This window comes from Enterobacter sp. MEB024, assembly GCF_030209635.1.
Taxonomy (GTDB): Bacteria; Pseudomonadota; Gammaproteobacteria; order Enterobacterales; family Enterobacteriaceae; genus Enterobacter; species Enterobacter ludwigii.
The window spans coordinates 112,607-226,740 of sequence record NZ_JARVRQ010000005.1 but is presented as its reverse complement, the minus strand read 5'-3'; the positions used below and the strand labels follow the sequence as shown (position 1 = coordinate 226,740).

Annotated in this window: 109 protein-coding genes, 1 tRNA gene and 1 other RNA gene (1 of these 111 cut by a window edge); 48 read left to right on the top strand and 63 right to left on the bottom strand. The window is 55.6% G+C overall.

Going from position 1 to position 114,134, the window contains the following annotated elements:
- Positions 1-425 precede the first annotated feature (425 nt).
- From ubiI to QRN24_RS10670, 4 genes are read right to left on the bottom strand one after another with little or no spacing between them, the layout of a single operon-like run.
- Positions 426-1,628: an FAD-dependent 2-octaprenylphenol hydroxylase gene (gene ubiI, locus QRN24_RS10685; RefSeq protein WP_032680331.1), complete on the bottom strand. Its 1,203-nt coding sequence runs from the start codon at positions 1,626-1,628 to the stop codon at positions 426-428.
- Positions 1,629-1,640: 12 nt separating this feature from the next.
- On the bottom strand, positions 1,641-2,819 hold the full coding sequence (ubiH, locus tag QRN24_RS10680; protein ID WP_032678928.1) for a 2-octaprenyl-6-methoxyphenyl hydroxylase: 1,179 nt from the start codon (positions 2,817-2,819) through the stop codon (positions 1,641-1,643).
- Positions 2,816-4,129 (bottom strand): Xaa-Pro aminopeptidase, encoded by a 1,314-nt coding sequence (pepP, locus tag QRN24_RS10675; protein ID WP_284942735.1) that lies wholly within the window; start codon positions 4,127-4,129, stop codon positions 2,816-2,818. The genes ubiH and pepP overlap by 4 nt, the downstream gene beginning before the upstream one ends.
- Positions 4,130-4,160: 31 nt before the next feature.
- Positions 4,161-4,739: a YecA/YgfB family protein gene (locus QRN24_RS10670; protein ID WP_025203274.1), complete on the bottom strand. Its 579-nt coding sequence runs from the start codon at positions 4,737-4,739 to the stop codon at positions 4,161-4,163.
- 168 nt (positions 4,740-4,907) lie between these two features.
- On the opposite strand from QRN24_RS10670, the gene zapA reads away from it, so the two are divergent.
- The 3 genes from zapA (at position 4,908) to QRN24_RS10655 (ending at position 6,084) form a co-directional block, all read left to right on the top strand.
- Complete coding sequence (zapA, locus tag QRN24_RS10665; protein WP_006811891.1) at positions 4,908-5,237, top strand: cell division protein ZapA; 330 nt, start codon at positions 4,908-4,910, stop codon at positions 5,235-5,237.
- 41 nt (positions 5,238-5,278) lie between these two features.
- A non-coding RNA gene (gene ssrS, locus QRN24_RS10660) (6S RNA) lies at positions 5,279-5,462 on the top strand.
- A 25-nt stretch (positions 5,463-5,487) separates the two neighbouring features.
- The gene (locus tag QRN24_RS10655; RefSeq protein ID WP_032670177.1) at positions 5,488-6,084 is read left to right on the top strand and encodes a 5-formyltetrahydrofolate cyclo-ligase; all 597 of its coding nucleotides are present in this window, start codon (positions 5,488-5,490) and stop codon (positions 6,082-6,084) included.
- A 45-nt stretch (positions 6,085-6,129) separates the two neighbouring features.
- On the opposite strand, the gene serA is transcribed toward QRN24_RS10655, so the two are convergent.
- Together serA and rpiA are read right to left on the bottom strand one after the other, a co-directional pair.
- Positions 6,130-7,362 carry a phosphoglycerate dehydrogenase gene (serA, locus tag QRN24_RS10650; protein ID WP_014171529.1) on the bottom strand — a complete coding sequence of 411 codons (1,233 nt, stop codon included), beginning with the start codon at positions 7,360-7,362 and terminating at the stop codon, positions 6,130-6,132.
- Positions 7,363-7,634: 272 nt separating this feature from the next.
- On the bottom strand, positions 7,635-8,294 hold the full coding sequence (rpiA, locus tag QRN24_RS10645) for a ribose-5-phosphate isomerase RpiA (RefSeq protein WP_014171530.1): 660 nt from the start codon (positions 8,292-8,294) through the stop codon (positions 7,635-7,637).
- Between the two features lie 127 nt (positions 8,295-8,421).
- Between rpiA and argP the strand changes: the two genes are divergently transcribed.
- Positions 8,422-9,315: a DNA-binding transcriptional regulator ArgP gene (gene argP / locus QRN24_RS10640; RefSeq protein WP_008499727.1), complete on the top strand. Its 894-nt coding sequence runs from the start codon at positions 8,422-8,424 to the stop codon at positions 9,313-9,315.
- A 47-nt stretch (positions 9,316-9,362) separates the two neighbouring features.
- Here argP and QRN24_RS10635 read toward each other — a convergent pair whose 3' ends face one another.
- The 7 genes from QRN24_RS10635 to tkt form a co-directional block, all read right to left on the bottom strand.
- Positions 9,363-10,103 (bottom strand): oxidative stress defense protein, encoded by a 741-nt coding sequence (locus QRN24_RS10635; protein ID WP_025203272.1) that lies wholly within the window; start codon positions 10,101-10,103, stop codon positions 9,363-9,365.
- 91 nt (positions 10,104-10,194) lie between these two features.
- Complete coding sequence (gene argO, locus QRN24_RS10630) at positions 10,195-10,830, bottom strand: arginine exporter ArgO (RefSeq protein WP_014171533.1); 636 nt, start codon at positions 10,828-10,830, stop codon at positions 10,195-10,197.
- Positions 10,831-10,976: 146 nt separating this feature from the next.
- Complete coding sequence (mscS, locus tag QRN24_RS10625; RefSeq protein ID WP_014171534.1) at positions 10,977-11,831, bottom strand: small-conductance mechanosensitive channel MscS; 855 nt, start codon at positions 11,829-11,831, stop codon at positions 10,977-10,979.
- A 187-nt stretch (positions 11,832-12,018) separates the two neighbouring features.
- Complete coding sequence (fbaA, locus tag QRN24_RS10620) at positions 12,019-13,098, bottom strand: class II fructose-bisphosphate aldolase (protein WP_014171535.1); 1,080 nt, start codon at positions 13,096-13,098, stop codon at positions 12,019-12,021.
- 91 nt (positions 13,099-13,189) lie between these two features.
- Positions 13,190-14,353 (bottom strand): phosphoglycerate kinase, encoded by a 1,164-nt coding sequence (gene pgk, locus QRN24_RS10615; protein ID WP_014171536.1) that lies wholly within the window; start codon positions 14,351-14,353, stop codon positions 13,190-13,192.
- A 49-nt stretch (positions 14,354-14,402) separates the two neighbouring features.
- Positions 14,403-15,422, bottom strand: coding sequence for an erythrose-4-phosphate dehydrogenase (gene epd, locus QRN24_RS10610; protein WP_014171537.1), 1,020 nt, complete (start codon positions 15,420-15,422; stop codon positions 14,403-14,405).
- Positions 15,423-15,804: 382 nt separating this feature from the next.
- Positions 15,805-17,796, bottom strand: a complete 1,992-nt coding sequence (gene tkt, locus QRN24_RS10605) for a transketolase (RefSeq protein WP_020883715.1) — start codon at positions 17,794-17,796, stop codon at positions 15,805-15,807.
- A 272-nt stretch (positions 17,797-18,068) separates the two neighbouring features.
- Between tkt and loiP the strand changes: the two genes are divergently transcribed.
- Together loiP and QRN24_RS10595 are read left to right on the top strand one after the other, a co-directional pair.
- The gene (loiP, locus tag QRN24_RS10600) at positions 18,069-18,827 is read left to right on the top strand and encodes a metalloprotease LoiP (protein WP_020883714.1); all 759 of its coding nucleotides are present in this window, start codon (positions 18,069-18,071) and stop codon (positions 18,825-18,827) included.
- Between the two features lie 220 nt (positions 18,828-19,047).
- Positions 19,048-20,316 carry an OprD family outer membrane porin gene (locus QRN24_RS10595; RefSeq protein WP_020883713.1) on the top strand — a complete coding sequence of 423 codons (1,269 nt, stop codon included), beginning with the start codon at positions 19,048-19,050 and terminating at the stop codon, positions 20,314-20,316.
- Between the two features lie 59 nt (positions 20,317-20,375).
- Here the strand turns inward: QRN24_RS10595 and QRN24_RS10590 are convergent, their stop codons facing one another.
- From QRN24_RS10590 to QRN24_RS10525, 14 genes are all read right to left on the bottom strand, one after another.
- Positions 20,376-22,016 carry a thiamine pyrophosphate-binding protein gene (locus QRN24_RS10590; RefSeq protein WP_284942697.1) on the bottom strand — a complete coding sequence of 547 codons (1,641 nt, stop codon included), beginning with the start codon at positions 22,014-22,016 and terminating at the stop codon, positions 20,376-20,378.
- Between the two features lie 13 nt (positions 22,017-22,029).
- A complete protein-coding gene (locus QRN24_RS10585) occupies positions 22,030-23,499 on the bottom strand; it encodes an aldehyde dehydrogenase (RefSeq protein WP_063925576.1) in 1,470 nt (489 codons plus the stop codon).
- A 9-nt stretch (positions 23,500-23,508) separates the two neighbouring features.
- A complete protein-coding gene (locus QRN24_RS10580) occupies positions 23,509-24,279 on the bottom strand; it encodes an aspartate dehydrogenase (RefSeq protein WP_020883712.1) in 771 nt (256 codons plus the stop codon).
- Positions 24,280-24,288: 9 nt separating this feature from the next.
- Positions 24,289-25,083 carry an SDR family oxidoreductase gene (locus QRN24_RS10575; RefSeq protein ID WP_014171544.1) on the bottom strand — a complete coding sequence of 265 codons (795 nt, stop codon included), beginning with the start codon at positions 25,081-25,083 and terminating at the stop codon, positions 24,289-24,291.
- Positions 25,067-25,837, bottom strand: a complete 771-nt coding sequence (locus tag QRN24_RS10570) for an alpha/beta fold hydrolase (RefSeq protein ID WP_049023385.1) — start codon at positions 25,835-25,837, stop codon at positions 25,067-25,069. The genes QRN24_RS10575 and QRN24_RS10570 overlap by 17 nt, the downstream gene beginning before the upstream one ends.
- 9 nt (positions 25,838-25,846) lie before the next feature.
- On the bottom strand, positions 25,847-26,377 hold the full coding sequence (locus QRN24_RS10565) for a cupin domain-containing protein (protein ID WP_014171547.1): 531 nt from the start codon (positions 26,375-26,377) through the stop codon (positions 25,847-25,849).
- Positions 26,378-26,387: 10 nt separating this feature from the next.
- Positions 26,388-27,644, bottom strand: a complete 1,257-nt coding sequence (locus QRN24_RS10560; protein ID WP_032680325.1) for an MFS transporter — start codon at positions 27,642-27,644, stop codon at positions 26,388-26,390.
- Positions 27,645-27,669: 25 nt separating this feature from the next.
- The gene (locus QRN24_RS10555) at positions 27,670-28,857 is read right to left on the bottom strand and encodes an NAD(P)/FAD-dependent oxidoreductase (protein WP_284942696.1); all 1,188 of its coding nucleotides are present in this window, start codon (positions 28,855-28,857) and stop codon (positions 27,670-27,672) included.
- Positions 28,854-29,780: a VOC family protein gene (locus QRN24_RS10550; protein WP_284942695.1), complete on the bottom strand. Its 927-nt coding sequence runs from the start codon at positions 29,778-29,780 to the stop codon at positions 28,854-28,856. The genes QRN24_RS10555 and QRN24_RS10550 overlap by 4 nt, the downstream gene beginning before the upstream one ends.
- 78 nt (positions 29,781-29,858) lie before the next feature.
- On the bottom strand, positions 29,859-30,647 hold the full coding sequence (locus QRN24_RS10545) for an IclR family transcriptional regulator (protein ID WP_020883705.1): 789 nt from the start codon (positions 30,645-30,647) through the stop codon (positions 29,859-29,861).
- A gap of 12 nt (positions 30,648-30,659) precedes the next feature.
- On the bottom strand, positions 30,660-31,409 hold the full coding sequence (locus QRN24_RS10540) for an SDR family oxidoreductase (RefSeq protein WP_063156838.1): 750 nt from the start codon (positions 31,407-31,409) through the stop codon (positions 30,660-30,662).
- Positions 31,409-32,431 (bottom strand): Rieske 2Fe-2S domain-containing protein, encoded by a 1,023-nt coding sequence (locus tag QRN24_RS10535; protein WP_138014147.1) that lies wholly within the window; start codon positions 32,429-32,431, stop codon positions 31,409-31,411. Before QRN24_RS10535 ends, QRN24_RS10540 begins: the two co-directional genes overlap by 1 nt.
- A gap of 10 nt (positions 32,432-32,441) precedes the next feature.
- The gene (locus QRN24_RS10530; RefSeq protein ID WP_284942694.1) at positions 32,442-32,750 is read right to left on the bottom strand and encodes a recombinase-like helix-turn-helix domain-containing protein; all 309 of its coding nucleotides are present in this window, start codon (positions 32,748-32,750) and stop codon (positions 32,442-32,444) included.
- Entirely contained in the window at positions 32,747-33,070 is a 324-nt protein-coding gene (locus QRN24_RS10525; RefSeq protein WP_013098654.1) for a Rieske (2Fe-2S) protein, read from the bottom strand. Before QRN24_RS10525 ends, QRN24_RS10530 begins: the two co-directional genes overlap by 4 nt.
- A 417-nt stretch (positions 33,071-33,487) precedes the next feature.
- On the opposite strand from QRN24_RS10525, the gene QRN24_RS10520 reads away from it, so the two are divergent.
- A complete protein-coding gene (locus QRN24_RS10520) occupies positions 33,488-34,699 on the top strand; it encodes an MFS transporter (RefSeq protein WP_284942693.1) in 1,212 nt (403 codons plus the stop codon).
- Positions 34,700-34,702: 3 nt separating this feature from the next.
- Here the strand turns inward: QRN24_RS10520 and speB are convergent, their stop codons facing one another.
- From speB to yqgG, 4 genes are all read right to left on the bottom strand, one after another.
- Positions 34,703-35,623 carry an agmatinase gene (gene speB, locus QRN24_RS10515; RefSeq protein ID WP_014071686.1) on the bottom strand — a complete coding sequence of 307 codons (921 nt, stop codon included), beginning with the start codon at positions 35,621-35,623 and terminating at the stop codon, positions 34,703-34,705.
- Between the two features lie 209 nt (positions 35,624-35,832).
- Positions 35,833-37,809 carry a biosynthetic arginine decarboxylase gene (gene speA, locus QRN24_RS10510; protein ID WP_020883700.1) on the bottom strand — a complete coding sequence of 659 codons (1,977 nt, stop codon included), beginning with the start codon at positions 37,807-37,809 and terminating at the stop codon, positions 35,833-35,835.
- Positions 37,810-37,817: 8 nt separating this feature from the next.
- Positions 37,818-37,943, bottom strand: a complete 126-nt coding sequence (yqgB, locus tag QRN24_RS10505; RefSeq protein WP_284942692.1) for an acid stress response protein YqgB — start codon at positions 37,941-37,943, stop codon at positions 37,818-37,820.
- A 100-nt stretch (positions 37,944-38,043) separates the two neighbouring features.
- Positions 38,044-38,187, bottom strand: coding sequence for a small protein YqgG (gene yqgG / locus QRN24_RS22835; RefSeq protein WP_419763464.1), 144 nt, complete (start codon positions 38,185-38,187; stop codon positions 38,044-38,046).
- A 94-nt stretch (positions 38,188-38,281) separates the two neighbouring features.
- Between yqgG and QRN24_RS10500 the strand changes: the two genes are divergently transcribed.
- From QRN24_RS10500 to ruvX, 9 genes are all read left to right on the top strand, one after another.
- Positions 38,282-38,464: a hypothetical protein gene (locus tag QRN24_RS10500; RefSeq protein WP_025203262.1), complete on the top strand. Its 183-nt coding sequence runs from the start codon at positions 38,282-38,284 to the stop codon at positions 38,462-38,464.
- Positions 38,465-38,611: 147 nt separating this feature from the next.
- Positions 38,612-39,766 carry a methionine adenosyltransferase gene (gene metK, locus QRN24_RS10495; protein WP_014171559.1) on the top strand — a complete coding sequence of 385 codons (1,155 nt, stop codon included), beginning with the start codon at positions 38,612-38,614 and terminating at the stop codon, positions 39,764-39,766.
- A 367-nt stretch (positions 39,767-40,133) separates the two neighbouring features.
- Positions 40,134-41,531 carry a galactose/proton symporter gene (gene galP / locus QRN24_RS10490; RefSeq protein ID WP_257806067.1) on the top strand — a complete coding sequence of 466 codons (1,398 nt, stop codon included), beginning with the start codon at positions 40,134-40,136 and terminating at the stop codon, positions 41,529-41,531.
- Positions 41,532-41,589: 58 nt separating this feature from the next.
- The gene (locus tag QRN24_RS10485) at positions 41,590-42,087 is read left to right on the top strand and encodes a SprT family zinc-dependent metalloprotease (RefSeq protein ID WP_032670169.1); all 498 of its coding nucleotides are present in this window, start codon (positions 41,590-41,592) and stop codon (positions 42,085-42,087) included.
- 94 nt (positions 42,088-42,181) lie between these two features.
- On the top strand, positions 42,182-42,889 hold the full coding sequence (endA, locus tag QRN24_RS10480; protein WP_020883698.1) for a deoxyribonuclease I: 708 nt from the start codon (positions 42,182-42,184) through the stop codon (positions 42,887-42,889).
- A gap of 52 nt (positions 42,890-42,941) precedes the next feature.
- Positions 42,942-43,673, top strand: a complete 732-nt coding sequence (gene rsmE / locus QRN24_RS10475) for a 16S rRNA (uracil(1498)-N(3))-methyltransferase (protein ID WP_020883697.1) — start codon at positions 42,942-42,944, stop codon at positions 43,671-43,673.
- Between the two features lie 39 nt (positions 43,674-43,712).
- Positions 43,713-44,660, top strand: a complete 948-nt coding sequence (gene gshB, locus QRN24_RS10470) for a glutathione synthase (RefSeq protein ID WP_020883696.1) — start codon at positions 43,713-43,715, stop codon at positions 44,658-44,660.
- A gap of 86 nt (positions 44,661-44,746) precedes the next feature.
- Positions 44,747-45,307 carry a YqgE/AlgH family protein gene (locus tag QRN24_RS10465; protein ID WP_020883695.1) on the top strand — a complete coding sequence of 187 codons (561 nt, stop codon included), beginning with the start codon at positions 44,747-44,749 and terminating at the stop codon, positions 45,305-45,307.
- The gene (ruvX, locus tag QRN24_RS10460) at positions 45,307-45,723 is read left to right on the top strand and encodes a Holliday junction resolvase RuvX (protein ID WP_014171567.1); all 417 of its coding nucleotides are present in this window, start codon (positions 45,307-45,309) and stop codon (positions 45,721-45,723) included. The genes QRN24_RS10465 and ruvX overlap by 1 nt, the downstream gene beginning before the upstream one ends.
- Here ruvX and QRN24_RS10455 read toward each other — a convergent pair.
- Positions 45,689-46,714 carry a type IV pilus twitching motility protein PilT gene (locus QRN24_RS10455; RefSeq protein ID WP_138014148.1) on the bottom strand — a complete coding sequence of 342 codons (1,026 nt, stop codon included), beginning with the start codon at positions 46,712-46,714 and terminating at the stop codon, positions 45,689-45,691. The two genes, ruvX and QRN24_RS10455, sit on opposite strands and share 35 nt — an antisense overlap.
- Positions 46,715-46,731: 17 nt before the next feature.
- Here QRN24_RS10455 and QRN24_RS10450 point away from each other — a divergent pair, with 17 nt between their 5' ends.
- From QRN24_RS10450 to QRN24_RS10425, 6 genes are all read left to right on the top strand, one after another.
- The gene (locus QRN24_RS10450; RefSeq protein ID WP_284942691.1) at positions 46,732-47,433 is read left to right on the top strand and encodes a YggS family pyridoxal phosphate-dependent enzyme; all 702 of its coding nucleotides are present in this window, start codon (positions 46,732-46,734) and stop codon (positions 47,431-47,433) included.
- Positions 47,434-47,454: 21 nt separating this feature from the next.
- Complete coding sequence (locus QRN24_RS10445; protein ID WP_014171570.1) at positions 47,455-48,021, top strand: YggT family protein; 567 nt, start codon at positions 47,455-47,457, stop codon at positions 48,019-48,021.
- On the top strand, positions 48,018-48,314 hold the full coding sequence (gene yggU / locus QRN24_RS10440) for a DUF167 family protein YggU (protein WP_014885193.1): 297 nt from the start codon (positions 48,018-48,020) through the stop codon (positions 48,312-48,314). Before QRN24_RS10445 ends, yggU begins: the two co-directional genes overlap by 4 nt.
- Before the next feature lie 3 nt (positions 48,315-48,317).
- The gene (locus QRN24_RS10435; protein WP_014171572.1) at positions 48,318-48,911 is read left to right on the top strand and encodes an XTP/dITP diphosphatase; all 594 of its coding nucleotides are present in this window, start codon (positions 48,318-48,320) and stop codon (positions 48,909-48,911) included.
- Positions 48,904-50,046 carry a radical SAM family heme chaperone HemW gene (gene hemW / locus QRN24_RS10430; protein WP_014171573.1) on the top strand — a complete coding sequence of 381 codons (1,143 nt, stop codon included), beginning with the start codon at positions 48,904-48,906 and terminating at the stop codon, positions 50,044-50,046. Before QRN24_RS10435 ends, hemW begins: the two co-directional genes overlap by 8 nt.
- Before the next feature lie 63 nt (positions 50,047-50,109).
- Positions 50,110-50,472, top strand: a complete 363-nt coding sequence (locus tag QRN24_RS10425) for a DUF559 domain-containing protein (protein ID WP_138614617.1) — start codon at positions 50,110-50,112, stop codon at positions 50,470-50,472.
- Positions 50,473-50,533: 61 nt separating this feature from the next.
- Here QRN24_RS10425 and QRN24_RS10420 read toward each other — a convergent pair whose 3' ends face one another.
- The 3 genes from QRN24_RS10420 to trmB are packed head-to-tail and all read right to left on the bottom strand — an operon-like array spanning position 50,534 to position 52,352.
- Complete coding sequence (locus QRN24_RS10420) at positions 50,534-51,250, bottom strand: YggN family protein (RefSeq protein ID WP_020883689.1); 717 nt, start codon at positions 51,248-51,250, stop codon at positions 50,534-50,536.
- A 56-nt stretch (positions 51,251-51,306) separates the two neighbouring features.
- A complete protein-coding gene (locus QRN24_RS10415; RefSeq protein ID WP_020883688.1) occupies positions 51,307-51,633 on the bottom strand; it encodes a YggL family protein in 327 nt (108 codons plus the stop codon).
- Positions 51,633-52,352 carry a tRNA (guanosine(46)-N7)-methyltransferase TrmB gene (gene trmB, locus QRN24_RS10410; RefSeq protein ID WP_020883687.1) on the bottom strand — a complete coding sequence of 240 codons (720 nt, stop codon included), beginning with the start codon at positions 52,350-52,352 and terminating at the stop codon, positions 51,633-51,635. The genes QRN24_RS10415 and trmB overlap by 1 nt, the downstream gene beginning before the upstream one ends.
- A 144-nt stretch (positions 52,353-52,496) precedes the next feature.
- Between trmB and mutY the strand changes: the two genes are divergently transcribed.
- From mutY to QRN24_RS10390, 4 genes are all read left to right on the top strand, one after another.
- Positions 52,497-53,549: an A/G-specific adenine glycosylase gene (gene mutY / locus QRN24_RS10405; protein WP_185791329.1), complete on the top strand. Its 1,053-nt coding sequence runs from the start codon at positions 52,497-52,499 to the stop codon at positions 53,547-53,549.
- A 26-nt stretch (positions 53,550-53,575) separates the two neighbouring features.
- Positions 53,576-53,848: an oxidative damage protection protein gene (locus QRN24_RS10400; protein ID WP_013098674.1), complete on the top strand. Its 273-nt coding sequence runs from the start codon at positions 53,576-53,578 to the stop codon at positions 53,846-53,848.
- Between the two features lie 56 nt (positions 53,849-53,904).
- A complete protein-coding gene (gene mltC, locus QRN24_RS10395; RefSeq protein WP_025203253.1) occupies positions 53,905-54,981 on the top strand; it encodes a membrane-bound lytic murein transglycosylase MltC in 1,077 nt (358 codons plus the stop codon).
- 244 nt (positions 54,982-55,225) lie between these two features.
- Positions 55,226-56,482, top strand: coding sequence for a nucleoside permease (locus QRN24_RS10390; RefSeq protein WP_020883685.1), 1,257 nt, complete (start codon positions 55,226-55,228; stop codon positions 56,480-56,482).
- An 18-nt stretch (positions 56,483-56,500) separates the two neighbouring features.
- On the opposite strand, the gene citG is transcribed toward QRN24_RS10390, so the two are convergent.
- The 8 genes from citG to QRN24_RS10350 are packed head-to-tail and all read right to left on the bottom strand — an operon-like array spanning position 56,501 to position 63,818.
- On the bottom strand, positions 56,501-57,310 hold the full coding sequence (citG, locus tag QRN24_RS10385) for a triphosphoribosyl-dephospho-CoA synthase CitG (RefSeq protein WP_063925584.1): 810 nt from the start codon (positions 57,308-57,310) through the stop codon (positions 56,501-56,503).
- A complete protein-coding gene (citX, locus tag QRN24_RS10380; protein WP_284942734.1) occupies positions 57,288-57,827 on the bottom strand; it encodes a citrate lyase holo-[acyl-carrier protein] synthase in 540 nt (179 codons plus the stop codon). The genes citG and citX overlap by 23 nt, the downstream gene beginning before the upstream one ends.
- A gap of 2 nt (positions 57,828-57,829) precedes the next feature.
- Complete coding sequence (gene citF, locus QRN24_RS10375; protein WP_047356733.1) at positions 57,830-59,347, bottom strand: citrate lyase subunit alpha; 1,518 nt, start codon at positions 59,345-59,347, stop codon at positions 57,830-57,832.
- 10 nt (positions 59,348-59,357) lie between these two features.
- Positions 59,358-60,233, bottom strand: coding sequence for a citrate (pro-3S)-lyase subunit beta (citE, locus tag QRN24_RS10370; RefSeq protein ID WP_014171585.1), 876 nt, complete (start codon positions 60,231-60,233; stop codon positions 59,358-59,360).
- Positions 60,230-60,523, bottom strand: coding sequence for a citrate lyase acyl carrier protein (gene citD, locus QRN24_RS10365; protein ID WP_020883681.1), 294 nt, complete (start codon positions 60,521-60,523; stop codon positions 60,230-60,232). The genes citE and citD overlap by 4 nt, the downstream gene beginning before the upstream one ends.
- A 16-nt stretch (positions 60,524-60,539) precedes the next feature.
- Positions 60,540-61,565, bottom strand: coding sequence for a [citrate (pro-3S)-lyase] ligase (gene citC / locus QRN24_RS10360; RefSeq protein WP_284942690.1), 1,026 nt, complete (start codon positions 61,563-61,565; stop codon positions 60,540-60,542).
- 10 nt (positions 61,566-61,575) lie between these two features.
- Positions 61,576-62,439: a fumarylacetoacetate hydrolase family protein gene (locus QRN24_RS10355; protein WP_014171588.1), complete on the bottom strand. Its 864-nt coding sequence runs from the start codon at positions 62,437-62,439 to the stop codon at positions 61,576-61,578.
- A 17-nt stretch (positions 62,440-62,456) separates the two neighbouring features.
- Positions 62,457-63,818, bottom strand: coding sequence for a 2-hydroxycarboxylate transporter family protein (locus QRN24_RS10350; protein WP_014171589.1), 1,362 nt, complete (start codon positions 63,816-63,818; stop codon positions 62,457-62,459).
- 345 nt (positions 63,819-64,163) lie between these two features.
- Here QRN24_RS10350 and QRN24_RS10345 point away from each other — a divergent pair, with 345 nt between their 5' ends.
- Both QRN24_RS10345 and QRN24_RS10340 read left to right on the top strand, forming a co-directional pair.
- A complete protein-coding gene (locus QRN24_RS10345; RefSeq protein WP_025203246.1) occupies positions 64,164-65,789 on the top strand; it encodes an ATP-binding protein in 1,626 nt (541 codons plus the stop codon).
- The gene (locus QRN24_RS10340; protein WP_014171591.1) at positions 65,779-66,471 is read left to right on the top strand and encodes a response regulator; all 693 of its coding nucleotides are present in this window, start codon (positions 65,779-65,781) and stop codon (positions 66,469-66,471) included. The genes QRN24_RS10345 and QRN24_RS10340 overlap by 11 nt, the downstream gene beginning before the upstream one ends.
- 49 nt (positions 66,472-66,520) lie before the next feature.
- Here the strand turns inward: QRN24_RS10340 and QRN24_RS10335 are convergent, their stop codons facing one another.
- Entirely contained in the window at positions 66,521-68,656 is a 2,136-nt protein-coding gene (locus QRN24_RS10335; protein ID WP_284942689.1) for an ornithine decarboxylase, read from the bottom strand.
- A 255-nt stretch (positions 68,657-68,911) separates the two neighbouring features.
- On the opposite strand from QRN24_RS10335, the gene QRN24_RS10330 reads away from it, so the two are divergent.
- Together QRN24_RS10330 and QRN24_RS10325 are read left to right on the top strand one after the other, a co-directional pair.
- Positions 68,912-69,625, top strand: a complete 714-nt coding sequence (locus QRN24_RS10330) for a DUF554 domain-containing protein (protein WP_284942688.1) — start codon at positions 68,912-68,914, stop codon at positions 69,623-69,625.
- A 95-nt stretch (positions 69,626-69,720) separates the two neighbouring features.
- Positions 69,721-69,796: transfer RNA gene (locus QRN24_RS10325), tRNA-Phe, on the top strand.
- A 361-nt stretch (positions 69,797-70,157) separates the two neighbouring features.
- Here the strand turns inward: QRN24_RS10325 and QRN24_RS10320 are convergent.
- From QRN24_RS10320 to QRN24_RS10305, 4 genes are all read right to left on the bottom strand, one after another.
- On the bottom strand, positions 70,158-70,463 hold the full coding sequence (locus QRN24_RS10320; RefSeq protein WP_106503483.1) for a DUF7716 domain-containing protein: 306 nt from the start codon (positions 70,461-70,463) through the stop codon (positions 70,158-70,160).
- 12 nt (positions 70,464-70,475) lie between these two features.
- A complete protein-coding gene (locus tag QRN24_RS10315) occupies positions 70,476-74,738 on the bottom strand; it encodes an RHS repeat-associated core domain-containing protein (protein ID WP_284942687.1) in 4,263 nt (1,420 codons plus the stop codon).
- A 32-nt stretch (positions 74,739-74,770) separates the two neighbouring features.
- Positions 74,771-75,202, bottom strand: a complete 432-nt coding sequence (locus tag QRN24_RS10310; RefSeq protein WP_138614621.1) for a DcrB-related protein — start codon at positions 75,200-75,202, stop codon at positions 74,771-74,773.
- Positions 75,203-75,823: 621 nt separating this feature from the next.
- Positions 75,824-76,351 (bottom strand): helix-turn-helix transcriptional regulator, encoded by a 528-nt coding sequence (locus QRN24_RS10305; RefSeq protein WP_044857798.1) that lies wholly within the window; start codon positions 76,349-76,351, stop codon positions 75,824-75,826.
- Positions 76,352-77,022: 671 nt separating this feature from the next.
- On the opposite strand from QRN24_RS10305, the gene pgaA reads away from it, so the two are divergent.
- From pgaA to pgaD, 4 genes are read left to right on the top strand one after another with little or no spacing between them, the layout of a single operon-like run.
- Positions 77,023-79,461 (top strand): poly-beta-1,6 N-acetyl-D-glucosamine export porin PgaA, encoded by a 2,439-nt coding sequence (gene pgaA, locus QRN24_RS10300; protein ID WP_284942686.1) that lies wholly within the window; start codon positions 77,023-77,025, stop codon positions 79,459-79,461.
- Positions 79,462-79,469: 8 nt separating this feature from the next.
- Entirely contained in the window at positions 79,470-81,473 is a 2,004-nt protein-coding gene (pgaB, locus tag QRN24_RS10295; RefSeq protein WP_284942685.1) for a poly-beta-1,6-N-acetyl-D-glucosamine N-deacetylase PgaB, read from the top strand.
- Positions 81,466-82,797: a poly-beta-1,6-N-acetyl-D-glucosamine synthase gene (gene pgaC / locus QRN24_RS10290; protein ID WP_284942684.1), complete on the top strand. Its 1,332-nt coding sequence runs from the start codon at positions 81,466-81,468 to the stop codon at positions 82,795-82,797. The genes pgaB and pgaC overlap by 8 nt, the downstream gene beginning before the upstream one ends.
- Positions 82,794-83,222 (top strand): poly-beta-1,6-N-acetyl-D-glucosamine biosynthesis protein PgaD, encoded by a 429-nt coding sequence (gene pgaD / locus QRN24_RS10285; protein WP_284942683.1) that lies wholly within the window; start codon positions 82,794-82,796, stop codon positions 83,220-83,222. Before pgaC ends, pgaD begins: the two co-directional genes overlap by 4 nt.
- A 65-nt stretch (positions 83,223-83,287) precedes the next feature.
- Here the strand turns inward: pgaD and gss are convergent, their stop codons facing one another.
- Positions 83,288-85,150: a bifunctional glutathionylspermidine amidase/synthase gene (gene gss, locus QRN24_RS10280; protein WP_284942682.1), complete on the bottom strand. Its 1,863-nt coding sequence runs from the start codon at positions 85,148-85,150 to the stop codon at positions 83,288-83,290.
- A 213-nt stretch (positions 85,151-85,363) separates the two neighbouring features.
- Between gss and yghU the strand changes: the two genes are divergently transcribed.
- Entirely contained in the window at positions 85,364-86,233 is an 870-nt protein-coding gene (yghU, locus tag QRN24_RS10275; RefSeq protein WP_020883668.1) for a glutathione-dependent disulfide-bond oxidoreductase, read from the top strand.
- 160 nt (positions 86,234-86,393) lie between these two features.
- A complete protein-coding gene (locus tag QRN24_RS10270) occupies positions 86,394-86,726 on the top strand; it encodes a glycine zipper domain-containing protein (RefSeq protein ID WP_284942681.1) in 333 nt (110 codons plus the stop codon).
- A gap of 80 nt (positions 86,727-86,806) precedes the next feature.
- On the opposite strand, the gene QRN24_RS10265 is transcribed toward QRN24_RS10270, so the two are convergent.
- The gene (locus QRN24_RS10265; protein WP_284942680.1) at positions 86,807-88,354 is read right to left on the bottom strand and encodes a methyl-accepting chemotaxis protein; all 1,548 of its coding nucleotides are present in this window, start codon (positions 88,352-88,354) and stop codon (positions 86,807-86,809) included.
- A gap of 244 nt (positions 88,355-88,598) precedes the next feature.
- On the opposite strand from QRN24_RS10265, the gene QRN24_RS10260 reads away from it, so the two are divergent.
- Positions 88,599-89,639 carry an aldo/keto reductase gene (locus QRN24_RS10260; protein ID WP_284942679.1) on the top strand — a complete coding sequence of 347 codons (1,041 nt, stop codon included), beginning with the start codon at positions 88,599-88,601 and terminating at the stop codon, positions 89,637-89,639.
- Positions 89,640-89,690: 51 nt separating this feature from the next.
- On the opposite strand, the gene QRN24_RS10255 is transcribed toward QRN24_RS10260, so the two are convergent.
- Entirely contained in the window at positions 89,691-90,179 is a 489-nt protein-coding gene (locus tag QRN24_RS10255; protein ID WP_014171606.1) for a TIGR00645 family protein, read from the bottom strand.
- 81 nt (positions 90,180-90,260) lie between these two features.
- Positions 90,261-90,764, bottom strand: coding sequence for an ESA_00282 family adhesion-associated protein (locus QRN24_RS10250; RefSeq protein WP_020883663.1), 504 nt, complete (start codon positions 90,762-90,764; stop codon positions 90,261-90,263).
- A gap of 102 nt (positions 90,765-90,866) precedes the next feature.
- Between QRN24_RS10250 and QRN24_RS10245 the strand changes: the two genes are divergently transcribed.
- The gene (locus QRN24_RS10245; protein ID WP_032680298.1) at positions 90,867-91,271 is read left to right on the top strand and encodes a hypothetical protein; all 405 of its coding nucleotides are present in this window, start codon (positions 90,867-90,869) and stop codon (positions 91,269-91,271) included.
- Position 91,272: 1 nt separating this feature from the next.
- Complete coding sequence (locus tag QRN24_RS10240; protein ID WP_032680296.1) at positions 91,273-91,719, top strand: hypothetical protein; 447 nt, start codon at positions 91,273-91,275, stop codon at positions 91,717-91,719.
- A gap of 45 nt (positions 91,720-91,764) precedes the next feature.
- Here QRN24_RS10240 and exbD read toward each other — a convergent pair whose 3' ends face one another.
- Positions 91,765-92,190: a TonB system transport protein ExbD gene (gene exbD / locus QRN24_RS10235; RefSeq protein WP_014171610.1), complete on the bottom strand. Its 426-nt coding sequence runs from the start codon at positions 92,188-92,190 to the stop codon at positions 91,765-91,767.
- Positions 92,191-92,194: 4 nt separating this feature from the next.
- Positions 92,195-92,926, bottom strand: a complete 732-nt coding sequence (gene exbB, locus QRN24_RS10230) for a tol-pal system-associated acyl-CoA thioesterase (protein ID WP_182268796.1) — start codon at positions 92,924-92,926, stop codon at positions 92,195-92,197.
- A 251-nt stretch (positions 92,927-93,177) separates the two neighbouring features.
- Here exbB and metC point away from each other — a divergent pair, with 251 nt between their 5' ends.
- Both metC and yghB read left to right on the top strand, forming a co-directional pair.
- The gene (gene metC / locus QRN24_RS10225; protein WP_025203159.1) at positions 93,178-94,365 is read left to right on the top strand and encodes a cystathionine beta-lyase; all 1,188 of its coding nucleotides are present in this window, start codon (positions 93,178-93,180) and stop codon (positions 94,363-94,365) included.
- 149 nt (positions 94,366-94,514) lie between these two features.
- Positions 94,515-95,174, top strand: coding sequence for a DedA family general envelope maintenance protein YghB (gene yghB / locus QRN24_RS10220; RefSeq protein WP_014171613.1), 660 nt, complete (start codon positions 94,515-94,517; stop codon positions 95,172-95,174).
- Positions 95,175-95,221: 47 nt separating this feature from the next.
- On the opposite strand, the gene QRN24_RS10215 is transcribed toward yghB, so the two are convergent.
- Positions 95,222-96,121: an AraC family transcriptional regulator gene (locus tag QRN24_RS10215; protein ID WP_020883659.1), complete on the bottom strand. Its 900-nt coding sequence runs from the start codon at positions 96,119-96,121 to the stop codon at positions 95,222-95,224.
- A 195-nt stretch (positions 96,122-96,316) separates the two neighbouring features.
- Here QRN24_RS10215 and yqhD point away from each other — a divergent pair, with 195 nt between their 5' ends.
- Together yqhD and dkgA are read left to right on the top strand one after the other, a co-directional pair.
- A complete protein-coding gene (yqhD, locus tag QRN24_RS10210; RefSeq protein ID WP_244047470.1) occupies positions 96,317-97,480 on the top strand; it encodes an alcohol dehydrogenase in 1,164 nt (387 codons plus the stop codon).
- Positions 97,481-97,585: 105 nt separating this feature from the next.
- Positions 97,586-98,413: a 2,5-didehydrogluconate reductase DkgA gene (gene dkgA / locus QRN24_RS10205; protein WP_020883657.1), complete on the top strand. Its 828-nt coding sequence runs from the start codon at positions 97,586-97,588 to the stop codon at positions 98,411-98,413.
- Between the two features lie 35 nt (positions 98,414-98,448).
- Here the strand turns inward: dkgA and QRN24_RS10200 are convergent, their stop codons facing one another.
- Positions 98,449-100,620 carry a YgiQ family radical SAM protein gene (locus tag QRN24_RS10200; protein WP_020883656.1) on the bottom strand — a complete coding sequence of 724 codons (2,172 nt, stop codon included), beginning with the start codon at positions 100,618-100,620 and terminating at the stop codon, positions 98,449-98,451.
- Positions 100,621-100,820: 200 nt separating this feature from the next.
- Here QRN24_RS10200 and QRN24_RS10195 point away from each other — a divergent pair, with 200 nt between their 5' ends.
- Positions 100,821-102,296, top strand: a complete 1,476-nt coding sequence (locus tag QRN24_RS10195) for a TrkH family potassium uptake protein (protein WP_014171619.1) — start codon at positions 100,821-100,823, stop codon at positions 102,294-102,296.
- A 33-nt stretch (positions 102,297-102,329) separates the two neighbouring features.
- On the opposite strand, the gene ftsP is transcribed toward QRN24_RS10195, so the two are convergent.
- The 4 genes from ftsP to QRN24_RS10175 all read right to left on the bottom strand — a co-directional run bounded on the left by ftsP (position 102,330) and on the right by QRN24_RS10175 (position 107,482).
- Positions 102,330-103,742, bottom strand: coding sequence for a cell division protein FtsP (gene ftsP, locus QRN24_RS10190; protein ID WP_284942678.1), 1,413 nt, complete (start codon positions 103,740-103,742; stop codon positions 102,330-102,332).
- A gap of 59 nt (positions 103,743-103,801) precedes the next feature.
- Entirely contained in the window at positions 103,802-104,539 is a 738-nt protein-coding gene (gene plsC, locus QRN24_RS10185; protein WP_020883654.1) for a 1-acylglycerol-3-phosphate O-acyltransferase, read from the bottom strand.
- A gap of 164 nt (positions 104,540-104,703) precedes the next feature.
- Positions 104,704-106,962, bottom strand: a complete 2,259-nt coding sequence (gene parC / locus QRN24_RS10180) for a DNA topoisomerase IV subunit A (protein ID WP_049023314.1) — start codon at positions 106,960-106,962, stop codon at positions 104,704-104,706.
- Between the two features lie 118 nt (positions 106,963-107,080).
- Positions 107,081-107,482 (bottom strand): YgiW/YdeI family stress tolerance OB fold protein, encoded by a 402-nt coding sequence (locus QRN24_RS10175; protein WP_223398745.1) that lies wholly within the window; start codon positions 107,480-107,482, stop codon positions 107,081-107,083.
- A 138-nt stretch (positions 107,483-107,620) separates the two neighbouring features.
- Between QRN24_RS10175 and qseB the strand changes: the two genes are divergently transcribed.
- From qseB to QRN24_RS10155, 4 genes are all read left to right on the top strand, one after another.
- Complete coding sequence (gene qseB, locus QRN24_RS10170; RefSeq protein ID WP_020883652.1) at positions 107,621-108,280, top strand: quorum sensing response regulator transcription factor QseB; 660 nt, start codon at positions 107,621-107,623, stop codon at positions 108,278-108,280.
- On the top strand, positions 108,277-109,626 hold the full coding sequence (gene qseC / locus QRN24_RS10165) for a quorum sensing histidine kinase QseC (protein ID WP_014171625.1): 1,350 nt from the start codon (positions 108,277-108,279) through the stop codon (positions 109,624-109,626). Before qseB ends, qseC begins: the two co-directional genes overlap by 4 nt.
- A 105-nt stretch (positions 109,627-109,731) precedes the next feature.
- Positions 109,732-110,313 carry an NAD(P)H-dependent oxidoreductase gene (locus QRN24_RS10160; RefSeq protein WP_014171626.1) on the top strand — a complete coding sequence of 194 codons (582 nt, stop codon included), beginning with the start codon at positions 109,732-109,734 and terminating at the stop codon, positions 110,311-110,313.
- Between the two features lie 30 nt (positions 110,314-110,343).
- The gene (locus tag QRN24_RS10155) at positions 110,344-110,658 is read left to right on the top strand and encodes a putative quinol monooxygenase (RefSeq protein ID WP_014171627.1); all 315 of its coding nucleotides are present in this window, start codon (positions 110,344-110,346) and stop codon (positions 110,656-110,658) included.
- A 58-nt stretch (positions 110,659-110,716) separates the two neighbouring features.
- On the opposite strand, the gene QRN24_RS10150 is transcribed toward QRN24_RS10155, so the two are convergent.
- The 3 genes in view from QRN24_RS10150 to QRN24_RS10140 are tightly spaced (at most 32 nt apart) and all read right to left on the bottom strand, a layout consistent with a single transcriptional unit that may run on beyond the window.
- Positions 110,717-111,904: a glycoside hydrolase family 88 protein gene (locus QRN24_RS10150; protein ID WP_020883650.1), complete on the bottom strand. Its 1,188-nt coding sequence runs from the start codon at positions 111,902-111,904 to the stop codon at positions 110,717-110,719.
- 27 nt (positions 111,905-111,931) lie between these two features.
- Positions 111,932-113,197 (bottom strand): oligosaccharide MFS transporter, encoded by a 1,266-nt coding sequence (locus QRN24_RS10145; protein ID WP_025203155.1) that lies wholly within the window; start codon positions 113,195-113,197, stop codon positions 111,932-111,934.
- Positions 113,198-113,229: 32 nt separating this feature from the next.
- On the bottom strand, positions 113,230-114,134 hold the 3' end of the coding sequence (locus tag QRN24_RS10140) for a DUF2264 domain-containing protein (RefSeq protein WP_284942677.1). Its footprint extends 910 nt past the window's final position; the window shows 905 of its 1,815 coding nt (coding positions 911-1,815); the start codon falls outside the window, past its right edge; it ends in the stop codon at positions 113,230-113,232.

Genomic DNA, 114,134 nt, shown 5'->3' with positions numbered 1-114,134 from the left:
CCTCGTTGAATAAGCAGGGCTGTCTTGCGTTTCGCACACCTGAACAGTGCCACGAAACCCGGCGCCGCGATCGCTTTCTGGACCCCGACGCAAACGTTCTCTTTTACCTGAACTTACCACCGAAACCGGCGATTAACCATAAGGTAAAACGGGTCATCACATTAGCTTATGACCTAAAAACACGAAAAAGCTTACAGAGTTATTCACTGGCAAACTGCGATTAAACCCGCATAAAATTAACATTGCTCTAACAGGATTTAGCAGATGGTGATATTTCATGCGGAAAAACGGGCGGAATTTCCGTAACATAAAAATAGTAAGATTAGATTTTCTAATGCGAAAAATGCGGTGAAATTAGATTATTTCAAACGAGCGAATTTCCCCGGCGCAGAGGCCGGGAAAACAAAGTGTGACGGGGGTCTATATTAGCGCAGCCAGTCCGGCAGGTCGTTAAGACCCATCGCCTGGCGAAGGAGTTGAGGTTTTACGCCCGGAAGGGTATCGGCAAGTTTAAGGCCGAGGTCGCGCAGCAGTTTTTTCGCTGGATTCGCGCCGGCAAACAGCTCACGGAAACCCTGCATGCCTGCCAGCATCACCGCTGCACTGTGCTTACGGCTGCGTTCGTAGCGACGCAGATAGAGATGCTGGCCGATATCTTTGCCTTCGCGATGCAGGCGACGCAACTCTTCAACCAGCTCTGCCGCGTCCATAAAGCCAAGGTTCACGCCCTGCCCGGCCAGCGGATGGATCGTATGCGCCGCGTCACCCACCAGCGCCAGACGGTGCGCCGCAAACTGACGCGCATAGCGCCCGGTTAACGGGAACACCAGCCGCTCGCTCTCAAGGGTGCATAGCCCAAGACGGTTATCAAACGCGACGCACAGCGCCTGGTTGAATGCCTCGGGAGTCGCTTCCTGCATCTGTTGCGCTTTATCAGGAACCAGAGACCAGACAATCGAACACAGGTGCGGATCGCTCAACGGCAGGAATGCCAGAATGCCGTCATTGTGGAAGATTTGGCGCGCCACCCCACCGTGCGGCTCTTCAGTGCGAATCGTTGCCACCAGAGCATGATGGCGATAGTCCCAGAACGTCAGCGGAATATCCGCCTTGTTACGCAGCCAGGAGTTGGCACCGTCAGCGCCCACAACCAGTCGTGCGGTCAGCATGTCACCGCTTTGCAGGGTGATAAAGGCGTCGTTTTCTCCCCAGGCGACCTGCTGGATTTGCGCCGGTGCCAGCAGCGTGACATCGCTGCAGGACTGCGCTTTTTGCCACAGAGCATGGTGAATAACGGCATTTTCGATGATGTGTCCCAGATGGCTGTAGCCCATGCTTTCATCATCAAACGCGATATGACCAAAGCTGTCTTTGTCCCACACTTCCATGCCGTGATAACAGCTGGCACGCTGCGCCACGATCTCTGACCAGACGCCAAGGTGCGTCAGCAACTTTTCACTGGCCGCATTGATTGCCGAGACGCGCAGTTCCGGCGGCGCGTCCTGCGCGACAGGCTGAGGCACGTTTTGCTCCAGTACCGCAACGCGCAGGCCGCTGCCCTGTAAACCACAGGCCAGCGCCAGTCCTACCATTCCGCCGCCAACGATGGCGACATCAACATTTTGCACGGTGATAACTCCTTAACGCGCGACCCAACCAAGAGTCCGCTGCGCCAGCACGTCACGTGCCGGAATGAATAATTCCATCGCCATCAGCCCAAGATTGCGGCCTGCAACCAGGGGTGCCCAGCGATTGGCAAACAGGTGCACCAGACCATCCGTCACACCAATCGTCGCCTCTTTATCTGCCCGGCGTCGCTTCTGGTAATGGCTGAGCACCGACCAGGCACCACAGTCTTTTTGCTCGCTCCACGCCTGCGAAAGCGTTTCTGCCAGGCTCATCACGTCGCGAAGCCCGAGGTTAAACCCCTGCCCGGCGATGGGATGCAATGTCTGCGCGGCATTGCCGACCAGCGCCATGCGATGGGAGATAGACTGCGAGGCGGTGGTCAGCGACAACGGGTATACGCTCCGCTTTCCCGCGTGGGTAATACGTCCCAGCCGCCAGCCAAAGGCTTTTTGCAGCTCGGTACAAAAACGTTCGTCAGACCAGGTCTGTATCTCAGCCGCGTTGTCCTGCGGATGGCACCACACCAACGAACTGCGATCGTGGGACATAGGCAGCATCGCCAGCGGGCCATGCTGGGTGAAACGCTCAAAAGCGCGGCCGTTGTGAGCGCCCGCTGTCGAAACGTTAGCAATGACGGCCACCTGCCCGTAGGGCTGTTGTCGCCACTCCACGCCGCACTGCGTGCCGAGCGAAGAGCGCGAACCGTTTGCCGCTACCAGAAGCTGGCCTTCAAGGACGGTACCGTTATCCAGCACCACGTTGACCGACGCGTCACTGCGGCTAAAACTGGCCACACGCGCCGGGCAATGCAGAGTCACGCCTGGCGCATCCTTAAGCAGGCGGAACAGGCGTAACCCGACGTCGTGCAGCTCCACGACCCGGCCCAGCGCATCTATACGGTAATCATGCGCATCCAGGGTAACGAAACCGGCATGACCGCGATCGCTGACGTGAACGGTGTTAATCGCCGTCGCGCAGTCGGCTATCGCCTGCCAGATGCCAATGCGTGAGAGTTGCTGACAGGTACCCTGCGCCAGTGCAATGGCGCGGGCATCAAAACCGGGGTGATCAGAGGCCTCTGGCGCAACGGCCTCCACCAGATGCACCGGCAGTTTTCCCTGCGTAAAATGCGAGATGGCCAGTGCCAGCGTGGCTCCGGTCATCCCGCCGCCAACGATAATCACGCTCATACGCGTGCCGCTGCCATCAGCGCCTCGATATCGTCAGCATTTTTCACGACGCTGGCGGTCAGGTTTTCGTTGCCGGTTTCGGTAATGACGATGTCGTCTTCGATACGAATGCCAATCCCGCGGTATGCTTCCGGCACGTCGGCATCCGGCGCGATATACAGCCCCGGCTCAACGGTTAATACCATGCCTGGCTCCAGCACGCGGGAACGATCGGCACCGTATGCTCCCACGTCATGCACATCCAGCCCCAGCCAGTGGCTCAGGCCGTGCATAAAGTACGGACGATGCGCGTTCTCGGTAATCAGGGTATCCACGTCGCCTTTCAGGATACCGAGCTTCACCAGACCGGTGATCATGATGCGCACCACTTCGCCGGTCACTTCCTGAATGGACGTGCCTGGACGGTACAGCCTGAGCGCCGTCTCGAGCGATTCGAGGACGATGTCATACACCGCGCGCTGTGCGGGGGTGAATTTACCGTTCACCGGGAACGTACGGGTAATATCGCCCGCATACCCCTGGAATTCGCATCCGGCGTCAATCAGCACCAGATCGCCGTCGCGCAGCGCACTTTCGTTTTCGGTGTAGTGCAGAATGCAGCCGTTTTCACCGCCACCGACAATGGTGTTGTAAGAAGGATAACGCGCGCCGTGGCGGTTAAATTCGTGATGAATCTCCCCTTCCAGCTGGTATTCAAACATTCCCGGGCGGCATTTCTCCATGGCACGGGTGTGTGCCAGCGCACTGATTTCACCCGCGCGGCGCATCACGTCCAGCTCTTCCGGGGATTTGAACAGACGCATCTCATGCACCACCGGACGCCAGTCCGTCAGGGTGGCTGGCGCGGACAGATTCTGCCTCGAACCTTTGCGCAGCTTATCCAGAGCGGTAAAGACAATCTCATCGGCATACGCATACTCGCCCTGCGCGTGGTAAAGCACATCCAGGCCATTGAGCAGTTGATAGAGCTGCTGGTTGATTTCACTGAATGCCAGCGCCCGATCCACCCCCAGCTTCTCTGGCGCAGCCTCTTGCCCTAAGCGGCGGCCGAACCAGATTTCGGCAGTGAGATCGCGTACGCGGTTAAAAATCACGCTGTGGTTGTGGGTGTCATTACTCTTAATCAGCACCAGTACCGCTTCCGGCTCGTTGAAGCCGGTGTAGTACCAGAAATCGCTGCTCTGGCGATAGGGGTATTCGCTGTCGGCGCTGCGCGTCACTTCTGGCGCAGCAAAAATCAGCGCGGCGCTGCCCGGCTGCATATTGGCCAGCAGCGCCTGACGACGGCGCGAATACTCTTGATTTGAGATAACCATGACACCCTCCTGTGCGTTATTTTTCTTAATGTAAGGTTGGCTTGCGGACTTCCGGCGCGGTCGGCTGCGAACGCGTAAAGTGGTCGTGGCACAGCAAAGCAGCAACGCGAACGTATTCGATGATCTCTTCGAGAGACATTTCCAGCTCTTCCTGGTCTTCGTCTTCATCGTAGCCCAACTGCGCAATGTTACGCAGATCGTCGATAGCCTCACCCGCTTCGCCGGTCACTTTATCGAGTTTCGGCTGCGTGACGCCCAGCCCCAACAGGTAGTGGTTGACCCAACCTGCGAGCGCATCGGCACGATCGAAGACGCTGACGTCATCGCCTTCAGGCAGATAAAGCTGAAAAAGGAAGCCATCGTCTTCCAGCGAATCGCTGATCGCGGAGTGCATTTTACGCACGGCTTCCGCCAGCTCGTGACCAAACGCCAGCCCTTCGTTCGTCAGGTCGTGGATCAGCGGCTGCCATGAGCTGTCGCTGTTTCCGCCGCACAGCATGCCACTGATCAGACCGTGCATTTCCGCAGAGGTTAAACCGACTCCCTGCTGGTTCAGTAACTGGTTTAAATCCTTGTAACCAGGCATTTCGTTCTGTATAGACATGCGCATTCGTCATCGTTGGGAGGAATATTCATGATATGCTACCACTTTGGACCCTGGTGATACCAGAAAAGGGCTTGTATCTTCACATCAGGGTAGCTATAGTGTCGCCCCTTCGCAGCCCCCGGGGCAGTAAGCGAAGGCAGCGCAGTCAATCAGCAGGAAGGTGGCATGTCTGCACAACCCGTCGATCTCCAGATTTTTGGCCGTTCACTGCGAGTGAATTGTCCGCCTGAACAAAGGGATGCCTTGAATCAGGCTGCGGACGATTTGAATCAGCGGTTGCAAGATCTCAAAGAACGCACTAGAGTCACAAATACTGAGCAGCTGGTTTTCATCGCCGCGTTGAACATCAGTTATGAACTGACTCAGGAAAAAGCGAAGACCCGCGATTACGCGGCAAGCATGGAGCAGCGCATTAAAATGCTCCAGCAGACCATTGAACAGGCATTGCTTGATCAAGGTCGCAATCCCGAAAGACCGGGACCAAAGTTTGAATAACACTTCTCAGTTGACTATGGTAGAGTAACTGTGAAGACAAAATTTCTCTGAGATGTTCGCAAGCGGGCCAGTCCCCTGAGCCGATATTTCATACCACAAGAATGTGGCGCTCCATGGTTGGTGAGCATGCTCGGTTCGTCCGAGAAGCCTTAAAACTATGACGACACATTCACCTTGAACCAAGGGTTCAAGGGTTACAGCCTGCGGCGGCATCTCGGAGATTCCCTCTCTTTTTCTTCTACCGACTACCATGACCCAACTCCCTGAAGTCTCTTCCTCACGCCAGGACATCCGTCAGCTCATGCGTCAACGCCGTCGTGCGTTAACTCCCGAACAGCAAGCACAGTTTGCCCAGCAAGGCGCAGCCCGTATGATGGCCTATCCCCCTGTTGTGATGGCGCGTACCGTCGCCCTGTTCCTCTCGTTTGATGGCGAACTGGATACTCAACCGCTGATCGAACAGCTGTGGCGCGCCGGGAAGAGAGTGTACCTGCCGGTGCTGCATCCGTTTAGCCAGGGAAATCTGCTGTTTTTACACTACCACCCGCACAGCGAACTGGTGGTGAATCGTCTGAAAATCACCGAACCAAAACTCGATGTCCGCGACGTACTCCCCCTCTCAGAACTGGATGTACTGATCACGCCGCTGGTGGCGTTTGATGAGCAGGGTCAGCGCTTAGGGATGGGTGGCGGTTTTTATGACAGGACGCTGCAAAACTGGCAGCAGTATCATTTACAGCCTGTGGGATACGCACATGACTGTCAGGGCGTGGAAGCCTTGCCGGTAGAGAAGTGGGATATTCCGCTGCCTGCGGTAGTGACGCCGGGCAAAACCTGGCGCTGGTAAAATAAAGCCGGGTAGCGACCCGGCTTTATGCTCACAGAAACAGAATCAGTACAGCAGACGGGCGCGAATGGTACCCGGAATGGCCTTCATGCTCTGCAGCGCTTTTTCCGCTACATCTTCGTCCGCTTCAATATCAATTACCACGTAACCCATCTGAGAGTTCGTTTGCAGATACTGCGCGGCAATGTTGACGCTCTGCTCGGCAAAGATCTGGTTGATTGCAGTCAGCACGCCCGGACGGTTTTCATGGATGTGCAGCAGACGACGGCCACCGTGCAACGGCAGAGACACTTCCGGGAAGTTCACGGCAGAGAGCGTAGAACCGTTGTCGGAGTATTTGCTCAGCTTGCCCGCGACTTCCAGACCGATATTTTCCTGCGCTTCCTGCGTCGAGCCGCCGATGTGCGGCGTCAGGATCACGTTGTCGAATTCGCACAGCGGAGAGGTGAACGGATCGCTGTTGGTAGCAGGCTCAGTCGGGAAGACGTCAATTGCCGCCCCCGCCAGATGCTTACGCTTCAGCGCATCGCACAGCGCCGGAATATCGACAACCGTACCGCGCGCAGCGTTGATCAGCAGTGACCCCGGCTTCATCAGCGCCAGTTCCTCAGCACCCATCATGTTTTTCGTCGACGCATTTTCCGGCACGTGCAGGCTGACCACGTCGCTCATGTTCAGCAGGTCAGAGAGGTGTTGAACCTGAGTGGCGTTGCCCAGCGGCAGTTTGCTTTCGATATCATAAAAATAGACATGCATCCCCAGGGATTCAGCCAGGATCCCCAGCTGAGTACCGATGTGGCCATAGCCGATGATACCGAGTTTTTTACCACGGGCTTCGTATGAACCCGCAGCCAGTTTGTTCCACACGCCGCGGTGCGCTTTGGCGTTAGCTTCCGGAATACCACGCAGCAACAGCAGCAGCTCGCCAATCACTAACTCCGCCACGGAACGGGTGTTGGAGAACGGGGCGTTAAAGACAGGCACACCGCGTTTTGCGGCGGCATTCAGATCAACCTGGTTGGTACCGATGCAGAAACAGCCGATGGCAACCAACTTTTCCGCCGCGGCAATCACGTCTTCAGTCAGTTGGGTACGGGATCGCAGGCCAATGAAATGGGCATCACGGATGGACGCTTTCAGCTCTTCGGTGTCCAGCGCGCCTTTGTGAAATTCGATGTTGGTGTAACCTGCTGCACGAAGGCTATCAAGCGCTTTCTGATGCACGCCCTCAACCAGCAGGAATTTAATCTTGTCTTTCTCCAGTGATACCTTTGCCATTTACCTTACCCGACCCTGTTTTTGTCTGAACTGATGTTGTGCTGGATTTAAATCCGCTGTAGCCAACATATCAAAAAAAACTATTGCAGCAATATGAACGTTTGCGTCGGCACTCTGAAGAAAAGTCATACAGAGCAAAATGACAGAGGAAAATGCTGTAGAAATTTGCGAATGCGGCAGGATCGGCAAACGAGAGGTAAAAAGCGTGACACAAGTCACCGAATTTAGCTTTTCAAATTTTTTTTAGCGGGGGGAGGTCTCCCCCCATCAGATCATTTTACGATGGTTTGCACGCCATCTGCCGTGCCGATCAGCGCGACATCCGCGCCACGGTTGGCGAATAACCCTACAGTCACTACGCCTGGAATACCGTTAATGGCATTTTCCAGCGCAATGGCGTCGAGAATTTCCAGACCGTGAACGTCGAGGATCACGTTGCCGTTGTCAGTGATGACGCCCTGACGATATTCCGGGCGTCCACCCAGTCTCACCAGTTCACGCGCCACAGCGCTACGCGCCATTGGGATCACTTCTACCGGCAGCGGGAATTTACCCAGGATATCAACCTGTTTTGACGCATCGGCGATACAGATGAATTTATCCGCCACGGAGGCGATGATTTTTTCACGCGTCAGCGCCGCACCGCCGCCTTTGATCATCTGCATATGGCCGTTGATTTCATCCGCGCCATCAACGTAGATGCCAAGACGGTCAACTTCATTCAGATCGAAAACGGTGATGCCAAGGCTTTTCAGCTTTTCCGTGGAAGCGTCGGAGCTGGAAACTGCGCCCTCGATCTGCCCTTTCATCGTGCCCAGCGCATCGATAAAGTGTGCCGCCGTCGAGCCCGTACCAACACCGACAATGGTACCCGGTTGCACATACTGGAGAGCGGCCCATCCTACTGCTTTTTTCAGTTCATCCTGCGTCATGATCGTTTAGCCTGTGGTGTGAAAACGTAGGCCGCATTATAGAACACGTCGGGTGGATTTCGTCTGCCACGAAGGGAAAATTGTGTCATAGTGCAGATTAAGCAAAATTAAGGAGTCAGCCAGAGCAATGAAACGTCCGGACTACAGAACACTACAGGCACTTGATGCAGTTATTCGTGAACGCGGTTTTGAGCGCGCAGCGCAAAAGCTTTGTATCACTCAGTCCGCCGTATCACAACGCATCAAACAGCTGGAGAACATGTTCGGGCAGCCTCTGCTGGTACGTACCGTTCCACCGCGTCCAACGGAGCAAGGGCAAAAGCTCCTCGCCCTGCTGCGCCAGGTTGAACTGCTCGAAGATGAGTGGCTGGGTGACGAACAGACCGGCTCAACGCCGCTGCTGCTCTCGCTGGCGGTGAACGCCGACAGTCTGGCAACCTGGCTGTTGCCAGCCCTTGCGCCGGTATTAGCAGACTCCCCGATTCGCCTGAATCTGCAGGTTGAAGATGAAACCCGTACGCAGGAGCGCCTGCGTCGCGGTGAAGTGGTTGGGGCGGTCAGTATCCAGCCTCAGGCGCTGCCGAGCTGTCTTGTCGATCAGTTGGGCGCACTGGACTACCTGTTTGTCGGCTCAAAAGCGTTTGCCGAGCGCTACTTCCCGAACGGCGTCACCCGCGCCGCGCTGCTGAAAGCCCCTGCGGTGGCGTTCGACCATCTGGACGATATGCATCAGGCCTTCCTGCAGCAAAACTTCGATCTGCCGCCGGGCAGCGTGCCATGTCATATCGTGAACTCGTCTGAAGCGTTTGTGCAGCTCGCACGTCAGGGCACCACCTGCTGTATGATCCCGCACCTGCAGATAGAGAAAGAGTTGAAAAGCGGTGAGCTGATTGACTTAACGCCGGGGCTGTATCAGCGCCGGATGCTCTACTGGCACCGTTTTGCGCCAGAAAGCCGCATGATGCGCAACGTCACCGACGCGCTGCTGGCGTATGGGCATAAGGTGTTGAGACAGGATTAAGGAACAATCCCCCTCTCCTGACGGGAGAGGGGGAAAGTGAAGACAGATTACTGCGCTTTTGCCGGCTCAGTCTGCTGACTTTGGGTCGGCTGCAGCTGGAATACCACATCAACCTGATCGTCGAACTGAATCGTCGGCTGCTCATAAGTTTCCTGAGCAGACACCGGTGCCGCGTCGGCCTTCATCATCCGTACCATCGGGCTTGGCTGATAATTTGAGACGTGGTAACGCACGCTGTATACCGGACCGAGCTTACTGTTGAACCCGGACGCCAGCTGTTGCGCCTGATGGATTGCATCATCAATGGCGGCTTTACGCGCCTGGTCTTTGTATTTTTCCGGTTGCGCAACGCCCAGTGAGACGGAACGAATTTCGTTCAGACCCGCTTTCAGCGCGCCATCCAGCAGCGAGTTCAGTTTATCGAGCTGACGCACGGTCACTTCAACGGTGCGCACGGCACGGTAGCCTTTCAGGATGCTTTTACCGTTCTGGTAGTCGTAATCAGGCTGGGTACGCAGGTTGGCAGAGCTGATGTCTTTTTTAGCGACACCGTTCTGCTCCAGGAAAGAGAGATATTGCGCAACACGATCGTCAGCCTGCTTCTTGGCAGAAGCGGCATCTTTCGCGGCCACGTTCACTTCAATTGCCAGCGTTGCAACATCGGGTACCGCATCCACGCTTGCGGTGCCTGAAGTGACGATGTGCGGGCCATCAGGCAATTCACTTGCCTGCACCGACACCGCACCTAAACTCACTAATGCCGCCAGGGCCATCACTTTAAACTTCACTGTCATTCCTCCATGTTGCGAAGAGTGCCCAACAACAGGGCGCATGCCAGCAAGCTTAGCGGCTCTCGCTCAGTTGTCCATAAGACAACGCTTAGTTGAGCAATTCCTGAACATGATGAATCCCCTCTTTTGCCAGCTGAAAGGCAATAAACCACATCACCACGCCCACCAGCGTATTGATGATCCGCTGGGCTTTAGCGGTACGCAGACGCGGGGCCAGCCATGCCGCCAGAATCGCGAGACCGAAGAACCACAGGAATGAGGCGCTGACGGTACCCAGGGCAAACCAGCGTTTCGGCTCAACGTCGAGCTGCCCACCCAGGCTGCCCAGCACCACAAAGGTATCCAGATAAACGTGCGGGTTGAGCCAGGTGACCGCCAGCATGGTAACGATAATCTTCCAGCGGCCCTGCTTCATGACCTCGGCGCTCGCCAGTTCGAGATTGCTGCTCATTGCCGTTTTCAGCGCCCCAAACCCATACCACAGCAGGAACGCTACCCCACCCCAGGTCACCAGCGCCAGCAGCCAGGGAGACTGCATCAGCAGCGCACTGCCGCCAAAGATTCCGGCGCAGATCAGCAGCAAATCGCTCACCGCGCACAGTAGGGCAATCATAAGATGATACTGACGGCGAATGCCCTGGTTCATCACGAACGCGTTCTGCGGGCCAAGGGGAAGGATCATGGCCGCACCTAATGCAAGACCTTGAAAATAATAAGATAACATGAATAAATTCTCAGCAAGTTGTCCTGGGAGCTGACTATACTGCGAGAATCTTATTAGAGGAAATTGATAATATTAATTGGTGATTAGTATTGCTAATAAAAAGGCCCGGTGGCGTTGCCGCTCACCGGGCCTCCTGAGGAAGAGGATTACTCGGCTTCTTTCTCGCGTTTAAGGTTCACGTCCATCTGTGGATACGGGAAGCTGATCCCGTTGGCATCAAAATCACGTTTGATACGTTCCAGAACATCCCAGTAAACGTTTTGCAGATCGCTGCTTTTGCTCCAGATGCGCACAACAAAGTTGATGGACGATGCCCCCAACTCGTTCAGGCGAACGGTCTGCTCTTTATCTTTCAGAATACGATCGTCGGAGGCAATGATATTGGCGATCAGCGATTTCACCTGATCGATATCAGAATCATACGCCACGCTGATAATCAGCTCGTTACGACGCACCGGCTCGCGGGAAAAGTTAATGATGTTGCCCGCGATGATTTTCCCGTTCGGTACCACCACGATACGGCCATCAACAGTTCGCAGGGTGGTTGAGAAAATCTGCACCTGCAGTACGGTGCCGGCAATACCGCCCAGGTCAACGTACTCGCCAGAGCGGAACGGACGGAAGGTTACCAGCAACACACCCGCAGCCAGGTTCGAGAGCGACCCCTGCAGCGCCAGACCAATGGCCAGACCGGCGGCACCGAGAACAGCAATCACCGAGGCAGTCTGTACGCCAACACGCCCCAGTGCAGCAATCAGCGTAAAGGCAATAATACCGTAGCGCACCAGTGCAGAGAGGAAGTCAGCCACAGTGGCGTCAATGTGACGCGCCAGCATCACGCGGTTTACGGCGTTTGATACGATACGTGCCACGATCATCCCGACGATGATGATGGCAATCGCCGCGACGATGTTAACGGCATAGCTCAGCAGCAGCGCCTGGTTGCGCACCAGCCAGTTACCGGCATTATTGATGCTGTCTACAACATCGAGTTGTTCCATTTAGTCTTCCTTTTGTTATCCCAAAAACACAAAATCCATCCCCCATGGAGACAGGCAGGTCAGTAAAGGGTAAACAAAAAGGACCGGTTTTGCCAAACAGATCACATAAACGGGCCGGGCAGACCATTGAAAAAGCATAAAAAAAGGCCCGCATTCGCGGGCCTTCTGATGCTATGAGCTGCTTAAATTACAGAACGTCAACCGCGTTCAGTTCTTTGAAAGCCTGCTCCAGACGCGCCACCATGGAAGTCTGCGCAGCACGCAGCCATACACGTGGATCGTAGTATTTCTTGTTCGGCTGGTCTTCGCCTTTCGGGTTGCCCAGCTGGCCCTGCAGGTAAGCTTCGTTCGTTTTGTAGTACTGCAGGATACCGTCCCATGTTGCCCACTGGGTGTCGGTATCGATGTTCATTTTCACTACGCCGTAGCTTACGGAGTCTTTGATTTCCTGAGCAGAAGAACCGGAACCGCCGTGGAAGACGAAGTTCAGGCTGTTGTGCGGCAGGTTGTGTTTCTTAGAAACGTATTCCTGAGAATCACGCAGGATGGTTGGGGTCAGAACCACGTTACCTGGTTTGTAAACGCCGTGTACGTTACCGAAGGACGCTGCGATGGTGAAGCGTGGGCTGATTTTGCTCAGCTCGGTGTAAGCGTAATCAACGTCTTCTGGCTGGGTATACAGTGCAGAAGCGTCCATGTGGCTGTTGTCCACGCCGTCTTCTTCACCACCGGTGCAACCCAGTTCGATTTCCAGGGTCATGTCCATTTTGGCCATGCGCGCCAGGTACTTAGAGCAGATTTCGATGTTTTCGTGCAGGGACTCTTCAGACAGGTCGATCATGTGAGAAGAGAACAGTGGCTTACCGGTCGCTGCGAAGTGTTTTTCACCCGCGTCCAGCAGACCGTCGATCCACGGCAGCAGTTTCTTCGCGCAGTGGTCAGTGTGCAGGATAACCGGAACACCGTAGTGTTCAGCCATCTGGTGTACATGGTGCGCACCAGAGATTGCGCCCAGGATTGCCGCGCCCTGAGGAACGTCAGTTTTCACGCCTTTACCAGCGATGAATGCTGCGCCACCGTTAGAGAACTGAACGATAACCGGTGCTTTAACTTTTGCAGCAGCTTCCAGTACGGCGTTAATGGAGTCGGTACCAACGCAGTTAACTGCTGGCAGAGCGAAGTTGTTTTCTTTAGCTACCTGGAACACTTTCTGAACGTCATCACCAGTGATCACGCCAGGTTTTACGAAATCAAAAATTTTAGACATGTTGCTTAGTCCTGTATCTTCGGCCGTTAGAAAAGGTGCGAGCTCTTAAAGCGCGCTGAAAATTGGGCAGGTTTCCCTGCCCTTGAATGGCTTACTTCTTAGCGCGCTCTTCGAGCATTGCTACTGCTGGCAGTACTTTGCCTTCCACGAACTCGAGGAATGCGCCGCCACCAGTGGAGATGTAGGAGATCTTGTCAGAAATACCGAACAGGTCGATTGCTGCCAGCGTATCACCGCCGCCTGCGATAGAGAACGCTTCGCTGTCTGCGATAGCGTTAGCAACGATTTCAGTACCTTTGCGGAAGTTCGGGAATTCGAACACGCCAACAGGACCATTCCACAGGATAGTTTTTGCGTTTTTCAGGATTTCAGCCAGTTTCTGTGCAGAAACGTCGCCCAGGTCCAGAATCTGCTCATCATCTTTGATGTCGTTAACAGATTTCAGGGTCGCAGTCGCTGTTTCAGAGAACTCAGTCGCGACGCGAACATCCGTTGGAACCGGGATATCGCAGGTAGTCAGCAGACGTTTTGCTTCGTCAACCAGATCCGCTTCGTACAGGGATTTACCGACATTATGGCCTTGTGCCGCCACGAAGGTGTTCGCGATACCACCGCCAACGATCAGCTGGTCAGCGATTTTAGACAGGGAATCCAGTACGGTCAGTTTGGTAGAAACTTTAGAACCACCAACGATTGCAACCATTGGACGAGCAGGTTCTTTCAGCGCTTTACCCAGTGCGTCCAGCTCAGCAGCCAGCAGAGGACCGGCACACGCGACGTCTGCGAATTTACCGATACCGTGGGTTGAAGCCTGCGCACGGTGAGCAGTACCGAAGGCGTCCATCACGAATACGTCACACAGTGCAGCGTATTTTTTGGACAGCGCTTCGTCGTCTTTCTTTTCGCCTTTGTTGAAGCGAACGTTTTCCAGAACAACCAGTTCACCGGCAGCGATGTCTACGCCGTCCAGGTAATCTTTTACCAGGCGAACCGGGTTGGACAGTTTGTCTTTCAGGTAATTAACAACTGGCAGCAGAGAGAACTCTTCATTGTACTCGCCTTCAGTTGGACGACCCAGGTGGGAGGTCACCATCACTTTAGCGCCCTGCTTCAGAGCCAGTTCGATGGTTGGCAGAGATGCACGGATACGCGCGTCGCTGGTCACTTTGCCATCTTTAACCGGTACGTTCAGATCAGCACGGATGAAAACGCGTTTACCAGCCAGATCCAGATCGGTCATCTTAATTACAGACATGGTGAATCCTCTCGTTGATTCTTAAAGTTTTGCAGACGCACGATGCGTCTTACCTGAAACCTTGAGCGGCCATTGCTAACGTGGTGTCGAGCATTCGGTTAGCAAAGCCCCATTCGTTATCACACCAGACCAGCGTCTTGATAAGGTGTGCGCCACTGACGCGCGTTTGAGTGCCATCGACAATGGCGCTGTGCGGGTCGTGGTTAAAATCTACTGAGACCAACGGTAATTCCGTATAGTCAACTATACCATGAAATGCCCCCTGTGCCGCTTTTTGCAGCAACAGGTTGACTTCACAGGCTTTTACCGGTTTTTTCACCGTCACGCTCAGGTCAATTGCGGTGACGTTAATCGTCGGTACACGTACGGCAATTGCTTCAAAACGATCGTTAAACTGCGGGAAAAAACGGGTGATACCTGCCGCCAGTTTTGTGTCCACCGGAATGATTGACTGGCTCGCGGCTCGCGTGCGTCGTAAGTCCGGGTGGTAGGCGTCAATCACCTGCTGATCGTGCATCGCTGAATGAATCGTGGTTACGGTGCCGGATTCAATGCCATACGCATCGTCTAACAGTTTGATGACCGGAATAATGCAGTTGGTGGTGCAGGAGGCGTTGGAAACAATGCGGTGTTCGGCTTGCAGCTCATGCTGATTCACGCCAAATACGACGGTCGCGTCGAGGTCGTTGCTGCCAGGATGGGAAAACAGGACTTTTTTCGCACCTGCTGTCAGATGCGCTTCGCCATGCTCGCGGTTACCGTATACGCCAGTACAGTCAAGTACGATATCCACACCCAGTTCACGCCACGGTAGCCCGGCAATACTGCTCTCATGCAGCACGCGGATAGCATCGTCGCCGACAAACAGCTGATCTCTTTCCTGGCGAACATCCCAGGCAAAGCGTCCGTGGCTGGTGTCATATTTCAACAAATGCGCCATGCCCGCAGCATCCGCCAGTTCGTTGATAGCCACCACGGTTATTTCCGCCCGACGCCCGGATTCATATAAAGCACGAACCACGTTACGCCCGATGCGACCGAAGCCATTAATCGCTACGCGTACGGTCATAGATCTCCTGCAAAGCTATCCCTGAGTTTGAGGTGGCTGAAAGAGTAATCCAGCTACGCCCGAAGGGGAATCCTTGCTGTCACAAACTGCGATTGATTGGTCAATTGTCGAACATTTAATCGACTGAAACGCTTCAGCTAGAATAAGCGAATCAGGGAATAAAAGGAATGTCTGTCCAGAGCAATAAGCGCGCTATATGACTTGCGTCACATTTTGGATGGAATAATTCACAGGAACGTTACATGTTTGAGGAATAGTGGACATATAAGGCGGATTGCGTGAAAAAAACAAAACGGTAACCCAAAGGTTACCGTTTAGGGTGTTTGCGCCCTCTTCTCAGCGAGAGCACGGACAGGGGCTCGCGCCCCTCCCCTACAAACAATTACAGCAGTTCTTTTGCTTTCGCGACAACGTTTTCAACGGTGAAGCCGAACTCTTCGAACAGCAGCTCTGCCGGAGCAGATTCACCGAAGGTGGTCATGCCGACGATTGCGCCGTTCAGGCCCACATATTTGAACCAGTAGTCAGCGATACCTGCTTCTACTGCCACGCGCGCGGTAACGGCTTTAGGCAGTACGGATTCGCGGTAGGCGGCATCCTGCTTGTCGAACGCATCGGTAGACGGCATGGAAACCACGCGCGCTTTAACGCCTTCGGCAGACAGTTTTTCCCATGCGGCAACAGCCAGCTCAACTTCAGAACCGGTCGCGATGAAGATCAGCTCTGGCTGACCCGCGCAATCTTTCAGCACGTAACCACCACGGGCGATGTTCGCCAGCTGCTCTGGAGTACGTTCCTGCTGTGCCAGGTTTTGACGGGAGAGGATCAGTGCGGTTGGGCCGTCCTGACGCTCAACACCGTATTTCCACGCCACGGCGGACTCAACCTGGTCACATGGACGCCATGTGCTCATGTTTGGCGTCACGCGCAGGGAAGCCACCTGCTCTACCGGCTGGTGAGTTGGACCATCTTCGCCCAGACCGATGGAGTCGTGGGTGTAGACCATCACCTGACGCTGTTTCATCAGCGCAGCCATACGCACGGCGTTACGCGCGTACTCGACAAACATCAGGAAGGTAGAGGTGTACGGCAGGAAACCACCGTGCAGGGAGATACCGTTCGCAATCGCAGTCATACCGAATTCACGCACACCGTAGTGGATGTAGTTACCGGCAGTGTCTTCGTTGATTGCTTTAGAACCAGACCAGATTGTCAGGTTAGATGGCGCCAGGTCAGCGGAGCCGCCCAGGAATTCTGGCAGCAGCGGACCGAACGCTTCAATCGCATTCTGAGAGGCTTTACGGCTGGCGATTTTGGATGGGTTCGCCTGCAGTTTAGCAATGAACTCGTTCGCTTTGGCGTCGAAGTCAGACGGCATGTCACCCTTCATACGACGGGTAAATTCAGCCGCTTCCTGTGGGAAGGCTTTCGCATAGGCAGCGAACTTCTCGTTCCATGCGGATTCTTTCGCCTGACCCACTTCTTTAGCATCCCACTGCGCGTAAATTTCAGATGGGATTTCGAAAGCAGGATATTTCCAGCCCAGCGCTTCGCGCGTCAGTGCGATTTCCGCGTCGCCCAGTGGCGCACCGTGGGAATCGTGGGTACCCGCTTTGTTCGGGGAACCGAAACCAATGATGGTTTTGCACATCAGCAGTGACGGCTTGTCCGTCACTGCGCGCGCTTCTTCTACTGCACGTTTAATCGAGTCAGCATCGTGACCGTCAACGCCACGCACAACGTGCCAGCCGTAAGCTTCGAAACGCTTCGCGGTGTCGTCAGTGAACCAGCCTTCAACGTGACCGTCGATGGAGATGCCGTTGTCGTCATAGAACGCAACCAGTTTGCCCAGCTTCAGGGTACCTGCCAGGGAGCACACTTCGTGAGAAATGCCTTCCATCATGCAGCCGTCGCCCATGAATGCGTAGGTGAAGTGGTCAACAATGTCATGACCTGGACGGTTGAACTGCGCGGCCAGGGTTTTCTCGGCAATCGCCATACCCACCGCGTTAGCAATACCCTGACCCAGCGGGCCGGTGGTGGTTTCTACACCTGCGGTGTAACCCACTTCCGGGTGACCTGGCGTTTTGGAGTGCAGCTGGCGGAAGTTTTTCAGCTCTTCAATTGGCAAATCGTAGCCAGTGAGGTGCAGCAGGCTATAGATCAGCATTGAGCCGTGGCCATTAGACAGCACGAAACGGTCGCGGTCAGCCCAGGAAGGGTTCTGCGGGTTGTGGTTCAGGAAATCGCGCCACAGGACTTCGGCGATATCAGCCATCCCCATAGGGGCGCCCGGGTGGCCGGATTTGGCTTTCTGTACTGCGTCCATGCTCAGCGCACGAATAGCATTAGCAAGCTCTTTACGTGAGGACATTTTAACTCCAGATCGGACTGTTAAAGGCCATGCCCTTGACGACAGCGCGTTTTGGGCTACGCCGGAAAAAAGTGCCAACAATGTAACCCAAGCGGCATGTCATGTACATGGAGCATTCTTTTGCAGCTTAAGAAATCTCTGGATCATGCTCGCATGTTGCGCAATCTGCTCGCCCGGCCCCGTAGATATTCCTTATACTTAGCCCGACCCCGGCTTCGTTGCCGGTGCACTTTTCAGATTTTATTCAGATTAACGAGTACGGAAGCGACATCATGAAAATGCGTGCAATAGTGCTGGCCCTGGGTACAACGCTCCTGCTGAGCGGCTGTCAGAATATGGATTCTAACGGCCTGATGTCCTCAGGCGCAGAAGCCTTTCAGGCCTACTCCCTGAGCGACGCACAGGTTAAAGCGCTGAGCGACCAGGCCTGTAAAGATATGGACGGAAAAGCCACGCTTGCCCCGGCCAATAGTACCTACACGCAGCGTCTGAATAAGATAGCCTCCGCGCTGGGTGATAACATTAACGGCCAGCCGGTGAACTATAAGGTGTACATGGCCAAAGATGTAAACGCCTTCGCGATGGCGAACGGCTGCATCCGCGTTTACAGCGGTCTGATGGATATGATGACCGACAACGAAGTTGAAGCGGTTATCGGCCATGAAATGGGCCACGTTGCACTTGGCCACGTGAAGAAAGGCATGCAGGTTGCGTTAGGCACTAACGCCATCCGCGCCGCGGCGGCGTCTACGGGCGGTATCGTCGGCAGCCTGTCACAGTCGCAGCTTGGCGATGTGGGTGAAAAACTGGTTAACTCTCAGTTCTCGCAGCGTCAGGAATCCGAAGCGGATGACTACTCCTACGATCTGTTGCGCAAACGCGGCATTAATCCATCAGGTTTAGCCACCAGCTTCGAAAAACTGGCCAAACTGGAAGCCGGTCGCCAGAGCTCTATGTTTGATGACCACCCGGCGTCAGAAGAGCGCGCACAGCATATTCGCGACCGTATGGCCGCAGACGGAATTAAATAATTCGAAAGGAGGCATATTTGCCTCCTTTTTATTTCGCATGAATTGTTAATTTAACCGCACATATCGGTAATAGTACTTGAGTACCTTTCTAAGCCGCGCAAACACTGGCTTATCGCCCTGAAACGTCTCGTCACATAATTATTGCAATCATTTACCATTCGGGTAATTATCGAGCTCGCAGTAATTCAATTTACAATATTAAGACAGAGACGTTCCCTCCGTGAAAAAAGAATTATCATTAATTGCGTTAAGTTTATTCGCCGCATTACCCGCCGTTGCAAGCCAGCAATCCGACAGCAAAGGCTTTGTTGACGACAGCCATTTAGATCTGTTTTTACGCAATGCGTATATCAGCCGTGATTATCATCAGGGCCAGCAGGACAAAGCCGAATGGGGTCAGGGTATCGTTGCCACGTTTGAATCAGGCTATACCGAAGGGCTGGTTGGCTTTGGTGTGGACGGCATTGCCCAGTATGGCGTGCGTCTGGACGGCGGTCGTGGAAAGAGCGGCGCGGGCGGCATTGACTTCTTTAAACAGGAAGACGATGGCCGGGCTAAATCCGATCTGGCGAAATTTGGCGCCACAGCAAAAATGCGTATTTCCAATACCGTGCTGAGCTACGGTAACCAGCGTCCGGAATTACCGATTGTTAATGCCGACAATTCCCGTCTGCTGTTTGAAAGCTTTACCGGCACCATGCTGACCTCAAAAGAGATCGCGGGTCTGGAAGTGAACGCCGGTTACTTCACCGATGAGCAGCGCAAAAGTGACGACCGCCACGACAGCGGCCTGAAGAGCCTCTCCTTCGGCGGTGCGAGCTACCAGTTCAACGACCAGTTCAGCGGTGCGCTGTATGCCTCTCATGTGGAAGAGGTGATGAACAAGCAGTACCTGGGAATGAACTTCAAACAGCCGTTCAGCACCGGGCAACAACTGGTGCTCGATTTCAACGGCTATAACTCACGCCTGGATCAGCGCTACGCAGACAGCCTTGATACCGGACGCAGCAATAGCATCTGGAGCCTGGCGGCAAGCTACATCTGGGATATTCATACCTTCAAGGTGGCGTATCAGCAGAGCAGCGGCAGCACCGGCTATCACTATGGCAGCTATCGCGATCAGGGTGGCGTAGGTGACGGCGGCAATACCATCTGGCTGGCGAACTCTTACTGGTCTGATTTCAACGGCGAAGACGAGCGCTCCTGGCAGGCTTCTTACGCGCTGGACTTCGGCGGTCTGGGTTTACCAGGCCTGAGCTGGACCACAGCTTACGTGCGTGGCGACAACATCAAGACCTCTGAAACCAGCAACGGTAAAGAGCATGAGTGGTTTAACCAGATCCAGTATCAGGTACAGGACGGCCCGGCTAAAGATCTGAAACTGAAACTCCGTTACTCCGTCCTGCGTGTGTCCAGCAACGCCAGCGACTATAACGTGGGCGGGGATGAGATCCGCGCGTACGTGGAATACCCGTTTAACGTGTTCTGATTAAGCCCCTCACCCGCCCTTCTCCCTAAGGGAGAGGGCTGGAGTGAGGGTAAACACGCTTAGTACAACGTCTTCTGCGGCGGCCCGGCAAACTTCAGGGCGCCAATCTGTCCCATCCGTACTTCCACTACCGACGGTCCTGGCATGGCAAGCGCTTCGGTCATCACTGCGTCAAAATCCTCCGCCCGTTCGACGCTCCACGCCTGTAACCCCATCGCATGCGCCAGCTGCGTAAAGTCCGGGGTATGCAGCTCGTTATAATACTGACGCCCGCCGAAATACTTATCCTGAATGCCGCGCATGACGCCGTAACCGCCGTCGTTCATCACCAGCAGCGTCACGTTGGCCTTCTCCTGCGCCAGCGTTGCCATCTCGCCCAGATTCAGGCTTACGCCACCATCACCCACCAGCCCCACCACTTTGCGTTGCGGGTTGGCAATCGCCGTGCCAATCGCCATCGGTAGCCCCATGCCGATGGCGCCTGCCAGCGAGTGAATGTTCATCAGCGGTCCATTGGCGCGGAACAAACGGCTCCCCCACAGGCTTCCGGAAACGGTGATATCACGAACCAGCAGGCCATCATGCGGCAGCGCGTTCTCGATGGCGTCGTTGAGCTTCGCATAAGCACCGCACTGCTCACGCAGTCCCGCAACGGCTTTCGCCAGCGCCTGCTGCACCTGCGTATCCCACTGTGCATCGCCCCATTCACGCCCCTGCGCTTTAGCCGCCAGCGCGGTTAACAGCGCCGCGCAGTCGGCCACAAGGGTTGTGTCCATCAGATAGTTGCGGCTCGCCGCCGCGGGGTCGATATCAATCTGGACGCGGGGATGCGGTAATTCAAGCGTCCACGAGCGGGTTTCGTTGCTGCGCAGGCGTGAGCCGGCGACCAGCGTAAAGTCGCACTGGGCGATCAACGCCTCAACTGACGGCGAGTTATGAAACGCCCGCAGGCTGGCGCGATGGCTGTCCGGCAGTACGCCGCGCGCGTGGGTGCTGGAGATAACCGTCACTCCCGCATCCGCCAGTTTTTTTACCGCATCAGCGCTACCGAGCGCTCCGCCCCCCAGCCACAGCAGCGGCTGTCTGGCCTGTTTAAGCTGCGCCCACAGCGTGTCGACAACTGTCATATCAACCGGTGAAACCGACGTCGGTTTCACCGGAGCGGTGATCAGCGACACGGGGATTTTCGCCCCCTGAATATCAATCGGGATCTCCACGGAGACCGGCCCGCACGGCGGAGTTTGCGCCTCCTGAATGGCCTTGTGAAGGATCGCGATCGCCTGGTTTGCGTTGCTGATGCGGTATGCCCGTTTTGAGCTGGCCTTCAGGAAGGTCAGCTGGTCGCGGGTTTCGTGGATAAAGCCGGTGTCGGCATCGAGCCAGGCTTTTTCCACCTGGCCGGTGATATGCAGCAGCGGCGTGCAGGCATTCATGGCTTCCACCAGCGCGCCGACGGCGTTACCCGCCCCGGCGCCGGTACTGGTCAGCGCCACACCGAGCCCGGAAAAACGGCCGTGGGCATCGGCCATGGTGACCGACCCCGCTTCGCCACGTGCGGGCACAAAGCGAATATTCCCGCGCTGCCCTACCGCATCGGCGATGGGTAAATTGTGGATGGAGATGACGCCGTAGATGGCCTCAACCTGATACTGCTCCAGCGTTCTGGCGATGGCGTCGCCGACGGTTATCATTTCGCTCATTACTCACCCTTTCTCAGTCGCACCAGTGGTTGACGCTGTTACCCGTCGCCAGATAAATGCTCTTTTGCTGCATCCAGGCTTTCAGCCCCTGAATGCCCTTTTCGCGGCCCAGACCGCTCTCTTTAAAGCCCCCAAACGGGGTCGAAATCGCAAACACTTTGTAGGTGTTTATCCACACCGTGCCCGCTTCAAGCTGCTCGCTCAGCCGCAGGGCGCGCCCGGTATCCCGCGTCCAGATCCCGGCGGCAAGGCCATAAACGGAGTCATTCGCCTCACGGATCAACGCGGCTTCATCGCTAAAGGGCATCGCCACCAGCACCGGGCCGAAGATCTCCTCCTGACAGGCGCGCGCGCTGTTGGTCAGGCCTTCAATGATGGTGGGCTGGAAGTAACTGCCGTTTGCCAGCAGTGGATCGGCAGGGATCTCCCCGCCACACAGCACGCGGCCGCCTTCACGCTTTGCCAGTTCAACGTAAGCCTGCACGCTCTGGCGGTGCGCATCGTTAATCAGCGGCCCCACATGGGTGCCGTCGGTAAAGGGATGCCCGACCCGCAGGCCGCGCGTTAACTCGAGCAGCCTCGCCATCAGTGGGGCGTAAAGGCGCTCATGGATAAAGAGCCGCGAACCGGCAATGCAGGCCTGACCTGCCGAGCTGAAAATGCCGTAGCAGATCCCGCGCGCAGCCAGCTCAACGTCGGCATCTTCCAGTACGATGGTCGGGGATTTACCGCCCAGTTCCAGCGAGGCCGGGATCAATTTTTCCGCCGCCACGTGCGCCAGATGACGGCCCGTGGTGGTGCCACCGGTAAAGGAGATTTTTCGCACTTTCGGGTGACGCGCCAGCGCATCGCCAATCACCGAGCCTTTGCCCGGCAGCACGCTCAGCAGCCCGGCGGGTAAGCCTGCCTGCTCAAAAATACGCGCCAGCTCCAGCGCCATCAGCGGGGTGGCTTCGGCTGGTTTGAGAACCACCGCGTTACCGGCAGCAATGGCCGGCGCCACTTTCTGCATTTCGCTGGCAATGGGGGAATTCCAGGGCGTGATAGCTGCCACCACGCCGAGCGGTTCATATCGGCTGAGGGTAAGCACATCAGGCTGGCGTGGTGTCGGCAGTTCACCTTCCAGCAGCTCGCAGGCGGCGGCAAAATAACGCGCCGTGCCTGCCGCGCTCATCACCAGACCCCGCGCTTCCGCCAGCGGTTTACCGTTGTCGCGACTCTGCATGCGGGCCAGTTCATCGACGCGGGATTCGATCAGATCCGCCACCTTATGCAGGATCTTCGCACGCGCATGCGGCAGGCTGTTACGCCAGGCAGGATCGCGCCACGCGCGCTCTCCGGCGTCGATAGCCTCCTGCAGATCGTCCAGGCTTGCCGCGTGGAGCGTGGCGTTCACCGCACCGTCTGCCGGGAAATGGCTCTGCATCAGGTTACCGCCGCCACGCCGCCAGTTGCCGCCAATGAAAATGTTAAGATCGTCCATCGTCGCTCCTCAGCGCTGCGTCAGTTCACGGCAGGCGCGAACCGCGCTGAGTGCCGCCAGGGTGGAGGTTTTGGGGTTGCTGGCAAGCGGTAGCCCGCTCAGCTCCAGATGGAACTCGCCAAACATCCCTTCGACGTGCAGCGTGTGGGTATTGCGTTGAGTGGCCGGGTCCACCATCAGTTGCACGCGGGTGTCATCCATCCCCACGCCGCCAAGTGCCACGGTCGCCGCCACGTTGGCGTTGGCCGGAAACAGTCGTGCCGCTTCGCGTGCGCTGCCTTCAAAGAAGATCTGCGCCTCGGACACGGCGTTAAGATCGATAAGCTGCTCGGCATAGCTGCCGCGCCAGCTGGCCGGGCTTTTACGCGACTGGTAGGTCACCTTCTCAAGCCCGCCCTCTTTTGCTGCCGCCAGGCCATCAATGCCCGCCACCGCACCGGAGAGCAGCGTCAGCTTTCCGCCTGCGTTAAGCAGACGCTGTTCCAGCGCGCTGTCTGCCAGCGCGCCGGTGGAGATCACCGCCAGATGCCATCCACGGCGTAAAATCGCTTCCCCGTACTGCGCCACCGCCTGCTGGCTGGCACATTCCAGCACCAGATCGGGAGTATCCGTACATAATGCGGGCGAGGTCAGTGCCACCACCGCATCGCCAAACTGCTGGCGAATCGCGGCATGATGCGTCTCGCGCGCCACGATCCAGCCGATGGCAACCTGCTCGGGCAGACGCTCAATGACCGCCTGCGCCATGGCACCGTAGCCGATTAACATGATTTTTTTCATGATGTGTCCTTACAGATGACGGCAGAAGCCGCCGGAAACGTCCAGCGCCGCACCGGTGGTAAACGAAGCCAGCGGCGAAGCGAGGAACAGCAGAGCCTGCGCAGGCTCCTGCGGCTTACCGAGACGCGCCATCGGAATGCCGCGTTTGCGGGCAATATCCGCCGTCCACTGCGGCCAGCTCTGACTTTTATCCGCCCGGTTCTCAAAGCGACGCCGCCACTGGCCGGATTCCACCATGCCAAGCAAAATGGAATTCACGCGGATACCCTTACTCACCAGCTCTTTCGAGAGCGTGAGCGTCATATTGAGCAGCGCGGCACGTGCTGCGGAGGTGGCAATCATGTGTTCCTCTGGCTGCAGCGCCAGCAGCGAGTTCACGCAGGTAATGGAGGCAATGTCCGATTGCTCCAGCTGCGGCTGAAAAGCCTGGACGGGGTTAATCACCCCAAACAGTTTCAGTTCGGCTTCATGCAGCCAGGCCTCGCGCGGGGTGTCATTGAAGTGCGCCACATACCCCTGTCCGGCGTTATTAATCAGCAAGTCTGTCCCGCCAAAGCGGGACTTAACGGCCTGGGCAAAGGTCTGAACCTGGTCTGCGTCCAGCACGTCGCAGCGGTGAGAGAAAATCTCGCCATCAGGGAATTCGTTTTGCAGCGACGCATGCGCGCTGGCAAGCCGGTCCGGGTCGCGGCCACAGAACGCCACTTTTGCCCCCTCGCCCAGCAGCAAACGCAGTGTTTCAAAACCAATGCCAGAAGAACCGCCGGTGACTACCGCTACGCGCCCGTCAATTTGTGCATTCATCGCGCACCTCTTCGTTGATACGTAAAAGCTGTTGATTAAAAAACGCGTCGTTATCGAGATAGCTGGCGTGCCCGGCCAGGGGAATCGCGGTAAACGGCATGCCGTAACGTAGCGCCAGCCCCTGAACCAGCTCAGGCTGGGTAATGGCGTCCTGCTCGCCGCACCAGACTTCAAAGTCACCGGCGTAACGCTTCAGCCAGCCGTGAATATCGTCATGTGCCAGCATCCATGCGGCAGCGAGGTAGCCTTCCGGGCGCAGTTTGCGCATGCCCGCCGCAACGGTGGCAATATCGTCCTCACGCGCGCCCGGGCGTAATAATTTAGCGGCCCGGGTTTGCGCCAGGATCTCGCCCCCAAGCGCCATCTGCTGCTCCCGGTTACGCCAGACCTGCTCGCGCTGCGCCGGCTCGGCCTGGCCGTAACCCTGCGCGGCATCGGCCAGCACCAGATGCAGCACGCGTTCGGGATACTTCGCCGCAAAGGCGCTTGCCACCAGCGCCCCAAGCGAATGCCCGACCAGAACGACCTGCCAGATGCCCGCGCGGTCCAGCATGGCCGCCAGCGCGTCGGCGTAATCCCCCGCGTTGGCGCGCTCAACCGCCAGCATCGGGCTTTCGCCATAACCGGGCATGTCCCACGCCAGCACGCGAAAACCGTTCAGCGCCATCTGTTTATGCCAGGAGGCAGCGCCGGAGCTGATGCCGTGGAGCAGCATCAGCGGGATGCCGCTTCCCTGTTCACGAAAGCCCGTCATCGCGCCCCCTTAGTTCCGCTTCACTTTCGACAGCGGGTGATCGGCCGGATAGGTCGGGATTTCCGGCTTGTTGGTGCCGAGCATCACGCACATCAGCGCCTCTTCTTCACCATGATTGAACAGACCGCGATAGATGCCCGGCGGAACGGAGATCAGATCGCGTTCGCGCAGCACGGTTTCGGTGTAGTGATCGCCGTCCTGGATCATCAGCGTGATCTGCCCTTTAAGCATGAAGAACACCTCTTCCACATCATCATGCAGATGCAATGGTCCCTCGCACTTCGACGGCAGCACCATGGTGGAGAAGGTAAAGTGCTCAGCCGGCACGGTATTGGTATCGCTTGCCACGCCCGTCGCCCCGGTACCGATGTAGCGCATCTGCGCACGGCGGTATTTAGGATCGAAATCGGCCTGGAACTTCAGCGCGTTCCAGTCATATTTACGCCCTTCAAAGCGCGCAATGCGCGACTCGACCCACTCTTCCATGGTCAGATGGTCAGGTTTAATGCCTGGTTTTGCAGTTACGGTTGAATCAGTCATGACACTCTCCTCAGTAACGTCTCAGCAGCGGCAGTAACAGGACGCAGCCCACCGCCGCCATCACCGCCAGAAAAATCAGCCCGGAATCCATGCTGTGGGTGAAGGCGATCAACGCGCCCATCACCGCCGGCGACAGCGCGCCCGCAAAGTTTCCCAGCCCGTTGAAAATACCGCCCGCCGTCGCGCTCACCCGGGGATGGGTCGCCTTCGCCAGCAGTGCGAAAATGTTCGGCGCACCGGTGCCCCACATAAAGGTGCTAAAGCTCATCGCCGCGATAACGGCCAGCGGGGTATCAAGATGCATGACCGCCGTCAGGCCTAATCCCGCGCCAGCCATCGAGATAAAGCAGGCCACCGCGCGTTTATCGACCCGGTCAGAAAGCCATGCGCCAATCACCTCACCCGCCAGCATGGCAATAAACGGCATCGACGACAGCCAGCCCGCGTGTTCAAGATGAATGCCTTTCCCTTTAATCAGGTAACCCGGCAGCCAGCCATTGATTCCCCACAGGTAGGTGAGAAACGCGATGTTAAAGATGCAGATAATCCAGAAGTGCGGGCTGACAAACAGCTCGCGCCGCGCGGCACGTCGTTCATCCTGTGATTCGCGATCCGCAGCCGGTTTGGCACCCAGATGGATCCCGCGCAGACCGATGCGCACGAACACCAGCACCGGCACGGTGAGCATCGCCATCACAAAGAAGGTGCTCTGCCAGCCGAAGGCATTCAGCAGCCAGATAGAAAGAGGGAAGCCAATCGCCGCGCCTACCGGGGTACCCAGCAGCCACAACATGGTCGCTCGCGCCTGCAGATGCTGCGGGAAGTTATGCCGCACAATGGCAAACGCCAGTGGAAACAGCGGCCCTTCTGCCACGCCCAGCAAAATGCGCAGGACGATCATGACCGTGTAGTTATGGGTAAATCCCATGGCCACCATCAGCACGCACCACACCACCATCATGCCGGTGAGCAGGCGAAGCGGCGCAATCTTGTCCCCCAGTCCGCTTAAAAAGACCGATGAGAAGCCGTAGCTCAGCAGAAAGGCGCTCATCAGAATGCCGAGGCGCGTGGTGTCAAAATCAATGCCCATCGCCTGCTGAAAATGGCTGTCGGAAAAGAGCGCCGCAATGCTGATTTTGTCGAAAAATGCCAGCAGCACGCAGGCCAGCAATGACAGCGGGATGGCCCAGCGCACCGCTTTTTCGGGCGTGCGGGTGCCCTCACCGCTTGCCTCAACCGGCGCGGTGTTAGTCTCAAATGTGGTCATGTCTCCCCCTACGGGTGCGGGTTAGCTATCGCAATGACATCAGTGAAAAAGTCGGGTCAGCCAGCGGCACATCGGACAGATCCCTTCCGGCAGCCATCCAGCGCTTCGCCAGCTTGACGGTACGCGCATCGTTGAACGCCACCAGCTGGGTCAGCCGTCCGTTTTCATCCAGTGAGAAAAACAGCGCATTATCCCGGGCAAGGGTTGTGCAGCCGGCCTGCGGAATACCGAGGATCTGAATGTTGTGCTGGTATTGATCCGACCACAGCCACGGCGCGTCGTCATAGCCGGGGGCATCGGGATTGAGCATCGCCTTTGCCGTGGCAACCGCCTGATTCTGGGCAAAGGCCCACGACTGAATGCACAGCCCATAGTGATGGTGCTGGGCCACATCACCGGCAGCAAAAATAAACGGATCCGACGTTCGCCCCTGAGCGTCCACCACGATCCCGCGCTCAGTCTGCAGACCCGCATCACGTGCAAGCTCCAGATTGAGATCAACACCGATCCCGACGACCACGGCATCAAAGGTTTCACGCTTGCCGTCACAGTGAATGACCGGCAGACCATTGTTATCTTCCAGCTCCAGCGCTCCGCAGCCGGTGCGGATATCCACGCCCTGTTCGCGGTGAAGTGTTTCCAGCTGCTGCGATACCTCGGCGCTCACCGAACGCATGCACAGCGCGGGCTGCTGCTCAAACAGCGTCACGGCGACGCCACATTTACGCGCGGAGGCCGCAATCTCCAGGCCAATCCAGCCTCCGCCGATAATCGCCAGGTTTTGACTCTCTGCCAGGCGCGCCTTCAGCCGCTGTGCGTCCTGCCAGTGGCGCAGGGTATAGACCTGCGGGTGGGCCGCCCACGCGTCGCCCGGCAGACGCGCCCGACCACCGGTAGCGATTAAAAGAATGTTGTAACTAAGGCATTCACCGTTGCTTAAGCGCACCGTTTGCGCGTGACGATCGAGAGATTCCGCGCGCACCGGCCGGCACCATGTCAGGTTCAATGCCTGTTGCGCCGCTTCAGGAAAGAGACGCGGTAGCGGCGCGTCCGGCTCCAGTAACGCAGCCTTGGACAGCGGCGGGCGTTCGTAGAAATCCCACGCCTCTTCCGCCACGACGCAAATCTCGCCGTCGAAGCCTTCGTCACGCAGGGTTTTCGCCGCCCAGCCACCTGCCTGACCACCGCCAATAATGACAATGCGCGAGGTCATACCGCCTCCGGCTTTTTCTGTTGACGGCGCGTGTCGTGGTCAATCCCACCCTCAACCGCCCACTCGGTGAATGACACCAGCGAATGTTCCAGCTCGCGCGGCTGCCAGTTTTCGGTGAGGTAATCATCGTTGGTGTAGTATTCAAACGCCCCGCCAGTTGGGCTGTTGACGTACCAGAAATAGGCCGAGGAGACCGGATGACGCCCCGGGCCAATAAAGGTGCTCCAGGCGTTTTTGTTCATCGCTATCCCACCGCCGATCACCTCGTGAATGTCGCGTACGGTAAAGGCAACGTGGTTCAGACCCCGCTTACGGTTAGGCAGCTGAAGAAGGAACAAGTTGTGATGCCCGCCGCGCACGCCACAGCGCAGGAACACCGCACGGTTGATGTAGCGGTCAGACACCTGGAACCCAAGCACCTCACGGTAGAACGTCTCCACCGCCGCCAGCTCCTCCACGAAGAACACCACGTGGCCCACGTTAATAGGCTGGGCGCGATCGTAGACCGGGCTTGGCGTGTCGATACGGCGGGCATCGCCCCACTGGTTAATCGGCTCGACGTTCAGCTCCACCGGCACCTGATGGCTGACCTGTACGCGTAAGGTCATGCCGTTCGGATCACGGCACTCCAGCGCGTCTCCCACCTCACGAAAACCGGGTTGCTTCGCAAGCTTCGGGCGCAGCGCCTCCAGATCGTCCCGGGTGGCGACTGCCCAGGTCATCCGGCGCAACGTATTTCCTGCTTCAAACGCTGGCGGCAGGTCAGGGCTGTCGACAGGATTAAGCTCCACGCGCGCGCCGCTCAGGGTAGTAAAACACTGGCCGCTGGCATCGCCCGTCAGGCCAAAATCACGCATAAATTTGGCGCAGTGCGTCAGGTTCTCGACGCCAAATTCCAGCTTTTCAATTCCGGTTATACACATCGTTCGTTGCCTCGTCTGGCCCAGATTGGGCGTAAAACATGCCCGACGCAATGAAGCGCCTGGCGTTAACCTGCTGATTTAACTGGCCTGTGACAAATACCCTAAGAAGCCAGATATTTTATCCGCCGCCATGCGGACATCGTTTTGCAGGCGCTCGCGATCGGTCTGCGGGATCTCCTCCGAAGGCACCAGAATGCTCACCACGGCCGCCACCCTTCCGCTGCGGTCATACACCGGATAAACGATGGAGGAGATGCCATGACGGAAGAAGGATTCGCCGATCACATAGCCGCGTGCTTTGTCCTGCTGCACCATCTGCCACAACGCTTCACGGTCGTGGATCTGGCCCGGCGTGTTGCCCGGCAGACGCTCGTGCGGGAACAGCTGTTCGAAATCGGCTCGCGAAATATCGGTCAGCAGCATGCGCCCCAGCGACGTGCAGTGCACCGGCAAACGGGTACCAATGCTCACCTGATTGATGCGAGAACCGGCGGCGCTGACGCGGGCGATATAGATGATGTCGCGCCCGTCGCGGATCGCCAGATGACTGCTGCACTGGCTGACGTCACGCAGCTGCTCGATGACCGGCTGACCGACCTGCGCCACATCCAGTGAGGCGATGTATTCAAAGCCCAGACGCAGGACGTTCATGCCAAGCGAGAAGGTATTGGTTCGCGTGTTGCGCTCCAGAAAACCCATGTATTCCAGCGTTTGTACCACGCGGTAGGCGGTGGCTTTCGGCATATCGACCAGCCTGTGCAGCTCGGCAAAGGTCAGTTCACGGTGCTGCTCGCCAAAGGCCAGCAGCAGCTGTAAGCCTCGCTCCAGCCCGGGCACCAGGTACTTCACTTCGTGATCGCTTGCCATATTTGCTTTACCTCAGTTAAAGACAAAACCGCCGTTGACCGGAATCAGCTGTCCGGTGATAAACCGCGACAGATCGCTTAACAGCCAGACCACGCTGCCGGTGACGTCTTCCGGCTGCTGCGCCCCGGTGAGCGCCCGGCCGTTTTCGTAAAGCTGATGCCGCTCTGCAGGGACATATTCCGTCGCTTCGACGCGGGTTAAGCCCGGGGCGATGGCGTTAATACGAATGCGTTTTTCACCCAGCTCACGTGCCATTGAACGGGTCATGGCAATCACGGCGCCCTTGCTGGCCACGTAGGCCATCAGACGCGGCGCGCCCCACAGCGCGGTATCGGAAGCCACATTGACAATGGCTGCCCCTTCGCGCAGCAGCGGTACCGCATCCCGGGTAACCAGCCAGGTGCCTTTAACGTTAACGCTCATCACCCGGTCCCACAGATCCGGATCGTAATCAAGCATGTCCTTGCCGCCGACCCCGGTCGCCATCGCCGCGTTATTGACCAGACCGTCGATCGGTCCCTGTTCGCCAATGGTGCTGAACACCCGCGAAATGGAGAGCGGATCGGCCAGATCGATAACGTGTGATTCAATCGCATAGCCCTTCTCACTTAAGCCATGCGCGCTTTCAGCCAGTTCGCCCTGAAGGATGTCGCACATCACCACCGCCGCGCCCTGCTCTGCGCAGGCTTTCGCGAAATGAAAGCCCAGCCCACGCGCGGCACCGGTCACCACGATGCGTTTCCCGTTCAGCAGCCCATTCATCAGGCGGCTCCCTGCTGAGCTTCACGCGCCGCCAGCTGCTCTTTCGCCGCTTTTTGCATCATGCGGCGCAGGCGCGAGAGGCCCACATCATGCTGGTAAAGGTATTCGTGTTCCCGTGCATCTGGCGCCATGCTCTCCAGCACCACGCGGTCCTGCTCAAGGACTTCCCAGTGCAGTTTTTCCAGACGGTTACGGTACATGAAACGCCACATATCGCGCTGCCAGCCCTGTACGCGGCGGATACGCCAGAAGAAGACGCGGCAGTTATCGTTATCTTCCGGCACCACCATGCCAACAATGAAGAAGTGACCGCCCGGCCCGAAACGCTTCTTATAAGGAATGGACAAACGCATCCAGTAGGTGCCGCTGTTGCCCAGCTCAACCCAGTCGAAGTTTACGCCGCTCTGGCCTTTTTTCTCGAAGATAAACCCGGTTTTCGTTGGCTGCAGAACCATATCCGCTTTGCGATCCCCTTCCGCCATGGAGTGCGACGAAGAGTGCAGATAGGTGCCGTGCATCGGGTCCATCACGTTTTCCAGTGCGTACTGGTAATTGCATTTCCACGCGGCGGTGCAGAGAAAATTGCTGTAGGCGTCGGTGTCAGCCAGTTCGTCCGGGAAGCTCAGTTCGTCGGGTTGCTGATCGGCGGTAACGCCAAACCAAAGGAAGATGGCCCCGTGCACTTCCTGCACGTTGTAGCTGCGCACACACTGCTGGCCGACCAGCGGACATTTGTCCACCGCAGGCACATCCTTCACTTCGCCGTTGCCCGCCACTTCCACGCCGTGATACCAGCAGGCGATACGATCGCCCAGATTCCAGCCCATCGACAGACGCGCGCCACGGTGCGGACAGCGATCTTCCAGCGCCTGCACCCGGCCATCTTTGTTGCGCCAGACCACAATCTGTTCGCCCAGACGGGTGATCCCCACGGGCGCAGACTGAACTTCCCAGCTGGCCAGCACCGGGTACCAGAGGCCGCGTAGACCTTTATCAAGATAGTTTTGTACGGTAGTCGTCATCGCATTGCCCTCAGTAGCCGTTAACCTGTAAGAAAGCCTGGAAGCTGGCATCGCTCCATGGCTCGCCCTGCTGATCGTGCATACGTACCGCGTTCAGCCCGTTGACCAGTTCCGGCACGGTTTCAGCGCCCTGTTCGAAAAGGTCTTCCAGCGTAGAGATAAGCGTGATTTCCCATTTTTCCGGTACGCGGCTGCGGGTCTGCCAGATCAGGTTCTGGTAATCACCGGGCTTATGGATGGCGCCGTTACCGCCCTCAGCCGGAGGGGTAAACTGACGGCTTTCCGGCAGCGCCGGGTTGAAGTTCAGACTTTCGCTCATGCCACTGTCTCCTCGACGAAGGTAATCTGGATCTGGTTTTCAAATACCCGAACCGGGTAACGATTGAGGTTACGTCCGCCTGGGCCGTGCAGGCACTGGCCGGTTTTGACATCGAAAACCGCCTCATGCAGCGGACATTCCACTTTACCGTCCTCGACGAAACCCTGACTCAGCAGCGCGTAAGCGTGCGGGCATACGTCTTCCAGCGCGTAATATTCGCCATCAATCAAATAAACGCCGATCTCTTTGCCCTCGACGTTACCGCTAAAAGGGAAATCTTCCTGTACTTGTTCTGCGTCACATACGCCTATCCAGCTCATCACGATCCTCCAGGCTTTTGTTTCATATATGAAACTCTGTTTCTTATTTAATACGGTCAATATAAAAGCGAAGAATGTTTCGTCAAGCGCGAATGTGACGAATTTGTTAATCAGTCGAGGTTTAATTAGCTAAGTGTGCAAGCGATCACGAAAAAATGCAGCGATATGAAATTTTCATTATTCAGGCGTGAATGAATACATTTTTTTGATGATCTTTTATTTTTTAAAATAGAGATTGACTTCTTTTATTTTTATTCCTTAAAAATTATATGTGCGCATACCTCTGGTGTTTCACCTGTGAAACTTTAATTTAATTTATTTCATTAAAACAATGAGTTTCACAGGTGAATCATTTTAGTTACGTGACAATAACGTTCATAAAAAATATAAACAGACAGCACGATTAAGGCGGATTAAATGACGGCAAGATGGCAAGGCACGTTGGCACTTCTGGTGCTCATTATTATTTCCTACGTTGACCGCGTAAATATCTCGGTGATGATTTTAAACCCTGAATTTGCCGAACATTTTCAGCTAAATGAAAACAGAATGTTACAAGGAATGCTCATGACCTGCTTTTTGCTGGGTTATGGTTTTTCCGCTTTACTATTGACCCCAGTTATCGAAAGCAAATTACATTACCGACAGGGATTGTTAACCAGCATTGCGATATGGGCCGTGGTCTGCGCCATCTCGCCACTGCTGGGGTCGCTGATGGGCATGCTCATCGCCCGACTGATTTTGGGTATTGCCGAAGGCCCACTCTTTTCACTGAAAACACGCTTTATCAGCGATAACTTTAGCGCCGGGGAAATTGGTAAGCCCAACGCCGTTACCGCGCTGGGCGTTTCACTGGGGCTGGCGGTAGGCTTTCCGCTGATCACCTGGCTGATGGCACACCTTGGCTGGGCGGGCTCATTTTATGCCCTCGCGGCGATCAATCTAGCGCTGGGTGGGGGGTTAATCTGGCGTTTCCTGCCGGCCCCTCAACATTCGGAAAAGCGCCGAACGTCCGGGTTTGTGCAGACCTTTACGCTTGCCTGGCAGACGCCGCTTCTGGGCTGGATCCTGCTGGTTGAAATCGCCACGCTGAGTTATCTCTGGGGCAGCAGCGCCTGGCTTCCGGCCTGGCTGCGCGATGAACACCACTTCTCCCTGCACGCGACCGGCTTTCTCGCGGCTATCCCCTTCCTGCTGAGTCTTGGCTCAAAGTTTCTGGGCGGTGTGCTGCTCGACAAAATGCGCCCGGACCAGGCACCGCTGCTGTTTGTGGTGGGCGGGATCTTAACGGCGAGTTCCGTCGTCATGCTGATGCTGAGCCACCAGCCCGGCTGGCTGGCGCTGTTTATGCTCTCGGCCAATATTTTCTGGGGACTTCAGGGGGCGGCCATTCCGGCGGTTATCCAGCATCATGCGGTGCGGGAAGCCGTTGGCAGTGCCTACGGGATCATCAACGGGATTGGGAATATTTGCGCGGCGTTTATTCCGCTGCTGATGGGGATGGTGATGAAATCGGTGGGTTCAGTCAGCTCCGGTTTTTCGGTGCTGGTCGTCTCGCAGGTTATCACCCTGCTGGCAGGAGGCATGTTGCTGCTGCGCATGCGTCGCGCAGCAGCAATCCGGGCGTAAGGCTTATTCGCCTTTTTTCGCGGCCTGGATGTAGAGCATTTCCAGCGCGAGGGTGGCCGCTGCCAGAGCAGTGATCTCTGACTGGTCGTAAGCCGGAGCCACTTCCACCACGTCCATACCCACGATGTTCAGATCCTTCAGGCCGCGCACCAGTTTGATGGCGCGGTCAGAGGTCAGGCCGCCGATCACCGGTGTGCCGGTGCCCGGGGCAAACGCCGGATCCAGGCAGTCGATATCGAAGGTCAGGTAAACCGGCATATCGCCGACAATCTGTTTTACCTGAGCGATGATGTCATCAACGCCGCGATCGTTCACCTGGCCGGCATCCAGCACGGTGAAGCCATTATCTTTATCAAACTCGGTACGAATACCAATCTGCACAGAGTGGTTTGGATCGATCAGACCTTCGTTTGGCGCGGTGAAGAACATGGTGCCATGGTCGAATTCACAGCCGTTCGCATAGGTGTCGGTATGGGCATCAAAATGCACCAGCGCCATCTTACCGAAGTGCTTCGCGTGAGCACGCAGCAGCGGCAGCGTGACGAAGTGGTCACCCCCGAAGGAGAGCATGCGTTTACCGGCAGCCAGCAGTTTTTCGGCATGGGCCTGCAGTTTTTCACTCATCTCGCGCGCGTCGCCAAAGGCGTACACCAGGTCACCGCAGTCAACCACGTTCAGGCGCTCGCGCATGTCGAAGTTCCACGGGAAGCGGTTGTGCTCCCAGGCCAGGTTAGTGGAAACCTGACGAATAGCTGCCGGACCATGACGGCCACCAGCACGGCCTGACGTGGCCATATCAAACGGCACGCCGGTGATCACCCAGTCAGCGTCACTGTCGTACGGCTGGAAGTTCATCGGGAGACGTAAAAAACCAAACGCGTTAGATACCAGAGAGTTATCGTACTGATGGCCTAAAGTGCTCATGTCCTGACCTCTTTAAAGTCGATACATTAAAAACAGATGAAAAAAAATCCCCTCCGCGTCGTTAAACCCGACGAGGAAGGGATTGATTTGTAAATCGCTTATTGGGGCGAATTATCGCCGCTAATTCATACGGGTTCAAGTGAGTATAGGCGAGGGTACTGCCCCTTGCCCTCACGCCGCCCCTCTCCAACAGAGAGAGGCAGGTTTACTTACTCGTCTTCCAGATAGGTGTATCCGTAAAGACCCGCTTCAAACTCTTCCAGGAACTGCTGCTGCAGCGCATCGTCCAGACCGGTATTTTTCACCTGGTCACGGAACTGGGTCAGCAGCTTTTTCGGATCCAGCTGAACGTATTCGAGCATATCCGCCACGGTGTCCCCCTCGTCGGACAGCTCAACTTCCACGCTGCCGTCAGGGAAGACAAACACGTCAACCGCTTCGGTATCACCGAACAGGTTATGCATGTTGCCGAGGATCTCCTGATAGGCACCAACCATGAAGAAGCCCAGCATCGGCGGGTTCTCCGGATCGTACTCTGGCATAGGCATCGTGGTCGCGATACCGTCGCCGTCGACGTAATGATCGATAGCGCCGTCGGAGTCGCAGGTGATGTCCAGCAGCACCGCACGACGTTCCGGGGCGTGGTTCAGCCCTTCCAGCGGCAGAACCGGGAACAGCTGATCGATACCCCAGGCATCCGGCATCGACTGGAACAGCGAGAAGTTGACGTACATTTTGTCCGCCATGCGCTCCTGCAGTTCGTCAATAATCGGACGGTGAGCACGGTTGCTCGGGTCCAGCTGCTGCTGTACGTCGTGGCACATGTTCAGATAAAGCTGCTCTGCCCATGCGCGTTCCTGCAGGCTGAACGTGCCCGATGAATACCCCACATGAATATCATGCAGATCCATCTGGCTGTCGTGCAGCCACTCGCGCAGCGAACGGCGGGTACCCGGCTCGTGCATCTCCTGCCAGGTCTCCCACATGCTTTGCAGTGCACGAGGCGCGTCCTCAGCCGGTGGGGTTACCTCGGAAATTTCACTGCGTTCAACGCCGATAATGTTCGATACCAGCACGGTGTGGTGTGCGGTAACCGCGCGACCAGACTCGGTGATCACCGTTGGATGCGGCAGGCCGTGCTCTTCACAGGCATCGCCAATCGCCCAGATGATGTTATTGGCATATTCGTTCAGGCCGTAGTTCACGGAGCAGTCGGACTGCGAGCGGGTACCTTCATAATCCACGCCCAGACCACCGCCCACGTCGAAGCACTGAATGTTTACGCCAAGCTTGTGCAGCTCAACGTAAAAACGAGCTGATTCGCGTACGCCGGTGGCGATGTCGCGAATGTTGGCCATCTGCGAGCCAAGGTGGAAGTGCAACAGCTGAATGCTGTCCAGACGACCACGCTCACGCAGAATCTCAACCAGCTGCAGAACCTGGGTCGCCGCGAGACCAAATTTGGATTTTTCGCCGCCTGAGGACTGCCATTTACCGGAGCCCTGCGACGCCAGACGCGCACGCACGCCCAGACGCGGGATAACGTTCAGACGCTCCGCCTCTTCCAGCACGATAGCGATCTCTGTCATCTTCTCGATAACCAGATAGACCTTGTGGCCCATCTTTTCGCCAATCAGCGCCAGACGAATGTATTCACGGTCTTTATAACCGTTGCAGACGATCACCGAACGGGTCATGCCAGCATGTGCCAGCACGGCCATCAGCTCCGCTTTGGAACCCGCTTCCAGGCCCAGCGGTTCACCGGAGTGGATCAATGACTCAATCACGCGGCGGTGCTGGTTCACCTTGATAGGGTAAACCAGGAAGTAATCGCCTTTATAGCCGTAAGATTCACGCGCGCGTTTAAACGCGGCGTTAATGGAACGCAGACGATGTTGCAGGATCTGCGGGAAGCAGAACAGTGCAGGCAAACGCTGGCCCTGCGCCTCGCGTGCTTTCACCAGTTTGGCGAGATCCACGCGCGCTTCAGGAACGTCAGGATCCGGGCAAACGCTGATATGGCCCAGTTCGTTGACGTCGTAGTAGTTATTGCCCCACCAGGCAATATTGTAAGTGCGCAGCATCTTGCTGGCTTCCTGGGAGCTCATCGCAACCTCCTGCATGGAACGTAGTACACCCTGTTCGCCCGCTGACGAAGGCGAAAGCGAAGACATGTCGTCAGACATAGCGAACCTCAACTCTTTGTATTAAGTGTAAAACAGTTGACTGCTATCGCAGCGTTATACGGCGATAACAACCCATAAACGGATCCATTTCCCAGCAGACTATGCTGAAAACCAGACCGTGCGACCGGTTTCATATTCATATCATTGTAAACACGTGTCCGAACTTAATTATGACAACGTTCGGCGAAACCACGAGAAAACTCTTGTCTTAACAAGAGCGCCCTTGTTCAGTTTTCACAAAGCGTGACCGGCCCTGGAATCCTGAGAAGCCCCGAGATGGGTATAACATCGGCAGGTTTGCAGATTAGAAATGCGGGTTGCGGGAATCAAATACGCGCCAGAACGGCTGCGCTGAATTAGCGGAAAACACTGGTTCATTATCTCGTATCACCTCCACGGCCGCTCCTGCTGAAACGGACCACAAGCCAAAGCTAAAAGTTCACTGCTTAACCCGGCTGGAAGTGGCGACACGATGAGTTCATCGAGCGCTTATTGGTATGAGCCGCGCGCCGCGTTTTATACCGAGAACAGGGGTAAATTGCAAAAGATAAATGCGCGGGTTGCCAGCGCCGTCAGGAAAAATTTCCAGCAGCGAATTCAACTCAGTGAGAGGTTAGTCAAAAAAAACTGGAAATCGGGCGAAGAACTGACCTAAAATAGCCATCCAGATGTTAATCCATCCATACTGATTAACACTCAGACTGCCAGTGTCATTAACCTGCAGGCCTTGGTAGAATTATCTCCTTTGGCTATTCCACACAGCAGCTTGAGCTAAACAAATTCCTTTTAGGTGAAATAAAACATGGCAAAACACCTGTTTACGTCCGAGTCCGTATCAGAAGGACATCCAGATAAAATTGCTGACCAAATCTCCGATGCGGTGCTTGATGCGATCCTGACGCAGGATCCAAAAGCGCGCGTCGCGTGTGAAACCTACGTTAAAACCGGCATGGTTCTGGTTGGCGGTGAGATCACCACCAGCGCATGGGTGGATATCGAAGAGATCACCCGTAACACGGTTCGTGAGATCGGTTATGTCCATTCTGATATGGGCTTTGATGCCAACTCTTGCGCGGTACTGAGCGCAATTGGCAAACAGTCTCCGGACATCAACCAGGGCGTTGACCGTGCCGATCCGCTGGAACAGGGCGCGGGCGACCAGGGCCTGATGTTTGGTTATGCAACCAACGAAACTGACGTGCTGATGCCAGCGCCAGTGACCTACGCACACCGTCTGGTGCAGCGTCAGGCTGAAGTGCGCAAGAATGGCACCCTACCATGGCTGCGTCCTGATGCGAAAAGCCAGGTGACCTTCCAGTACGACGACGGCAAAATCGTCGGTATTGACGCGGTCGTTCTGTCTACTCAGCATTCCGAAGAGATCGACCAGAAATCCCTGCAGGAAGCAGTGATGGAAGAGATCATCAAGCCGGTTCTGCCAACTGAATGGCTGAGCTCCGCAACCAAATACTTCATCAACCCAACCGGACGCTTTGTTATCGGCGGCCCAATGGGTGACTGCGGTCTGACCGGCCGTAAAATCATCGTTGATACCTACGGCGGCATGGCACGTCACGGTGGCGGTGCCTTCTCCGGTAAAGACCCGTCTAAAGTTGACCGTTCTGCTGCGTACGCTGCGCGTTATGTTGCGAAAAACATCGTTGCTGCTGGCCTGGCTGACCGCTGTGAGATTCAGGTTTCCTACGCTATCGGCGTGGCTGAACCGACCTCCATCATGGTTGAAACCTTTGGTACCGAGAAAGTGCCATCCGAGCAACTGACACTGCTGGTGCGCGAGTTCTTCGACCTGCGCCCATACGGTCTGATTCAGATGCTGGATCTGCTGCACCCAATCTACAAAGAAACCGCTGCATACGGTCACTTTGGTCGTGAACATTTCCCATGGGAAAAAACCGACAAAGCCGCTCTGCTGCGTGAAGCTGCCGGTCTGAAATAATCAACTGACAGCGAATGTTAAAAAAGGCCAGCCTCGTGCTGGTCTTTTGCTTTTGTCAGCCAGATAGCCTGACATTGCGCTTTGCGTGAAACCGATTACACCCCACCCGATATACCTCGCTTTCAGAATAATCTCTTTGCATGATCGCATGTCTTATGCTGTTACATTTCCTTTCAGTTAAGTCTGAAATTCATTCAAACGCGATGCGCATCAACTAATTTACCTCTATATTTTCAAAGCTTTAATTTTATTTACGGTTGCACATCAGTGTAACCGATTACACCAATGTGATTTATCTCACATATTTATACGGGTTGCTCACTTACCCTTAACATCGATAAAACTGATAACCCAACTGGAGGGCATAATGCCTGACAATAAAAAACAGGGGCGTACGTCCAATAAGGCGATGACATTTTTCGTCTGCTTCCTCGCCGCCCTGGCAGGATTACTTTTTGGTCTGGACATTGGCGTGATTGCCGGTGCGTTACCCTTTATCACTGAAGAGTTCCAGATAAGCGCTCACACCCAGGAGTGGGTAGTAAGTTCCATGATGTTTGGTGCGGCCGTGGGTGCCGTGGGCAGCGGCTGGCTCTCTTTCAGGCTGGGCCGCAAAAAGAGCCTGATGATCGGTGCAATCCTGTTTGTTGCAGGTTCGCTCTTCTCAGCAGCGGCTCCAAACGTTGAGGTATTGCTGCTTTCTCGCGTGCTGCTTGGTTTGGCCGTGGGTGTGGCGTCGTATACCGCCCCACTCTATCTCTCTGAAATCGCACCCGAGAAAATCCGTGGCAGCATGATTTCGATGTACCAGCTGATGATCACCATAGGCATCCTCGGGGCTTACCTTTCCGATACCGCGTTCAGCTACAGCGGCGCATGGCGCTGGATGCTTGGCGTGATCATTATCCCTGCCATTCTGCTGCTGATTGGCGTTTTCTTCCTGCCGGACAGCCCACGCTGGTTTGCAGCGAAGCGTCGTTTCGTCGATGCCGAGCGCGTGCTGCTGCGACTGCGCGATACCAGCGCGGAAGCCAAAAACGAACTGGAAGAGATCCGCGAGAGCCTGAAGGTAAAACAGTCAGGCTGGGCGCTGTTTAAAGAGAACAGCAACTTCCGTCGTGCGGTATTCCTGGGCGTGCTCCTGCAGGTGATGCAGCAGTTCACCGGGATGAACGTCATCATGTACTACGCACCAAAAATCTTTGAACTGGCGGGGTATTCCAATACCACCGAGCAGATGTGGGGGACCGTCATCGTTGGGCTGACCAACGTTCTGGCGACCTTTATCGCTATCGGTCTGGTGGACCGCTGGGGCCGTAAGCCAACCCTGACGCTGGGCTTCCTGGTGATGGCCGCCGGTATGGGGGTTCTCGGCACGATGATGCACGTGGGGATTCACTCTCCAACCGCCCAGTATTTCGCTGTGGGGATGTTGCTGATGTTTATCGTCGGGTTTGCGATGAGCGCCGGTCCGCTGATTTGGGTGCTGTGCTCTGAAATCCAGCCGCTGAAAGGGCGTGATTTCGGTATCACCTGCTCCACCGCGACCAACTGGATTGCCAACATGATTGTCGGTGCGACGTTCCTGACCATGCTCAATACGCTGGGCAACGCGAACACCTTCTGGGTCTACTCCGGCCTGAACATCTTCTTTATTGTTCTGACGCTGTGGCTGGTTCCTGAAACCAAACACGTGTCACTGGAACATATTGAACGTAACCTGATGAAAGGTCGTCCACTGCGCGAGATTGGCGCACACGACTAATTCTCTGGCGGGAGGTGCCTCTTGCACCTCCCCGCTTCGCGCTTTATGCTCTGCCCCTATGAAAGCACCCCGTCTCCCCATCGCCCTTCAGCAAGCCGTTATGCGCAGCCTGCGGGAAAAACTCGCCCAGGCCAACCTGAAACTCGGCCGGAATTACCCTGAGCCGAAACTCGTCTACCAACAGCGTGGCACGGCGGCGGGCACGGCGTGGCTCGAATCCTATGAGATCCGTCTGAACCCGGTGCTGATGCTGGAAAATCAGCAGGCGTTTATTGAGGAAGTGGTGCCGCACGAGCTGGCGCACCTGCTGGTATGGAAACACTTTGGCCGCGTGGCACCCCACGGCAAAGAGTGGAAGTGGATGATGGAAGCCGTGCTGGGCGTTCCGGCACGCAGAACCCATCAGTTTGAACTTGAGTCGGTACGCCGCAATACCTTCCCCTACCGCTGCCAGTGTCAGCAGCATCAACTTACCGTTCGCCGTCATAATCGCGTGGTGCGCGGCGAGGCCACCTACCGTTGCGTCAAATGTGGTGAACCGCTGGTCGCGGAATAACCAACTGAACTTTCAGAAACTTTCCTGATCTGACTGATTGCATACAGGAACAACATTCGTTACGTTGCGGGCTCGTTTTGACACGGAGTGTAAGATGTCCCGTAATTTTTCTCTCGCGGTCGCTTTTCTGGCGACAGCACTCTCCGGCCAGGCTCTGGCCGACGGTATTAACAGTTTCTCCCAGGCAAAAGCGGCAGGCGTAAAGGTCAACGCGGATGTTCCCGGTGATTTTTATTGCGGTTGTAAGATTAACTGGCAGGGTAAAAAAGGGATCGTTGATCTCGAATCCTGCGGCTATAAAGTGCGTAAGAATGAAAACCGCGCCAGCCGCATCGAGTGGGAACATGTGGTGCCGGCATGGCAGTTTGGCCACCAGCGTCAGTGCTGGCAGGATGGCGGTCGTAAAAATTGCGCCAAAGATCCGGTCTATCGCCAGATGGAAAGCGATATGCACAACCTGCAACCCGCGGTTGGCGAGGTGAATGGCGATCGCGGCAACTTTATGTACAGCCAGTGGAACGGCGGAGAGGGTCAGTACGGCCAGTGCGGCATGAAAGTTGATTTTAAAGAGAAAGTCGCTGAGCCCCCGGCCCGCGCGCGCGGCAGTATCGCCCGCACCTATTTCTATATGCGTGACCGTTACGACCTCAACCTTTCCCGCCAGCAGACGCAGCTGTTCAACGCATGGGACAAGCAATATCCGGTGACGGAATGGGAATGCCAGCGTGACGCGCGCATCGCGAAAGTTCAGGGTAATCACAACCCTTACGTCCAGCGGGCTTGCCAGGCGCAAAAGAGCTAACCTACACTAGCGGCAATTCGCTTACACCGCATGACATATGGAATTTCTGACTATGCGCATTCCTCGCATCTACCACCCTGAGCTGATTACCGTCGGCCGCGAAATTGCCCTCTCTGACGATGCCGCCAACCATGTTGGTCGCGTACTGCGCATGGGAGCAGGACAAGCTATTCAGCTGTTTGATGGTTCTAATCAGGTTTTCGACGCGGAAATTACGCGTGCTGATAAAAAAAGCGTGCATGTAACGATATTGCGCGGCGAAGTGGATGACCGTGAATCTCCGCTGCACATACACCTGGGACAGGTGATGTCGCGCGGAGAAAAGATGGAGTTCACCATCCAGAAATCCATTGAACTGGGTGTAAGCCTCATTACGCCACTTTTTTCTGAGCGCTGTGGCGTTAAACTGGATGCGGAACGTCTGAATAAAAAGATCCAGCAGTGGCAGAAAATTGCCATTGCTGCCTGTGAACAGAGTGGCCGCAACCGTATTCCGGAGATCCGCCCGGCGATGGATCTGGAGGACTGGTGTGCTGAAGAGGAAAGTGGGCTGAAGCTCAATCTCCATCCACGCGCCAGCGCCAGCATTAATACGCTGCCGCTACCCGTTGAACGTGTTCGCCTGCTGATTGGTCCGGAAGGCGGCTTGTCCGCTGACGAAATTGCCATGACGGCGCGTTACCAGTTTACTGATATTCTGTTGGGACCTCGCGTTCTGCGTACTGAGACAACGGCACTCACAGCCATTACCGCGCTACAGGTGCGTTTTGGCGATCTGGGTTAACGCTAAGCCTGAGCCCTCAGGCTTTTAACGGAGATGAAAATGATCAAGCTCGGCATCGTGATGGATCCCATCGCAAACATTAACATCAAGAAAGATTCCAGCTTCGCGATGCTGCTGGAAGCGCAGCGTCGCGGCTATGAACTCCACTACATGGAGATGAACGATCTTTACCTGATCAACGGTGAAGCCCGCGCACGTACCCGCATCGTTAACGTCGAGCAGAATTACGACAAATGGTATGAATTCGGCACCGAGCAGGATATTGCCCTTGCCGACCTCAATGTCATTCTGATGCGTAAAGATCCTCCGTTCGACACCGAATACATCTACTGCACCTATATCCTTGAGCGCGCGGAAGAGAAAGGAACGCTGATCGTCAACAAACCGCAGAGCCTGCGCGACTGTAACGAGAAGCTCTACACTGCATGGTTCTCTGACCTGACGCCTGAAACGCTGGTGACCCGCAACAAGGCACAGCTGAAAGCGTTCTGGCAGAAACACGGCGACATCATCATGAAACCGCTGGACGGCATGGGTGGCGCATCTATTTTCCGCGTGAAGGAGAGCGACCCGAATATTGGGGTGATTGCCGAAACGCTGACCGAGCTGGGCACGCGTTACTGCATGGCACAAAACTACCTCCCGGCCATTAAAGATGGCGATAAACGCGTTCTGGTGGTGGATGGTGAACCGGTACCGTATTGCCTCGCGCGTATCCCGCAGGGCGGCGAAACCCGCGGTAACCTGGCGGCCGGTGGCCGCGGTGAGCCGCGCCCGTTAAGTGAAAGCGACTGGGAAATTGCCCGCCGCGTTGGCCCGACACTGAAAGCCAAGGGCCTGATTTTTGTCGGCCTGGATATCATCGGCGATCGTCTGACCGAAGTGAACGTGACCAGCCCAACCTGTATTCGTGAAATCGAAGCGGAATTCCCGATTTCGATCACCGGAATGCTGATGGACGCCATCGAGAAACGTTTACAGAAATAACCTTTCAATACTATTAGTGACAGCACCCCGGTTTGTCCGCATACTGGGGCTGTCGCTTTTTAAACCAGGAAACAGTACCTCTGACAATGAATTTACAGCATCACTTTCTTATTGCCATGCCTGCTCTCCAGGATCCGATTTTTCGCCGCGCCGTGGTTTATATTTGTGAATACAATGAAGACGGCGCGATGGGCATTATCATCAACAAACCGCTGGAAAACCTGCAGGTTGAAGGGATTCTGGACAAGCTGAAAATTTCGGCTGAAGAGCGTCTGCCGGAAATCAGGCTTGATAAACCGGTGATGCTGGGCGGGCCACTCGCAGAGGATCGCGGTTTTATCCTGCATACGCCGCCGGTCTTCTCTTCCAGTATTCGCATCTCTGACAACACCGTCATTACGACCTCTCGCGACGTGCTCGAAACGCTGGGTACCGCTGAGCAGCCGTCGGAAGTGCTGGTGGCCCTGGGCTACTCCTCCTGGGAGAAAGGACAGCTTGAGCAAGAGATCCTCGATAACGCCTGGCTGACCGCGCCTGCGGACATGAACATTCTGTTTAAAACCCCTATTGCCGATCGCTGGCGTGACGCCGCGAAACTGATCGGCATTGATATCCTGACTATGCCTGGCGTAGCGGGGCATGCCTGATGAGCGGAACACTTCTGGCCTTCGATTTTGGCACCAAAAGCATAGGCGTCGCCGTGGGTCAGCGAATCACGGGTACCGCACGCCCGCTCACGGCCCTGAAGGCCAGTGACGGCACCCCGGACTGGAACCTCATCGAGCGCCTGCTAAAAGAGTGGCAGCCGGATGACGTCATCGTTGGGTTACCGCTGAACATGGATGGCACTGAACAACCGCTTACCGCCCGAGCGCGTAAGTTCGCCAATAAAATCCATGGCCGCTTTGGCGTCTCCGTGAAGCTCCACGACGAGCGTCTGAGCACCGTTGAAGCACGTGCAGGTCTTTTTGAACACGGCGGCTTCAGGGCTCTCAACAAAGGCAGTGTTGACTCCGCGTCTGCTGTCATCATTCTCGAAAGCTATTTCGAACAGGGTTATTGAGCGCCGGGGCCTGGAGTTGCCCCTGCGCCCGTCTTTCAGCCAGGCTCTGGTCAAAGTTCTGCATCCCCGCCTGCTGGCCGGTTTGAATAATACCGGGCAATTGCCACGTTTTTCCTTCGCGAATGAGATTCGCCGCCGCCGGAGTATTCACCAGCAGCTCATAAAGCGCCACGCGCCCGCCCTGCGCATCGGGGAGGAGCTTTTGTGCCAGCACCGCCCGCAGGCTGCCGGCCAGCTGATTGCGCACCGGATCTTTCTCCTGCGCCGGAAACGTATCGACCAGCCGCTCAATCGCCTGCGCTGCCCCGCGGGTATGCAGTGTCGCGAGCACCAGATGTCCGGTTTCTGCCGCCGTCAGCGCGAGGCGGATTGTTTCACTGTCGCGCAGCTCACCCAGCAGTATGACATCAGGATCCTGGCGTAACGCCCCGCGCAGCGCGTCGGCAAATGACGGGCTGTGTTGGCCAATCTCGCGCTGCTGGATCAGGCACCGTTCGCTCTGGTACAGAAACTCCACCGGGTCTTCGAGCGTCAGAATATGCCCGTCAGTATGGTGATTAAGAAAATCCACCATCGCTGCCAGCGTAGTGGACTTACCGCTGCCGGTTGCCCCGGTGACCAGGATCAACCCGTTGTCACTGGATAACAGCTCAGGAACAACCCGTGGCACCCCCAACGCGGGGAGTTGCGGGCAGACCCCGGGCAACAGCCGCAGCGTCATTGAGACGCCGCTTGTCTGTTTAAACGCGCTTCCGCGCAGGCGCTGGTTGCCCGCCAGGGTGACGGCAAAATCCACCTGCCCGTTTGCCCACCACGTTCCCTGCTGTTCATCGTTGAGCCACGCTTTTAATAACGTATCGACTTCGGGCGGCGGAAACGGCGCGGGTTCAAGACGACCTGATCTGCGCCAGCGCGGTGGCGAATCACTGCACAGGTGTAGATCGGAGACATTATGCTTTACACTAAGGGCCACAATTTCTTCCACATCCATACAATACTCCTCGGAAAATGAACGACATTGCGCACAACCTGGCACAGGTCCGGGACAAAATCTCAGCTGCAGCAACACGTTGCGGCCGTGCTTCAGAAGAAATTACGTTACTTGCAGTGAGTAAAACCAAGCCTGCGAGCGCCATCGCAGATGCGATTGAGGCGGGTCAGCATGCGTTTGGTGAAAACTACGTGCAGGAGGGCGTGGATAAAATTCGCTTCTTCCAGGAACAGGGGAAGACGGATCTGCAATGGCACTTTATTGGCCCCTTGCAGTCGAACAAAAGCCGTCTGGTCGCTGAACATTTCGACTGGTGCCATACCATTGACCGTTTGCGTATTGCTTCGCGTCTGAACGACCAGCGCCCTGAAGCGTTACCGCCGCTGAATGTGCTGATTCAGGTCAACATCAGTGACGAAAACAGCAAGTCCGGTATTGCGCTGGAAGAACTGGATGCGCTGGCAGCAGACGTCGTGGCACTGCCGCGCTTAACCCTGCGCGGGTTAATGGCCATCCCGGCACCGGAGTCAAGTTATGAAAGGCAGTTTGCCGTGGCACAGCAAATGGCTGTAGCATTTGAGGCGCTTAAAGCGCGCTATGAAACGGTAGACACGCTTTCTCTGGGCATGTCGGATGATATGGAAGCCGCCATCGCGGCAGGCAGCACTATGGTACGCATCGGCACGGCAATTTTCGGTGCGCGCGATTACACCCAATAATAAGGAAACCTGAGGAACGCCATGAAGACGTTGACTTTCCTGCTTTCAACGGTCATTGAGCTGTATACGATGGCGCTGTTACTGCGCGTCTGGATGCAGTGGGCCCGCTGTGATTTTTACAATCCGTTCTCGCAGTTTGTCGTGAAAATCACGCAACCTATCGTAGGACCGCTGCGTCGCGTCATTCCGGCGATGGGCCCCATTGACAGTGCTTCTCTGCTGGTCGCGTTTATTCTGAGCGTTATCAAAGCGATTGTGCTGTTTATGGTTATCACCTTCCAGCCGATAATCTGGATTGCCGCCGTACTGATTCTGATAAAAACCGTCGGTCTGCTGATCTTCTGGGTGCTGCTGGTCATGGCGATCATGAGCTGGGTAAGCCAGGGCCGTAGTCCGGTGGAGTACGCGTTAATTCAGCTGGCTGAGCCGCTGCTGCGTCCAATCCGTAACCTGCTTCCGTCTATGGGCGGCATCGATTTCTCTCCGATGATCCTGGTTCTGCTGCTGTACGTCGTGAATATGGGGATCGCTGAGCTGTTACAGTCCACGGGCGATATGCTGCTGCCGGGGCTATGGATGGCGCTATGAGTGCAGTGAGCACTTGCGCTGACGGGCTGGTTTTACGGCTGTATATTCAGCCTAAAGCCAGCCGTGACAGTATTGTTGGACTGCATGGCGACGAGCTAAAAGTCGCCATCACTGCCCCACCGGTTGATGGCCAGGCGAATGCGCATCTGACCAAATATCTGGCAAAACAGTTTCGTGTCGCCAAAAGCCAGGTGATCATCGAGAAAGGTGAACTTGGGCGGCATAAACAGGTAAAAATTCTCAACCCGCAATCTATCCCGACGGAAGTCGCGGCGCTGACAGAGCAGGATTAAACAATGCAGAAAGTTGTTCTCGCTACCGGTAACGCCGGTAAAGTGCGCGAGCTGGCCTCGCTATTAAATGATTTTGGACTGGATGTCGTTGCACAGACCGAACTGGGTGTGGATTCCGCCGAAGAGACAGGGCTGACGTTTATCGAAAACGCGATCCTGAAAGCGCGCCATGCCGCACAGATTACCGGTTTGCCCGCGATTGCCGACGACTCCGGTCTGGCGGTAGATGCCCTTGGCGGTGCGCCGGGTATCTACTCCGCACGCTATTCAGGCGTCGATGCCACCGACCAGCAGAATCTGGAAAAGCTGCTTGTCGCGTTGAAAGACGTGCCAGATGATAAACGCCAGGCTCAGTTCCACTGCGTACTGGTCTATCTGCGTCATGCCGAAGACCCTACGCCAGTCGTCTGCCACGGCAGCTGGCCGGGGGTGATTACCCGTGAAGCGGCAGGCAGTGGTGGCTTTGGCTACGACCCGATTTTCTTTGTCCCGTCTGAGGGCAAAACCGCTGCGGAACTGTCCCGCGAAGAGAAAAGCGCGATTTCCCACCGTGGACGCGCCCTGAAACTGTTACTGGAAGCACTGCGTAATGGCTAATTTGCCACCTCTGAGTCTTTATATTCACATCCCGTGGTGCGTGCAGAAATGCCCGTACTGCGATTTCAACTCGCACGCGCTGAAAGGTGAAGTGCCGCATGATGACTACGTTGCGCATCTGCTGGCCGACCTGGATGCCGATGTACCTTACGCACAGGGACGTGAAGTTAAGACCATTTTCATTGGTGGCGGTACGCCGAGCCTGCTTTCTGGCCCGGCGATGCAAACGCTGCTGGACGGCGTGCGTGCGCGCCTGAACCTGGCCGCGGATGCTGAAATAACAATGGAAGCCAACCCCGGCACCGTTGAAGCCGACCGTTTTGTCGATTATCAACGTGCAGGCGTAAACCGCATCTCGATCGGTGTCCAGAGCTTTAGCGAGCCGAAGCTGAAACGTCTGGGACGCATTCACGGCCCGGAAGAGGCAAAGCGCGCGGCAAACCTGGCCACTGGATTAGGCCTGCGCAGCTTTAACCTGGATTTGATGCACGGTCTGCCGGACCAGTCGCTGGAGGAAGCGCTGGACGATCTGCGTCAGGCGATCGCGCTTAACCCACCGCATCTCTCCTGGTATCAGCTGACTATTGAGCCAAACACGCTGTTTGGTTCCCGTCCGCCGGTGCTGCCGGATGATGACGCCCTGTGGGATATCTTTGAGCAAGGTCATCAGCTTTTGACCGCGGCAGGTTATCAGCAATACGAAACCTCCGCATACGCGAAGCCGGGTTACCAGTGTCAGCACAACCTGAACTACTGGCGCTTTGGTGATTATCTGGGGATTGGCTGTGGCGCACACGGTAAAGTGACCTTCCCTGACGGGCGCATCCTGCGTACCGCCAAAACGCGTCATCCGCGTGGTTACATGGAAGGCCGCTACCTTGAACGTCAGCATGATGTTGAGGCGGCGGATAAACCGTTTGAGTTCTTTATGAACCGCTTCCGCTTGCTGGAACCCGCACCACGTGCGGAGTTTGCGCGTTATACCGGATTGCCGGAAGCCACGATTCGTCCGCAGATTGACGAGGCGCTGGCGCAGGGATATCTCACCGAGTGTGAGGATTACTGGCAGATCACCGAGCACGGCAAACTGTTTTTAAACTCCCTGCTTGAGTTGTTCCTCGCAGAAGATTCCTGAAGGCTGATTCAGGATTTTGCACCCCATTCTGCCGGCTGAGGGAAAGGCTGGCAGAGTGTGGGGATGGATATTACTCGTACTGATGCAAAACAGCTCAGACGGGAGCTGACAAAAGAAGAAAGACGGCTTTGGTATCTACTGCGCAGCCGCCGCTTCGAAAATTATAAATTTCGTCGACCACATCCTGTAGATCACTACATTCTGCATTTCGCCTGCTGTGCGGCTCATCTGGCTATTGAACTGGATGGCGGGCAACATGATGAAAAGCAGGAATACGATCGTCAAAGAACGTGCTGGCTTAACGAGAAAGGCTGGTATGTCATTCGATTTTGGAACAACGAACTCTGGAATAACGAAGAAGCGGTGTTAGAAAAGATCCTTGAAACACTGCAAATGCTGCAACCCTCACCCCGGCCCTCTCTCTAAAAGGGAAAGGGAGCAAACCATCCCCTCGCCCCTTTGGGGAGAGGGTTAGGGTGAGGGGAAATTACTTCAGCGTTCCCACCAGCGCCTTGCGGCTATCTTCCAGCGACACCACGCGTTTACAAACGTCTTTGCCGAACTGCTGGAAATCGTCTTCCTGGTTCTTCCACTCGTTCTGAATTGAGGTCTGCAGACCGCCCAGGCTACCGAGCACGCCCTGCAGTGGGTTACCGCCGCCTTTCAGCACCGCTTTAGCCCCCATCTCGTTAATGCTGTCCTGCAGGATGCCACCCATTGCCTGGTTCACCAGCTGCTGACCGTCGGCACGAACCTGATCGATTGCCTTGTAATGGAACGTCAGGCCGTCGGAGCGATGCTCAATAATGCGGTTCATCTGCTCTTTCAGCTGTTTGTCGAGCTTCGTCAGGCGGGTGCGCATGTTACTGCTCTCTCCCACCTCTTTGGTGATGATCTTATCCAGCGCAACGCGGCTCTTCTCTACGCGCGTCAGGGCACCTTCATCAATCCACGGCAGCGCGGTACGCAAATCGGCCTGGTAGTCTTTCGCCTGCTCACGCTGAGCGGGGGTCAGGTTGTACTGTTTACCGTTAAATGTGACGTTCCCGTCCGGCGTAATCACCAGATGACCGTTCTCGCCTTTGACCTGCACGGTTTGCGGGCTTAACACCACGTCATCACGCGGGGTGACGCTACATTTATACTCCGCATGAGCGGTGAATCCGGTTGCCATTAAGGCAACAGCCAGCAACGTTTTGCGCATCTTAAACACTCCCTCAGACAAAATGGGCCAGCTAATGCTGGCCCCTTACTGCTTAATTAGTCCCACCAAACATCAAAAAGTTCGCTGACGCGGACATCTTCCAGTTTGTGGTCTTCAAGCCATTTGCGTACAAGCGCCTGATGTTCTTCGGTGCATTTACCGACTTCCTGGGTGCAGATCAGACCTTCCCATGCCAGGTAACCGCTACCATCAAAGGCCAGCTTGTTTGGCTCGATCACTTCATTAATGAACGCATCTACGTCCTGATCGATCTGGTCTACGCTGGTGCCTTCCGGGAAACGCCACGCAACGGAGAAGCCCACTTCCTGGAATTCTTCGATGTGCATTTTTTTACGCAGACGACGGCTACGATTCTTTGCCATTATTTCACCCTCTCGAACATTAAGTCCCATACGCCGTGACCAAGACGATGGCCACGCTGTTCAAATTTTGTCACCGGACGTGAATCCGGACGCGGTACATAGTCGTTGCTTGCAGACTGGTTTTTATACCCGTCCAGAGACGACATGACTTCCAGCATATGTTCCGCATAAGGTTCCCAGTCGGTCGCCATATGGAAGACACCGCCCAGTTTCAGCTTACTTTTTACCAGCTCAGCAAACGGCGCCTGAACGATACGGCGTTTATTATGCCGTGCTTTGTGCCACGGGTCAGGGAAAAAGAGCTGAACCATGGTCAAAGAATTGTCAGGAATCATTTTGTGCAGCACTTCAACCGCGTCGTGACACATAACGCGCAGGTTCTCAACGCCCTCTTCATGAGCCGTTGCCAGACATGCGCCTACGCCTGGCGAGTGCACCTCAATGCCGAGGAAATTTTGCTCCGGGCGCGCGTGGGCCATGGTAACCAGTGAAGACCCCATACCGAAGCCAATCTCCAGTGTTACCGGCGCGTCGCGGCCAAACAGCTCGGTAAAGTCCAGAGGCTGCTCGCTGAACTCAACGCCCATCACCGGCCAGTAGTTGTCCAGCGCATGTTGCTGCCCTTTGGTCAGGCGACCCTGACGGCGGACAAAGCTGCGAATACGGCGCAGCGGGCGACCGTTTTCATCAAATTCCGGTGAAATGACGTCGTTTTTCATAAAAGAGTTGTCTGCTTGTGAGAATGTTCGGGAAACGGGCATTATCCAAAGTTAAGGCTTCTATGCAAGCATGGGAAAGATCCGGTTTACAGCAGATTGACGCTGTGCTGCAATCGGCGTCCCTGATTATGCGAATCGATGACCATGCAAGCCTCTCAATTTTCAGCCCAGGTGCTGGACTGGTACGACAAATACGGGCGTAAAACCCTGCCCTGGCAAATTGAAAAAACGCCTTACAAAGTATGGCTCTCCGAAGTGATGTTGCAACAAACGCAGGTCGCCACGGTGATTCCTTACTTCGAGCGCTTTATGGCACGTTTCCCAACGGTGACCGACCTGGCCAATGCGCCATTAGACGAGGTGCTGCACCTGTGGACCGGTCTCGGTTACTACGCCCGTGCGCGCAATTTGCATAAAGCCGCGCAGCAGGTGGCGACCCGACACCACGGCACATTTCCGGAAACCTTCGATGAAGTGGCTGATTTGCCCGGCGTCGGACGTTCAACCGCTGGCGCAATCCTCTCCCTGTCTTTAGGTAAACATTTCCCGATCCTCGACGGCAACGTGAAGCGCGTCCTCGCACGATGCTATGCCGTTGACGGCTGGCCGGGAAAAAAAGAGGTCGAAAAACGGCTGTGGGAGATCAGCGAAGCGGTTACCCCGGCAAAAGGCGTGGAGCGCTTTAACCAGGCGATGATGGACCTGGGGGCCATGGTCTGCACGCGATCAAAACCGAAATGCGAACTTTGCCCGGTCAATAATCTCTGCGTGGCTTATGCGAACCACGCATGGGCGCAGTATCCGGGCAAAAAACCAAAGCAGACACTGCCAGAGCGCACCGGCTACATGCTGTTGATGCAGCATGGCGATGGGGTCTTTCTGGCGCAGCGGCCGCCGAGCGGCCTGTGGGGTGGTCTATACTGCTTCCCACAGTTTGAAAATGAAGAATTGTTACGGGAATGGCTTAAACAGCGCGGCATCGCTGCCGATAACCTGACGCAGCTGACCGCGTTTCGTCATACCTTTAGCCATTTCCATCTGGATATTGTACCGATGTGGCTTCCCGTGTCCTCAATCACCGCCTGCATGGATGAAGGAACGGCTCTCTGGTATAACTTAGCGCAACCGCCATCAGTCGGGCTGGCGGCTCCCGTGGAGCGCCTGTTACAGCAATTACGTGCCGGTGCAATGGTTTAGCATCAGCCACCAACAGAGGAATGAGTATGGCCAGAACTATTTTTTGTACTTTCCTGCAGCGTGACGCTGAAGGCCAGGATTTCCAGCTTTATCCGGGCGAACTGGGTAAGCGCATCTATAACGAAATTTCCAAAGAAGCCTGGGGACAGTGGCAGAAAAAACAGACCATGCTGATCAACGAGAAGAAACTCAGCATGATGAACCCGGAGCACCGCAAACTGCTTGAGCAGGAGATGGTGAACTTCCTGTTCGAAGGCAAAGACGTCCACATCGAAGGCTATACGCCGCCGGAAAAATAACAGCGTGCGGGGGCAACTCCGCCGTACAAGCAAACACAACACGCACTCCCGGAATGATGAAAAAATTTTTAGCGCTAGCCCTTGTTGCGCCGTTGCTTGTCTCTTGTTCTTCCAAAAAAGGCGATGATTACAACGAAGCCTGGATAAAGGACACCAACGGTTTTGACATTTTGATGGGGCAGTTTGCCCATAACATCGAAAATATATGGGGATTTAACGAAGTTCTTATTGCCGGACCTAAGGACTACGTTAAGTACACCGACGCCTATCAGACCCGTAGCCACATCAACTTTGATGAGGGGACTATCACGGTTGAAACCATCGCAGGCACCGAACCTGCCGCACGGTTACGTCAGGCGATCGTGAAAACCTTACTGATGGGTGATGATCCAGGCTCAATCGATCTCTACTCCGACGCCGATGACATCACCATCTCCAAAGAACCGTTCCTGTACGGCCAGGTTGTCGATCAGACCGGACAGGCCATCCGCTGGGAAGGGCGTGCCACAAAATTTGCCGATTATCTGCTGCAGACGCGCCTGAAAAGCCGCTCTAACGGCCTGAAGATCATCTACAGCGTCACCATTAACCTCGTGCCGAACCACCTCGACAAACGTGCGCATAAGTACATTGGCATGGTGCGTCAGGCCTCGCGTAAGTACGGCGTGGATGAGTCGCTGATCCTGGCGATCATGCAGACCGAATCGTCGTTTAACCCGTACGCGGTAAGCCGTTCCGACGCGCTGGGACTGATGCAGGTCGTGCAGCACAGCGCAGGTAAAGACGTCTTCCGCGCTCAGGGTAAATCCGGTACGCCGAGCCGCAGTTATCTGTTCGATCCACAAAGCAACATTGATACCGGCACCGCCTACCTGGCGATGCTCAACAATGTCTACCTGGGGGGGATTGATAACCCAACATCACGTCGCTATGCGGTGATCACCGCGTATAACGGCGGTGCGGGCAGCGTCCTGCGCGTCTTCTCGAGTGACAAAGTGCAGGCGGCGAATATCATCAACAGTATGGCGCCGGGGGATGTCTATTCAACGCTTACCACCCGACACCCGTCTGCGGAATCGCGTCGTTATCTGTATAAAGTGAACACGGCGCAAAAAAACTACCGTCGACGCTAAACCCTTTACCCTGCCCTCTTCCTGTGGGAGAGGGCCAGGGTGAGGGCATCAGACCGCGCCCTCCCCGCCCCACCCATACGAAAATGTTATTTGCATCACAATCCAAACTGCAAATTAATGTGGATTGCATTTTTTTGCGGGAGGTAACAAAACATAACCTCGCCTGCTGATAGAATTGCATCAAATAACAACCCTGAATGTTCCTATAACAACATATCTCCCGCTCACTTGTGAGGAAAGTAACATGAACCTTAAGCTGCAGCTTAAAATATTGTCGTTTCTGCAGTTCTGCCTGTGGGGTAGCTGGCTGACTACACTCGGCTCCTATATGTTTGTGACGCTCAAGTTCGATGGTGCGTCTATCGGTGCCGTCTACAGCTCGCTCGGCATTGCGGCTGTCTTTATGCCAACGCTGCTGGGTATCGTGGCGGATAAATGGTTAAGTGCGAAATGGCTGTACATGCTTTGCCATCTGGTGGGTGCGGGGACGCTGTTTATGGCAGCCCAGGTCACCACGCCGGGGGCGATGTTCATGGTGATCCTGTTTAACTCGCTGGCCTACATGCCAACGCTTGGCCTGATCAACACCATCTCCTACTACCGCCTGAAATCTGCCGGTATGGAAATCGTCACCGATTTCCCACCAATCCGTATCTGGGGCACCATCGGCTTTATCATGGCAATGTGGGGCGTGAGCTTCGCAGGCTTCGAACTGAGCCATATGCAGCTCTACATCGGGGCGGCACTCTCCGTGGTGCTGGCGCTGTTCACCCTGACCCTGCCGCATATTCCGGTGTCTAACCAGCAGAAAAACCAGAGCTGGAGCACCATGCTCGGTCTGGACGCCTTTGCGCTGTTTAAAAACAAACGCATGGCGATCTTCTTTATCTTCTCCATGCTGCTGGGTGCGGAACTGCAGATCACCAACATGTTCGGCAACACCTTCCTGCACAGCTTCGACAATAACCCGCTGTTCTCTGGCAGCTTTATCGTTGAACATGCGTCAGTGATGATGTCCATCTCTCAGATCTCTGAGACGCTGTTCATCCTGACCATCCCGTTCTTCCTGAGCCGCTACGGCATCAAGAACGTCATGCTGATCAGTATCGCTGCATGGATGTTGCGCTTCGGTCTGTTTGCCTACGGCGACCCAAGCCCGTTCGGTACCGTGCTGCTGGTTCTGTCGATGATTGTTTACGGCTGCGCCTTCGACTTCTTCAACATCTCTGGTTCGGTGTTTGTGGAAAAAGAGGTGAAACCTGAAATCCGCGCCAGTGCTCAGGGTATGTTCCTGATGATGACCAACGGCTTCGGCTGTATTCTGGGCGGTGTGGTGAGCGGTAAAGTGGTTGAGATGTACACCACTAACGGCATCACCAACTGGCAGCCCGTGTGGCTTATCTTCGCCGCGTACTCATTGGTACTGTTCTTCGCGTTTATCGCACTGTTCAAGTACAAGCACGTACGCGAACCGCACGCTGCGCAGCCTATCGCGCATTAATGATTATCCCCTCTCCTTTCAGGAGAGGGGTAATTTCGCCAGCACCCATCCTACCGACAATAAATCCGCACTGCCCCCCGGGCTTAAATTCCGTTCAATGAGCGCATTGTCCATCTGTATTAATGCATCACGATCCCAGCCACGCGTCAGTAATGACCGCGCATAACCCTGCACATAGCGCAGCCCTTCCATACCGCCGCGCGACACCAGGTTACTGTCCTGATTCATCGCCATCAGGCGCAGCAGCAGGTCATGCAGCGCGTGCCCGTTCCATTGCGCCAGCGCTGCACGCACCGTAGCAAAACCGCTTTCCGCTTCGCCCCGCGCGCCGGTTAACCCATACTGCTGAAACTGCCGCTCCCCTGCCGTCGCCTGTCCACTGCGGGCCGCCAGCTCACGCGCCACCAGCCCGCGACAGAGGTGACTCACCTCACTACAGAGGCTCTCAGCCGTGGCGTGTTTCACACGTCCGGCGGCAAAGCACAGCAAACCGAGGGCAAAAATGCCGCCTTTATGCGTGTTCACCCCGCATGTTGCAGCGTACATTGCCTGTTCACAGGCAATGCCCATCGGGCGAATGATCCGTATTTGTTCTGCCGCGGGTTTATCCGCATGGGTATGACCCAGCTCTGCAAAGCGCGCAAACCACGGGGTGATAGCCGCAATACTGCGGGCAAACAGCGCATGGTCCATATCGCGGTGTGCACCGTTGTTGAGCTTATCCACCAGACCCGGCTTTGGCGTCAACGCCAGCTCCTGCCATAACGCCTCTTCGGCGAGCCCTGGCACATCGCATGGCTGCGGGTTAGTCGCGAGCAAACCAGTCATCGATCATCTTCTCCACGCGAGCCACCACCTGCTCTACAGGATGCTTACGCGAACGGGAACAGGCGTGGGCAGGCTCATCACATACCAGACAGCGCCGGAGGTGTGACCCTAAAGACTGGCGCCCCACATGCCCCTGTGCCGGGCAGATCACATCCAAATCCCACAGCCTGCCGAGCGGGTGAGTCTGCTCCAGATCCGTACAGTGCGCTTTGATTTCCGCCGCCGGATGCGCCACGCACCAGATTGCTTCTGGCCCGGTGGGCAGCCACAGCACCTGGCGGTCCAGCACCTGCCAGCGGTTTTCCCACAGCAGCTGGTCGCACATCTGCAATGCCACGCCCATCGTATTGCGATAGCGCAGGCTGTCTTTGATCTCCCCGGGGGTGACGAGCGTGAGAGAAATCACCGGTTGTTGATAGTGCGTGAGCCAGTCAGTCTGGCGTGCTGCACGGCGCTCTTTCGCCACCAGCAGCTCCTCCAGGCTGACACCCGCCCGCACGGGTGTCGCTACAGTCATCATTACTCCTTCACCTGTCGAACGGTGTCGATGACGCTGCCGTCGCGGTAGCGGATCACACCGACGATTTTGTCGGTAAACTCAATGGGTTTTGGTACGCCGGTCAGTGATATCGCCCGCTCGAAAAGCGCGTTGATATCGACAACGTTGAGGCCTGCGGCAAGCAGTCGTTCGCGGATTTCCGGGCGTGCCGGGTTAACCGCGATGCCGTGATCGGTAACCAGCACGTCGATGCTCTCCCCGGGCGTCAGCCGGGTGGTCACCCGCTTCACGACGGTTGGAATACGGCTACGCAGCAGGGGGGCGACCACGATGGTCAGGTTTGCCGCCGCGGCCACATCACAATGTCCGCCGGATGCCCCACGCATTACGCCGTCAGAGCCGGTAATAACATTGACGTTAAAATCGACGTCAATTTCCAGGGCGCTGAGGATCACCACATCAAGCTGGTCGCAGCTTGCTGCCTTGCTGCCGGGGTTGGCATAAACGTTGGTGGAGATCTCCACATGATTCGGATTTCGTGCCAGCGAGGCCGCGGCCTGGCCGTCGAAACACTGGGTATCAAGCAGCTTTTCGATCAGGCCTTTCTCGTGCAGATCCACCAGGCTGCCGGTAATGCCCCCGAGCGCGAAGCGCGCCTTCACGCCGCTGCGCTCCATTTTCTCCTCCATAAAGCGGGTACAGGCGGTAGCCGCCGCACCGGAGCCGGTCTGCATGGAAAAACCGGGTTTGAAATAGCCTGAATGTTCAATCACATCCGCCGCGTAGCGGGCAATCATCAGCTCACGCGGATTACTGGTCACGCGAGCCGCACCGACGCTGATTTTCGCCGGGTCACCCACGCTCTCCACCTGCACAATGTAATCCACCTGATCCTGCACCAGACTGGCGGGCATATTCGGGAACGGCACCAGTTCTTCGGTCAGCAGCACCACCTTGCGGGCGAAATGCGCATCCACCATTGCATAGCCCAGCGAGCCGCAGCACGATTTCCCGTGCGTGCCGTTGGCGTTGCCAAATTCATCGCTGCACGGCACGCCAAGAAACGCCACGTCGATATTCAGCTCACCGTCCTGCAACAGCTTCACGCGCCCGCCGTGGGAGTGAATTTGTACCGGCTCGGCCATCAACCCGTGTGAGATAGCGTCCGCCAGCTTGCCCCGCATACCGGAAGTGTAAATCCGGGTGATAACGCCGCTTTCGATGTGTTCGATCAGCGCGTCGTTACAGGTCATCAGCGAGCTGGAAGCCAGCGTCAGGTTTTTAAAGCCCATACGCGCAAGCAGCGCCACGACGGTATTGATCACCCGGTCGCCTTCGCGAAACGCGTGGTGGAAGGAGACGGTCATCCCGTCCTGTAACCCGCTGCGTAACACCGCCTCTTCGACCGAAGCACAGAGCTTACGGGTGTGTTTTTCGTCAGGGCTGTTCAGCCATGGCGTTGCGCTGTGGGCGGCATCAAACGGTTTTAAGTCCCGCAGATGGGGGAAATTCACATGGAGAAGTTCTGTCTGATTCATTGTGTAATCCTTAACGACGCACGCCGGAGGCCGCCGCGCGTTCCAGCACCATCTGCGCGTGGTTAATAATAGGGGCATCGACCATTTTGCCGTTGAGCGACACGACGCCCAGGCCGTTACGCTCCCCCTCTTCTGCAGCTTCAATCACCCGTTTCGCGTGATCCACTTCCTGCTGGGTTGGGGCATAGGCGTTATGTAACAGGTCAATCTGACGTGGGTTAATCAGCGATTTACCGTTAAAGCCCATCTTGCGGATCAAATCGACCTCACGCAGGAAGCCGGCTTCATCGTTAACGTCCGACCACACCACGTCGAAAGCGTCGATACCCGCGGCGCGGGCGGCGTGCAGCACGGCACAGCGGGCATAAAACAGCTCAGTGCCATCCCCGCGTTCCGTCTGCATGTCCATCACATAATCAAAGGCAGCCAGCGCGATCCCGATTAAGCGCGGAGAACTGCGGGCAATGGCCACGGCGTTAATCACCCCGATCGCCGATTCAATAGCCGCCATAACGCGGGTCGAGCCCGGCTCGCGCCCGCATTCACGCTCGATACGCGCCAGATGCCCTTCCAGCTCATCGATATCCTCCGGGGTGTCGGTTTTCGGCAATCGAATCACGTCCACCCCTGCCCGCACGGCGGCTTCCAGATCCAGCAAGCCAAACGGCGTGCTCAGCGGGTTAATGCGCACCACGGTTTCGATATCCTGATACATCGGGTGCTGCAGGGCATGAAACACCAGCATACGCGCGGTATCCTTCTCGCGCAGGGCGACGGCGTCTTCAAGGTCAAACATGATGGAGTCCGGGCGGTAGATAAATGCCGTAGAGAGCATGGCGGCGTTTGCGCCCGGCAGGAACAGCATACTGCGGCGGAGTTTGCTCATTTCAGCGCCCCCCAGTTGAGTGTCGGCTCATCGGCTGCGCGCAGGAGCGCGCTTTGCAGGCGGGCGCGGATCACACAGTCCAGCGCCCCTTTGTCTTCAACAATAATTAATCCCTGGTGCACGTTCATGGCGCGCAATGTGTCGTTAACGACCTGGCGAATGTGTTCGCCGAACTGCTTAATCACTTCACTGTGGATGATAATTTCCAGCTCACCCTGAGCGGGGGCAATTTTTACCATCAGGTCGCTGGACTCCTGTGTACCGGCCAGCGCCTCCCTTACAATTTTCATGATAAATTCCTGATAGTTATGCGACTTCCGCACTCGCACGGTAATGCGTTTCGAGGTGCGCGAAGGTGGAGTCCGGGACAATCTCCCGGATCCGGGAAAACTGCTGTGTCTTAAGCAAGCGGCGGACTTCCGACGCGGAAATAGCGTTGCCGGTGACCTTGATGCGCGGCATTTCCACCACGTCAATCTGTGAGGCCAGCAGGTCGTGCAGCGTCTGGTTGTACTGACGGGTGATATCGCAAAACGGCTCCGAACCGATAAAGCGATGCGTAATACCCAGCGCCGGGGCGATAAAGTCCCGAAAGATCAGCACATCGATTTCGCTCCACGCCTGCTGTACTTTGCCGGTCTCTTTCAGGAAGTAGGCCGGGAACGTGGCGCGGGAGATGATGTACTGCGATCCTTCATGCACAATCACGTTCGGCAGATGCGCCACGCCCGCCCGTACCATCTCTAGCCGGGCGCTGAACGGGAAGAACGAGGCATCCTCGCGCACCACAAACAGATGCAGCGCATCGCACTGCCCCGCGGCCTGCTCGACCAGATGCCGGTGGCCGAGGGTAAACGGATTCGCATTCATCACGATCGCGCCAATCTTCTTCCCGGCCTTGCGCTGACACTTGAGCGCGCGGCAGTAGCGCTGGATCCCCTGCGGGGTGTTCTCCATCAGCACCGCGTTGTTCCCGCTCTGGGCAATCGGCCAGAAGCCGCTGCGGCCAAAGCGCTCCTTGTTGCACGGACGGGTGCAGAGGAAGAGGTGAAAATGGCCGCGCTCCAGCGCCGCATTTTCCACCTCTGCCAGCAACCGTGCGCTGAGGTTCTCCCCACGAAGCTGCTCGTTTACCGCCACGCACTTGATGACGTTAGCGGCAAGCCCGGCACAACCCACCAGCTGCGTGCCGGACCAGGCTTCGACAAACAGCGTGATGTCGTTGTCCAGGCCAAGGCCGCTGTCTGCCAGCAGGTAACGGATCTGGCTTAAGCGTCCCGGGTGTTTCGCCACAAGGGTGTGGCGAAAATCGATAGTGGGTTGACTGTTCATGCCGTTTTACTCAGTGTGCTGCCGCAAGCCCGGTGGCGGGCGCTTCCATGATCACATTGCTCAGATGACCGATATGCTCGATCTCCACCTCAATGCGATCGCCCTCTTTCATGAACAGCGGCGGGTTGCGCTTTTTGCCCACGCCGCCAGGGGAGCCGGTGATGATCACATCGCCCGGGCTGAGGCGGGTAAAGGTGCTGATGTATTCGATAAGCTCCGCGACCTTGTGGATCATGCTGCTGGTGTTGTCTTCCTGCACCATACGGCCGTTAAGCCAGGTGCGGATCGCCAACTGGTGCGGGTCCGGGATCTCATCAGCCGTCGCCATCCACGGGCCAAACGCTCCGGTCTGACGCCAGTTCTTGCCCGCCGTAAACCAGGTGTGCTGCCAGTCGCGGGCGGAGCCGTCCATATAGCAGCTGTAACCCGCCACATGGCGCAACGCCTCATCACGGCTGATGTTCTCTCCGGCTTTGCCGATGATGACCGCCAGCTCTCCTTCGTAGTCGAATTCACTGGAGTGACGCGGCTTCAGCACCGGTTCGTTGTGGCCGGTCTGCGAATCCGGGAAGCGGACAAACAGCGTCGGCGCCGGGTTGTGCTGGTCAAACTCTTTGCGTTTGTCGGCGTAGTTCATGCCCACGCAGAGGATTTTTTCCGGCTGCTCAATCACCGGTAAGAAGGTGATGGCATTCAGAGGGACATCCACGGCGTCGTTGAGATAACGGGTGGCCTCGGCCAGCCCGTTGCCCTGCAGCAGCGCTTTGAGGTCGCTGTAGCGGTCGCCGAGACGGCGACCTAAATCAATCACACCTTCGGCCTGAACGATGCCGTAGCTGCGTGTTCCCTGGTATAAAAAGCTTGCGAGTTTCATTGTTCTTTCCTGAAAACTTAAACGAGGAAGTTGCCCAGTATCAGCAGAGAGATGGAGACGTTAATCGCGCCGCCAATACGGGTAGCAATCTGGGCGAAGGGCATCAGGCTCATACGGTTGCCTGCGGTCAGAATCGCCACGTCACCGGTACCGCCCTGGCCGCTCTGGCAGCAGGAGACGATGGCGACATCAATCGGGTGCATGCCAATCTTTTTGCCCACGAAGAAACCGGTCGCCACCAGCGCGGAGACGGTGCTGACAATCACCAGCAGGTTGGTCAGCGTGAATGCGGCGACCAGTTCATGCCAGGGGGTAATGGCCACGCCCACGGCGAAGAGAATGGGGTAAGTTACTGACGTCTGGAAGAATTTATACACCACCTGAGAGCCTTCCAGCAGACGTGGAGAAGCACCATTACAAAGCTTGACCAGCACCGCCATAAACAGCATGCCAACCGGCGCAGGCAGGCCAATCAGCTTGTGGCCGAGCATCCCCAGCATGTAGAGCAGAACGGCCAGCAGTGCGCCAGAAGCGATCGTGGTGACGTCTGCTTTACCGGAGAACGCAGGCTGTGCGGTGGTTTCATCGGTATTCGCACGGTTAGGCATCAGCTGGCCTTCGCCGGTCAGGTGCGGGTAACGTTTACCGAGCTGATTGAGGCAGCCGGAGATGATGATTGCCGTCAGACCGCCGAGCATAACCATAGGCAGAACGCGACCGAGCGCCACGCCCTGGTCCATATGCAGCAGGGTGGCATAGCCGATGGAGAGCGGAATCGCCCCTTCCCCAACACCGCCCGCCATGATCGGCAGAATGATAAAGAAGAAGATCTGGAATGGCTCAAGGCCCAGCGCTATCCCTACGCCCATGCCAACAATCATGCCGACAATTTCGCCGCACAGCATCGGGAAGAAGATGCGCAGGAAGCCCTGAATCAGCACGGTGCGGTTCATGCTCATGATGCTGCCGACAATGATGCAGCAGATGTAGAGATACAGAATGTTGGTGGATTTGTAGAACTTCGTGGTGGACTCCACCACCACATCCGGCAGCAGACCGTAATAGACCAGTGCCGAAGGAATAAAGGTGGCGCAAATCGCCGCCGCACCGAGTTTACCGACAATCGGCAGGCGCTTGCCAAACTCACCGCAGGCAAAACCGAAGAACGCGAGCGTGGCGACCATCACCACGATATCGCTGGGCAGTTTGCCGCCGAGGCAATCAATGGCAATCAGCGCGCCGGCCAGGACAAACAGTGGCAGAGGGATAATTCCGATTTTCCACGTATCCATAATATGCCACCAGCGCTCTTTGAGTGATGGTCGCTGAATATCAATCGGGTCGTGGGTAACAGAGAAAGAATCGTCAGTTGTGCTCATAATAAGCCCCTTAGTTATTTTGTGCGTTCAGCTTAGAGTCACAAAGGCTTACTTTATGTGAGGGATGGCATATTAAAAGCGAAGTTTTTATGGCAGCTATGGTTTTAATGGTTTCTTTTATTTAATGTGATTCACGCCTTATTTATTGCCGTGGTTTTTATGGTTTCTTTTCTAAAACGAACAATCAAATAACATTTCTCCAAACGGCTTCAGGCGCATAGGCTATTCGGAAAATTCTTTTACAGGGCCTGCTGTGCAAGGGATCACAAGTTTTCGGCAAACCGGGCATCCGCGCGAAAAAAGATGATATATTGGCAACCTTTGCTGCTACCTCGCGTGATAGTTATGAAAGTATCGTTTCAGATTAAGCTGTTTATTTCGCTGGTCGCCTTTTTCTCAGTACTTTTTGCGTTACTGGGCGGATATTATTACGTCGATGTCGGCAAGCAGCTTTATCAGGAAATGAGCGCACGTGCCAAAATACAGGCGGAAGAGATCGCACTTATTCCCTCATTACGTGATGAGGTTGAACAAAAAGATATCAAAGCCATCCATGATTTTATGCAGAAAATTGCCGCTCACAGTGACGCCAGCTTTATTGTGATTGGGGATAATAAAGGTCTGCATCTTTTTCATTCGGTTTTTGCCGACAGAGTGGGCAAGACGCTTATCGGTGGAGACAATGAGGAGGTCCTGCAGGGAAAAAGCACCACCACCATCCGCAAAGGGGGGTTGGGTATTTCGCTGCGCAGCAAAGCGCCCATCTTCAACGATGCGGGGCAAGTGGTGGGGATTGTCTCGGTGGGTTATCTCACCAGCTACCTTGATACCATTACCGTCAGCAAAGTGGTCAATATCCTGCTGGCCGCCGTGCTGCTGTTGATTGCGCTCTTTATCTTCTCCTGGTTCTTTACCCGCAGTATCAAGAAGCAGATCTTCTCCCTGGAGCCACGGGAAATCGGCCTGCTGGTGCGCCAGCAAAAGGCGATGATGGAGTCTATCTATGAAGGGGTGATCGCCATCGATGATGAGCTGCGCATTGAGGTGATCAACCAGGCGGCGCGCAAGCTGCTTGGCCTGAGCCAGCCAGCCCGTGAACTGCGCGGGCAGCTGATTAGCCAGGTTATCGACCCTGTCCCGTTCTTCTCGACGCAGACGATGCTGGCGAAAGATACCCATGATGAAATTTGCCGTTTTAACACCCTCACGGTGATTGCCAGCCGGGTGCGCATCATGCTTGAGGATTCGCTGCAGGGCTGGGTGATCACCTTCCGCGATCGGAATGAAATTGACTCGCTTAGCGCCCAGCTCAGCCAGGTTAAACGCTATGTCGATAACCTGCGCATCATGCGTCATGAGCAGTTGAACCGCATGACCACTCTGTCCGGCCTGCTGCACATGGGCCGCTATGAAGAGGCGATTGGCTATATTCAGGCGCAGTCGGAACACGCTCAGGAGCTGCTGGACTTTATCTCTTCCCGCTTCAGCTCCCCGACCCTGTGTGGCCTGCTGCTGGGTAAAGCCGCCCGCGCGCGTGAGAAAGGGGTCGAGCTCAGTTTTGACCCGGCCTGCCGGCTGGACAGGCCGTTCCCGTCGCTGGCTGAAGAAGAGCTGATCTCAATCATCGGCAACCTGCTGGATAACGCCATCGAAGCGACGCAGCGCTCACCGCTTCCCCATGCACCGGTCGAAGTGCTGATCAAACTGAGCGAGCAGGAGCTGATTATCGAAGTGGCCGACCAGGGCGTTGGCATCAAACCGGAGATCCGTGACAGGATATTTGAACGCGGCATCACCACCAAAACACGCGGCGATCACGGGATTGGCCTGTATCTGATCGAAAGCTATGTTACGCAGGCTGGCGGCGCGATAGAAATTGCCGATAACACCCCGCGCGGCGCCATTTTCTCTCTGTTTATTCCCGCCCGGCGTCCCGCCCAGCAACTGGAAGATACCGACTATGCAACATGAACTTATCGACGTATTGATTGTTGAAGACGAGAACGAACTGGCGCAACTGCACGCGGAACTTATCGGTAAACATCCGCGCCTGAGGCTGGTAGGGATCGCCTCGTCTCTCGCTGCCGCCCAGGTCCAGCTTGAAAGCAAACAGCCGCAGCTTATGCTGCTGGATAACTATCTGCCGGACGGTAAAGGGATCACACTGATCAATGACCCCATGCTCACCCGCGCCAACTGTTCGGTAATTTTCATTACTGCTGCCAGCGACATGGACACCTGCAGCCAGGCCATCCGAAATGGCGCCTTTGATTACATCCTGAAGCCGGTCTCCTGGAAACGCCTCAGCCAGTCGCTTGAACGCTTTGTGCAGTTTGCCGAACAACAGCGGGTCTGGAAGATTGTCGACCAGCAGAACGTCGACTCGCTCTACCAGCTGCAGGCGAAAAACTACCGTCTGGATAACGGCAGCAAAGGTATTGAGGAGAATACGCTGGCACGGGTGCAGGCGTTGTTTAACGACAAGGCGACACACTGTTTTTCCGTCGACGAGGTCGTGCAGGAGACAGGATTAAGTAAAACCACCACCCGACGCTATCTGGAGCACTGCGTGGAGGCGGGGTTTCTGAGCGTAGAGATGTTGTACGGGAAGATTGGGCATCCACGGAGGATGTATAAGAGAAGTGCGGTGTGAGCCCTGACCCTCTCTTTGGGGAGAGGGCCGGGGTTACGGATGACGGCGACTATGACAATACATACCCGTACAGTCGTTTAATCCCGTCGGGATCCTTTTCGCTGTAAACGCCCTGCAGCTCCGGCGAGAAGCCTGGCAGCAGGTTGATGCCCTCCTCCAGCGCCAGGAAGTAACGCTGTACCGCCCCACCCCAGATTTCACCCGGCACCACGCACAGTACGCCTGGGGGATACGGCAGCGCGCCCTCGGCGGCAATGCGTCCGCCGGCATCACGGATGCGCACCAACTCCACCTTCCCGCGAATATACGCCTGATTCGCATCCTGCGGATTCATCGCCCGTTCTGGCAGACTCTCTTTACGGAACATTGCCTTCTGCAGATCTTTAACGTCAAAGCTCACGCAGAGATCGTGCATCTCCTGGCAGAGCTGGCGAAGGGTGTAATCGCGATACCGTACCGGGTATTTCTGGTAGATGGTCGGCAGGACGTCAGCAAGCGGCGTATCGTCTTCAATATGCTGTTCAAACTGACCCAGCATCGCCACCAGCTGCGCCAGCTTCTCACTGCTTTCGGCAGGCGTCAGCAGGAAGAGGATCGAGTTGAGATCGCACTTCTCCGGCACAATGCCGTTTTCACGCAGGTAGTGCGCAAGAATGGTCGCCGGAATGCCGAACTCGGTATATTCCCCGGTTTCCGCATCAATACCCGGCGTGGTCAGCAGCAGCTTGCACGGATCGACGAAATACTGCTCGCTGGCATAGCCTTCAAACCCGTGCCATTTAGCCCCCGGCTCAAAGCTGAAGAAGCGGCGCTCGCTGGCGATGGCGTGAGTGGGATGATCCTGCCACGGACGCCCGGCCACCATCGGCGGAATAAACGGTTTGATCATATGGCAGTTGGCAATGATCGCCTTGCGGGCCTCAATGCCCAGCTCAACACACTCCGCCCAAAGCCGGCGCCCGCTCTCCCCTTCATGGATTTTCGCGTTCACATCGAGAGCCGCGAACAGCGGATAGAACGGACTGGTCGAGGCATGGAGCATGAACGCATTGTTGAGGCGCTTGTGCGGACAGAAACGCGCCTGGCCGCGAATGTGATTATCCTTTTTATGGATCTGCGAAGTCTGCGAGAACCCGGCCTGCTGTTTATGCACCGACTGCGTCACGAAAATGCCCGGATCGTTCTCGTTCAGATCCAGTAACAGCGGAGAGGTTTCCGCCATCATCGGAATAAACTGCTCGTAGCCCACCCAGGCCGAATCAAACAGGATGTAGTCACAAAGATGGCCGATCTTGTCGATCACCTGACGGGCGTTGTAGATCGTGCCATCGTAGGTGCCAAGCTGAATGATCGCCAGACGAAACGGGCGTTTCTCCATGGCCTTTTCCGGCGCAACTTCACGGATCTGATTTCGCAGGTACGCGTCGTCAAAGCACTGCGCGTCAATCCCGCCAATAAAACCAAACGGGTTACGCGCCGCTTCAAGATAAACCGGCGTGGCGCCCGCCTGGATCAGCGCACCGTGGTGGTTGGACTTATGGTTGTTGCGATCGAACAGCACCAGGTCGCCGCGGGTCAGCAGCGCATTGGTGACCACCTTATTTGCAGCGGAGGTGCCGTTCAGCACAAAGTAGGTTTTATCAGCATTAAAGACTTTTGCTGCGAACTTCTGGGCATGCTTGGCGGAGCCTTCGTGGATCAGCAGATCGCCCAGTTTCACATCGGCATTGCACATATCGGCGCGAAATACGTTCTCACCGAAGAATTCATAGAACTGCCGTCCCGCAGGGTGTTTTTTAAAAAATGCACCGTGCTGGTGTCCCGGACAGGCAAAAGTACTGTTGCCCATCGCCACGTACTGGCTCAGGGTGTCAAAAAATGGCGGCAACAGATTCTCTTCATACCGGCTGGCCGCCGTCTCCAGTTCCAGAAACTCCTGAGCTTTACCTGATATCACTGCCGTTGCGCCATCAGGAACGTCAGACGGCTCTTGCGAGTAAATAAACACCGGAAGCTGAAAGCCCGTGCGTTTAAGCAATGCCAGAATGCCGCTGCAACTTTCCACGGGGGTAATGACGACTGCCGCCACATCCGTAAAATCAGTGTTATCCAGCGTCACCTTTTCGCGGTGCGTAGACACAGTAGAGACCAGCTCGCGGCTGACGGCGATTTTCATGGTTTTCATAAGTGCAGTTACCCTCACCGAACGGTGAGACAGGAGTAGATAATATCGATACGGGTGAGCGTTCGCGCAGCGACAGACAACATCATCATTGGCGGCTCCGTACACAGGAAGGAGAAATTTCGCGCAATCATGTCACCTTTTATTTTGAGGTGCAAGAAGCAATCACTATGCGTTAACCCGCCTAAACCTAAGCTTAACAGGCCCCTGGCGTGTCATAATCCTGCAATACCCATGATTAGCTAACAGGAGTTCACGGTGGTTATCGGACCCTTTATCAATGCCGCTGCCGTATTGCTGGGCGGCGTACTTGGCGCCGTATTAAGTCAGCGGTTGCCGGAGCGTATTCGCTCTTCCATGCCCTCAATATTCGGCCTGGCCTCGTTAGGTATCGGCATTTTGCTGGTGATTAAGTGCGCCAACCTGCCGGTGATGGTGCTTGCCACCCTGCTCGGCGCGCTCATTGGCGAGTTCTGTTATCTGGAAAAGGGTATTAACAGTGCGGTCAGCAAAGCCAAAAACCTGATTGCCCACCCGGGCAAGGCGAAAAACGGCACTCACGAGTCGTTTATTCAGAACTACGTCGCGATAATTATTCTTTTTTGCGCCAGCGGCACAGGCATTTTCGGTTCAATGCAGGAAGGCATGACTGGCGACCCCAGCATATTGATTGCGAAGGCGTTTCTTGATTTCTTCACGGCCACCATTTTTGCCACGACCCTCGGCATCGCCGTCGCCGCGATTTGCGTGCCCATGCTGCTTATCCAGCTGGCCCTCGCTACCTGCGCCACACTGATCCTTCCTCTCACCACGCCGGCAATGATGGCCGACTTCACCGCCGTCGGTGGCCTGCTGCTGCTGGCGACAGGGCTGCGGATATGCGGAATAAAGATGTTTGCGGTGGTGAATATGCTGCCTGCGTTGTTGATTGCAATGCCGCTATCCGCGCTCTGGACGCACTTTTTTGCTTAAGATTACGGCGAACTGGTGAGAGAGTGTGCAGTCCGTTACGAAAACAACAAATTTCGTTGACGGCAGAGGGCATATCAGGTTTAATGCGCCCCGTTGCCCGGATAGCTCAGTCGGTAGAGCAGGGGATTGAAAATCCCCGTGTCCTTGGTTCGATTCCGAGTCCGGGCACCACTCATTTATAACCCTCGCTTCGGCGGGGGTTTTTGCTTTCTGAGCCAACAACTTGTTGGTTCACCAGAAGTAAACACCCTTACCTCTCCCCCAACTCCACTTCCCGGTGGTACAAAATGGGCGTTATGACAAAACCCACCAAATACCGAAACGGCGCTTAGTATATCCGCCAAGCAGTTCCTCAGGGGAAGGTAAGAATCGGTACAAGGTACCGTGCCAGCATCAACCGAGGGAACACCGTCAGCAACGTGCTGATTTCTATGACAAGCACTCCCGCATAGATAGAATCCACACGGGGTGCTACGACGGGCTTAGCAAGCCTGCAAAGAAGTCTTTATACGATTAAAGAGGTTTTCGGTTTTCAGTCCTGAAAATCATCGTTTTCCAGGTAATAACGAACCGCGTAGAGAAGCTCACCACTCCCTGAGGCAGGATTATGCTCTAGCTTATTGTCAATGATCGCCTTAAAGATTGGCGCTTCAAGGAAAGTGCCGTAATTATCTTCAAAATCCATTTCTTCGTCTTCGTTTTCAGCAATATAATAACGACCATTGACTATATCTTCTTCTGAAGAAAGGCTGAACGATGGCGAAACATACAGCCAACCTACATCAGGCAAACCATCTTTCATTTGTAGCAATTCATTAAAACCATTAATGACAATCATTTTAAACCTCCACTATTTTCTGCAGGACGTCCCGCCACCCCATTTATTACGACCACCAGTTCCATCAGGATGGTAAATTTTATGGTAACTTTTGTGATCATTAAAATCTGCCAACTGTAGTGAACCAGGGGAATCACCATGATGCCACGTCATCCCTTTAGGTGAAGATCCTCTGAATTTACCATTTTTCATCGGTTGAACGTGTTCTACTACACCGGGATATTTGACTTGTAACTCTCGTTTAAAGTCAGGGTCCACTTGCAAACGCTTATATACTGACTCGTTTGCACGGCTAAAATGCTCTTTATCCGTCAGTGTATACTCTGAAGAGTCCAAAGTATGTTCATGGAACACATGGTACTTCCCTAAACCACGTTCCCCCTCACCGCGGTAAAGCCCTAAAGGGTCAACCCATCCCAGTGGGTTAGGCGCATACTGATACAAGTTAAACCCACCACGCAACCCTATCGGATCCTGTGTGATAAAGCGCCCCACCTCCGGCTCATAATAACGAAAAAGATTATAATGTAGCCCGCTTTCGTTATCTTGGTATTGGCCCGCATAGCGCAGCGGCTGGTCGTACAACGCACCCTTGCGTTTTTCGATGCTGGCAACCGTCTGCCCCTGCATTTTGCCAAAGGTGTCGTAGTTGCCGGACCAGCGCAAATTTCCCTCGGCGTCGGTCACTTCCAACGGTGCGCTGTTGAGATCGGTGTGCAGCCAGTAGAGTTCAGCCTGCTGGTCATCACCCGCCTGTTCAATGGCAGCCAGCGGGGTCCAAGCGCTGGCCGGGTCGTAACTCCAGGTCCTGCGCGTGCCGTTGTCCCGTTGCTCCTGAAGCAGCCTGTAACCTTCCCACAGAAAACACGTTGTCTCCGCCGGTTTGCCCTTGTAGCTTATTATCTTGCGTATGCGACGGCCCAGCGCGTCGTAATGGTACTGCGCCTCAAATTCACCCTCTGGGCCACGGCCAAGCGCCTGTATCAAGCGGTTATCGGCATCGTAGCGGTAATGCTGTTCATACATCCCGTTCCGCCGGCTGACAAGGTTGCCCCAGGCGTCGTAACGATAGAATAGCTGTTGCCAGTGCGTCAGGCGATTGTCGGTGATCGGCGCCAGTGGTAAATGTCTGTCAACATCGTCATTTGGGCTTTGCCAGCCCAGCACGTTATCGGCACGGTCATACACTAAACGGTTACCCGTCTTGCCAAGGCGAATTTCCCGATGCTGCAGTAGCCGTCCTTCAGCATCATACCTGTAGTGGACCTCGCCGCGGAGCGCATCACTGACTCCCTCAAGTTCACCACGACCGGTATAACGGAACACTCGCCACAACACGCCATCTTCCGGTTTGGTTATCTTCCCATAACTATAATCACTGCTTTGCCAGCAGCGACGCCCCAGCGCATCATACTGACGATATTGCTGCAGCGCGCCCTGCGTACGGCAGGTTTCGCGGTGCAGGCGGTCGCGTGTGAACTCGCTCACCAGTTGCTGATTGAATTTGATGGCACTGGCATGCCCTGAGCCATAGTAAAGCCACTGCAGCTGGTCCCCCTGCGGTAAGGTAAGCCCTTTCAGGTTGGCCAGTGCATCCCACTGATATTGCAATTCGCCGTTGACGCCCTGCTCAGCCAGAAGATTGCCAGCTTTATCGTAGCGCAGTTGCACGCTATCTGACTCAATGCCCAGCTCGGCGCCAGCAAGGGTCGGTGTGCGCGTCAATCGGATCATCCGTCCCATTGCATCATAATGGTAATTCAATTGCGCGCTGTCGTTGCCTCTCCAGGCTAATTGACCCGCTTCGTCATAAAGAAATTTGTGCAGCCGCTGAGCCGGTGGTGTCGAATCGTCCCATGGGCCAGTCTCTCTGTGTTCGGTCAGTTGACCATCAGGGCCATACTGATAAAAGTGTTCGGTTCTATCCGGACGCCGCTCGCTAGTCAACCGGCCAACTGCATCATGACTGAAGTGATATTCACCACCGTTACCATTGTCGATATTTGTCAGCCAACCGCGGCAATTGTAGTGGTAACGACGTATTCGGTTAATCCGGTCCGTCACGCTGACTGGCTGCCCCAACAGGTTGTACTGCCAGTGCGTCTCGCTACCAAGCGGATCTTGATGACGGACCAGCTGTCCATGCGTATTCCAGGCGAATCGCTCTTCGCTACTATCAGGGTGGATAAGTCTTTCCAGCCGGCCGGCGCGATCCCATTGATAACGGGTCAGATTTCCTTCTGCGTCGGTGCGATGCGTAAGCTGACCCAATCCATCATAGGCATAGGCGGTAACGCTTCCAGAACAGTCTGAGTAACGCGTCAATAGTCCCTGCGCATTCCATGCCAGCTTCACCTCACCGCCCAGCGCATCAATGATGGCCTCCGGCAGACTCTCTTTATCGTCGGAATATCGGTAGCGAGTGGTGTTGCCCAGTGCGTCAATTTGTTGCGTCAAACGCCCCAGGGCATCCCAGTGCTGGAACACCTGGCTGCCGTCCGGATATGTAACTGAGAAAAGACGACCGCTGTTGCGGGAATACTGGTAGGTAGTCTTACGACCCAGCGGGTCGGTTTTACTCAGCAAGCGGCCGTAACGATCCCACTCGCTCTGCCGTTGTGCGCCCCCCGGGAGCAACACGCCACACAACTCATCGCACTCATAGATCAAAGCCGTTTTTCTACCGTCAAAATCCGTAAACTGCGCCACATTATCGCTATCATCCAACTGCCACAGTGCCTGTTTGCCGTCATCACGCACGGCTCGGCGTAAACCGCCAGCAAAATCATAGTGCAATGACAATTCTTCGCCGGCATTGTGGCGCCAGGCAATCACCCGGGGTAATCCGTCAATTTCTTGCCACAGATATTCATTCAATAAGCCCTGCCGATCTTGATGGCTGGCCATGAGCCCATCCCGCCAAGTAAAACGGCGGCTGATTTCGCCTGCACGATTGGTCACTGCGATCAGTTGCCCCTCATCGTCATAAGCGTAGCTAACAAGCGGCAGATAGCCGTCCGGAGTATTCAGCAATACGGTGTCGAGGCGAAGGAGTCCATTAACGGTAGTCAAATAATGGCAGGTTAAGCGCTGCTCGGCACTGTCGACCAGGTCAGTCAATTGACCTTGGTCATCATAAAATAACGAGATTGAATTGCCGGTGGCGTCAGTCAGCATAACCAACCGGCTCAGTTTTTCACCGTCAAGGGGTGGGTAGTGCCAGCTCTGTTCGCCCACGTCAAATAGCTGCCAGCTGCCGTCTTCGTTATGCATCAGCCAGCACTTCTCGGCCTCGCAGTATGTTTTGTGACCGCGCGGCACCATTGGAAAGGCAACGTAATCGCCCGAAGGTGCTCTCCACACCACGCCGTCCTGGTAGGTTTGTAAGCAGCTCTCCCAGAACAGACTCCAGCCTCGCCCCAGCACGCTGTCGCCAGGGTTACCGCTGCGCCAGTAACGTTGCCAAGCTACCGGCAGGCGAGACGGCAGCACAAAATCGAGTTCGTCCTCACCATCGAGGAATTTTTGACCACTAACGATATCCACTGGCCGGGCGATGATGCCAGCTGCGGCAGTCGCAGTCATCAAGGTGCCAAAACGGCAGGCGATGCGCCCTAGCTTATTGATGCCTGGTAACTTACTAAGCATTTTTCCCAATGCGCCCAGCTTGCTGGCGGCACCGCCCGCACCACCCACCAGGCCGGCGAAAAGCAGCGTCAGGTCGGAAGCCTTGTACAACCAGTCCGGCACTTCAGGTTTTATCGGCAATGTGGTCACCGTGCCGCCGCCGATACGTACGTTTGGCGAACCTTCCATCACTTGCGCGTCGCAGTTAGTTTTATCCCCCACCCGAGCGGCCGGCAGCCCATTGATGCTAACCTTTTCAGAACCCTGAGCCATCTGCATGCTTGGGCCGTCATCATTGCACGATACCTGGCTGACCGTGGCGATGGCCGCCGGTTTACCGTTGATAAATACGTTTGATGAGCCAGTGACAATATTGCCCTTAGGCGTGAGGCTGCCAGCCCCTGCATCGGCAATGCCATCACGGGCCGCAGTGGCCGCCACCCCGGTAAGATAACCCACCGCCAGGCTGGCACCGATCAACAGCACGCCTACGCCCAAACAGGAAGCCGCCAGTCCAGCGACGAACAACGCGCCTGCAGCCACCGCACCAGCAGCAGCAATCAGACCACCAACCAGAGTGCCGCCGATCATGCCGGCCAGAGCATGCGAATGCCCTATAGTATCGTCAACACGCGCCGCTTCGCTCATCGTAAGTTCCTTTTACAAAGTGTCATCATGAATCAGGCCGCCCTATAGCTATCGAGCACTTGCTGCAGAAGCTCGTCGTCCTGCTGGGTCAGCTTACGCGCCATCGCCAGTGTAAATACCAATACTCGCCCTTCTGCCTGCGCAAATACAGCCTGGCTTTGCCAGATACGTTTGCCGTCGCGCAAGTAACTCGCTCGTATCCATTCTCCGACCAGATGATCACTGCCCAGCAATGCCGGTTCTCGGCTTTTGAAAGCCCAGCCCTTCAGACTTTGGCCTAGCGCTGCCAGCTGACGGCTAATGTAGTCATTGAGAGTTTCCGCAGGTTGCAATACATCGCGGGAAATATTGATCGAGGGGGAAATGTCATCGCCAGCCAATAGCACATTGACAGTGCGGTCGACATAGCCTTCTGGTAAGGAAACGCTGCCTTCGGTAAAGGCACAGCGAGAGAATTCAGGCATCATAGGGTCCCTTTGCTTAACGAAGGCTTAAGCATCGCATAAGAAAAGTCCAAAGGAAAATCTCTCCGTAATAACAAACTATTAAAGCATATTGTTCAAAACGGCCTGATGGCATTTTATAATAAAGAATCATGAAGCCCCTAACGCCATACCAATAAAAAACCTAACAAAACAAAAGGTTATTTAGATTTCTTATATCATTCTATGCAATATGGCTAACCGAGCCGTCAAGGGTAAAGTTCCCGCTTCTGCCGTAGCCGGCATAAATGATTAATCCTGCTAACCAGACGACGCGACACCGCACGGTAAAACTTAATTAGTTCCTGTCCGAAACCTTTGCGTTTAGCTTTATCTGGGTTCGACGACGGCCTGCCAAACGTCTTACTCTTATAGCACCGAGACAAATAGGGATATTGAGGCACGGATATGACTCAGAGAGGGTTAGACTCGGCCCAAAGTACAGTGCCAGCATCAGTAGAAATCCTGAAGATAACAAACAACAAAATCAAAACATAAAATGGTTATCACTATGATATTTAAAATACTAATGCCGAAGTCCGAGCTCCACTCTTCAGAAAACCCGCCCTCGTGGCGGGTTTTTGCTTTTGGGGTAAATCAAAGCTAGGGATCGTTCCCATCCGAATCCAGCAGTTTATTTTTAAAGATAAACAAACAAGCCTCGTTGAAGTTCTCTGCCCCCAGCCGTTCTGAAAGCGCGGTCCGTTTACGGTAGAGGCTTTTAATCGACGTATTCAGTTCCTGTGCCACCTCTTCCATCGCCATGCCAGCCCTGAGCAACCGCAGCATAATGGCTTCATGCGTGCTCAGCCGTAAGTTCAGCAGCCACTTTGTTGTCAGACGTTTGCCCTTCATGTTGAGCACCAGGTTGAATAACGACGCCATATCGGGTGCCGTGAGCGACGTGTTCATAAACAACTTCATGCTGAGCAGATTCTCCTCGCGATGCCGCATATCGAGCATAACGCAGCAGATTGTTTTTTTCGTTCTGGCCGGATGGCGTATCAGGTAATCATATAAACGCAGCGGTGCACGGCTATCAATCAATACAGAATATTCATCTGCGCCGTTATCAAATATCTTTCTGTCAATGGAGTCCAGCAGGATTATATCCGGAAAAAATATCCTCATCCCCCTGACAAGGTAGCGATCCTGTGTCACTAACACTATTGAAGTTGCCACTAACCATCCCTTTTAGATTAAAGCAAGAACGACCCTTCGGAAAGAAGTCCGCCTTCGTTTTATAGCGCTTTTATATTAACGATAAATGTATTCTGGCTTTGATTGACCCTCAATTCGCACATTCATTGATACGCCTTCCCATAGACTATCATTCAATGGCTGCCATTAATTATAAGTAAAAAACAATCTCAGAAAAGTCACTTTTATGGATATTAAGAATTTTTGTCATGAAACTTCCCAAACATGCACCGGAAAGTACTTTAATTCACACCAATAAGGCACATTAAAAATATAAACAAATTTGTCACAATATAAATAAAAACCAATAAAATCATAAAATTACAAATATAAACTCATTTCAAAATAATCGTTTAGGACAGCTCATTACAGAATTATCTCAAAACAACCACCGTGCTTTTCAACATATTTATCTGCCAACATATCGGGTGTACATTACCAGCCACTTAGCCCTGACCATAAGGACCCATAATTACCTTTAAGTAAGTACCCCATAACGTAACTGCATTCAGATTAAACGTTCTCATTTATGGCCTTTAACCCCGTGCTTAAAGGCGGCCGTGTTATGCAATGGATTTATGATAAACAAATGGCAAATAGATATGGAAAGATCACTTCGCTTCAATACGTTATTCTTTTACCGCACTCCCGCTTTATTGTTTCTGTTATTACTTTTCCCCTTTCTGGTTCAGGCAGCAGAATCAGTATATGAACAACAGATTCAGCAGGCGCGTAACGGTAATTACGCACCTTTTCTGCAATATCTTCAGCGTTATCAGCAGCAACATGCCCTGACGCCTGAGCAGGTTGCGGACTGGTTGCAGGTGGCGTCCTGGGCGGGTCGTGATGACGACGTTATTCAGGTCTGGCTGCGTTACAAGGTCTATATGCCTCTTCCTGCCCGTGGCGTAGCTGCTGCTGCTCAGGCAAGGCGAAACCAAAAGGCGTGGCAATCTGCGTTAATGCTCTGGAAGGAGGCGTGTAACCTTGCACCGGATAACGACGATTATCGCATCGGCTACATCAAAACCCTCGCCGACGCCCGCATGGATACACTGGCCCTGCAGGAAGCCCAGCAACGGGTGGCGGAAAAGCCCTCTCTGGCTCACCTCCAGACGCTCTCTTATGTCTATTCACGCCAGGGGAAAAACCAGGAACGGCTTTTGGCAGACCTCCGCGCGTTGAATAGTGCGCCAGCGGATGACGCCCTTCGTACTGAGTTGATTGATGCGTTAACAGACAACCGGGCCGACACGCCTGCCCTGCGGCTTTCACAAACGGTGACGCTGCCCCCCGCGCAACGTCGCCGCCTGGCACTCAACGCCGCCGCCGAAATGGTACGCCTCGCCGATGTGCCTGCCCGTACTGAAACAGAGCGTTTGCAGCTCGCGCAAGCGGCGCTGAACCGCTATGACGAACTGCTGTCCCGCTGGCAAAACGAACCTCAGGCAGCGGAGGACGTTATCCGGGCCCGTGTCGATCGGCTTGGCGCGCTTCACGCCCACGGTAATTATCAACAGGTCATCAGGGAATATCAGGCATTAACGTCGGCTCAGCATCCCGTGCCGACCTGGGCAATTGGCTGGGTTATCTCCGCGTATCTGGAGGAGAAAAATGCCGATGCCGCCCTCTCGCTTCTCAAACGTTATCCAGACTATGCGCCGGATCCGCAGGACGACGATCATGCGCTTTTCTACGCCTGGCTGGATACCGGGCAGTATCAGGCCGCTCGCCAGTATGTTGAGAAGATAACCCGTAACACGCCCTGGACCCGCTACGATTTCGGTTCGCCAACCCCGCAACCCAACGATCAATGGCTCATCGGGCAGTCGCTCACCTTTAACTATTTGCTGATGACCAATGCCCTTCCGCAAGCCGAAAAGCTGGCGCAACGTCTGGCTGCGTCAGCGCCGGGAAATCAGGGATTACAGATTGATTACGCCACCTTACTTCAGGCGCGGGGTCTGCCGCGGGCGGCGGAGCAAAAGCTCAAAATGGCCGAGACGCTGGAGCCATCCAATATCGAGCTGGAACGGCAGCAGGCCTACGTCGCAATGGATCTGCAGGAGTGGCGACAGATGGATTTACTGGCCGATGACGTTATCGCCCGCGCGCCTGTCGACGGGAGCGCCCGACGTCTGGACAGGCTCAGAAACGTCCATCATCTGTCCGAACTGCGTCTGAACGCGGGCAAAGGACTGCACTCTGATAACCCCGTCAGCGGCACACACGATCTGAGCTGGGATGCCACGCTCTACGGTCCGCCCGTCGCGGATAACTGGCGACTGTTTGGTGGAACCCGATTTGCGCAGGGCAATTTCGACGAAGGCAAAGGCAGCAGCCGCCACCTGTTTGCCGGCGTCGAATGGCGGCCTCGCGACCTTCTGGTCGAAGCAGAACTCTCCGGCAACCATTATCACGGTGCAAACAAGCCCGGTGCTCGCCTCTCGGCGGCGTACGGCCTGAACGATAGCTGGCAGGTGGGTGGAAACCTCGAACGTCTTTCACGCACGACGCCTTTACGGGCACTGCGTAATGGCGTCAGCGCAAACCGGGGAGAAGGCTGGGTCCGCTGGTATCAAAACGAACGCCGTGAGTACCAGTTTAACGCCTCTGCCAGCCATTTTTCCGACCATAACCGCCGCCAGGAGTTCGCCCTTACGGGTAAAGAGCGGCTGTGGCAGACACCCACCCTGACGCTGGATCTCGAACCGGGTATATCAGCGAGTACCAACACACTGCGGGACACGCTCTATTACAACCCGGAGCGGGATCTCTCCGTAACGGCGGCCCTGTCCGTCGATCATCAGATGTACCGCCATTACGACACGCTCTGGAGCCAGCAGGTCGTTCTCGGCGGCGGGGAATACTGGCAGAAAAATCAGCCCGCTGGCGCCATCGCCCTGCTGGGTTACGGGCAACGCATTCAATGGAACAACGTCATTGATAGTGGCGTGATGCTGAACTGGGACAAGCGCCCTTTCGACGGTAAACGAGAAAGCAATCTCTCCGTCACGTTTGATGCGAATTTACGCTTTTAAGGATGAATATGCTGAACAAACGTTTTTCTGTGAGCCTGATAATTATCGGCTGGTTATGCCTCAGCGCGAGCGTTTGCGCTCAGGCCCTCTCGTTTATGTCCCCCCAGGAACGGCCACAGCCTGAGGCGAGTAAACCCTGGCCAAAGAACCATTTTCTGGTTCTGGCCTACCATGACGTTGAAGATGATGCAGCCGATCAGCGCTACCTGTCAGTTCGTACCAGCGCCCTAAACGAGCAGATCGGCTGGCTTGTGCATCACGGTTATCACGCCATTAGCGTGCAGGATATTCTGGATGCGCATGAGGGCAAAAAAACGCTGCCGCCCAGAGCCTATTTACTCAGTTTTGATGATGGCTACAGCAGTTTCTACACCCGCGTCTGGCCACTTCTTCAGGCCTGGAACGTCCCTGCGCTGTGGGCACCGGTGGGCAGTTGGGTAGATACGCCAGCGAATCAGCAGGTCAATTTCGGCGGACTGATGACGCCCCGCGAGCGCTTTGCAACCTGGGATATGGTGCGGGAGCTAAGCCAGTCTCCGCTGGTTGAGATTGGCTCGCATACCTGGGCTTCGCATTACGGCATACCGGCTAACCCACAGGGAAGCCGTGAACCCGCCATCGCCAACCGCTTTTACGATAAAGCGACGGGGCGTTATGAAACCGATCGGCAGTTCAACCAGCGGATCGCTGATGACGTGCGCAAAGTTACCGACAAAATTACCCGGGTGACAGGAAAAGCGCCCCGCGCCTGGGTCTGGCCCTATGGCGCCGCGAACGGCACATCGCTCGCCATCGCCAGAAAGCAGGGTTATCAGTTGGCTTTTACCCTTGAGGATGGGCTGGCGGATGTGCGCGATCTCGGCAATATTCCGCGTCTTTTAATTTCCGGAAATCCCTCGCTCAAATCCTTTGCCAGCACGGTCAGCCAGATTCAGGAGGCCGATCCCGTGCGCGTCATGCATGTCGATCTCGATTATGTTTACGATCCCGATCCGGCCCAGCAAACCAACAACATCAACAAACTTGTCCAGCGGGTTTACGACATGAAAATCAGTCATGTTTTCCTGCAGGCGTTTTCCGATCCACTGGGCGATGGCACGATCAAAGCGCTCTACTTCCCTAACAGCCGGCTTCCGGTGCGCGCCGATCTGTTTAATTTTGTCGCCTGGCAGCTGCAAACCCGTGCAGGCGTAAAAGTCTATGCGTGGATGCCGGTGCTCTCTTTCGATCTGTCACCCGCACTCCCGCGGGTACAGCGCTGGGATCGTCAAACGGGCCAATTGCACGAGGCTACCGACCCCTACATCCGCCTCTCCCCGTGGAACCCCGAGGTTCGTCAGCAGGTCACGGAAATCTATGAAGATCTTGCCCGCTACGCCAGCTTCAATGGGATCTTATTTCACGACGATGCGGTGCTGACAGACTTTGAAGATGCCGGCCCGGATGCCCTGCGCGCCTGGAATAACCGCAGCATCGCCGCAATGCAACACGATCCGGCCGCCCTTCACGCCTGGAGTCGCTTTAAAAGTCAGACGCTCGTCGGCTTTACCCGCAGCCTTAGCCAGGCGGTGAAAAACATACGCGGCCCGCAGATTAAAACCGCGCGGAATATGTTCGCCCTGCCCATCCTGCAGCCCGAGAGCGAGGCGTGGTTTGCACAAAATCTGGATGATTTTCTGATGACCTACGACTGGACGGTTCCGATGGCTATGCCGCTGATGGAATCCGTTCCGGCCGAGGAAAGCGATGCCTGGCTCACGCGGTTGATCGCCGCCGTTGCCGCATGGCCCGGTGCGCTCAATAAAACCATTTTCGAGCTACAGGCCCGGGACTGGGAGCAGAAACCTCAACGTGCCGTGCCCGACACGCGTCTGGCCCAGTGGATGCGCGTACTCCAGCTGAACGGCATCAAAAATTATGGTTACTACCCCGACGATTTCATCAACAACCAACCTGATATTTCACGCATCAGGCCTGAATTTTCTTCGTACTGGTACCCTGACAATGACTGATCGCATTATCGCATTCTCTATTTTATGCCTGGTATTCGGGTTGCCTCTGGGCGTGGCTGCCCTCTTTACCGGAGAACTGATTCTGGATTTTGTCTTCTTTTGGCCACTGTTCATGTCCGTGCTCTGGATAACCGGGGGGCTCTATTTCTGGTTTCAGCTTGAACGGCACTGGTCATGGGATAAGCAGACGCCTGCTCCGACGTTAGACGGCGATCCGTTAATTTCAATCCTGATCCCGTGTTTCAACGAGGAAAGAAATGCCCGGGAGACCATTAGCGCCGCGCTGGATCAGCGCTACCCCCATATCGAAGTTATCGCGATCAACGATGGTTCTTCCGACAACACCGCAGAGGTGCTGCAGCAGCTGGCGCAGGAACAGCCGCGCCTGCGCGTCATTCACCTCGCAGAAAATCAGGGAAAGGCGGTGGCGCTTAAGGCCGGTGCGGCGGCGGCGCGCGGCGATCTGCTGGTCTGTATTGATGGTGACGCCCTGCTCGATCGTGATACCGCAGCCTATCTGGTAGAGCCGCTGATTAAGTATCCCCACGTCGGGGCCGTCACCGGGAATCCGCGTATTCGCACACGATCAACGCTGATTGGCCGTATTCAGGTAGGCGAGTTCTCATCGATTATTGGTCTCATCAAACGGACGCAGCGGATCTACGGCAGGGTCTTTACCGTCTCCGGGGTTATTGCGGCCTTTCGCCGACAGGCGCTGGCAGATGTGGGGTACTGGAGCCCGGATATGATCACCGAAGATATCGACATCAGCTGGAAGCTTCAGCTTCGACACTGGGATATCTTTTTTGAGCCGCGGGCGCTGTGCTGGATCCTGATGCCAGAGACGTTAAAAGGCCTGTGGAAACAGCGTTTACGCTGGGCGCAGGGCGGTGCAGAGGTCTTTCTGGTTAACCTTCGCAAGATCGTGCGCTGGGAACATCATCGCATGTGGCCGCTGTTTTTAGAGTACGCGTTGTCAACGCTGTGGGCATTCGCCTATGCGGTGACCGTGTTGCTGTTCGTTGTCAGCCATATCATTACGTTACCCACAAACCTGACCGTCGAGAGTCTGTTTCCTCCTGAATTTACCGGGTTGCTTCTGGGGGGCATGTGTCTGATGCAATTCCTCGTCAGTTTGTATATCGAGCGACGCTATGAAAGAAACGTGGCGAGTTCGCTTTTCTGGGTGATCTGGTTCCCGATGGTGTACTGGATGATTGGTCTGTTCACCACCCTCGTCGCCTTTCCAAAAGTCATGCTTAAACGCCAGCGTGCACGTGCGCGCTGGATCAGTCCGGACCGGGGAAAAGGAAGCATTCAATGAACGAAAATACGCTAATTCTGACTGAACATCGGCTATTGCCCCGTCTTTTTGATGCGGTGCTGACGCTGCTGGCATGGGGAGGTTTTCTGTTTTTCCTCTATGCCAATCTGTGGATGCAGGTAACCGAGGAGAGCAACTACCGCTGGGGCATTATTATTGCCTCGTTTAATACGGTGCTGATCTATTTGCTGATCGCCGCGCTTAACGGCTGGTTGCTCATTCTGTGGTATCAGTACAATCGCCGTCGCGCTCAGGTAAGGCGGCGTCCCAATGCCTGGCGTCACGATGAGCTGGCGAGAAGCTTTAACGTTCCCCCACAAATCATTTCAGAGATGAGTCAGTACAATTTGCTGACGGTCTATCATGACCAGATCGGCCGCATCATTGACCTGAAGATAAGTCAGCAGCACGACGAGCATCCCTGAGCCGCCGGAAAACGAAAAACACCCGCAAGGAACACTTGCGGGTGTGTGTTGACAGCCGGAACAGCTTACTTGTCTTTCACCACAATCAACGGTTCGATGTCGCTCTCTTTCTTCACCACCAGCGAATCATCCCCGCGCAGACAGGTGCCGCCGTAGTTACCGCCCACGGTAAACGTACAGACCTGGATATGCTTGCCATCCACCTTCGGCAGGCACCACAGCTGCTGGTAGATATTTTTGCGATCGACAAACTTGCCGCTCGATTTATCCAGCACTTCATCCCCGGCGCTAATCAGATCGATATTGCTGCCGCAGCGTCCGGCAATCGGTTTGATGGCGTAACCGGTTTGTTTCAGCAGGTCGTTAACCTCGAAATCGGTATCGAGCAGATAACGGTGATTCGGGAACAGCTGCCAGAGCACCGGGAGGATCGCCTTGTTGCCGGGAATAACCGTCCACAGCGGTTCGAACACCAGCACTTCCGGACGCAGCAGGACGTCAATCAGCCGTACGTCACCTGCCGGATGCCCGGTGCGGATCGGCACAGCGGCGTATTCGGTTTCGCTCACCTCGCGGATCTGCTCTATCGCCGTCTCCCACGCCCAGGTTTTCCACACGCAGTTAACGTGACGGCCTTCGTCGTCAATCAGTTGCCCGGCCGCATCCCAGCTGAGAGCGTTAAGCCCATGCAGAATTTTGGTTTCAAACCCGGCCTGCAGCAGAGAGCGCTGAATAAAGAGCGCGTGATAATCCTCTTCGACGTCATTGTCCTGCATGATGTGCACGAACGGGCGCGCATGGCTGTGCTTCCACGCGCCGGTAAGTTCTTCCAGCAAACCTTCCGCCGGATTGTGGCCGTTACCGCGGTAACCGTTCTTCACCCACTCTTCGAGGATTAATCCCCCTTCCGTGTGGCAGGAAGCGGAATCAGCGTTGTACTCGTAAACCTTGATGCCACGCTCATCCATACAGAAATCCATACGACCGGTGATCATATGGTGACGACGCCACTGCCATGAGAGGCGCAGACGCGGCCAGAGGATTTTAGGGATGTCAAAAAGCGCCAGTAAGTTATCGTCCTTCAGCACTTTGTCGGTCGCGTGCAGGTACATCAGGTGCAGTTCATTGGTCGCTTTGATCAGCTCCTGCTCGGCACTTTCGGTAATGGTAAAATACTGGCAGGGATCTTTATTGATAAAGTGGCCGTTTGCGCGGACATACGCCTGCTGCAGGGCGTCGTTTTCGTTGAGCCATTTCCCGTCAAACTGACGTTTATTCTTCAGCCGCGCACCGCTGATTTTCAGCAGTTCACCGTCGAGTTCCGGCTGCGGGATGCTGTGCTCCGTGTCGTCCGTCTGGATCATCCAGCCGAGAATTTCGGTATCGTTAAAGGTGTCATGCAGCGTGTAAGTACCGTTCTCAACGGTCATTCGCAGCTCGCGCGTCCACTGCTGCCCGAGCGGGAGCGGGGAGTGAATAACGTTCTGCTCGGCAATGCGCACCTTATCGTCCAACAGTTGCGTGATCACGGCAACGTGGCCGGTCTCATGAAACTCCCCGCCCTTTTGCCAGATAAGCAACGCCCCGGCCTTCGGCGCGCGTTTCGACCCATTGGCAAAGGCCTGAAGCGGCAGGATGTTATCGTTCACGACCTGGCGCAAAAAGCGCAGAGAGAAAATCTCCCACGCCATACCGACATCGGTGAAAACACATCCATAATTGAGGAACAGAAAACGGCGGGCGAACTCAACACACTGCCACTTGTGGCCCATGTATTCATTGCCAATATAGCTGCGAAAATCCGCGTCTTCCGGATAACGACGCGGATCGAGACTGCCGTAGTTTGAAGAGTAAATCGCCACGCCACCCGGCGCATAACCTAATAACGTCCCGAATGGCGCGTCACTGCTTAACTTTCCTTTACGCATGTATCCAACCTAAGACGGGCAGGCGGCAATGTTGAAAGGGTTGTCGTCGTCTGCACGTTGTAATTAACCTGACAGAGGTGGGATTTATCATACACCCGTTCCGCTGTCTGTGTAGTGTGGCGCGAAGGGGAAATGTATTGCGCTCAGTTCGCTAAACCCTCCCATGAACTCCTGCTACACTCCCTCAACACATCACAAAAAAGGCAGGCCAACATGTCAGACGAAAATACCTATCAGCCACCCAAAGTGTGGGAATGGAAAAAGAACGGCGGCGGCGCGTTCGCCAATATTAACCGTCCGATCTCCGGTGCGACGCATGAGAAAGAGTTACCCGTGGGTTCGCATCCGCTGCAGCTCTATTCTCTGGGCACACCAAACGGGCAGAAAGTGACCATCATGCTGGAAGAGCTTCTGGCGCTTGGCGTGACGGGTGCCGAGTACGATGCATGGTTGATTCGCATTGGTGAAGGCGACCAGTTCTCCAGCGGCTTTGTTGAAGTGAACCCGAACTCGAAAATACCGGCGCTGCGTGACCACTCCACGACACCGCCCACGCGCGTATTTGAATCCGGCAGCATCCTGCTCTATCTGGCAGAGAAGTTCGGCCATTTCCTGCCAAAAGATCCGGCGGGACGTACGGAAACCCTGAACTGGCTGTTCTGGCTGCAGGGCGCGGCCCCGTTCCTCGGCGGCGGTTTCGGCCACTTCTATAACTACGCACCGGTGAAGATTGAGTACGCGATTGACCGCTTCACGATGGAAGCCAAACGCCTGTTCGACGTGCTGGATAAACAGCTGGCGCGTAGCCGCTACGTGGCCGGTGAAGAGTACACCATCGCCGATATGGCGGTCTGGCCGTGGTTCGGCTGCGTGGCGCTGGGTAGCGTGTATAACGCCGCAGAGTTCCTCGACGCTGAGAAGTACACCAACGTTCAGCGCTGGGCGAAAGATGTTGCACACCGCCCTGCCGTGAAGCGCGGGCGTATCGTTAACCGCACCAGCGGCGAGCTCAACGAGCAGCTCCACGAACGCCACGCGGCGAGCGACTTCGAGACCAATACGGAAGACAAGCGTCAGGCGTAATTCTCTGCCGGGCGGACCACCGCCCGGCAACAGGGATCCCTGCCAGGGGCATGATTTGCTTAAGGGTTGAGCCGGTATTACTGGCACTATGCGGACGTTTTTCTCAGATCAGATGACGAGAAAAGCGGACTCAACCGACAGCAGTCACAAAGGATTTGTTATGAAATTGATGAAAACAGCGCTGATTATCAGCACCCTGATCTTTTCCACTTCTGGTATGGCGATAGATAAAACCGCCGCCGGTGCAGTGGCCGGTGCGGCAATTGGCGCAGCCACGGGCAAAGATTTGAAATCCACGGTAGGCGGTGCGGTCGTTGGCGCGGGTACCGGTGCGATGTTCAAAAACAGCGACAAAGGTAAAGCTGCGCGTAAAGGCGGTGCGGTGGGTGCCGTGGTGGGTGCAGGTGCTGCGGCGGTAACAGGCAACAGCGTACTGAAAGGGGCCGCCGTCGGTGCCGGCTCTGGCGCACTGATTGGTGAAGCCACCCACTGATAAGCGGCGGGCGGCGCTCCGTTTGGCTCGCCTGCGTTTAACCGAAAAAAAGGCCGCACACGGCGGCCTTTTAGCAGTGTTTATGCCGAGAGGCGGAATTTCTGCACCGACCGCTGAAGCTCTTCGGTCTGACGTTCAAGCGCGGAGGCCGCTGCCGAGACCTCTTCCACAAGCGAGGCGTTTTGCTGTGTCACGCCATCCATTTGCGTGATAGCAATACCCACCTGCGAAATCCCCTTACTTTGCTCCTCAGACGCAGACGCGATTTGCTTCATGATGGTCGTCACTTCCGTCACATCACGCAAAATGGCATCCATGGTGGTGCCCGTGTCGCCCACCAGCTTTGCGCCCTGCTCTACGCGGGAAACGGAATCGGTAATCAATCCCTCAATTTCTTTTGCCGCGTTGGCGCTGCGGCTTGCCAGGTTACGCACCTCGCCGGCCACGACGGCAAACCCACGTCCCTGCTCGCCCGCACGCGCCGCTTCCACGGCAGCGTTGAGCGCCAGGATATTGGTCTGGAAGGCAATGCTGTTGATCACATTGGTGATTTCAGCAATCTTCTTCGAGCTCTCAGAAATACCGCTCATGGTGGTCACCACCTCTTCCACCAGCGAGCCGCCGCGGCTGGCCGTTGTTGACGCCACATCCGCCAGCTGGCTGGCCTGACGCGCGCTTTCCGCGTTCAGCTTCACGGTGGCGGTCAGCTGTTCCATGCTGGCCGCCGTCTCTTCCAGAGCGGCGGCCTGCTCTTCGGTACGGGACGAGAGATCGTTATTACCGCTGGAGATCTCCGTCGCGCCGCGCCAGATATTCTCGCTGCCGGAGCGAATAGAGCTCACCGCTTCTCGCAGGCTATCCTGCATCGCGCTCAGCAGGGGAACCAGTTGCCCCACGCAGTTGCGACCGAACGGTTCAATCGGCTGACTGAGATCGCCCTGGGCAATCTGGCGGAACTGCTGGCGAATGCGAGCCAGCGGTTTTACCAGCATCGCCACCAGGTAACGGTCGGTGAAGAGCAGTATTAACAGGCCAATAATCGTGGCGGTGATAATCACCGTGCGGGTCATGCTGGTCAGGCTGTCCACGACCACTCGGGTGCTGTCGAGTGCCCGGGCGGCCGCGTTGTTAAAGTTCTCCGCAGCAGCACCAAACGCACGACTCAGCGGAGGGGTGATGTTATTCGCCTGCTGACGGTAGCCCTCCAGAGAGGACTGCTTCGCCTGCTGCATTTGCGGCGTTACGCCCTGCTCAAGCAAAGCCTGCCAGCTACCGATCACCTGAGCTGAAACTTGCTCATCCATCGGTCCTGGTGAGATTGCCCTCATCTCAGCCAGTTTCTTCCCCATATTGTCCAGCGCCTGCTGGGCTGGGGCCAGATCCGGTGTGCCGCCCGCGGCTTTCACTTCCATCGCGCGACTCAACCGGGTCACAAAGCGAAAATACTGATCGTTACCCTGACTGAGTATGGTCATCTGTTGGACCAGCTGGCGATCCACCTCATTGCCCTCTGATACCCGTGACAGAGACCAGGTGCTGTAAAGCCCCACGCCCGCCCACATTAAACAAAAGATCCCGAGAATCGTCAGCATGACGAAACGGATCGTGAAATTACGCAACATATTCATAAGTCTTCCTTGCCGTGAGGGTGAATTCGCCCAGAGGCGAGTACTACTTTCGTTATCGGCAGAGAAGGCGGAAATTATAACCTTTTGTGATTATTTTTGATTAGCACGACTTCACTGGTAGCACAGCAGAAGTTAATCATTCCCGGCGGTCAGGCATGTCATCGCTTATCAACAGGATTTGTGATTTGATAAGCACAGAATGAAAACGTTGTTTCGAAAATTCATCGACAAGAAAGGAGACATCATGTCCTGGCACCCTTACCCCGCCCGCTACGAAAATATGCAGTACCGCTACTGCGGAAAAAGCGGCCTGCGCCTGCCGGCGCTGTCGCTTGGTCTGTGGCATAGTTTCGGCCACGTACAGCCTCTCGACTCTCAGCGGGCGCTGTTGCATAAAGCCTTCGACCTCGGCATTACCCATTTCGATCTTGCCAACAACTACGGCCCGCCGGCGGGAAGCGCGGAAGAAAACATGGGTCGTCTGCTGCGGGAAGATTTTGCCGCGTATCGTGATGAACTGATCATCTCAACCAAAGCAGGCTATGACATGTGGCCGGGGCCGTATGGGTCAGGCGGGTCGCGCAAATACCTGCTCGCCAGTCTCGATCAGAGTCTCAAGCGCATGGGGCTGGAGTATGTGGATATTTTCTATTCTCACCGCGTGGATGAAAATACGCCGATGGAAGAGACCGCCGCTGCGCTGGCCCAGGCTGTGCAGAGCGGTAAAGCGCTGTATGTCGGTATCTCCTCCTACTCCACGGAGCGCACCCAGAAAATGGCGGACCTGTTACGTGAGTGGAAGATCCCGCTGCTTATCCACCAGCCGTCCTACAATCTGCTCAACCGCTGGGTCGATCACACCGGCCTGCTGGATACGCTTGAGAAAAACGGGGCGGGTTGCATTGCGTTTACGCCGCTGGCGCAGGGTCTGCTGACCGGAAAATATCTGAACGGTATTCCTGAAGATTCTCGTATGCAGCGTGAAGGCAAGAAGGTGCGCGGTCTGACGGAAAACATGCTGACTGAAGCCAACCTGAACAGCCTGCGTTTACTGAATGAGATGGCACAGGCCCGTGGTCAGACGATGGCGCAAATGGCACTGAGCTGGCTGCTGAAGGATGAACGCGTGACATCCGTACTGATTGGTGCGAGCCGTCCGGAGCAGATCGAAGAGAACGCGCAGGCCCTGAATAACCTGCACTTTAGCGACGATGAGCTGAAAAGGATTGACCAGCATGTTGCGGATGGGGAATTGAATTTGTGGCAGGCATCGTCGGATAAATAGCGCGGTCTGTCGCGCTCACGCCCCCCTCTCCCTTGGGAAGAGGGGGGGAAATTACTTCTTACTGATCTTATCCAGATACCCCATCACGAACGCAGACAGCACAAACGTCAGATGGATAATCACATACCACATCAGTTTGTTGTCCGGGACATTCTTGGCGTCCATGAATACGCGTAACAGGTGGATAGATGAGATCGCCACAATCGACGCGGCCACTTTATTCTTCAGCGACGAGGCATCCATTTTGCCCAGCCAGTTGAGCTTCTCTTTGCGCTCGTCGATATCGAGCTGAGAGACAAAGTTCTCATAGCCGGAGAACATCACCATCACCAGTAATCCGCCCACCAGCGTCATATCCACCAGCGAAAGCAGAACCAGAATCAAATCTGCTTCGGCAATGGAAAAGATGTTCGGCAGAACATGCAAGATTTCCTGGAAAAACTTAATCGTCAGCGCAATCAGCGCCAGCGAAAGGCCAAAATAGACGGGTGCCAGTATCCAGCGAGAGGCGTACATCGCGTTTTCAAAGAAGCGTTCCATAAAGTCCTGTCTGCAAACGAAACCAGCGCCCAGTATATCTCAACGGCGCTGACTGTTTGCAACAACTCACTCGTTGTACGTTCAGACATTGTCAGGATTAACGTCCGGGCGCGCATACTCCGGCCAGACCAGCACCACCAGTTCCGGATACGCCTCCAGGCTGAACTCACGAAAACACTGGCGCAGGTTTAATACGTCCAGATCGGAACAGGAGACCTTCTCACCGTTAAGGCAACGCTTTTTGATATTGTCATAATATTTATACACCGCGGAATTCAGGTCGCTGCAGCGGCGCTGCGCTTCAAACAACCCAGGCGTGTCATTAATTTCCGACATTTTCATTCGCTTAATTGTCGCGTGCAAAAAGTCGATATATTCATGGTTCACCCGCCAGTACCAAACCGGTGTAACCGAGTTCATCAATACGGAGAAATGGTCTTCACCTTCCTCTTTTGTCATCAGTTCAGGTAGCGGAGGTTCACTGGCGTCTTTCGACACTTGCGTTTTATTGAACTCCTGCATCAATAAAAGAACACCAGCGGTCAGTAATAGTAATGTGATGACCGTAAAAAAAATGCTGTTCATGGGTAGGCTCCATTTTTTTTGATTTTAAAATTGCCTCATGATATTGTCAACGAATCTCACGCCTTTACCAACCCCATCCTGTTGTAATTAAAGGAAATTAAAATGCTGCCCGACTACCTCGTCCCGGCTAAGTACCACATTGCGCCTGTGGAACAGCAAACGACGGAAGCAGAAAAAGAGGCTAATTTCACTCAGGGGAAAAGAAAGCTCTCTGATTACGAGTCTGACATATTAATAGGCGTTTCTCGCACCGGTAAATCCCGTAATATGTTACTGGAAGAGCACGACCGTCATATAAAGGACCGGTTATTTCGCGCCGTTAAAATAGAAGCCTTTGTCCACCTGCTGAATGACCTGCAGGCCGAAGGTGAAATAGATGCCCAGAAACTAAGTCAAATAATCGCGGAAAAAACCAAAGAAATAAACGAAGCCGGCAATGAAATTTGGCTTAATCTAATTACGCGTGAAACCAACAACCCTATTTTTTATAAGCTGGGGGAAGAGTAACGTGAAAGAAATTAAAGATAACGACGTTTATTTGGCTTTAGATAACAAAAAAAGTGATGAATTTATCTTAAAGCAAAATCTCGATGCACTGCGAAACACAAAAAATGCTGAGATGACGCGAATAACGCAAGACCTGGTATCGATCCCGGCGACGCTGGTACGCCTGAAATGGCATAATCGCCGCGAGATTTATCCTCTGCAGGTGAAGGAAGAGATATACGGCGCGGTGATGAATACCCTCATCGAACAGCGGCCTGAGCTGAAAGAGAAGCTTCTCGGGCGTCTGGAGGCCAATTATCAGTATCTGCTCGCCAGAGAAGTGGCCACCCTGCGTCTGACGCGCAAACTATCCGACGGCGAGTACCGCACGTCAAACGTCACCTGCGTTGCGCTTGATGAAGACGCGCTGGCGTCCCACGCGCCTGCGCCCACTGAGACAAAAAACTGATCGCCCGACACGCATAAAAAAAGCCGGCTTTCGCCAGCTTCTTTGTTATTTCGCGGCCGCTTTCTCTTCGCCGACCAGCCCAATCTTGAGATAACCCGCCTGATGCAGCGTGTCCATTACCTTCATCATGGTTTCGTAATCGACGGTTTTATCCGCGCGGAAGAAAACCGTGGTGTCTTTCTTGCCGCCGGTGAGCTGATCCAGCGCCGGGATAACAGACTGATCCGTCACCGGGTCGTTGCCGAGGAACATCGATTTATCCGCTTTCACCGACAAATAGACAGGTTTCTCAGGACGCGGCTGCGGCTGGCTGGAAGAGGCAGGCAGATTCACCTTCACGTCGACCGTCGCCAGCGGCGCAGCCACCATGAAGATAATCAGCAGAACCAGCATGACGTCGATAAACGGCGTCACGTTGATTTCATGCATTTCACCGTTATCGTCCAGATTTTCGTTAAGACGCATCGCCATACAATCAACCTACGCGCAGTTTAGACGCCGCATGCACCGGTTTAACGGAGCTGGCATTGAGGTCAAGATCGCGGCTTTGCAGCAACAGCACCTGCGCGGCGACGTCACCGAGCGTGGCTTTATAGTTGCCAATCATACGCGCGAAGATGTTATAGATGACGACCGCAGGAATGGCCGCGATCAGACCGATTGCGGTCGCCAGCAGCGCTTCGGCAATCCCTGGCGCAACCACCGCCAGGTTGGTGGTCTGCGTCTGCGCAATGCCGATAAAGCTGTTCATGATGCCCCAGACCGTACCGAACAGACCGATGAACGGTGAGATCGCCCCGATAGTGGCCAGATAACCGTTACCGCGGCCCATATGACGGCCAACGGCAGCAACGCGACGCTCCAGGCGGAAGCCGGTACGTTCTTTAATGCCTTCGTTATCTTCACTGCCTGCGGAGAGTTCCAGCTCGTTCTGTGCTTCGTTGACTAACAGGGTGGTCAGGCTTTTTCCATGGAAGGATGAGGTCATGTCTAAGGCCTGATCCAGGGAGCGGGCTTCAGCCAGTTGCTGTTGTTCCCGCTTGAGGCGACGCTTCTGCGACAGCAGTTCGACGCTCTTACTGAAGAAGATAGCCCAGGTGATCACGGACGCCAGAACCAGGCCGATCATCACAATCTTAACCACGATGTCAGCATGATGATACATGCCCCAGACGGAGAGATCCGTCTGCATCAAATTATTACCCACTCTGTATCTCCAGGACGCAAATCACAAAATCTGACCGTAATAATATCAAAACGTCGTCGAATTGATAGTAGTTCTCATTAGTATTTACATACTGCCGTAATTTTCGTTCACTTTCCTTGCGCTTACGCAGTAAAAATTTCTTATGCGTATTTTTGCTAATATTTTCTGCTTATTCGATAAGCCCCCGGGTGCAGATTTTTACAATCGTGGTAGTCTGGACGTCCAGACGTATAAAAACAGGGTTAGCGAACATGACAAAGAAGCATCTTGATACCACGCTGGTACAGGCAGGACGCAGCAAAAAATACACTCAGGGATCGGTCAACAGCGTGATTCAACGCGCCTCCTCGCTGGTATTTGATACCGTCGAGGATAAAAAAATCGCCACGCGCAACCGCGCCAAAGGCGGGCTGTTCTATGGCCGTCGTGGCACGCTAACCCATTTTTCACTTCAGGAAGCCATGTGCGAACTGGAAGGCGGCGTGGGCTGCGCCCTGTTCCCCTGTGGTGCGGCGGCAGTCGCCAATACCATTCTGGCGTTTGTGGAACAGGGCGACCATATCCTGATGACCAATACCGCTTATGAACCAAGCCAGGATTTTTGCACCAAAATCCTCAGCAAGCTCGGCGTGACCACCGGCTGGTTCGATCCGCTGATTGGCGAAGGTATCGCTGAACTTATCCAGCCGAACACGCGCATTGTGTTTCTGGAATCCCCAGGCTCTATCACCATGGAAGTGCACGACGTCCCGGCTATTGTGAAAGCAGTGCGCAGCAAAGCCCCCGAGGCAATCATCATGATCGACAACACCTGGGCGGCGGGCGTGCTGTTCAGGGCGCTGGAATTCGACATTGATATCTCTATTCAGGCAGCGACCAAATATCTGATTGGTCACTCTGATGGCATGATCGGTACTGCGGTATCCAACGCGCGCTGCTGGGATCAACTTCGGGAGAATGCCTACCTGATGGGCCAGATGGTGGATGCGGATACGGCCTACATGACCAGCCGCGGTATCCGTACGCTGGGAGTGCGCCTGCGTCAGCACCATGAAAGCAGTCTGAAGGTGGCCGAATGGCTGGCCCGGCACCCGCAGGTCGAGCGCGTTAACCATCCGGCGCTTCCGGGCAGCAAAGGCCATGAATTCTGGCAACGTGACTTTACGGGCAGTAGCGGGTTGTTCTCATTTGTTCTTAAAAAACGGCTCAGTAACGACGAACTGGCGAACTACCTGGATCATTTTACCCTTTTCAGCATGGCTTACTCCTGGGGCGGGTTTGAATCCCTGATCCTGCCTAACCAGCCGGAGCAAATTGCGGCCCTGCGCCCCGGTGGAGAAGTGGATTTCAGCGGCACGCTGATCCGACTGCATATTGGTTTAGAAGATGTTGACGATTTAATTGCGGATTTAGCGGCAGGGTTTGAACGTATCGTGTAGAGTGCATGCTGAAAATGTACTCCCTGGACGCTTTTGTGAACACTGCCACCAGAAAAGTCTGCATTAGTTGCGCCCGCGATCAAACCCCACGGGCGAATTAGGGAGTACAATAGCGCTATATCTGCATCTGCTGTTCCACAGGAAAGTCCATGGCTGTTATTCAAGATATTATTGCGGCGCTCTGGCAACACGATTTTGCCGCGCTGGCGGACCCTCACGTTGTAGGTATCGTCTATTTCGTGATGTTCGCAACCCTGTTTCTGGAAAATGGATTACTGCCAGCCTCATTTTTACCCGGTGACAGCCTGCTTTTACTGGCCGGGGCATTAATCGGTAAAGGCGTCATGGACTTCACGCCGACGATGGTCATACTCACCTCCGCTGCCAGCCTCGGTTGCTGGCTGAGCTATCTGCAGGGCCGCTGGCTCGGCAATACGCGCGTCGTGAAAGGCTGGCTGGCGCAGTTACCGCATAAATATCATCAACGTGCGACCTGCATGTTTGACCGCCACGGTCTGCTGGCGCTGCTGGCCGGGCGTTTTCTGGCGTTTGTTCGCACGCTGCTGCCGACCATGGCAGGCATTTCCGGGCTGTCAAACCGCCGCTTCCAGTTCTTCAACTGGCTGAGTGCCCTGCTGTGGGTAGGCGTGGTGACCACGCTTGGCTACGCGCTGAATATGATCCCCTTTGTGAAACACCACGAAGACCAGGTAATGACCTTCCTGATGATCCTCCCGCTTTTCCTGCTGGTCGCGGGACTGCTCGGGACGATTGCGGTCGTGATTAAGAAGAAATACTGCAGCGCGTGATATAAAAAAGCCGGGTGACGTTACGCTTACCCGGCTGGACTCTCCCCTCAGGTCCCCTGCATCATTCTGATGCGCGACGCATCTTCCCCCGGCGTGACGCCGAAGTAACGCTTAAACTCCCGGCTAAACTGCGACGCACTTTCATAGCCCACCCGCATCGCCGCCGCGCTGGCCTTCATGCCATCGTGGATCATCAGCATACGAGCCTTATGCAGCCGATAGGTTTTGAGATACTGCAGCGGCGAGGTGCTGGTCACCGACTTAAAATTATGATGAAACGCCGAGACGCTCATGTTTGCTTCCGCCGCCAGCTGGTCAACGCTCAGGTTTTCCGTGTACTGGCTTTCGATTCGCTTGAGCACGCGGCTAATCAGGCTGAAGTGCGTCTGGCGGCTGACCAGCGCGAGTAATGCCCCACCGCCCGGCCCCAGCAGCACATGGTAAAGAATTTCGCGGATAATCTGTTTGCCCAGGATGCGTGCATCCAGCGGCCGTTCCATAACGTCGAGCAGACGCTCAATGGCGCAGAGGATCTCCTCGGATAACGTCGCGGAGTTAATCCCGCTCGCGGGCATCGACGGGCGGAACAATGCGTCCTCGCCAATCTCCATCAGCAGCTCCTGCAGCTGAAGGATATCAACATTTAAACGAATGCCCGCCAGCGGTACCGCTTCTGTCGCGAAAGTTTCACATTCAAAGGGTAAAGGTACTGTGAGCAGCAGATATTCATTGGTGTCATACCGGAACACGCGCTCATTGATATAGCCAATTTTATGGCCTGAAAAGAGAAAAACGATGCCCGGCTGGTACATGACCGGTGTGCGTGTCCCTGGCTGCGTCCCATACAGAAGACGAATGTCAGGCAACATGTCACCGACGCCATTTTCTTTATCAATCAGTCTTTTAATCTGCGCAGTAAGCTGGAGGCAGATCGCTTCACGGTTCATTTTACGTTACTCCGGCTACGGTTTCCGACGTTAACAGTGTGCGCAGTTTACCGTGTTTTCTCCAGCGCTCTGTAGAAATGGGCAAGACATCGGCAGGAATGTGCATTGAGAGGATAGCCCCGGACGGCCACAATGTGCAGCATCAGGTCGCCTTCAGCGCCACCACGGTTTTTCACCCACATAAGGGAACGAGCAATGAATAATTTTAATCTCCACACCCCAACCCGCATTCTGTTTGGTAAAGGCGCTATCGCCGACCTGCGCGCACAGATCCCCGCTGACGCCCGCGTACTGATCACCTACGGTGGCGGCAGCGTGAAAAAAACCGGCGTACTGGATCAGGTTTACAGCGCGCTGGAAGGTCTGGACGTGCGTGAGTTCGGCGGTATCGAGCCTAACCCGTCTTATGAAACACTGATGAACGCGGTCAAGATCGCCCGTGATGAAAAAGTCACCTTCCTGCTGGCAGTCGGCGGCGGCTCCGTTCTGGATGGCACCAAATTCATCGCCGCTGCGGCGCACTACGCGGACGGTATTGACCCGTGGCACATTCTGGAAACCCGCGGCAGCGATATCAAAAGCGCGATCCCAATGGGTTCCGTGCTGACCCTGCCTGCGACCGGTTCTGAATCCAACAAAGGTGCCGTTATCTCCCGTAAAACCACGGGTGATAAGCAGGCCTTTATGAACGATCACGTTCAGCCTGTATTCGCCATCCTCGATCCGGTTTACACCTACACCCTGCCTGCACGTCAGGTCGCGAACGGTGTGGTCGATGCGTTTGTGCACACCGTTGAGCAGTACGTTACCTACCCGGTAGATGCCAAAATTCAGGATCGCTTCGCGGAAGGCATTCTGCTGACGCTGATTGAAGACGGCCCGACAGCGCTGAAAGAGCCGGAAAACTACGATGTGCGCGCCAACGTGATGTGGGCGGCAACCCAGGCGCTGAACGGTCTGATCGGTGCCGGCGTGCCGCAGGACTGGGCAACCCATATGCTGGGCCACGAACTGACGGCCATGCACGGTCTGGATCACGCACAAACGCTGGCCGTCGTCCTGCCTGCACTGTGGAACGAAAAACGTGATACCAAACGCGCCAAACTGCTGCAATACGCTGAGCGCGTGTGGAACATCACCGAAGGTTCTGACGATGCGCGTATCGACGCGGCTATCGAAGCAACCCGCAGCTTCTTTGAAAGTCTGGGCGTGCCAACGCGTCTGTCCGGCTATGGTCTGGATGGCAGCTCCATCCCTGCCCTGCTGGCGAAACTTGAAGAACACGGTATGACCCAGTTGGGCGAGCACGGCGACATTACGCTGGAAGTGAGCCGTCGTATCTACGAAGCGGCACGCTAAGCGTTTTTGACATCCCGCCTTTCGTTTTTTGACATTTCGTCCAGACTTAATGCACATCACATCGTCGGGGGTTCCCTCCGACGATGAGCACCTGAAGGAGGAAAAATGGCAAACCAAACCGTAATCAAGCTGCAGGATGGCAACGTGATGCCCCAACTGGGGCTAGGTGTATGGAAAGCCGGTAACGACGAGGTCGTCTCCGCCATTCATAAAGCACTGGAAGTCGGCTATCGGTCGATTGATACCGCCGCCGCGTACAAAAATGAGGACGGCGTGGGTAAGGCACTGGCCAGCGCTGGCATGCCCCGCGACGATCTTTTCATTACCACCAAACTGTGGAACGACGATCAAAAACGCCCCCGCGAAGCCTTGCAGGAGAGTCTGGACAAACTCCAGCTCGATTTCGTCGATCTCTATCTGATGCACTGGCCAGTCCCGGCTATCGATCACTATGTTGACGCCTGGAAAGGGATGATTGAGCTGCAGCAGGCAGGGCTGGTGAAAAGCATCGGCGTGTGTAATTTCCAGGTTCACCACCTGCAGCGCCTGATTGACGAGACGGGTGTCGCGCCAGTTATCAACCAGATTGAGCTGCACCCGCTGATGCAGCAGCGTCAGCTTCACGCCTGGAACGCCACGCACAAGATCCAGACCGAGTCCTGGAGCCCGCTGGCACAGGGCGGTGAAGGGGTGTTCGACCAGAAAATTATTCGCGATCTCGCGGATAAATACGGCAAGACGCCGGCGCAAATCGTTATTCGCTGGCATCTGGATAACGGCCTGGTGGTGATCCCGAAATCGGTCACGCCATCGCGTATCGCTGAGAACTTCGACGTCTGGGATTTCCGCCTGGATAAAGATGAACTGAGTGAAATTGCGAAGCTGGACAAGGGCAAGCGTTTAGGCCCGGATCCCGATCAGTTTGGCGGGTGAATAAAAAAACCCCGGCTCGCCGGGGTTTTTATTTTTTACGCTTTACGTTTCACGGGTTTCTTCGCACTGGCGTTACCGTTTGAACGCTGATGCACAATCGGCGTGTGCTTGGTCAATGCCGGGCGCGTGTGGCGGTTCTGGCGGCGCGCTTCACGCATCTCGTCAAGCGTAGGCGCAGGCACCAGGCAGTCGCGGCGCGAGCCGATCAGATGCTTTTTACCCATATCTTCCAGCGCCTGACGGATCAGCGGCCAGTTAGCCGGATCGTGGTAGCGCAGCAGTGCTTTATGCAGACGGCGCTGTTTATCCCCTTTCGGCACCACCACATCTTCACTCTTATAACCAATTTTACCCAGCGGGTTCTTGCCGGTGTAATACATGGTTGTTGAGTTCGCGAGCGGTGACGGATAGAAGTTCTGCACCTGATCCAGACGGAAGCGACGCTGTTTCAGCCACAGCGCCAGGTTCACCATGTCCTCATCGCGCGTGCCAGGGTGCGCGGAGATGAAGTATGGGATCAGATACTGCTCTTTACCCGCCTGCTTCGAGTAGGTGTCAAACAGCTCTTTAAAGCGATCGTAGCTGCCCATACCCGGCTTCATCATCTTGGACAGCGGGCCTTCTTCGGTATGCTCAGGGGCAATTTTCAGGTAGCCACCCACGTGATGCGTCGCCAGCTCTTTGATGTAGCGCGGATCTTCCACGGCGATATCGTAACGTACCCCGGAGGCGATCAGGATCTTCTTGATCCCTTTCAGGTCACGCGCACGACGATAAAGGTTGATCGTCGGTTCATGGTTGGTATCCATGTGCTGACAGATATCCGGATACACGCACGACAGACGACGGCAGGTCTGTTCCGCGCGCGGTGACTTACAGCGCAGCATGTACATGTTGGCAGTCGGACCGCCCAGATCGGAGATCACCCCGGTGAAGCCAGGCACGGTATCGCGAATGGCTTCGATCTCATTGATGATCGAATCTTCGGAGCGACTCTGAATAATGCGCCCTTCGTGCTCGGTAATGGAGCAGAAGGAGCAGCCGCCAAAGCAGCCGCGCATGATGTTTATTGAGAAACGGATCATCTCATACGCCGGAATTCGGCTCTCGCCGTATGCCGGATGCGGCACGCGTTTGTACGGCAGCGCGAAGACGCTGTCCATCTCTTCGGTGGAAAGCGGGATTGCCGGCGGGTTGATCCAGATAAAGCGCTCACCGTGCTTTTGCATCAGCGCACGCGCGCAGCCCGGGTTGGTTTCGTGGTGCAGAATACGGGACGCATGCGCGTAGAGCACTTTATCGGCTTTGACCTTCTCAAAGGAAGGCAGCAGCACGTAGGTTTTTTCCCACGGTTTCGGGCGCGGCGGCTGAACAACGATAGCTTTCGTTTCGGCTTTCTTTGGCTCTACCGGCTTGTTATCCGCACACGGCAGATCGTCGCCGTACGGGTGCGGGATCGGGTCGATTTTACCCGGCATATCAATGATACGGGAATCCACCCCGCTCCAGCCCGGCAGCGCCTCTTTCACCATGATAGCCGTGTTGCGCACGTCGCGGATGCTGCTCACCGGCTCACCCTGTGAGAGACGGTGCGCCACTTCCACCAGCGGACGTTCACCGTTACCGTAAATCAGCATATCGGCTTTGGAATCCACCAGCACCGAACGGCGCACGGTGTCTGACCAGTAGTCGTAGTGCGCGGTACGGCGCAGACTCGCCTCGATGCCGCCCAGGATAACCGGCACGTCTTTCCAGGCTTCTTTGCAGCGTTGGGTGTAGACCAGCGTCGCGCGGTCAGGACGTTTACCCGCGACGTTATCCGGCGTGTAGGCATCGTCATGACGCAGCTTACGGTCGGCGGTATAGCGGTTGATCATCGAGTCCATGTTGCCTGCGGTCACGCCGAAGAACAGGTTGGGTTTCCCCAGACGCATAAAGTCGTCTTTGCTGTTCCAGTCAGGCTGGGCGATGATCCCCACACGGAAGCCCTGCGCTTCAAGCATACGGCCACAGATAGCCATGCCAAAGCTCGGGTGGTCGACATAGGCATCGCCCGTCACCAGAATGATATCGCAGCTGTCCCAGCCCAGTTGGTCCATCTCTTCCCGGGACATCGGCAGGAACGGTGCCGGTCCAAAGCAGGCCGCCCAGTACTGGGGCCAGGAGAAGAGGTCACGATCCGGCTGGATCAGGGAAATTGCGCTCATAGTGCTTCCGAAGAAAAAATAGACAAAAGGAGCGGGATTATACGCTGTTAGTCCGCCGGATTTGAAGAAAAGGATGCAAGAAGTAAACAGAAAATCCTGGAAGCCGTTAAAATACAGCGCACTGTTAATTTTGGATCATAATATCCACTCTATCTTGCGGTAATCAGTTACCGGGATGCATTCTGGCACGGAGTTTCTTTGTGAAGTTCAACGATTCGTTACATGTGTCCCAGCTGCGGGTTGTGCTTCACCTCTGCGGTTTTCTGGTTCTTCTGTACAGCCTGTCCATGCTGCCGCCGATGGTTATCGCCCTGCTGAATAAAGAGCGAACCTACTTTGCTTTTTTAACCACCTTTTTGACCTTTTTCACCCTTGGCGGACTCACCTGGCGGGCAACACGTCATTCCGGTATACAGCTGCGCACCCGTGACGGTTTCGTGATTATCGTTCTGTTCTGGCTGCTGTTTTCATTGATTAGCGCCATGCCGTTATGGATGGATGACGGTCTGCAACTCTCCTTTTCCGATGCGCTCTTTGAAGGGGTCTCAGGGATCACCACCACCGGGGCGACGGTGATTGGGGACGTCAGTGCCCTGCCGAAATCGTACCTTTATTACCGCGCTCAGCTCAATTTCATTGGCGGATTAGGGGTCATCGTACTGGCCGTCGCGGTCCTGCCGCTGCTCGGTATCGGTGGCATGAAGCTGTATCAGTCGGAAATGCCAGGGCCGTTTAAGGAGGAACGCCTGACGCCCCGACTCGCCGATACCGCGCGCACGCTGTGGGTAACCTATCTGGCGCTGGGACTGGTCTGCACGCTGGCGTACTGGCTGGCGGGCATGCCCTTTTTTGACGCCGTCTGTCACGGGCTTTCCACCGTCTCATTGGGTGGGTTTTCAACCCGAAGTGAGAGCATCGGGTTTTACGACAGCCACGCGATTGAGCTTGTCGCCGGGGCTTTTTCACTGCTTTCCGCGTTTAACTTTACCCTCTGGTATGTCGTCATCGCGCGCCGCACGCTGAAACCGATTCGGCGCAGCCCGGAGGTGAAGTTCTTTCTTGGTGCCGCCACCGTCATTATCGCCATCACCGCCTGGCAGGTGTGGCACGCGGGGATGTACAACGGTACCGACAGCCTGGTACATGCCTTCTTTCTGGCCAGCTCCATGATGACCGACAACGGTCTTTCGACGGCCGATTACGCTCACTGGCCTCCCCACACCATTTTCCTGCTGTTGAGCGCCAGCTTTTTTGGCGGCTGCGTCGGCTCTACCTGCGGCGGGATCAAAGCGCTGCGTTTTCTCATCATGTTTAAGCAGTGTATTCAGGAGATGAATCAACTCGCGCATCCGCGCGCGCTGCTGAGCATTAAGGTCGGCAAAAGCGTCGTGAATGAACGCGTTCTGCGCTCGGTGTGGAGCTTCTTTTTTCTCTACGTGATGATAACGGGCTTTTTCGTCTGGGCGCTGAACCTGCTGGGATACGATCTGTTCACGTCATTTGCCACCGTTGCGGCCTGCATTAACAATATGGGGCTGGGGTTCGGCGAAACGGCGTCAACCTTCGGGACGCTAAAAGACGAGGCCAAGCTGTTGATGTGTGCGGCGATGATTATGGGGCGTCTGGAAATTTATCCGGTGCTGATCCTGTGCTCACGCTTTTTCTGGCGGGCATAAGAATTCCCGGCGAACCGGGAATCGTATCGTGGTTTAGGGTGCCGGGTTGACCAGCATCTGGCCGACGGATCCCCTGTCCATCATCTCCAGCGTCTGGCTGTGGAACAGGAACGGGAAGTGCGGCCACGAAGGCTGTCCGTAGTAGACCAGCAGTTCGACCTGCCCATCCACCCAGACGGTATCCTTCCAGCTCCTGTCTTCGGGGAACGGCATCGCGCCATTGACGTTGCGGATCAGGAAACTCACCCCTTCGATATGGAACGACTGCGGCATGTCCGAGCGAACCGTCCAGCGCTCCCAGGTACCCTGCTGCGCGGTAATATCGATACGGTTAACGTCCCACAGCGTGCCGTTGATCCCCGGATCGTCGCCCAGGCTGATATCGCGGCTGCGCACCGGCGAACCGCTCATGATCTCCTGCGGTAGCAGGCGCATCGGCAGGCTGTCGGTCACCAGCGGCAGCAGGCCGGTAGGACGCAGGGTTAGCACCAGGGTGGAGACCAGAATACTCGACGGCTCAAAGAAACCGCGAATGCGGTCCACAATGCTGGCCGCTTCGCCACAGGTGATCGACACCTCATCACCATTGGTCATATCAATAAGGATTTCGCGGCGTTCGCCTGGCGACAGCGCCAGCTGCTTCACGGAAACCGGGGCCGGTAAAAAGCCCTGGTCGCCGGAGATGACGTGTAGCGCACGGCCATCGCTCATTTGCAGCTGGTAGCGGCGCGAGTTAGAGGCATTCAGCAGACGCAGACGTACCCATCCGCGCGACACTTCGACATACGGACTTTGCGCGCCGTTAACCAGCAGCGTATCGCCAACGAAGCCACCGCTGCCCGGCTCGCTGTATTCCGGCGTGCCGAAATTATCCAGCCGTTTGTCCTGAATAATGACCGGAAAATCATCCACGCCATAGTGGTTCGGGATTGGCAGGGATTTACTGATTTCATCTTCCACCAGCCACATGCCGGCCAGGCCGTTATACACCTGCTGGGCCGTGCGGTTAGGGGTATTGGCATGATACCAGAGCGTCGCCGCGCTCTGACGAATCGGCAGAACGGGCGCCCAGTCAGCGTTAGGCGACATCATGCGCGCCGCGCCGCCAAGCAGCGGGCCAGGCACCTGTAAGCCACTGATGGTCATGGCGACATTTTCTGTCGTACGGTTACTGTAGATCAGCTTAACGTCATCGCCATTCCACACGCGTATGGTCGGCCCAAGGTAACGCCCGTTAATGCCCCACACCGGCGCACGCGTGCCCTGGGTAAAGGACCAGTGGCTGCGCTGTAGCGTCAGGAAAAGCGGCTGCCCGCGACGGGATTCTATTAACGGCGGAATGGGCAGCGGCTGTTGCTGCCCGGCGGCGTTGGCTGTCAGCGGCAGCGCACCCGCACAAAGGGCGATCCCGGAAGCCTGAATAAACTGACGCCGACTGAATGACATATAAGCTCCATCTGAAACGACTAACAACGCGGGAATTCGTTTTCCCTTTTAACGCCGGCTTACTTCTTACCGGCGGCTTCTCTCTCTGCGACTTCTTTGTCGAGCAGCGCAATATGCTGAGCCATCAGTTCACGGCAGTGTGCTGCCAGCTCGCGAACCTGATCTTTACCGTATTTGCTGGTATCCACCGGCGGCAGCATTTCGACAATCACCAGCCCGTTATTCAGGCGGTTAAGATTAATCTTATTAGAAGTATTGGAAACACACACAGGAATAATTGGAACACCTGCCGCAATTGCAGCATGAAACGCACCGGTTTTGAACGGCAGCAGGCCACGGCCACGGCTGCGCGTCCCTTCCGGGAACATCCATATTGAGATCCTGCGCTTTTTGAAGTGATTAACCACTTCAGCAATAGTGCTGTGCGCTTTCGCGCGGTTGTTACGGTCAATCAGCAGGTTACCGGTCAGCCAGTACAGCTGGCCGAAAAAAGGGATCCACAGCAGGCTCTTTTTGCCCACGGTCACGGTCGGTGGCAGAACAATGTTGGAGGCCGTCACCATATCGTAGTTGTTCTGATGGTTAGCGATAAAGATGGCGTTACCGAAGTTCTCAGCCCCTTCCGGCAGGCGTTTTTCAACCTTCAGGCCAAACAGCGGCGCAAGGCGGCCGAACATATGGCCAAAGGTGGCGACATGTTTCGGATTGCGCGGACTGAACAGGCAATAAATAGAGCCGAAAATACAGACCAGAATGCAGTAAATAATGGTAAGAATTAAACGAACAATGAATAGCATAGCGACCTCTGAAGCCCTGACAGCTGACAATTATACTTCACCTGTGGCCAGGTAAGGACTTTATTACGAGCGCGTATTGTTAATCGCAACGCACGAATTAACAACGATTTTACGGGAAATTTTATTGAAATTCCCCCTCCGGAACAGAGGGGGAGATAACGGCGTTACTCTTCGCTGTCGCCCGCGGTAGTGCGCGCAGGAGAGTCAATCTCCACGCGGTCAATACGCTGCAGGCCGCGCATCAGCGAGCCGCGTCGACCGCGCTCGCCCACCACTTTCTGCAACTCTTCCGGACGAAGCTTGATTTTACGTTTGCCGACATGAATGGTCAGCGTGCTCTGCGGCGGCAGAATAAAGAGGTGCGCCAGACCATCTACCCCTTTCGCCGCTTCCGCTGACGGGATGCTGATGATCTTGTTGCCCTTGCCTTTTGACAATTCCGGCAGGTCGCTGACCGGGAACATCAGCATACGCCCGGCGGCAGTGATCGCCAGCAGCATATCGCTGTCGTTTTCCACCACCAGCGGCGGCATCACATGCGCGTTGTCAGGCAGGCTGATCAGCGCCTTACCGGCACGGTTGCGGGAAACAAGATCGTTAAAGGTACAGATAAAGCCGTACCCCGCGTCAGACGCCAGCAGCAGTTTCTGGTCATCGGCTTCCATCAGCATATGGTCAACCGTCGCACCCGGCGGCAGCGTCAGCTTACCGGTAAGCGGTTCGCCCTGTCCGCGGGCAGAAGGCAGCGTGATCGGGTCGATGGCGTAGCTGCGCCCCGTCGAGTCGATAAAGGCGACCGGCTGGTTGCTCTTACCTTTCACGGCGGCTTTAAAGCTATCGCCCGCCTTGTAGCTCAACCCTGGCGCGTCGATATCGTGACCTTTAGCACTGCGCACCCAGCCGCTCTGAGACAGCACAATGGTGACCGGCTCTGATGGCTGCATGTCGTGCTCATTCATCGCCTTCGCTTCTTCGCGCTCATGCAGCGGAGAACGACGGTCGTCACCGAATGCATCGGCGTCAGCCTGCAGCTCTTTCTTGAGCAGGTTGTTCATTTTGCGTTCGGACGCGAGGATCGCCTGCAGCTGATCGCGCTCTTTTTCCAGTTCGTTCTGCTCACCGCGGATCTTCATCTCTTCGAGTTTGGCGAGATGACGCAGTTTCAGCTCAAGGATTGCTTCGGCCTGGGTTTCACTGATGCCAAAGCGCGACATCAGCGCCGGCTTCGGCTCGTCCTCGGAACGGATTATCTCAATAACTTCGTCGATATTGAGGAACGCCACCAGCAAACCTTCAAGGATGTGCAGGCGTTTAAGCACTTTTTCCAGTCGATAGTTCAGACGGCGGCGAACGGTATCGCGGCGGAACGTCAGCCATTCGCTCAGGATCTCCAGCAGGTTTTTCACTGCCGGACGACCGTCGAGGCCGATCATGTTCAGGTTGATGCGGTAGCTTTTTTCCAGATCGGTGGTGGCAAACAGGTGGTTCATCACCTGCTCCATGTCCACGCGGTTGGAACGCGGCACGATCACCAGACGCGTCGGGTTTTCGTGGTCGGATTCGTCGCGCAGATCATCCACCATCGGCAGCTTTTTATTGCGCATCTGGGAGGCAATCTGCTCCAGCACTTTCGCGCCGGAGACCTGGTGCGGCAGCGCGGTGATGACCACTGCGCCGTCCTCTTTGGTCCACACCGCACGCATGCGCACGGAGCCGCGGCCGTTCTGGTAGATTTTGCGGATTTCCGCGCGCGAGGTGATGATTTCGGCCTCGGTCGGGTAGTCCGGCCCCTGCACGATATCCAGCAGATCGTCCAGCGTGGTTTTCGGCTGTTCAATCAGGGTGATGGCGGCTTTCGCCACTTCACGCAGGTTGTGCGGCGGAATGTCCGTCGCCATACCCACCGCGATACCGGTAGTGCCGTTCAGCAGGATGTTCGGCAGACGCGCAGGCAGCATTTTCGGCTCCTGCATCGTACCGTCGAAGTTTGGCACCCAGTCCACGGTTCCCTGACCCAGCTCGCCCAGCAGCACTTCAGCGTAGCGGGAGAGACGGGATTCGGTATAACGCATCGCTGCGAAGGATTTCGGATCGTCCGGCGCCCCCCAGTTCCCCTGACCATCCACCAGCGGATAACGGTAAGAGAACGGCTGTGCCATCAGCACCATCGCTTCATAACAGGCGCTGTCGCCGTGCGGATGGTATTTACCCAGTACGTCACCGACGGTACGGGCGGATTTTTTGAACTTGGCGGTCGCATTCAGCCCCAGCTCGGACATCGCATAGACGATGCGGCGCTGAACGGGCTTCAGGCCATCCCCGATAAACGGCAACGCCCTGTCCATGATGACGTACATGGAGTAGTTAAGGTAGGCGTTTTCCGTGAATTCATGTAGCGCGAGGCGCTCTGCCATATCGCTCATTATGTGTGATTCCTCAACTCAGAAACCGAAAGGTTTCAGGCAATATTGCCGCAGATACTACCTTATCTGGCGTGTTGAGTCACAAAGAAAAAGGGCCGCATCCGCGGCCCTTTCGGGGTTATTTGTTCAGTTTGATAACCTGCTTCACGTCGATTTCAAAATCGTTCCACTCTTTATCGACTTTACCCTGGATTTCCACCTTATCCTGCGGGGTTACGGTCACGCCGTTCCAGCGCTTGTGGTCAATCTCCACGTTAACCGTACCGGTCTCATCGCGGAAGGTGTAGCGGTCATCAGACAGGCGCTGAGTGATGTTCCCGCGCAGCTTCACCCAGCTGTCGTCCTTCATGTCCTTCACTTTCACCGCGTTGGTGAGATTCGCGTCATTATCGACAAAACCGCCCGCCTGCGTCTGGGCCTGGGTTTGTGCGGCAGAGGGGCCGTTAAATCCGCCCTGTGCAGCAAAAACAGGGGCAGTGGTCATCATCATGATGGCGGCAATCGCAGCGAATTTTTTCATATTAACTCTCCCTTTAATGTGGTTTCGCAGTCCATTTAACAGGGTAAACCTTAACAACTTCTTAAGGGAAAAATTTATTTATTATTACTGTACAGCAGGCTGATGCAGAGGGTTTACTGACGTTATCAAGGAGGGAACATGCGCATTTTACTGGTTGAAGACGACAAGTTGATCGGCGATGGCATCAAGGCGGGTTTAAGCAAAATGGGCTTTAGCGTGGACTGGTTCACCGACGGAAAAACCGGCCAGACCGCACTTCATTCTGCACCGTATGATGCCGTAGTGCTGGATCTGACGCTGCCGGAAATCGACGGACTGGAGATTCTGCGCGCCTGGCGCGAAAGCGGACGCCGCGAGCCGGTATTGATTCTGACGGCGCGGGATGCGTTGAACCAGCGTGTCGAAGGGCTGCGTCTGGGGGCGGATGATTACCTGTGCAAGCCCTTTGCACTGATCGAAGTGGCTGCCCGCCTTGAGGCGCTGGTGCGCCGAAGCCACGGCCAGACCCGCAGCGAGTTGCACCACGGAAAGGTCACGCTCGATCCCTCCAGTCTCGTGGCCACGCTGGACGGCGAAACGCTGACGCTCAAGCCGAAAGAGTTCGCCCTGCTGGAGCTGCTGATGCGTAACGCGGGCCGCGTGCTGCCGCGCAAGCTGATCGAGGAAAAGCTCTACACCTGGGACGACGACGTCTCCAGCAACGCCGTTGAAGTCCACGTCCACCATCTTCGTCGTAAACTGGGCAGCGAATTTATCCGCACCGTGCACGGTATCGGCTATACCCTGGGTGACGCATGAAACTGACCCAACGCCTGAGCCTGAAGCTGCGCCTGACGCTCCTCTTTTTAGTGCTGTCGCTGACGGCGTGGTTTGCCGCAAGCCTGGTCGCCTGGCAGCAGACCACCCACACGCTGGATAAGCTGTTCGATACGCAGCAGATGCTGTTTGCCAAACGGCTGTTGACCATGGATCTGGATGAGATCCGGGCCCCCGAACGGATGCGTGAGATCCCCAAAAAAGCGAAGCATGGTCGTCTGGATGACGACGCGCTGGCCTTCGCCATCTACGCCACCGACGGCAAGATGATGTTAAATGACGGCGAAAACGGGCGGGACATTCCGTACCACTATCGCCGCGACGGGTTTGATAATGGACGGCTACAGGGCGACAACGACGAGTGGCGTTTTTTATGGCTCACCTCACCCGACGGGAAGTACCGCGTGGTGGTCGGCCAGGAGTGGGAGTATCGCCAGGAGATGGCGGTAGATGTGGTCAGCTCCCAGTTGACCCCGTGGCTGGTGGCGCTGCCCCTGATGCTGCTGTTGCTGATCGTTCTGCTGAGCCGGGAGCTGAAACCGTTAAAAAAACTGGCGCAGACCCTGCGCTCCCGCTCACCGGATGCCACCGACGCGCTCCCGACTCAGGGGGTTCCCACTGAGGTGCGCCCGCTGCTCGACTCGCTGAACCATCTGTTCACGCGAACCCAGGAGATGATGACCCGCGAGCGTCGTTTTACCTCAGATGCCGCGCACGAGCTACGCAGCCCTCTCGCGGCCCTGAAGGTGCAAACCGACGTGGCGCAACTGTATCAGGACGATCCGCAGGCGCAGCAAAAAGCGCTGGCGCAGCTGCATGCGGGTATCGATCGCGCATCCCGGCTGGTGGATCAGCTCCTTACGCTGTCGCGTCTGGACTCGCTGGATAACCTCGACGATATCGAACCGATCGTGATGGCCGATCTCCTGCAGTCGGCGGTGCTGGATATCTGGCATCCGGCACAGCAGGCCGGGATTGATATTCGCCTGAACATTCATGCCCCGCAGGTCACACGTCAGGGCCAGCCGCTGCTGCTGAGCCTGCTGGTGCGTAACCTGCTGGACAACGCCGTGCGTTATAGCCCGCATGGCAGCGTGGTGGACGTCACGCTGGACACCCGGCGTTTTACCGTGCGTGACACCGGCCCCGGCGTTTCCACCGATGCGCTGGCGCGTATTGGCGAGCGTTTTTATCGCCCACCGGGACAGGATGCAACGGGTAGCGGCCTGGGGTTATCTATCGTCAGGCGCATTGCCGCCCTGCATGGTATGCGCGTCGCGCTGGGCAATGCGGCAGAAGGCGGCTTCGAAGTGAAGGTCAGCTGGTAAGGGATTATTGCGTTTAATGCAAAAGACTTTGCACATTTTGCTCATTTAACCGCATCGCTCGCGCGCGTAGAATCCTCGCCATACTTTCATCTTCGAGGACACCTCATGAGCAACATTCTGATTATCAACGGTGCAAAAGAATTTGCGCACTCTAAAGGCCAGCTGAATGACACCCTGACCGAGGTCGCGGACGGTTTTCTGCGCGACGCCGGGCATGATGTTAAGGTCGTGCGCGCGGACAGCGATTACGATGTCAACGCGGAAGTGCAGAACTTCCTGTGGGCTGACGTGATTATCTGGCAGATGCCTGGCTGGTGGATGGGCGCCCCCTGGACCGTGAAAAAATACATGGATGATGTCTTCACCGAAGGCCATGGCGCACTGTACGCCAGCGACGGTCGCACCCGCTCCGACGCATCCAAAAAATACGGTTCTGGCGGCCTGATTCAGGGCAAAAAATATATGCTGTCCCTGACCTGGAACGCACCGCTGGAAGCGTTCACCGAGAAAGATCAGTTCTTCGAAGGGGTGGGCGTTGACGGCGCGTATTTGCCGTTCCACAAAGCTAACCAGTTCCTCGGAATGACGCCGCTGCCAACCTTTATCGTTAACGACGTCATCAAAATGCCTGACGTCCCGCGCTATATCGCAGAATATCGCAAGCATCTCGCGGAAATTTTTGCTTAACTGGTAACCTGGAATTAGAAGGAGTTAACCATGCTTACTGTTATTGCTGAAATCCGTACTCGTCCAGGCCAACATCACCGCCAGGCGGTGCTGGATGAGTTCGTGAAAATTATCCCCACTGTACTGAAGGAAGAAGGCTGCCACGGTTACGCGCCGATGGTCGACGCCACCACCACCGCCAGCTTCCAGGCTACTGCCCCAGACTCGATCATTATGATTGAGCAGTGGGAAACCGTGGCCCATCTTGAAGCCCACCTGCAGACCGCGCACATGAAAGCGTGGAGCGACGCGGTGAAGGGCGATGTGCTGGAAACGCATATCCGCATTCTGGAGCAAGGGGTGTAAGTTTACCCTGTTCCTGATTCCTGCCCTCCCCCTTCCGGGAGAGGGTCAGGGAGGCATATTACCAGTACAACTTCCAGCTTTGGGTAAACCTGACCAACGCCTCCACGTAGAAGTAGTCCCCCCAGCTCGCGCACTCGTCCACGCCTTTATTGCTTGCCAGATGATAAACGGAGTGCTTCAGCAGCCCAGTGCCCTTCTCATCTTTGCCCATCAGGTAGTGTTTCGTCAGTGACGACATCATTCCTTTTGCCCATTCAGAATACCGCTCGCGATCCGGATCGGTCACCGGCAGGTGCTTCACCAGCTCCAGCAGGCCACATACCGCAATCGCCGCCGAGGACGCGTCGCGTAGCGCATCCGTGCCGACCAGCGCCAGGTCCCAGTGGCAGACGTAATCTTCCGGCAGACGGTTGAGGAAGTAGTTCGCCAGCCGTTTCGACAGGGCAATCATCGTCGCATCACCGGTATAGATGTAGCTCAACAGGAAGCCGTAAATTCCCCACGCCTGCCCGCGTGACCAGCAGGAGTCATCGGCATAGCCTTGCTGAGTATTGCCGTAGCGCGGCGCGCCGGTGTGCACATCCATATAGTAGGTGTGGAACGTTGAGGCATCTTCACGGATAAGGTACCTCGCTGCCTGCATCACATGTGCTTTGGCGGCATCGGCAAAGCGCGGATCGCCCGTCTGTTCGCTCGCCCAGTAGAGCAGCGGCAGGTTCATATTGCAGTCGATAATCATCCGCCCGGCCTGTTCCGGGTCAGCCAGATCGCCCCACGCCTGAATAATTTTTGCCTTCTCGTGGAAGCGCTCCAGCAGCGCCTCTGCCGCCAGCAGCGAGAAGCCACGCGCCTCACGGTTACCGGTCAGTCGCCAGGCCGCCACGCAGGAGAGCGTATACAAAAATCCCAGATCGTGGGTGTTAGTGTCGTGGCGCCCGGCGATACGCAGGCCAAACGAGCGCACATGTTTTTCCGCCATCGCGCGGAATTTCGCTTCGCCGCTCATCTCCCACGCCAGCCACAGCTGCCCGGTCCAGAAGCTGGTGGTCCACTCCACGTTGTCGGTCAGCGGATAAAAACCCTGCTGGCAGGTTTCCGCCGGGAACTGCTCACCAAACGCCGTTAAATGGCGGCTAATCAGCGCAAGGACATGGTCGCGCGCTGAACTCAGTTCATCGCGGAATACGCGCGAATCAACGGGCACGGGGATAGCGGGCAGGCGTTCCTCTGCGATACGACTTAACATATTTCGGTTCCTTCTTTGACGGCTTAATTATCGTGATGAGGGTTCTGCTACGTTCAGCGCGCGGGGGCCGCGCCATTTACTCTGGCAGGCAGATAACGTAAAGGCAGAAATAAACGTGAAGATCAGCGCCGTGGCGCCCATGATGATATAGGTGTTCTCGAAACCGATGCGGTCATACATATAGCCAGCAGGCGACGAGACCACGACATTGCCGACGTACAGCATCGCCTGATATCCCAGCAAATACATGGTGGCGTTAACGCGCTTATCGAAATGTTCGGCAATATATTTAAAGACGGAGACCAGCAGCAGACAAATTTCCAGACCGTACAGCGGCTTAAGAATGGAAATTAACAGATGTGAATCACACAGACCGGAAATAATCAGACGCGCACCGACCACCAGCCCGACAATTAACAGCCCACGTTTGGCGCCAATAGCGTTCACCAGCAGCGGGATCACCATATACATGACAAACTCCATTCCCGACTGCACGGTCCCCAGATAACCAAACACCGCATTGCCCTGGTGAATATCATCAAAGAAGGTCACGAAATAGCGCGAAAACTGCTGCTCGGCGATAAACATCATCCACGCCACACCGGCCACGTACAGACAGAAGGCCCAGAATTTACGGTTACGCAGCAGCGCGTAAACGTCTGACGGGGCAATTTTCTCTTTCGTCAGCACTTCGCCGGCATGTGCGGAGTTAGTGTTCACTTTCAGGCTCAACAGGACAATCAGCATCACCACCGATGCCACGCTGCCCATAATAAAGTTATACGCTGGGGAGAGATTAAACAGCAGGCCGGAGAAGGAGGACGCCACTGCCCAGCCAAGGGAGCCCCACATCCGGATCTGACCAAACTCCATACCGTTTAAACGGCTAAACCGGTCAGAATAGGATTCGCACGCCGCCACGCCCGCATACCAGGCAAAGCTTAAATAGAGTGCGCCAATAATAATCCCCAGCAGCGTGTTGGACATTAACAGCGGCTGATAAACATAAATAAAGAACGGCGCCATCAGGGCAGACATTGCCACCACAAAATAGAGCAGGTATTTGCTCATGCCGATCTTATCGAGAATATAGCCATAGATGGGCTTCAGAATGACGGAGAAAATCCCGTTCACCGCAAATACGGTACCAATCACCGAACCACTGAGGTTCGCTTTCTGGCCTAACCAGATAGCCAGCAGGCCAATACTGGCAGACCAGGTAAAGAAATAGAGAAATATAAAACTGCTGATTTTGTAATATTCAGTTCTGTTTGTTGTAGCGGTCTTTTTCATATCATCCTCGCCGACGTGTAGGGTCAGAGTTTTTATAATGAGAACGACAGCTGTCGCTCACTGCCGGGCTCGCGGATAACAACCCGGTTCTCGCTGATATTCAGTTGTGGGACTGCCATAACCGGCTGGCTTTCGCCGGCGACGGCGGCACAACAGAGCCAGCTCTCCCCCTGCGCAAGCGTGGTTTTCAACAGCGGAATGGCAGCGCATTCCGGGAACATAATGCTGCTGTTCGGCGGTGTGACGATGCTGTCCGGTTCACGGTTAACCACCGGAGAGAGATCGACCAGCACGCTGGTGCCGTTACCGGCGACAAGCCAGCATCCGTTCTCACGGATCTGCGGTTCGGTGTTCATCACCGCAAAACCGCCCTCCGCCGTATTCAGTCGACGGGCGCTGTTGATACGGTGCAGGCGCAGGTGCCACTCACCAAACGGCACTTGCCAGGTTTCGATATGGACGTCATGCCACGGAAACCAGCGTGAGTAGAGATAATCTTCAGTGATCCGCACCGCTTCACATTCGCGGCGACCGCGGAAATAGTTATCTCCGTCTGCCAGCAGCAGCATAGAGTCGCAGGCGGCATGTTTCAGGCCAAACCGTCCGCGCTCAATCGTGAAACCAAAGCGGCTGGAGTAGGCAAATTTGGTGTATTTGGCTTCCGTATTCACGTAGTTATTCAGCTCAAGCTGCCCGGCGGTAAGCAGGGTGACGTGCTGCGACTGACCGGCATGCATCAGGATCTGCTGTGCATGCGGGATGACGCGTTTTTCCGCAAGCGCGGGCAGCGGCTGTTCTTCAGCCTGCCAGAACGGATGGTCCTCCGGCATCGCCAGAATCAGGTAGGTTTTCAGCGCCCAGTATGGCGAGCCGGGGGCGTTATAGTCCTCACACATCGCCAGGTTCGGATAAGCAAAACCGAGGGTCAGAATGCCGT

Bases quoted from the DNA above. Each gene is read 5' to 3' on its own strand.
- ubiH (WP_032678928.1), bottom strand. From the start codon at position 2,819: ATGAGCGTGATTATCGTTGGCGGCGGGATGACCGGAGCCACGCTGGCA.
- QRN24_RS10670 (WP_025203274.1), bottom strand. From the start codon at position 4,739: ATGTCTATACAGAACGAAATGCCTGGTTACAAGGATTTAAACCAGTTA.
- zapA (WP_006811891.1), top strand. From the start codon at position 4,908: ATGTCTGCACAACCCGTCGATCTCCAGATTTTTGGCCGTTCACTGCGA.
- QRN24_RS10655 (WP_032670177.1), top strand. From the start codon at position 5,488: ATGACCCAACTCCCTGAAGTCTCTTCCTCACGCCAGGACATCCGTCAG.
- serA (WP_014171529.1), bottom strand. From the start codon at position 7,362: ATGGCAAAGGTATCACTGGAGAAAGACAAGATTAAATTCCTGCTGGTT.
- rpiA (WP_014171530.1), bottom strand. From the start codon at position 8,294: ATGACGCAGGATGAACTGAAAAAAGCAGTAGGATGGGCCGCTCTCCAG.
- argP (WP_008499727.1), top strand. From the start codon at position 8,422: ATGAAACGTCCGGACTACAGAACACTACAGGCACTTGATGCAGTTATT.
- argO (WP_014171533.1), bottom strand. From the start codon at position 10,830: ATGTTATCTTATTATTTTCAAGGTCTTGCATTAGGTGCGGCCATGATC.
- mscS (WP_014171534.1), bottom strand. From the start codon at position 11,831: ATGGAACAACTCGATGTTGTAGACAGCATCAATAATGCCGGTAACTGG.
- fbaA (WP_014171535.1), bottom strand. From the start codon at position 13,098: ATGTCTAAAATTTTTGATTTCGTAAAACCTGGCGTGATCACTGGTGAT.
- pgk (WP_014171536.1), bottom strand. From the start codon at position 14,353: ATGTCTGTAATTAAGATGACCGATCTGGATCTGGCTGGTAAACGCGTT.
- epd (WP_014171537.1), bottom strand. From the start codon at position 15,422: ATGACCGTACGCGTAGCGATTAATGGCTTCGGTCGCATCGGGCGTAAC.
- tkt (WP_020883715.1), bottom strand. From the start codon at position 17,796: ATGTCCTCACGTAAAGAGCTTGCTAATGCTATTCGTGCGCTGAGCATG.
- loiP (WP_020883714.1), top strand. From the start codon at position 18,069: ATGAAAATGCGTGCAATAGTGCTGGCCCTGGGTACAACGCTCCTGCTG.
- QRN24_RS10590 (WP_284942697.1), bottom strand. From the start codon at position 22,016: ATGAGCGAAATGATAACCGTCGGCGACGCCATCGCCAGAACGCTGGAG.
- QRN24_RS10585 (WP_063925576.1), bottom strand. From the start codon at position 23,499: ATGGACGATCTTAACATTTTCATTGGCGGCAACTGGCGGCGTGGCGGC.
- QRN24_RS10580 (WP_020883712.1), bottom strand. From the start codon at position 24,279: ATGAAAAAAATCATGTTAATCGGCTACGGTGCCATGGCGCAGGCGGTC.
- QRN24_RS10575 (WP_014171544.1), bottom strand. From the start codon at position 25,083: ATGAATGCACAAATTGACGGGCGCGTAGCGGTAGTCACCGGCGGTTCT.
- QRN24_RS10570 (WP_049023385.1), bottom strand. From the start codon at position 25,837: ATGACGGGCTTTCGTGAACAGGGAAGCGGCATCCCGCTGATGCTGCTC.
- QRN24_RS10565 (WP_014171547.1), bottom strand. From the start codon at position 26,377: ATGACTGATTCAACCGTAACTGCAAAACCAGGCATTAAACCTGACCAT.
- QRN24_RS10560 (WP_032680325.1), bottom strand. From the start codon at position 27,644: ATGACCACATTTGAGACTAACACCGCGCCGGTTGAGGCAAGCGGTGAG.
- QRN24_RS10555 (WP_284942696.1), bottom strand. From the start codon at position 28,857: ATGACCTCGCGCATTGTCATTATTGGCGGTGGTCAGGCAGGTGGCTGG.
- QRN24_RS10550 (WP_284942695.1), bottom strand. From the start codon at position 29,780: ATGTGTATAACCGGAATTGAAAAGCTGGAATTTGGCGTCGAGAACCTG.
- QRN24_RS10545 (WP_020883705.1), bottom strand. From the start codon at position 30,647: ATGGCAAGCGATCACGAAGTGAAGTACCTGGTGCCCGGGCTGGAGCGA.
- QRN24_RS10540 (WP_063156838.1), bottom strand. From the start codon at position 31,409: ATGAATGGGCTGCTGAACGGGAAACGCATCGTGGTGACCGGTGCCGCG.
- QRN24_RS10535 (WP_138014147.1), bottom strand. From the start codon at position 32,431: ATGACGACTACCGTACAAAACTATCTTGATAAAGGTCTACGCGGCCTC.
- QRN24_RS10530 (WP_284942694.1), bottom strand. From the start codon at position 32,750: ATGAGCGAAAGTCTGAACTTCAACCCGGCGCTGCCGGAAAGCCGTCAG.
- QRN24_RS10525 (WP_013098654.1), bottom strand. From the start codon at position 33,070: ATGAGCTGGATAGGCGTATGTGACGCAGAACAAGTACAGGAAGATTTC.
- QRN24_RS10520 (WP_284942693.1), top strand. From the start codon at position 33,488: ATGACGGCAAGATGGCAAGGCACGTTGGCACTTCTGGTGCTCATTATT.
- speB (WP_014071686.1), bottom strand. From the start codon at position 35,623: ATGAGCACTTTAGGCCATCAGTACGATAACTCTCTGGTATCTAACGCG.
- speA (WP_020883700.1), bottom strand. From the start codon at position 37,809: ATGTCTGACGACATGTCTTCGCTTTCGCCTTCGTCAGCGGGCGAACAG.
- yqgB (WP_284942692.1), bottom strand. From the start codon at position 37,943: ATGAAACCGGTCGCACGGTCTGGTTTTCAGCATAGTCTGCTGGGAAAT.
- yqgG (WP_419763464.1), bottom strand. From the start codon at position 38,187: ATGAACCAGTGTTTTCCGCTAATTCAGCGCAGCCGTTCTGGCGCGTAT.
- QRN24_RS10500 (WP_025203262.1), top strand. From the start codon at position 38,282: ATGAGTTCATCGAGCGCTTATTGGTATGAGCCGCGCGCCGCGTTTTAT.
- metK (WP_014171559.1), top strand. From the start codon at position 38,612: ATGGCAAAACACCTGTTTACGTCCGAGTCCGTATCAGAAGGACATCCA.
- galP (WP_257806067.1), top strand. From the start codon at position 40,134: ATGCCTGACAATAAAAAACAGGGGCGTACGTCCAATAAGGCGATGACA.
- QRN24_RS10485 (WP_032670169.1), top strand. From the start codon at position 41,590: ATGAAAGCACCCCGTCTCCCCATCGCCCTTCAGCAAGCCGTTATGCGC.
- endA (WP_020883698.1), top strand. From the start codon at position 42,182: ATGTCCCGTAATTTTTCTCTCGCGGTCGCTTTTCTGGCGACAGCACTC.
- rsmE (WP_020883697.1), top strand. From the start codon at position 42,942: ATGCGCATTCCTCGCATCTACCACCCTGAGCTGATTACCGTCGGCCGC.
- gshB (WP_020883696.1), top strand. From the start codon at position 43,713: ATGATCAAGCTCGGCATCGTGATGGATCCCATCGCAAACATTAACATC.
- QRN24_RS10465 (WP_020883695.1), top strand. From the start codon at position 44,747: ATGAATTTACAGCATCACTTTCTTATTGCCATGCCTGCTCTCCAGGAT.
- ruvX (WP_014171567.1), top strand. From the start codon at position 45,307: ATGAGCGGAACACTTCTGGCCTTCGATTTTGGCACCAAAAGCATAGGC.
- QRN24_RS10455 (WP_138014148.1), bottom strand. From the start codon at position 46,714: ATGGATGTGGAAGAAATTGTGGCCCTTAGTGTAAAGCATAATGTCTCC.
- QRN24_RS10450 (WP_284942691.1), top strand. From the start codon at position 46,732: ATGAACGACATTGCGCACAACCTGGCACAGGTCCGGGACAAAATCTCA.
- QRN24_RS10445 (WP_014171570.1), top strand. From the start codon at position 47,455: ATGAAGACGTTGACTTTCCTGCTTTCAACGGTCATTGAGCTGTATACG.
- yggU (WP_014885193.1), top strand. From the start codon at position 48,018: ATGAGTGCAGTGAGCACTTGCGCTGACGGGCTGGTTTTACGGCTGTAT.
- QRN24_RS10435 (WP_014171572.1), top strand. From the start codon at position 48,318: ATGCAGAAAGTTGTTCTCGCTACCGGTAACGCCGGTAAAGTGCGCGAG.
- hemW (WP_014171573.1), top strand. From the start codon at position 48,904: ATGGCTAATTTGCCACCTCTGAGTCTTTATATTCACATCCCGTGGTGC.
- QRN24_RS10425 (WP_138614617.1), top strand. From the start codon at position 50,110: ATGGATATTACTCGTACTGATGCAAAACAGCTCAGACGGGAGCTGACA.
- QRN24_RS10420 (WP_020883689.1), bottom strand. From the start codon at position 51,250: ATGCGCAAAACGTTGCTGGCTGTTGCCTTAATGGCAACCGGATTCACC.
- QRN24_RS10415 (WP_020883688.1), bottom strand. From the start codon at position 51,633: ATGGCAAAGAATCGTAGCCGTCGTCTGCGTAAAAAAATGCACATCGAA.
- trmB (WP_020883687.1), bottom strand. From the start codon at position 52,352: ATGAAAAACGACGTCATTTCACCGGAATTTGATGAAAACGGTCGCCCG.
- mutY (WP_185791329.1), top strand. From the start codon at position 52,497: ATGCAAGCCTCTCAATTTTCAGCCCAGGTGCTGGACTGGTACGACAAA.
- QRN24_RS10400 (WP_013098674.1), top strand. From the start codon at position 53,576: ATGGCCAGAACTATTTTTTGTACTTTCCTGCAGCGTGACGCTGAAGGC.
- mltC (WP_025203253.1), top strand. From the start codon at position 53,905: ATGAAAAAATTTTTAGCGCTAGCCCTTGTTGCGCCGTTGCTTGTCTCT.
- QRN24_RS10390 (WP_020883685.1), top strand. From the start codon at position 55,226: ATGAACCTTAAGCTGCAGCTTAAAATATTGTCGTTTCTGCAGTTCTGC.
- citG (WP_063925584.1), bottom strand. From the start codon at position 57,310: ATGACTGGTTTGCTCGCGACTAACCCGCAGCCATGCGATGTGCCAGGG.
- citX (WP_284942734.1), bottom strand. From the start codon at position 57,827: ATGACTGTAGCGACACCCGTGCGGGCGGGTGTCAGCCTGGAGGAGCTG.
- citF (WP_047356733.1), bottom strand. From the start codon at position 59,347: ATGAATCAGACAGAACTTCTCCATGTGAATTTCCCCCATCTGCGGGAC.
- citE (WP_014171585.1), bottom strand. From the start codon at position 60,233: ATGAGCAAACTCCGCCGCAGTATGCTGTTCCTGCCGGGCGCAAACGCC.
- citD (WP_020883681.1), bottom strand. From the start codon at position 60,523: ATGAAAATTGTAAGGGAGGCGCTGGCCGGTACACAGGAGTCCAGCGAC.
- citC (WP_284942690.1), bottom strand. From the start codon at position 61,565: ATGAACAGTCAACCCACTATCGATTTTCGCCACACCCTTGTGGCGAAA.
- QRN24_RS10355 (WP_014171588.1), bottom strand. From the start codon at position 62,439: ATGAAACTCGCAAGCTTTTTATACCAGGGAACACGCAGCTACGGCATC.
- QRN24_RS10350 (WP_014171589.1), bottom strand. From the start codon at position 63,818: ATGAGCACAACTGACGATTCTTTCTCTGTTACCCACGACCCGATTGAT.
- QRN24_RS10345 (WP_025203246.1), top strand. From the start codon at position 64,164: ATGAAAGTATCGTTTCAGATTAAGCTGTTTATTTCGCTGGTCGCCTTT.
- QRN24_RS10340 (WP_014171591.1), top strand. From the start codon at position 65,779: ATGCAACATGAACTTATCGACGTATTGATTGTTGAAGACGAGAACGAA.
- QRN24_RS10335 (WP_284942689.1), bottom strand. From the start codon at position 68,656: ATGAAAACCATGAAAATCGCCGTCAGCCGCGAGCTGGTCTCTACTGTG.
- QRN24_RS10320 (WP_106503483.1), bottom strand. From the start codon at position 70,463: ATGATTGTCATTAATGGTTTTAATGAATTGCTACAAATGAAAGATGGT.
- QRN24_RS10315 (WP_284942687.1), bottom strand. From the start codon at position 74,738: ATGAGCGAAGCGGCGCGTGTTGACGATACTATAGGGCATTCGCATGCT.
- QRN24_RS10310 (WP_138614621.1), bottom strand. From the start codon at position 75,202: ATGCCTGAATTCTCTCGCTGTGCCTTTACCGAAGGCAGCGTTTCCTTA.
- QRN24_RS10305 (WP_044857798.1), bottom strand. From the start codon at position 76,351: ATGAGGATATTTTTTCCGGATATAATCCTGCTGGACTCCATTGACAGA.
- pgaA (WP_284942686.1), top strand. From the start codon at position 77,023: ATGGAAAGATCACTTCGCTTCAATACGTTATTCTTTTACCGCACTCCC.
- pgaB (WP_284942685.1), top strand. From the start codon at position 79,470: ATGCTGAACAAACGTTTTTCTGTGAGCCTGATAATTATCGGCTGGTTA.
- pgaC (WP_284942684.1), top strand. From the start codon at position 81,466: ATGACTGATCGCATTATCGCATTCTCTATTTTATGCCTGGTATTCGGG.
- pgaD (WP_284942683.1), top strand. From the start codon at position 82,794: ATGAACGAAAATACGCTAATTCTGACTGAACATCGGCTATTGCCCCGT.
- gss (WP_284942682.1), bottom strand. From the start codon at position 85,150: ATGCGTAAAGGAAAGTTAAGCAGTGACGCGCCATTCGGGACGTTATTA.
- yghU (WP_020883668.1), top strand. From the start codon at position 85,364: ATGTCAGACGAAAATACCTATCAGCCACCCAAAGTGTGGGAATGGAAA.
- QRN24_RS10270 (WP_284942681.1), top strand. From the start codon at position 86,394: ATGAAATTGATGAAAACAGCGCTGATTATCAGCACCCTGATCTTTTCC.
- QRN24_RS10265 (WP_284942680.1), bottom strand. From the start codon at position 88,354: ATGAATATGTTGCGTAATTTCACGATCCGTTTCGTCATGCTGACGATT.
- QRN24_RS10260 (WP_284942679.1), top strand. From the start codon at position 88,599: ATGTCCTGGCACCCTTACCCCGCCCGCTACGAAAATATGCAGTACCGC.
- QRN24_RS10255 (WP_014171606.1), bottom strand. From the start codon at position 90,179: ATGGAACGCTTCTTTGAAAACGCGATGTACGCCTCTCGCTGGATACTG.
- QRN24_RS10250 (WP_020883663.1), bottom strand. From the start codon at position 90,764: ATGAACAGCATTTTTTTTACGGTCATCACATTACTATTACTGACCGCT.
- QRN24_RS10245 (WP_032680298.1), top strand. From the start codon at position 90,867: ATGCTGCCCGACTACCTCGTCCCGGCTAAGTACCACATTGCGCCTGTG.
- exbD (WP_014171610.1), bottom strand. From the start codon at position 92,190: ATGGCGATGCGTCTTAACGAAAATCTGGACGATAACGGTGAAATGCAT.
- metC (WP_025203159.1), top strand. From the start codon at position 93,178: ATGACAAAGAAGCATCTTGATACCACGCTGGTACAGGCAGGACGCAGC.
- yghB (WP_014171613.1), top strand. From the start codon at position 94,515: ATGGCTGTTATTCAAGATATTATTGCGGCGCTCTGGCAACACGATTTT.
- QRN24_RS10215 (WP_020883659.1), bottom strand. From the start codon at position 96,121: ATGAACCGTGAAGCGATCTGCCTCCAGCTTACTGCGCAGATTAAAAGA.
- yqhD (WP_244047470.1), top strand. From the start codon at position 96,317: ATGAATAATTTTAATCTCCACACCCCAACCCGCATTCTGTTTGGTAAA.
- dkgA (WP_020883657.1), top strand. From the start codon at position 97,586: ATGGCAAACCAAACCGTAATCAAGCTGCAGGATGGCAACGTGATGCCC.
- QRN24_RS10200 (WP_020883656.1), bottom strand. From the start codon at position 100,620: ATGAGCGCAATTTCCCTGATCCAGCCGGATCGTGACCTCTTCTCCTGG.
- ftsP (WP_284942678.1), bottom strand. From the start codon at position 103,742: ATGTCATTCAGTCGGCGTCAGTTTATTCAGGCTTCCGGGATCGCCCTT.
- plsC (WP_020883654.1), bottom strand. From the start codon at position 104,539: ATGCTATTCATTGTTCGTTTAATTCTTACCATTATTTACTGCATTCTG.
- parC (WP_049023314.1), bottom strand. From the start codon at position 106,962: ATGAGCGATATGGCAGAGCGCCTCGCGCTACATGAATTCACGGAAAAC.
- QRN24_RS10175 (WP_223398745.1), bottom strand. From the start codon at position 107,482: ATGAAAAAATTCGCTGCGATTGCCGCCATCATGATGATGACCACTGCC.
- qseB (WP_020883652.1), top strand. From the start codon at position 107,621: ATGCGCATTTTACTGGTTGAAGACGACAAGTTGATCGGCGATGGCATC.
- qseC (WP_014171625.1), top strand. From the start codon at position 108,277: ATGAAACTGACCCAACGCCTGAGCCTGAAGCTGCGCCTGACGCTCCTC.
- QRN24_RS10160 (WP_014171626.1), top strand. From the start codon at position 109,732: ATGAGCAACATTCTGATTATCAACGGTGCAAAAGAATTTGCGCACTCT.
- QRN24_RS10155 (WP_014171627.1), top strand. From the start codon at position 110,344: ATGCTTACTGTTATTGCTGAAATCCGTACTCGTCCAGGCCAACATCAC.
- QRN24_RS10150 (WP_020883650.1), bottom strand. From the start codon at position 111,904: ATGTTAAGTCGTATCGCAGAGGAACGCCTGCCCGCTATCCCCGTGCCC.
- QRN24_RS10145 (WP_025203155.1), bottom strand. From the start codon at position 113,197: ATGAAAAAGACCGCTACAACAAACAGAACTGAATATTACAAAATCAGC.